Raw genomic sequence first — 115,343 nt, forward strand, 5'->3', positions numbered from 1 at the left:
GCCTTCTTCGTTTTTCTTAAGGACAAGACAGGCATCAAACTTTTTACCTGATTTGCCTTTGAAACCACGAATAGTTTTGGTGTGTCCTTCTGTAAGAAGCTCTTTCACATCACCATCACCAATCTTTTTAGAAGCAATCTCTCCTATAACAAAATTACATTTATTTTCTTTATCAAAGTACTTTTCGCAAGCAAAACCGAAGTTTGTCTTTATGATTTTATTGCCGCAATCAGGACAAACCACATCTGCCAAATAGTTAGGAGCCACATCATCGAAATCAAATACAAGCTCTGTACGACCTGTTTCTTCATTCTTTTTAAGAACAAGCCTTGCATCAAACTTCTTTCCAGTCTTGCCTTTAAAGCCTCTAAGTGTATCTGACTTTCCTTCTTTAAGAATCTCAGTAACAACCTGCGAGCTGATATTCTTTCCTGCAATTGTCTTTCCTATATAGAACTTACATGAGTTTTCATCCTGGGCATTAAAATTAGCACAGCCATATCCGCTAGGACGAACAAGAATATCTCCGCCACAATCAGGACATTTAACATCTGGAAGCTTTTCAGCCTCAATTCCATCAAAGTTGAAGCTAAGTACCTTCTTGCCCTCTTCGTTTTCTTTTAATTGAATCTTGGCGCTGAACTTCTGATTAGTCTTTGATTTGAAGCCAGTAAGCACATCAGTAATTCCATTATTAAGAAGTGCGGTAAGCTCTTCTAATGAGATTTTTCTGCCAGCGATTTCACCAACAGAGAAATAGCACTGATTTTCCTCCTGGAAACGATGCTCACATGCAAATCCATAACCAGTCTTTGCGATTCTTCCACCACAAACAGGACATTTCAAATCCTCAACATACTCAGTAGGTGTTTCAGAGAAATCAAAGCTGACATTGAATTCACCATCTTCGTTTTTGCCTAGCTTAAGCACAGATTTGAAAGGCTTGTTAGATTTACTCTTAAATCCTTCTATTAAATCTGTCTTACCCTCAAGGATGAGCTTTCTAAATTGTTCCTCTGGCAAGTCTACTCCGGCAATCTGACCGATACTAAATCTACATTTAATTTCGTCGTTAGTGTAGTTACTGCATCCATATCCAAAGGATGTAGTGGTAAGCTCGCCACCACATGCTGGACAATTGATTCCAAGAGGCTTTCTTGTAGCAAGTCCCTTAGAATCCTTACCAGTGAACTGATTAATATTAAGAGCAATAGTCTGAGTCAGGTCGGAATCTATCATGCTCTTTGTTTCAGTACGGATATAGTCCTCAAGTTCTTTACGATAATCGTCGAACTCTACAGAACCATTAATAATTCCTTCCAATCCCTTTTCCCAGTTGGCAGTCTGCTCTGGCTTTAAAAGAGATGGTGTAGTCAAAAGAACTACCTCGTAAATCATCTCGCCAAGTCGCTCTGGCGTAATGACCTGAGTCTTGTTATTTTGATTTAGATATCCAATTCGAACCAGCTTTTCAAGTATTTCGCCTCGTGTAGCAGATGTTCCAATACCAGTAGTCTTAATCTGCTCTCGAAGCTCCTCATCCTCAATTAGCTTTCCTGCATTTTCCATTGCAAGAATCAAGGAACCAGATGTATATCTCTTAGGTGGAGAAGTCTTTCCTTCCTTTAACTCGAAGCCATTTACATTGATGGAATCTCCTATATTAACCTGCTCTACAAAGGCTGCAAACTTTTCTTTAGAAAAATCATCCTCAGCCTCTTCGTTTTCATCATCAGATTCCCCTGTATCGTCCTTTTTATTCTTAGGGATGCCGGCAATTTCAAGGTATCCTGGCTTTACTAACAGCTTTGCTCCTGCAAAGAAGCATTCAGAATCTATCTTAACTGTGATTTTTACATTTTTGTACTCTGCAGGTGGATAGAAAATAGAAAGAAAACGACGAACAATAAGCTCGTAAACCTTTTGACTAAGAGGGGAAAGGTTTTCTATTCCATTGCACTGACCGGTAGGAATAATTGCATAGTGATCAGTAACCTTGCTATCGTCTGTATAGCTGGTCTTTTCAATGCCGATGTATTTTCTATCTGCAAGAATCTCATGAACATACTTTGCAGTAGGTCCGTAAGACTGAAGCTTGTTAAGGTTTTTATTGATTTCCTTTGCAACTGCTGTTGTAAGGACTCTGGCGTCTGTACGAGGATATGTGGTGTACTTTTTCTCGTAAAGCTCCTGAATAATATCAAGGGTTTGAGCCGGAGAAATTTTGAAGCGCTTAGAGCACTCTGACTGAAGCTCTGCCAAGTTAAAAAGTAGTGGCGCTTTTTTCTTTGAAATACCTGTTTCCTTATCTGAAACCTGGGCCTCTGCATTTGTTAAATCGTCTATTAACTTCCCGGCGCTATCCTTTGTTTTAAAGCCGTTACCCTTATCGCCATACAACAAAGGGGATTCAAAATACTTGGATCCGTCAACAGCTTTCCACTCAGCAGGGAAATTAACATCTGAGAACTTACCAACCACTTTGAAGAATGGATCCTCGTTAAAATTACGAATCTCTCTTTCTCTCTCAACTACCATACCAAGCACACAAGTCATAACTCGACCAATAGCAATTGCTGCATAGCTTGTAGTAGCTGCCGCATCATTTATCAAACGGCCATATTTAACAGATAAAGCACGAGAAAAATTAATACCAAGACTGTAATCCTCGATGGTACGCATAATACCAGATGCTCCAAGCTTTGCGTAATCGCTCATTGGCTTTGCTTCATTAATACCGCGCAGGATTTCATCATCAGTCTGTGAATCAATCCAAACACGAAGCTCTGTCATGCCATCACGAACTCCACCATAATTACGGATGTTTTCCTCAATTGTCTGTCCTTCTTTTCCCGAGTCACCTGCCCAATATACGGTATCAATATCCTCTCTGTGCAAAAGGCTATTAACTACTTTGTATTGGTCCTTTGCAGATTCAACAACACCGTACTTGTACTCAGTAGGCAAAAATGGCAAATCCTCAAGATTCCAGTTTTTATATTTAATGTCATACTCCTCTGGATAAACCATCTGAACCAAATGTCCATAGCACCAGCTAATGACATATTCATTATTCTCAATAAATCCGTTTTGATTTCCGGAAACCTTCAGCACTCTTGCAAAGTCTCTTGCAACAGATGGTTTCTCAGTGATAATCAATTTTTTGCCCAAACTTATAACTCCCTTGTAAAAAATTAATTTTAGTTTTAATAATATTTAGAGCCCCTAGCTAAAGGCAAGGGGCTCTAAATATTATAACTTTATAGTTCCGTCATGTCCACCAACACAACAGATTTATTTTCTTTTGAAAGCTCAACTAATTTGTTATCAAACTTAGTAGCTGAGAAAAGGAATATGGTGTTTGCAGTGATACGAGCTTGCTTCATAGAATCAAGAAGCTTTTCGTATGTTTCGTATCCCATAGTCTTCTCTGTCCAGTTGCAAATACCAACAACATTTTCTCTGTTAGAGCTTTGACCGATTACATCAATTGTTCCTTCTTTACCAAGCCATGTACCAATTTTTACAAGCTTGATTGGTAGCTGACCTACCATATTTAATAGATGTAAATATTCTCTACATACATCCACGAAATAATTCTCTAAGTATTCATCCAAATATGGAGCAATGAACTTGTCATAGAAAGCTTCTGGTGTGTGTGAAATCAGCTCTGATAAATGAGGATATACAAATGTGAACCAGAAATTTATGTAAGGCTCAACAATTCTGTAGATACCCTTTTTTGTATTGTCCCATCCACCTGTCTCAAAGGAAACAACCTTATCTATAACATCAAATGCTGCCAAGTTTTTCATATATACAGAAATCTTTGCTCTTGAATATCCTGTATCCTCAAACAAATCATTAAGCTTTTCATTGCCTGCCGCAATTGAACCTAAGATTGTGTTGTAGCAAGATAATTCTCTAAGCTCTGAAGAAATATATCCCTCAGCTTCTGAATAAAGAAATCCTGTTGGAGATAATATATTTTCACAGACATTTGCCTTAATGCTCTTTTTACCATTCCATCTGTCCAGATAATCAGAAACACCACCGATGATACCGTATGTGCTAACGCACTGAGCAACAGTGTAATTAGGAAATGCCCTTACAATATCAAGGAATGAATGATTCTCAAGCTTAATAGTCTCATCAATTTCATTAATAGAATTGCCAGCAAATTCTGCAAAGGTATTTTCAGACCATACAATTGAAGAACTAGCGATAATGATCATAACCTTGCCTGGATAAAGCTTTCTATTCTTTAAAGAAACAAGGCTTGCAAATAAGTCATTATTCTTTTTGATAGCAAACTGAGCTTCATCAATAATAAATACAAGCTTTGAGCCATCTTTAGATTTGAAGTTCCTGAAACACTCGTCAAAAGATTCAGATTCCATCTTTTTATCATAAGCAGATGCCATCTGATCATTAAGATACTTTAGCTGCTTGTTGTCTGAGCATTGACGGCTACGATAATAAAGATAATCCTTGCCAGTTGTGAATTCATCTAGAACGGACTCACAGCCGCAGCCACGTCTGCCATATAAAAGCACAAGGTTGCTTTTATTCTCTTGGTAAATAGTTTCTAGCTTCTTAAGTTCGTTGCTTCGTGTCATGTTATTCTCCCAATAAAACGTCAATTCACTAAGTACGAGTACTATAATAACACAATTCACTTTAGCAGACTACACTAAAAAAGTATTTTATTTGAATTTAATTTATAAAATATATTTATATCAATAAAAAAGGTAAGCACAATCTACTGTGCTTACCTTAAAATCGGGATTTTTCTTATTTAGCTGTGATATAACCCTGTGCCTTAAGAAGCTCTGCACAAAGAACTGCACCACCTGCAGCACCACGTACTGTGTTGTGTGACAATCCAACGAACTTCCAATCGTAGATGCTATCCTCACGAAGACGGCCAACAGAAACACCCATGCCGTTCTCATAGTCAACATCAAGTGATACCTGAGGTCTGTTATCCTCTTCCATGTAGCGGATGAACTGCTTTGGTGCTGATGGAAGCTTAAGCTCCTGTGGAACGCCAGAGAAATTGTTAATAGCATCAATAAGCTGCTGCTTTGTAGGCTGCTTTTTGAACTTAACAAATACAGCTGCTGTATGTCCGTTAAGAACTGGAACACGGATACACTGACTAGTAATCTTTACATCATCAGCTGGAACGATAACACCGTCCTTGATTTCGCCCCAAATTCTAAGTGGCTCCTTCTCAGACTTCTCTTCCTCTCCTGAGATAAATGGGATGATGTTGTGCTCCATCTCTGGCCAATCCTTAAATGTCTTTCCTGCACCAGAAATAGCCTGATATGTTGTAACAACAACCTCATATGGCTCAAATTTCTTCCAAGCTGTAAGAACTGGAGCATATGACTGAATTGAGCAGTTAGGCTTAACTGCAACGAATCCTCTAGTTGTACCAAGTCTCTGTCTCTGATACTTGATAACATCCATGTGCTGAGGATTGATTTCTGGGACAACCATAGGTACATCTGGAGTCCATCTATGTGCTGAGTTGTTTGAAACTACTGGAGTCTCAGTTTTAGCGTAAGCTTCTTCGATTGCCTTGATTTCATCCTTAGACATATCAACTGCAGAGAATACGAAGTCTACTTCTTTAGCTACTTCTTCAACCTCATTAACGTTCTTTACAATGATGTCCTTTACAGCTGCAGGCATTGGAGTATCCATCTTCCATCTGCCACCTACTGCATCCGCATAACGCTGTCCCGCAGAACGTGGTGAAGCTGCAATAGTTGTAACCTCGAACCATGGATGATTCTCAAGTAGAGAAATAAATCTCTGACCAACCATACCAGTACCACCAAGAATTCCGACTCTTAATTTCTCGCTCATTTCAAACTTCTCCTTACTTTTTGTATTTGTGTCGCGGACAAATGTCCGTCATTAGACTAGATTATAATCAAACTATATAATAAATGCAAGGAGAAATTAAACAAATTTAACAACTCCTTGCATAATTATTACTCAAAACTAAAATGTTCTGGAATATTCTTCATAAAATCCTTACATAACTGGATTTCATCTAGCATAGCATCATGACCTGGAGCGCCAACTGTAAGGCGCTTGTTTACGCAAGTCTCCATAGAAATCGCATCGAAGATATCTTCATCGAAGGCTTCAGAATAGCTTCTAAGCTCCTCCAAAGACATATCGTCAATGGCAATCCCCTTATCGATGCAAGCCAAAACAATTTGACCAATGATTCCGTGTGCATCTCTGAATGGAACACCCTTATTTACAAGGTAATCTGCCGCATCTGTGGCATTTGTAAAGCCGTTTCTAGCGCTCTTCGCCATCACGTCCTTATTGAACTTGATTGTAGAAAGCATACCGTCGAATAGAATTATGCAATCCTGGACTGTCTTCATAGCATCAAAAGACATTTCCTTGTCCTCCTGCATATCTTTATTGTAAGCAAGAGGTATGCCCTTCATTGTAGTAAGAAGTGACATCAAAGCACCATAAACACGACCAGTCTTTCCACGTACAAGCTCAGCAATATCCGGGTTCTTCTTCTGAGGCATAATAGAGCTTCCTGTAGAGAAGGCATCATCGATCTCGATGAATCGATATTCATTACTATTCCAGATAATGATTTCCTCTGAAAAACGAGAAAGATGCATCTGGATAGTACAAAGTGCTGATAAGAACTCAATAAGATAATCTCTATCGGAAACACCGTCCATTGAATTAAGTGTAGGTATTTCAAATCCAAGGAGCTTTGCTGTCATATCTCTATCCAAAGGATATGTGGTGCCTGCCAAGGCGCCAGAGCCCAATGGACAAGTGTACATTGATGAGTTGATGAAAGCTAAGCGCATAACATCTCTTTTAAACATCTCGAAGTAGGCTCCCATATGATGGGCAACTGTAATAGGTTGAGCCTTTTGAAGATGTGTGAAGCCTGGCATGATGGTGTCGATGTTTTCTTCCATAATGCCAAGAATTGTATTTAACAGGTGTTCCAAAGCTTTTGCTGTAGAGTTGACCTGCTCTCTTGTGTAGAGCTTCATATCGAGAGCAACCTGGTCATTTCTGGAACGTCCAGTATGGAGCTTCTTTCCAGCATCTCCGATTCTATCGATCAGATTTGCTTCAACAAAACTGTGTACGTCCTCATACTCAGATGTTATCTGAAGTGCACCAGACTTAACATCAGCTTCGATTCCATCAAGACCAGCAAGAATCTGATTTTTCTCATCATCTGTGATAACTCCAACAGATGCCAACATAGTAACATGAGCTCTACTGCCTCTTACATCCTGCTCGAAAAGCTTTTTATCAAAATTGATAGAAGCATTGAAATCGTAAACAATTTGATCTGTAGCCTTGGTGAATCTTCCACCCCATAACTGCGCCATAACTAATCCTCCATACTTGCCTGTTGTTTCTGTAACTGTCTGTCTCTATAAGAATAGACACATCCGCAGTAATCCTGCCTATACATGTCGTATTCCTTTGAAAGCTCAGTGCTTCGCTTATACCCTTCCCTCTTTTTAAAATCACTTGGAAGCCAAGGTATCTCAAGCTCTTCGGCGATTTTCATGCCGATTTCATTAAGCACCTGGGAATCTTTCATTGGTGATATTGTAAGCGTTGTTGTGAAAAAGTCAAAGCCTTTTTCTTTTGCAACCATCGCAGTACGTCTCAAACGAAGATCATAACACTTGTGGCATCTAGCACCTTTTTCCGGCTCATTTTCAAGACCCTTTGCTATTTCATAGAAGCTGTCTTTATCGTAATCTCCCTCAATAAAAGCAACCGGATGCTTGGTTGGAAATTCGTTGATAAAGCGTTGCTGTTCCTTTACACGATGATAATACTCATCGTCAGGATAAATATTTGGATTGTAGTAAAATACAGTAACATTGAAATACTGAGACAAGTACTCTATACAGTAACTACTACATGGACCACAACAGCTATGTAACAATAAAGAAGGCACTCGGCCTTCTTTTTCTAAGTTCTCTATTAACTTATCCAGTTTATTTTGATAATTTTGACGAATCATTACTTGACCAAATATATAAAAATACTATTGCAAAAACATAAACACATGCCATAAGGATCATGAAAGGTATCTGAGAAGCCATAATGCCGCAAACAATCTGAGCAATGATGACAAGTCCATGAATCCAAATAGGAATTTTATTAAGGCAAGCAGCAAGTGCAGCCTCTAAAATAACCATTACGCAAGCCACTACCACATTAATCTTAAATGCAACGATTGAAACTACGATAGCAACAATTGCGAAAATTCCAAGGGCTATAAGTGTAATTAAAGGAAGATTTTCTTTTGTGAAGAACTCCTTAATGTTAAATGCAGGTAAATTTTTCTTTTTTGTTTCCATGCTAAATCCCCACTAATAATAAATTTTGGTACAAGTGTCATTATAATAAAACATATTGATTTTCTCAACATTTTAATTGAGTTTTTAATTGATTTTTTCCAATCGATATATTACACTTAATCTCGCATGGATAAAGGCTATATAGGCTTTTTTCATAAGCTCCGATAGCTCAGTTGGTAGAGCACCTCACTCGTAATGAGGGGGTCGTCAGTTCGAGTCTGATTCGGAGCTTTTATTTTACCTACACTACTATGGGTAAAGTAAATGTTATGAATGTATAAGGAGGATGATTAATTGGAATTTATTCAATTCGATCACGTATCAAAAAGCTACGGTAAGCAGCTAGTTCTTGATGAGTTAGACCTTTACGTTAAAGAGAACTCTTTTGTTACTCTTTTAGGTCCATCCGGCTGCGGTAAGACAACCACTCTTCGTCTTTTAGGTGGTTTTGAAAAGCCTGATTCAGGCAAGATTTATTTAAATGGTAATGATATTACTGCACTTCCTGCAAACCTTCGTCCAATCAACACGGTTTTCCAGAAGTACGCACTCTTCCCTCACATGACAATTGAGGAAAACATTGCCTTCGGATTGAAAATCCAAAAGAAATCAAAAGAATATATCGACGACAAAATCAAGTATGCATTAAAGCTTGTTAACCTTGATGGATTTGAAAATCGTTCAATTGATTCTCTTTCTGGTGGTCAGCAGCAGCGAATTGCTATTGCACGAGCTATCGTTAACGAACCAAAGGTTCTTCTATTGGACGAGCCACTTGGCGCTCTCGATTTAAAGCTTCGTCAGAGCATGCAGTACGAGCTTATGAAAATCAAGCAGGAGCTTGGTATCACTTTCATATATGTAACTCATGACCAGGAAGAGGCCCTTACTATGTCAGACACAATCGTTGTTATGAACCAGGGCTACATCCAGCAGATTGGTACTCCAGAGGACATCTACAACGAGCCTGAAAACGCTTTCGTTGCCGATTTCATTGGAGAAAGCAATATTATAGAAGGAATCATGATTAAGGATGAGCTTGTTTCATTCCTTGGAGTTCAGGTTCCATGTGTTGATAAGGGATTCGGTACTATGAAGCCTGTAGACGTTGTTATTCGTCCAGAGGATGTTGAGCTTGGCAAGCCAGGCGAAGGTTTCATGGACGGTGTCATTACCGACTGCTTATTCAAGGGTGTTCACTACGAATTAGATGTTCAGTGTGGCCAGTATGAATGGTTAGTACACACCACAAAGTACTTCGAAATTGGTCAGCACGTTTCACTAAACGTTATTCCATTCAACATTCAGATTATGAACAAACCTGAATCAGAGGACGAGGAGGTACTTAAGGAGGATGATTAATAAGCTACGCACTAGCTTTCTCGCCATGCCTTATGCAATATGGGTGTTGATTTGCACCATCCTGCCTTTGTTTTACATCCTTGGCTATGCCATCACAAATGGCGATGGAGGCTTAACAATTGAAAACCTTACAGCTATAGCAGATCCAGTTCATTTAAAATCACTCGGTCTGTCTATTCAGGTTGCTTTTATCACTACTGTTATCTGCCTTATTATGGCTTACCCAGTAGCTTTGATACTTCACAACCTTAAAATCACAAATAAAGGATTTATTGTATTTTTGTTTATCCTTCCAATGTGGATGAATTTCATGCTTCGTATCCTTGCTTGGCAGAATATTCTTTCCAACAACGGAATTTTAAACAGCATACTTACAGCACTTGGTCTTCCAACAGTGCACATCCTTTATACAAAGGCCGCTGTTATCCTTGGTATGGTTTACGACTTTTTGCCATACATGATACTTCCTATTTACAACTCACTTTCAAAGATTAGTGACGATGTAATTGAAGCAGCTGCGGACCTTGGTTCAAACTGGCTAAACACATTTGTAAAAATTACCGTTCCACTTTCAAGAGATGGAATTATATCTGGAATCATTATGGTATTCGTACCTGCCCTCTCATCTTTCGTTGTTTCCAACTTACTTGGTGGAGGAAAGGTATTATTAATCGGAAATGTTATTGAGCAAGAATTCACTCTAGCTAGAAACTGGAATTTAGGATCTGGATTATCAATCATCCTTATGCTATTCGTTCTTGCTTCAATGAGTATCATGAATAAGGTTGATGATTCCGAGAATGGAGGTATGCTTCTATGAAAAAAATCAAAAAAGGCGCCTCTACTTTATACTTAGCATTAATATTCCTATTTTTATATGCACCAATACTGGTTCTCATAGTTTTATCATTCAATAATTCTATGTCACGAACAGTATGGGGAGGATTTACCATACAATGGTACCTTAATCTTCCTTCCAACGACACTATCATGGATGCTTTGTTCACTACAATTAAGATTACACTTTCTTCCAGCATCCTTGCTACAGTCCTTGGTACATCAGCAGCCATCGGTATCAACCGTATGAAAAAGCGCCATGCCGCTATTATGCTTGGAGCAACAAACATTCCTCTTTTAAATGCAGATATCGTTACAGGTATTTCACTTATGCTTCTGTTTACACGATTCTCATCACTTGGAGAGTTTTCAGTTGTACTTGCTCATATAGCATTTTCAGTGCCATACGTCATTTTCAATGTATTGCCAAAGCTTCAATCTATGTCTGATGCCTGCTACGAGGCAGCTATGGATTTAGGTGCTACACCTTGGTACGCATTTTACAAAGTAATTTGGCCAGAGATTTTCCCTGGCGTGCTTTCAGGATTTTTAATGGCATTTACAATGTCACTTGATGATTTCACAATCACATACTTTACAAAGGGAGCCGGAGTCAACACCCTTTCAACTATGCTTTACACAGAGCTTAGAAAAGGTATTCAGCCAGAGCTTTACGCACTTTCAACTCTCCTCTTCCTTTTAGCATTCATGATGCTTATTGCTACAAACTTTAAAGGTTCTAAAAAGGAGGTATCAGCTAGACGATGAAGAAAAAGCTTATTATTATCTGTAGCCTCCTGTGCCTCACTTTTACTAGTTGCTTTTCATTTACAGCTTGTGGTAATGATGCAGCCAGCGACGACACATTAGTTGTTTTAAATTATGGTAAATATATCGAGGCTGATGTTTTAAAACGTTTCCAGAAGGAAACCGGCATCACTGTAAAATACGAAGAATACGAATCTGTTGAGGATATGTACGCTAAATACAAAGCAGGCTCAATCAATTACGATGTAATCTGTACTTCCGATTACATGATTGAAACACTTCGTAAGGAAGGTGAGCTAATCCCAATCGATTACAACTCACTTCAGTATTACGAAAACATTGACCCAACCATTATCGAAGCATCAGAAGCTTTCGACCCAACTCACAAATACACTGTCCCTTACTTCTACGGTACAGTAGGTATTCTTTACAACACTGAAAAGGTTGATGAAGAAACAGTTAGCAGTTGGAATTGTCTTTGGGACCCTGCTTACAAAAATCAAATCGTTATGATTAACTCACAGCGTGATGCTTTTATGGTTCCACTTAAGCTACTTCAGTACAACATAAACACCACTAGCAAGGCAGAGCTTGATGAAGCATTTGATATGCTTTGTGACGAAAAGCAGTATGTTTACGCTTATCTAATGGATGAAACATACGAATGCATGGTTTCAGAAGATGCTGCCATGGCTGTATGCTACTCCGGTGAAGCTGCTATGGGTATGGAATACAACGACAAGCTTGCCTACACTGTTCCAAAAGAAGGTGGCAACCTTTGGATTGATTCATGGTTTGTTCCTCGTACATGTAAGCACTACGATGCGGCAATGAAATGGATTGATTTTATGTGTGAGGAAGAGGCAGCCACAGAAAACTTTGAATATGTTTGGTATGCTACCCCTAATCTCACTGTAGCCGGCAACGAAGACGCTGAAACACTTGCAGACGAAACAGTATTTCCTACAAAGGAAACACTTGCTCGCTGCGATTTGTACAACGCCTACGATGACGAAACATTGGACTATACCACTACTCTTTGGAAGAAGCTCAAGGCATATTAAATTATGCAAATAGCATTGTTCTCTAAAGAATAATAATACAAACTGTCAGATAGAATATCTTCTTCAGGAACTTCATTTTGATTAACCATCGAAATCATTTCCTTAAGATCATCGATTCCTATCTGGCAGTTTTTCATTTCTCTATAAATCAAAACCTCATGAATAGAACATGGAATTATGAAAAGATTCGATTTCATTCTTTCAGCGATGTCCTTGATTACATCCTTATACAAAATAGCAGATGCCCCGTAGGTACCCAATTGATTTGATAGCACCTGTAGGGGAATAAATCCATCCTCGATAGCCGCAGCGTCATACATATCTTCTGCTCCAGTAATTTCTGCTATTGTAGAAAATATTCCCTGAAACTTCAAACCAAGAATACGCTGAGTATTTACACTTGACGCATTCATCAAATCTGTCACGCTAAGATCAAGCATAAGCATATGCTCATTATTAAGCATGAACCCCTTAAATTCATCCTCATTGTCACTAGGGAATAAATAATAAAACACAATGGCCAAATCTAAATACTCCACGTGTGGTACAGTTTCTAAAAGCTCCCTATTTCTCTCCTTGTTTATAAGCTTGTATATAATACGAGTTTTTGCCACCTCAAGGTCCTTAAACATAAGAGCAAAATCAATTCTATCTATATGTAATTTTTCAGTAATCATAATAATATGATATAAAAAGTATTGGGATTTATATAAAGAAAAAATGATCCGCATGTTACCATGCGGATATTAATATATCAAGATTCAATATTAAAATCAAGCTTTATTTTTGTAGCTGTTGGCTAATTCCTTCATTTCTCGGGCATTTGTAAGAACCGCCTCTGTAATAGCACTGCCACCAAGCATTCTTGCAAGCTCCTCAATAGTGTCATTGTCGTAAAGCTTTTTAATACCTGAAATAGTGTGGCCCTGCTCAACATTCTTTTCAATGAGGAAATGAGTATCTGCCATAGCAGCAATCTGAGGTAGATGTGTGATACAAATAACCTGATGCTTATCTGCTACAGTACAAAGCTTTTCTGATACAGCTTGTGCTGTTCTACCAGAAATACCTGCATCAATCTCATCGAAAATAAGAGTATCGATTCCGCCGCCTGAAGCAAGAACAGTCTTGATTGCAAGCATAATACGGCTCATTTCACCACCTGATGCAATATCCTTAAGTGGACGAAGTGGCTCACCTGGGTTTGTGCAAATCATAAACTCACCACTATCAAAACCATCTGCTGTGTAGTGATCAAGCTTTGTAAGATGCATTTCGAATTCAGAATTAAGGAAGTTCAAATCGCTCATTGCTTCCTGCATCTTTTTAGAAAGTTCTGCTGCGCACTTTCTGCGAATATCAGAAAGCTTCTGGCATAAATCATCAAGCTCTTTTGTAGCAACATCCACCTTGTGCTTTAATTCTGCCAAATACTCATCAAAGGATTCAAACTTTGCCTTCTTTTCCTGACGAGCAGCAAGCTCCTGTAAAACAGCTTCGATTGTGGAACCGTATTTGTCCTTCAGTCTGTTGATTTCATTTAAGCGAAGCTCTACTTCGTTGAATCTGCTAGCATCAAAAGATGCGTCAGACATGTAGCTCGAAAGCTCTCTGTTGAAATCTGAAATAATACTATCAGCATCATTAAGCATAGAAAGAAATTCCGATGCCCTATCATCGATAGATTCTATATATCGTATATCCGATATTGCAGAACTGATGGCATCTGACACACCGCCATCTCCTGCCATAGCTTCATGAGCTCTACCAAAATATTCCATAGTGCGGCTAAAGTTTGAAAGACGTTTGTATTCATCCTCAAGCTCTTCATCCTCACCTATTTTTAAATTAGCAGACTCAATTTCATTTATTTCATGCTCCAAAAGAACAATTTCTCTTTCCTTTGAAACATCACTTTGCTTTGCTTCTTCAAGCTCTGCAGTAAGTGCCTTGTAATTCTTATAAGATTCAGCAATTCTATCCTTCAAATCACCTATCTCATTTTTAGCAAACTCATCTAGAAGCTCCATGTGGCGCTTTGTATTAAGAAGTGACTGATGTTCCTTCTGTCCGTAGATATCAAGTAACAACGCCCCAACTTCTTTCATCTTTGCAGCTGGAACCTGCTCGCCATTAATCTTTCCAACGGCGCGAGATTCAGTGATTCTTCTAGACATAATCACTTCGTCATCGTATGGCTCCACTCCCATTTCTCTCAGAGCTTCCTTTGTACTTTCATCATTGATAAGGTATACAGCTTCCACAAATGCCTCAGAATCAGCATCTCTAAGAAAATCCTTAGATGCCTTGTCTCCAAGACTTAGATGAAGTGCTCCCAAAATGATAGATTTACCTGCTCCGGTTTCTCCCGATAAGATATTAAGCCCCTTAGAAAAAACAATCTCCTCTTCATCAATAAGGGCTAAGTTTTTAACGTGCAAACTAGCTAGCATTTAATTCTCCTTTTCTATGCCCGCGTTTCTGTGTAAAAGGATCCTTGCACCAACCTTTTATTTTTCGATGATTCGTTTTAGTTTCCCCATTAAAACGACAGTATCATCAATGCTTCTGACAGCGCACATAATAGTATCATCGCCAGCAATAGAGCCAACTATTTCTGCAAAATCCATATGGTCCAAAGCTGCCGCAACAGCCATAGCCATACCTGAAACAGTCTTGATAACTAAAATATTCTGGGCGTTGTCCATCGATACAAAACCATCCAAGAAAATACGAATATACTTTTCATTCATATCATCCTCGGTAGTCTTGTATGCAACGTAACGAAGCTTTCCAGCTGCATCGGCAACCTTAGTAAGCTTCATTTCGCGTATATCTCTGGAAACTGTAGCCTGAGTGGCATTAAATCCAGCTTCCTCAAGGCGAGCTGTAAGCTCCTCCTGAGTTCCTATTTCATTTTTTACTATTAACTCTAGTATCTTTGCCTGTCTTTCAATCTTCATTTAAATCTCCTGCATCCTAGCTCGAATACGTTCCAAGAAATTGACGTTTTCTAACATAACCATGTTGGATGTAATCTTTGAACGATGGATTTTTAAAACTTCACCCTTTCTGAGTACCTGCCTAAGAGTTCCATCGTAAATAACATTTGCTTTTGGTTCGTCTTCTTCATGACGAGCCTCTATACTAACTTCAACCTCATCATTTGAGGCCAAAATAATGCTTCGTGAATTAAGTGTATGAGGGTTGATTGGTGTCAAAACAATGCAATCTGCATGAGGGCTCACAATTGGTCCGTTTGCAGAAAGATTATAAGCAGTTGAGCCTGTAGGTGTGGAAACAATAAGTCCATCACAATTATGGGAATACAGCTGAATTCCATTTACCTTTACTGTAAGGTTTAACACATAAAGCCCTGCAGCATCAGAAGCAACCACAATATCATTAAGAGCTCTAAAGCGATTGTCTTCATCGTTAGAACAGTCACCCTCAAGCATCATTCTTTCATCAATCTTATAATTGTCGCTAAGTAATTGATCTAAGCAGTGCTCTACATTATCAACGGTCATATCACAAAGATAGCCCAGGTGACCGCAGTTAAGACCAACGATTGGCACCTTACGATTTGTAACATTCTGGGCTACTCTAACAACAGTTCCATCGCCACCGACAGTAATGATACATTCAATATTATCACCAACAGTTACCTGTGTTTCAGAACTATCTGGACAAGTATCCAAATCGAGAATACACATTCCGCCATGTGCCGAAATATAATCACGAATAATGTTGATGTATTTTTCATGTAAATCACTAAAAGATCTTGCAACAATTAAGAAATTCTTCATTATTTGTCTAAGCTACCATGTGCAGCTGCTACTGTTGCAGCAACATCAATAGCATCCCCCTGTTTTTCCTGTGTTGATATATGAATGAGGTATTCTATGTTTCCTTCTGGTCCCTTGATTGGGGAATATTCCAAATGAAGAACATAAAAACCAATTTCTTTTACAAAATCGATAATTGTATTAATAACTTCTTCGTGAACAGCTGGATCACGGACAACACCCTTCTTTCCAACCTTTTCACGTCCAGCTTCAAACTGTGGCTTGATGAGGCAAACCATTTCTGCATCATCCTTAAGAAGTGCCTTTGCTGGACCAAGCACCTTTGTAAGACTGATAAATGATACATCAACCGAAGCGAAATCAAGCTGCTCTCCGATGTCCTCTACAGTGACATATCTGATGTTTGTCTTTTCCATGCAGACAACTCTAGGATCCTGACGAAGTTTCCAAGCAAACTGTCCATATCCAACATCTACAGAGAATACCTTTGTAGCTCCATTTTGAAGCATGCAATCAGTAAATCCACCAGTGGATGCGCCGATATCCATACATACCTTTCCATCTAAGGAAATATCAAAGTGAGTCATAGCCTTTTCAAGCTTCAGACCACCACGGCTAACGTATTTCAGCTGCTGTCCGTGGATTTCGATATCTGCATCTACGTCTATTTTAGTGCCTGCTTTATCCTCTCTGTTTCCTTTAACGAAAACATTACCTTCCATAATCATGGTTTTGGCTTTTTCACGAGAAGGAGCAAACCCTCTATCTACTAATACTATATCAAGTCTTTCTTTCATATTACTTTCCTAATTTTTCTAAAATACGATTTGTAATGGACTCAGCATCCATGCCAAGCTCCTTAAACAAAAGTGTAACACTGCCATGTCTAACAAACTCATCTGGAACAGCAATCTTAAGAACCTGACCATTATAGCCATTGTCATCAAGATAAGCCTGAACCTGCTGGCCAAAGCCGCCAGTGATAACGTTTTCTTCTAATGTAACAATTAAATCGTATTCGTTTTTGATTTTATCAAGATAAGCCTGGTCAAGTGGCTTTGCAAATCTGGCATTGCAGATACCAGCATCGATTCCCTGGGCCTTAAGAAGCTCTTCCACTTCCTCTGCCTTTTTCACCATAGAACCAAGTGCAAAAAGCATTACCTTTGAACCAGCTTTTATCTCCTCTGATTTACCAAGGACGATTTCAGCTCTGTGCTCCTTTAATCCGCAGTATGCCTCACCTCTAGGATATCTGATGGCGATTGGGCCATCGTAAGCCACTGCAAATTTCATCATATCTGAAAGCTCCCATTTATTCTTTGGAGCCATCACTGTCATGTTTGGCATAGATGTAAGGAAGGAAACATCAAATATACCCTGATGTGTGCTTCCATCGGCACCAACAAGACCTGCTCTATCAATTGCAAAAATCACATGAAGATTTTGCAAGCAAACATCCTCAAGGATTTGGTCGTATGCACGCTGTAAGAAAGATGAATATACAGCAAATACAGGAATGCGACCGCCAAGAGCCAAGCCAGCCGCAAATGTAACCGCATGCTCTTCTGCAATTCCCACATCGAAGAATCGGTCTGGGAACATATTTCTGAAACGCTTTAATCCAGCGCCCTCAGCCATAGCTGCTGTAATAGCTACAACCTCTGGGTTACGATCTCCCATCTTACGCATTACAGTTGAGAAAACATCTGTGTATCCAGGATTTGGATTGCGTTTTGGAAGTCCTGTCTCGATTTCGAAAATATCTGTACCATGGAATCTGGATGGATGACGCTCCGCTGGCTCGTAACCATTACCCTTTTTAGTAATGACGTGAACAAGCACTGGGCCGTTGATACCCATAGCCATTTTGAATGTCTCCATCATCGCCTTGATATCGTGGCCATCAACTGGGCCTAGATACATGATACCTAAATCCTCAAAAACCATGTTAGGAACCATTAAAGACTTGATACCGTTTTTTGTGCTACGAATCTTTCTGATGATACGTTCACCATTTGGCCAACTTTCCAAAGATGAAAGTACGTTATTTTTAAGGCCTACGTATTTTGAGCTAGTACGAAGACGCTCAAGATTTGTAGACATACCACCTACATTTTTAGAGATGGACATTTCATTATCATTAAGAACGATAAGGAAGTTGGACTTCTTTAAACGAGAAGCATTATTCAAAGCCTCGTAAGCCAGTCCACCAGTAAGAGCTCCATCACCAATAACGGCGCAAACTTTATAGTCATCACCTGCCAAATCCCTTGCCATGCAATAACCTAAAGCTGCAGAAAGAGATGTGGAACTGTGACCTGTATCAAAACTGTCGCAAGGACTTTCTACTCTTTTAGGGAATCCACTGATTCCGCCGTACTGACGAAGATGATCAAATTCATTTGCTCTACCAGTAAGAATTTTGTGGGTGTATGCCTGATGACCTACATCCCAAACAAGCTTGTCCTTTGGGAAATCAAGAAGCATATGAAGAGCAATTGTGAGCTCTACAGTTCCAAGATTGGAAGCCAAATGACCACCAGTCTTTGAAAGATGCTCAATAAGAAAGCTTCTGATTTCAGCTGGAAGTGCCTGTATTTCTTCCTCTGTTAAATTCTTTATATCATTAGGTTGCTTTATTTTTTCAAGAACCATAATCTATCTTAATTGTCTCTGTAGACAAGGTATTTAAGTAGCTCATTTAAAAACTCGTTGTGATTGTCTAAGCTATTAAGTTCCTCAACCGCCTCATCTGTAAGACGCTTTACCTCTTCCTTGGATTTTTCTATACCTGCAAATGTAACGTAAGTACATTTTTCATTTTTCTCATCTGAACCGATTGGCTTACCAAGCTTTGCTTCATCTCCTTCGATATCAAGGATATCGTCCTGAATTTGGAAAGCCATGCCGATTTTACCGGCAACTCGTTCAATAAGAGAAACCTGATTCTCGCTGGCACCTGCTAAAACAGCACCTATCATCATAGATGCCTCAATCAAAGCACCAGTCTTAAGCTCGTAGATGAAATGAAGCCTGTCCTCTGTCATTTCCAATTGCTTCTTTTCAGCCTCTACATCTACAACCTGGCCACCTATCATACCAAATACGCCGGCTTTTCTGGCCAGAATACGCATTGCCTCGGTTACTCTAACTACATCTATATCTGCATCATAAGCATTTAATGCAGTCTCGAAAGCATAGTTTAAAAGAGCATCTCCTGCAAGCACGCCCATTGCCTCACCGTATGCTACATGCACAGTAGGCTTTCCACGACGAAGCTCATCATTATCCATAGCTGGTAAGTCATCGTGAATCAACGAATATGTATGAATCATTTCAATGGCAGCCATAAATGGCTCGATAACATCGCCACTACCACCGAAAAGCTGAAATGTCTCATTCATAAGGATTGGACGCAGACGTTTACCACCTGCTGTTACCCCATATTCCATGGCATCGAATATAATGCCCTGTAAACCCTCTACATCTGGCAAAAATCTGCACACAACATCCTGTGCTGATTCTGCCCTAACGCTAAGTTCGTTTTTAATGTCCATACTACTCAACCCCCTCAAACACCTCAAGACCGCCATCTTTGCTGATTGCCATGACAGCTTTCTTTGTCTGTTCTATTTTAGAATTAGCTTTCTGAAGCTCTTCCATTCCACTTTTATACAAAGCAAAGGATTCATCCAAAGTAACATCTGATGATTCCATCTTTGTGATAATCTCATCGAGGGCCTGAAAACTCTCTTCGATTGTTGTCTCTTTTATTTCTTTTTCCGCCATACGTGCTCCTATTTATCCTTAGAAATGCTGGTGATTTGACTCTCCAGCATACCATCCTTTACTCTGATACTAAGACTATCTCCGATGGAAAGATTTGATACGCTATCAACCTTTTTTCCATCTGGGCCTGTCAAATAACCAAAGCCTGAAGCCAATCGTTTGGCTGGAGAAAGACCATCCAAACGACCTGAAGCCGCAATCAGACGGCTTTCGTAACGTTCTATTTTTGCATTCATCAGGCTATTAAGCCTATCGTACAAGTGGTTAAGCTTGTCCTGATTTGCCTTGATTTTATTTTCTGGCCTGAGAGATTGTAATCGCAATTTATAATTCTCAAGCTGAGCTGTGATGGATGAAAGCTTGTAATCCAATGTGCTGTTAAGTCTGTCAGAATACCTTTCGCAAGTCCTTGCAAAATCCTCGTAAACAAAATTTGCAAGCTCTGCAGCCTGAGAAGGCGTTGCTGCTCTTTTATCTGCAACAAAGTCTGCAATAGTAAAATCCGTTTCGTGGCCAACGGCAGATATGATTGGTGTGTTGGCCTTGAAAATAGCTCGTGCTACCGGCTCCTCATTGAAGGCCCAAAGGTCTTCGATGGAACCACCACCACGGCCCAAGATGATAACATCCAGATTCAACTCATCCAAACAATTGATTCCGGAAATGATGGAAGGCACTGCCCCCTCACCCTGAACCTGTGCTGGATAAAGAATCAATTCTACAAAAGGATTTCGTGTCTTAGATACACGAATGATATCGTGAACAGCCGCTCCTGTAGGAGCTGTGATGATACCGATTCTCATAGCATGGGTTGGAATAGGCTTTTTGTACATTGCGTCAAACATTCCGCTTTCCTCAAGCTCCTGCTTTAACGCCTCGAAACGTTGATATAAGTCACCTACTCCCGCCAGCTCTATCTCGTTTGCATACACTTGATATCTACCGGCCGCTGCGTAGATTCCAACATATCCGGTAACCACTATTTGGTCGCCATCCTTCATGTTGAACTTCAGCCCCTTTGCTCGCTTGCCAGCAAACATTACACATGAAATAGATGATTTATCATCCTTCAAAGTAAAATATATGTGCCCTGTATGATTGTATTTGCAATTAGAAACCTCCCCTGATAAGGAAAGGTTTCCAAGCATAAAATCATCAGAAAACATACGCTCAATATATGTATTTATCTGAGATACACTATATACATTTTTATTCATTATACTAATTTAGCAAGTGCTCCATTAACGAATCCTGCAGAAGAATCTGTACCGAATTCGTCAGCAAGTGAAACTGCCTCATTGATAGCAACACCAACAGGAAGATTCTCGAATTTGATTTCATATAAAGCAAGTCTGATGAGTGTTAAATCTACCTTTGCCATACGTGTTGTCTTCCAACCATCAACTGACTTATTAATAAGCTCGTCGATTTCTGGAATCTTAGCAATGATATCCTCAGACTTTGTCTTGATGTATTCCTCATCCTCAGCTGACTTATTGTTTTTAGCGAGGTCCTCTGCCTCCGCATTGTCACGGCCACCAAGGAATGTGCTGATTACACTATCCATTTCCTCTGTATCGTGAAACTCATTCATAAATACAGCCTTAAATACTTCTTTTCTAATTTCATGTCTATTCATAAATAAAAACTCCTGAAATTCTAATAGTTTAGACTAATATAGGGTGCTACTTAAAATAGCACCCCATAATTATACATTAATATGCATAAAAAATAAATAAATCCTAATTAATTGTTTGCTGCAACGCTAACAGTTGCGATACGAATATCAACAGCTGTAACTTCAAGACCTGTCATAGTCTCAACTGCTGACTTAACCTTTTCCTGAACCATGCCTGAAACCTTTGGGATTTCGTAGCCATACTTCATATTGATAGCCATGTGTACTGAGATTTTACCTGGCTCACTATCTACTACTCTGATAGCCTTTGCAAGCTTTCCCTGACCTGCCTTTGAAATAGTTTCAGCTGTAAGGTTGCCTGCAAGTGACTCCACACCATCAACCTCAACTGCACCAAGGCCAGCGATAATTCCAACAACCTCTTCAGAGATGTTTACACCGCCATCGCCATTAATATTTATAACAAAATTCTTGTTCTCTGCCATATCTGCCTCCTAAAAATCATAGAAAAACTATCGTAATTATATCAATAACCTACATTATTTACAACCCCGACAGACACATAGTTATTAAGGATTGCATCAAAGTCTGTGCCCTCTTCTGCAACCGGTGTATAGCAGCCATTTACCATGTATCTGACGCCGCCATCATCAAGGTTTTCCACCACATCGTAGGAGTCTTTATAAAACATTCCTCGGGAAACTTTTCTGTCGTATAAAATGCCTTTGCAATCTGATAATTCGCATCCTGGGAAGTTGACATTATGAATCATTCCAGGTGCAAGTGGTTCCGCTAAAAGCTTCTTTAATACCTGCTTTATATATTTGTCAGTTACCTGATGGCAATCACAAGCCCCTTCCGAAAGGGCTATTGCGTGATACCCCTGGAACGCTCCCTCAAAGGCTGCTCCGCAGGTAGCCGAATACTGAATATCCGAAGCACAATTGTATCCAAAATTAATTCCTGAAAGGATCACATCCGGGCGCTCTGGCATCACGCTTAAGCCGCCAACTCGAACACAATCTCCCGGTGTCCCACTGCAAGAATATGCAAAAACACCCTCTACAGGAAATTCCTCACATGGGTAAACATCAATGGAATTATGAAGGGAAATACTGTGGCTTGCTGCACTTCTTTGGCTTTCAGGTGCAACCACCCAAACCTCACCAAACTCCTTAGCTGCTCTTGCTAAACGAATAATTCCATCTGAATTTATACCGTCATCATTTGTAATTAGTATTCTCATAAAAATCTCCCAGAAATAAAATAAAGACAGACTATCTGTCTGCCTTTAAATTTATCATATTTACTATCTGTTATCTACTTTTTCTGGATACATATCGTGATTGAAAAGTCTGTCCTCTGCAACCTTTTCCCACTTTGTTCCTGGCTTACCATAGTTGCAATATGGGTCGATAGAGATTCCTCCTCTTGGAGTGAACTTGCCCCAAACTTCGATGTACTTAGGATCCATAAGCTTGATCAAATCCTTCATGATGATGTTTACGCAATCCTCATGGAAATCACCGTGATTTCTGAAGCTGAATAAGTAAAGCTTTAATGACTTACTCTCTACCATCTTTTCACCTGGAACATAAGAGATGATAATGTTTGCAAAATCTGGCTGGCCAGTGATTGGACAAAGTGATGTAAACTCTGGGCAGTTGAATTTTACAAAATAGTCATTCTCAGGATGCTTGTTAAGGAATGTCTGAAGCATCTCTGGAGCGTAGTTGTCTGGATATACGTTATTTTTATTTCCTAAAAGTGTAAGTGTTCCTTCTTCTTTTCTGCTATCTGTCATAGTAGACCTCCTAATTAATTCTCATACTCAATCGGATCTTTTATTCCATTTAATTCAAATGCTGCAATTCTGTCGATGCATGTACCGCATTTTCCGCATGCCTTGTCATGGCCTTCGTAGCATGACCATGTGAGCTCATAAGAAACTCCAAGCTCCATGCCAACCTTTACAACACCGGCTTTATTCTTATTGATAAATGGCGCCTCAATTGATAGCTGCTTTCCACTTCCTTCGTAGATGGCTGTGTTCATTGCGTTGTTGAAGTCGCTAGAGCAATCCGGATATGCGTTACCTGCAGCATCATCAGCATGAGCACCATAATAGATTTTTGAGCATCCCTTAGAAAGTGCAATTGCTGCTGCGCTAGAAAGGAACAATCCGTTTCTGAATGGCACATAGGTGCTTACTGGCTTGCCATCTGTCTTTTCAAGCTGTTTGTCATATGACTCCTCAGGAATCTCTCCGTCAGAATGCTGAAGCAATGTGCAATCACTAAACTGGAACATTGTAGAAAGATCAAGTGTGATATGCTCCACTTTGTAGTATTCGCAAACAGCATCTGCTGCTTTAATCTCTTTATCGTGACGCTGACCATAGAAAATAGAAAGTCCCACCACGTTTTCATGTCCATATTCTTTTACTGCCAAGGCAAGACAAGTTGTGCTGTCCAAGCCTCCGCTAACAAGTACTAAAGCTTTCATTTCAATTCTCCTTATAATAATCTCTGAAGTAAATCTTTGTCAGTCTTGAAACGACCTCTTAATGTCTGTGTATGAGTCTTTGCACTGGCATTTTTGATTCCACGTGCTGTCATGCAGCTGTGGCTTGCTTCGATAAATACAGCCACATTCTCAGAACCTGTAACCATCTGGATGATTTCTGCAATATCGTTGCCGATACGTTCCTGAAGCTGAAGACGCTTTGCAGCCATATCAGCGATACGTGCGATTTTTGAAAGGCCGATGACCTTGCCATTTGGAATATAGGCAACGCTTACTTTCATATCGTACATAAGTGCAAGATGGTGCTCGCAATATGAGAAAACTTCGATGTCCTTTACAAAAACAAGATCCTGATTAGTTTCATCATAGTAATCCTCATCAAAGGTCTTGTTGAACATCTCTGCAATCTGTTCATTTGTGTAATTCATGCCCTCAAAAACTTCTTCGTACATGCGAGCAACACGATCCGGAGTCTCCTTAAGACCTGCTCTTTCAGGGTCATCACCAAGGGCAATAATAATATTTCTAATGCTTTCTTTAATAAGCTCTTTATTTATAGCCATGATTTACCTCTCTTAAACGCCTCGTTTATTTGGATCCCAAATAAATTTGTGAAGCTGTAACTGCAATCTTATATCATTTCTTTTGTGGTCAATTAGATAATCAACCATGTCTGCTGGCTCAATTCGTCCAAACACAGGACTTATCAAGCAAGTACATTTATCGGAAATACGATAATCATCAACAATCTTGCAAACCTTATCAAGCTCACTTACATCAGAACAAACAAACTTGACTGTGTCCTTTGCTGTAAGAACATCAAAGTTTGAAAGAAGCATTTTATCTTCCATTCCCGAACCTGCCAACTTGTAATCAAGAGTGAATGCTGGCGGATTATCTATACAAGCAAATGGATGTATATCAACACTTCCATTTGTTTCTATCTCAACAAAAATATTAGGGTTGGCTGCAAAGGCCTTTAACAAGTCAATAACATGTGGCGAAAGAAGTGGCTCACCGCCCGTGAGAGTAACACGCTTCACTCCAGTAGAGATGACGTAGTCCACAATCTGTGTTTCTGTCATTTCCTCTGCAGGAGCATCTGCTGTACAAGCCCATCTGGTGTCACAATAGCTACAACTAAGATTGCAACCACGAAGCCTGATAAATACTGCAAGCTCACCAGCATGCTGACCTTCGCCGTTTATGCTAACGAATTTTTCTACTACATTAAATACCGACATAAATCCTCCTACTTGCTATAGCTTGCGCAGTTGTTTGGAGTTTCATATACAGTCACTTCAGCAACCTCAAAGCCGTATTCCTCAAACTTCTCATAAAAATACTTTGAAAAGTTTTCTGCTGTAGGTCTGAAAGGAACTACTCGCATAAGAAAGTTTTCCTCATTGAGAGCTGCAACAGTTGTCTCCTTTAGTGATCCTTCTTCATATATAAATGTGTGATCAAAGAAATCTGTCTCTTTTTTGAGAGCATTTTTTACATCACCAAAATCTACAACCATGCCACGCTGCTGACCTTCAGCCTGAAGCTCACTGGCCTTTATTTTAAGAATCACTCTCCAGCGATGACCATGAAGATTAGAACACTTACCTTCGTAGCCGCTCAAAAAATGGGCGCCGTCAAATGATGCTTCTGCAGTTAAATAATACATTGATTTCCTCCGGAAACAGGACCTGATTTTCTCAAAAAGAAAAGGCTGTAGATGCGCACCTACAGCCTAATTGATTTCATAAAGAAAAAATTAGTCCTGGTTTTGTTTAGGGACAGGATGGTACAAACGAACTGTCCTATTTAATTTTTAAAGCCTCTGTATGATAAACCCATACTTGAAAAAATGCAACCCTTTAGCCAAGTTTCTTTTTCTGCTGATGGCCTGTAAGCTTAACAAGGATTGGAATTGGGAGCAAATGCTGGAAAGCCATGGCAAGTCTCATCCCAAAGCCTGGCACGATAATTGTTTTGCCTCTATCCATTCCCTTCAGTGCTTCAGCCACACATTTTTCAGGGCTGATTCCCTTCAATGCAAAAACTACATCTGCTCTGTCATTGAACTCTGTATCTACAGGCCCTGGGCAAAGAGCTGAAACCTTTACCTTTGAGCCTTTTTCCTTTAGCTCTACTGCAACAGCGCGAGTAAGGCTTGTGACATATGCCTTGCTTGCATAATAGCCTGCCATATATGGACCACCTGGAAGAAGTCCTGCTGATGAAGCTACATTTAAAATCTGGCCAGCACCATCTGCATCCATCTTTTGAAGAATTCCCTTAAAAAGAATGTGCATTGCAACATCATTGACCTTTATCATAGAAACTTCTCTATCAATATCTGTTTCAAGGAATGAGCCTGCCACACCAAAGCCAGCATTATTGATAAATACATCAATACGCTCCTCCTTAAGCTTATCAAGAAGGGCAAAGCATTCCTTTTTCTTGCTAAGGTCACCTGCGATTATTTCCACAGGAACATTTACCTGCTCTGCAAGTTCATTAAGTCTGTCTACTCTTCGTCCTGTGACAATCAGTCTGTAGCCTCTGTCTGCAAGTCTCTTGGCAAACTCAAGACCGATGCCTGATGTTGCTCCTGTAATAAGTGCTGTTTTCATTGAGCCTCCTATTAAATCATTTTCAAAATATCATCTCTAACGGAAGCCATGTGTTCATCTTCGATACCAAAATCCATCTGTCTGAAGCTCCAAGCAGCACGGCCGATACCATACTCATCGAAGCACTTGCAAATCATTTCGTACCATTTCTTGCTGTCCTCTGGAGATGCAAGATTGATTACACCAAACTCTCCACAATAAAGAGCCACGTTTCTTTCATCTGCCACACGAACGGCTTCCTTCACTAAGTCTCTAAAGAACTCTATTCCAATTTTATCATTCTCGTTGTAAGAATCAAAGTTAATAGTGAAGCCTTCAAGATTGTTTCGAGTATTCTGCTTGTACTCCTTGTATGTAACATCAAATGGCATTCTGAAATCATTGTCCATTGTTGGAATCCAATGTGCTCCCTGATGTGTGAAAATCAGTGGCTCATAGCAATGGAAATTGTATACAATGTTTTCATCATAAGGTGGTGCAATGTCCTTAAGGGATTCGATTGCGTTGTTGTAATATCCTCCAATAAGGATTTTGATGTCTGGAGCATACTTTCTGATACGCTCTACGCATGTACGTGAAATTCTATTCCATGTATCGCAGTATTCTTTATTTGTTACTTCATTTAAAAGCTCAAAGCTGAGACGGTCAGAATACTTTCCAAATCTCTTTGCAAACTCTTCCCAAAGAAGATAGAAACGCTCCTGATAATCCTCGTTTTCAAAGAAGCCAGACTCTGCCTCACCTTCATCAAAACTAAAGCCAGCTGTTTTGTGCAAATCAAGAACCATGTTCAGGCCATTTTTGCCAGCCCAGTCGATTGCGTTTTGAAGATACTGGAAGCCTTCTTCCTTATAGTCTCCTGCGCCGCGTTCTACAAGCTCGTAATCAACAGGAACTCTGAAATGATCCATGCCCCATTTCTTGATTGTTTCGATATCTGATTCGTGAATAAATGAATCATAGTGCTCCTTTGTGTGAACGCACTGAGACAGCCAACCTCCCAGGTTAATTCCATGGATGTAACCATCAAATTTTCTCATAATATCCTTCTCCTTAATATGTTATTAAACTAGTTATATTCTAATAAATGGTGAGATTTTCGTAAACGTTTAAGTAGTTGAAAAAAGGAATATTTTTAGATTGATAAAAATTTTAAATTATTACTGACGCAACATATAAAGAGTGTTACAATAATTGACAGATATTATAAATTAGGGAGGAAAGATATGAGTAATTTTTCAGCAGCAGAAGAAATTCAAAAGTATAAGGATTTGCTTGACCAGGGAGTTATCACAGAGGAAGAATTCCAGCAGAAAAAAGCTGATTTGCTTAATGCAACACCTATCACAACAAGCTCATCAGCTAGCATGAGCGCACACACAACAGGTATTGTTGCATACCTTACATGGATTGGATTCTTAATCGCAGTTCTTGTAGGTGATCGTGAGGGAGCTAAGTTCCACATCAATCAAGCTCTTGTAATCAACCTCTTCTTCTTCGCTTGTGCTATTCCAGTACTTGGATGGGTTTGGTGGATTGTTATGGTTGTTCTTTGGATTATGGCATTAGTTTCAGCTTGCAATGACGAAGAAAAACCAGTTCCTATTCTTGGTGGAATTAAGATTCTTAACTAAACCAAAAAGGGTACGTACCAATAAGTACGTACCCTTAATTTTTATCATTTAGAAATCTGATAAAGCCTTAAACTCAAGGTCTGTGTAATCCTCTGAAGCAGCTTCTCTATCATTGAATTCATCCTCGGTAACATTTTCCCATTCATCTTCTGTATAACTTATAAACCAAGGCTGATCTTCATTTGTATAAGCATCGATTTTGGTTCCCCACTGATAAACCATTTCTGCTGAATTAGGCTCCAGGCAATATACAAGCTTGCCATTTTCAAGTGCGCCACTTGAGTACTCATTTACAATCATACCTTCACTGTAAACATAGAATCGATTGCGAGCTGTTCCAGAAATCACATGAGCAGGTGCTCCATCCACCATTGTGTAGATATCGTAGATTGAACCTCTAAGCTCATCATCAACAAGTGTTCCAACGAACAATTCGTCGACACCATCTTTATCAGTATCATAGTAAGCAATTCCGATACCTGATGCACCATCAGTCTGTGAAATGCTGTAAAATTCTGGGCTCATCTCATTCTCTTCGAACTTCGAAGCATCCCATCCCTCATCAAGAGCTGTCTGGTATTTTGCAACTACATCTCCGTAAAGATCTTCGCCCTTTGTGCCAGCTAAGTATTCAAAAGTTGCACCATTGACACCTGTCATATTAGCAAGAACTTCATCTTGTGAATCATAAAGCTTCTGGAAGTCCTCTGGCATCTCAGTGTACTTTTCAAAGTCCCACTGAACTTCAGTTGCATATCCGATTACAACCTCGTATTGCTTTCCATCTGCGTCAGTAAGCTCACCTTTTTTCATATAAGGGCCGCCGTAGAACTCTGGTGGAATCTCTCTAGCCCATATCGTATATACCATACCGTTGTAACCAGCATCTTTTGATTCTTTATGATAAACAGTAATCTGCTGGTCCTCAACCTCTGCCTCATATGTGCCTTCAAGCTCAGCAGGCATTGTAATTGAAAACAGTGAATTAGAAAGAACCTCTCCTGTCTCAGCTGCTGTGGCTTCATCCTCTGTCGTTTCTGTCTCTGCTGATTCCGCCTCCCCTGCAGTTTCAGTATCAACACTGTTATCAGTATTGTTTGCTCCACAAGCTGAAAGTAACAACATCGAACAAGTTAGTATAGTAAATACCTTATTTTTCATATTGTTTCTCCTCATTTATTTAGCGTTGTGCATCTCTTATAACATAATAGCACAACAAAAATCTCATGCTAGGGGTATAAGTAAAAGTTCACTATTATTTCATACTTTCTAATGTCTTTCGATTATAGTTAACGCATTTACGATATATTAGAAACCTTCGTGAGCATACTTTTCTAACAAGTTTCTAATCTGATTATTTGTGCTTTCAATTTCAGATGTTTCTGTTGGCAACACTCTAATCCAAAGGTCTATATCGGCATACTTATTTCCTCGTCGATTCCTCTGAACACTGTCTGCCACAATCATTTTCACCTGTGCTTTCTTCTGCTCAAACAGCGGAATAACCACATAGTAAAGCCTATCATCTTTGAAGCTAAGATAGCCCACTATCTCTCCTGCTTTATTTCTTAGATACAGCCTGTGGTTTGAAATTCCTGCCGGATAAAGCACGCTGCCTGCCTTTGGCGGGGTGACTCCAGATTCCAGCTCTACCATGGCATTAACTTTATATGAATCTTCATCCACAAGTGCCAGTTCATTCAAAGTCAACGTGCTATCTATAAACTGGCCTGTCAGCAAGTAAGTGATATCCGCCAAATATTTCTGCTTTATTATTTCAGGCAGTTCGAAAAACAGTGAAGGTCTGGCATTATCAAGTAGCTCCTTGCTTGTTTCATAAAGACTTTTCAAAAACATGGAAAACTCTTCATCCTTTGTCCAAATATATTTGCCTCTAGCAATCTCGATAGTGCCTAAGTTATTCCCCTCGAAATCTTCCACCTCATGTAGTATCGGCCTAGCACAAAATGCATTCTTATTCTCCTTCGCCGACCAAGGCTTGTGCTTGGGGCGAGATGTTCTCCTGCTATTGCTACGCTTTGGTGATTGACTGTTGGCACCGCCATTACTCGCATTATCATCATAGTCCTTCATGATTAGCTCATAGGCTGTATTAATCTTCGCCGCCAGCTTACTATCATCAGAATCGCTATTATCCGGATGATGCTCATGCATCAGCTTTCTATATTTCTTTTTTATCTCACGCTTATCCTCGCTGCCATCCAGCCCCAGGATTTTACGCGCTTGGCTTTTGTTCATCTTCATGCTCCTATTGTTCTGTAATATATTGGAACCAATTATAAAAGATATTCTAATTCATTACTTTATAAATGAATATCTTTTGTTTCAACCTGCTTAACTGCTCGAATCAGCTACATTGTGCTATACTAGAAACTCAAAGGGAGGAGGCATCATGGGCAAAATACTTAGACCACACCACGGTATGTGTTTTCAATTCTACGAGGGAAAGGGATATAGCGAGGATTTCACTGATCATATGGGGCGCATCATTTATGAGATGGAACAAGATCCCACTCAGCTGATAACACTCAAAGTTGAAACTGATATAGTTTGCAAGAACTGTCCTAATAACGAATCGGGCATTTGCACTTCGCAGGAAAAAGTTCGTAAATACGATAATGGAGTGTTAAAGGCATGTGGCATCTCAAATGGCGATGAAATGTCATACCAGGATTTCATCTCAGCGGTTAAAACAAAGATAATCGACACAGGACTTAGAACAGAGATATGTGGTGACTGCGAATGGAATTACATCTGTGAGAAATCCAATAAAGCATAATAAAAAGCAGGTTTACTCGAAAGTGAGAAACCTGCTTTTTTAATGCAAATAGGAATTATTTTACATTGAATGCCTTGATTCCTGGATAAACTGCTGCGTCACCAAGCTGCTCTTCAATTCTAAGGAGCTGGTTGTATTTAGCAACACGCTCTGTTCTAGAAGGAGCACCTGTCTTAATCTGACATGTGTTCAAAGCTACAGCTAAGTCAGCAATTGTTGTGTCTTCTGTCTCACCTGAACGATGTGAAGAAATTGCTGTGTAGCCAGCCTTGTGAGCCATCTTGATAGCCTCAAGAGTCTCTGAAACAGAACCAATCTGATTGAGCTTGATGAGGATTGAGTTACCGCATCCGTTCTCGATACCCTTTGAAAGACGCTCTGTGTTTGTTACGAAAAGATCATCGCCAACAAGCTGAACCTTATCACCAATCTTAGCTGTCATCTTCTTCCAGCCTTCCCAATCCTCCTCATCAAGACCATCTTCGATAGAGATAATTGGGTACTTGTCAACAAGTGCTGCCCAGTGATCGATAAGCTCGTCTGTTGTAAAGTCCTTACCTGACTTTGGCTGATGATAGAAGCCCTTGCCTTTTTCTGACTTCCACTCGCTAGATGCAGCATCCATAGCAATCATGAAGTCCTTACCTGGTTCAAAGCCTGCAGCCTTGATAGCTTTCAAGATAACTTCGATAGCTTCATCATCATTCTTAAGTGAATTAGGAGCGAAACCACCCTCATCACCTACAGCTGTAACATCTCCCATCTCCTTAAGTATTGCCTTAAGTGCGTGGAATACCTCAGCACACCAACGTAAGCACTCGCTGAATGAAGGAGCGCCAACAGGCATAATCATGAACTCCTGTGTATCAACAGCGCTATCAGCGTGAGCACCGCCATTCAAAATGTTCATCATTGGAACTGGAAGTCTATTTCCGCTGACACCACCAAGGAATCTGTAAAGAGGAATATCAAGTGATGTAGCTGCAGCTCTACAACAAGCAATTGATGTTGCAAGGATTGCATTTGCACCAAGGTTTGACTTATCCTTTGTGCCATCTGCCTTAATCATAGCTGCGTCGATTGCATAGATATCAGAGGCATCCATACCGCAAATTGCATCTGCAATAGGTCCGTTGATATTTGCAACTGCCTTTGTAACACCTTTTCCTAAGTATCTGCCTTTATCGCCGTCACGAAGCTCAAGTGCCTCGAACTCTCCTGTAGATGCACCAGAAGGAGCCATTCCGCGTCCAACTGTTCCATCAACAAGTGTGACCTCGCATTCAACAGTAGGATTTCCTCTTGAGTCGAGGATTTCTCTACCAATAACCTTTTCAATTTCTAAGTAATCCATACCTATCCATCCTTTCACATGAATTTGTTTTTAGAACTCCATATTGTTAAGGCAGGTAGCAGCTGCGCTTAACAATATAAAAAGGAGTTCCGCAATGATTTACACATAGTTAGCCCTTACTAACTACAAGTAGATTAACAGAACTCCTTATCATATTCAAGGATATTTAGCTCACCTTATTGAGCATTTTTCTCAATAAAAACAACTTCCCCAACATACATGTCATGCTCAGCTTCGTTCTCATAAAACTGCTTTGCAATTTCAGGAATCATGTTTTCTGGCTCAAGTCTCTGGCAAATAAGCTTTCTGCAAACAAGAGTAACTTCTGCTTCTGCAAATGTAATTCCATTTTCTACTTCCTTAGGAGTAAGGCCAGATTCATGAATCTTGTCCATATCTCGACCAGATTTTGATCCAAGAACGCCAAGCACCTTTTTACATTCATCAGGATAAAAGCTTACAGTGAAATAATCGTTGTCTTTCATAAACTCATTTGTGTAGCGTGATGTTCTAACATAAACTGTAGCAACTGGCTTATTCCAAAGAGTTCCCAGACCACCCCAGCTAATTGTCATAGTATTAAACTTGTCCTTATCCCCTGCAGTAAGCAATGCCCACTTCTTGTCGTACTGCTCAAAGATGTTTGTATTAAACTCCATAAGTAATTATCCTCCCTGTATTGTCCGTAATTAATATAAAACAATAGTACTGATTTATTTCTAATAATTCTAGGTGAGAACTATATTTTTTATAAAATCTTTATATTTACATTGAATCAATCATGTTTTTGCATCATCCTAAATATAATGTAGTCTTATGCTCCTATAATTAAAATTCTTTATCTATTTTAAGGCTGAATTTATAGGTATAAATCTATTTTTAAAAATCAAAAGTATTAAAATACAGTATATTTAATTTTTAATACCATGATTGCCCTTTAAAGCACATAAACAAAATGCCCCTAAGTATTAAAATTCAATTATTACTGAATTTAATACCTTAGAGGCATCTTTTCTTCTACATTGTTAAATATTTGTATAATAATAAATTTTCAGCAAGTATTAAAACGAAAAAAATAACAATTTTAATACTTTTGCCCAACAAATCCCAAGAATTCCCAACAACTCCTAAGATTTCCTAATAACTCCCAAGAATTACAATAAATCCCGAGAATCCACGGCACAAAAAATTATTTGCAAAGCTCAGCAACAATCATATTGATGGCTTTTCCGTCAGCCTTGCCCTTAAGTGCTGGCATAACTTCCTTCATGATTGCACCCTTGTTTTTAGAAGCAAGCACCTCAGCAAAATTCTCCTGAAGGAATGCGCGAATCTCATCCTCGCTCATCATCGCTGGAGCGTACTCTTTGATTACGTCATATCTGAACTGGTACTCTTCCTTTAAATCTGTTCTCTCAGCTGGGCATGTGTCGAGCTGCTCCTTTGCTGTCTTTAATGACTTGAGAATAACCTGATCTACCAAATCATCTGCAATGTTATCTCTAGTGCCAGCGTCGATAGCGGCCTTCTTTACATCAGAAACAAGTGAAGAAATAGCATCTTTTCTTGCCTTATCTCTTGCCTTCATAGCTGCAACCATGTCTTTTTGTAATGTTTCAAACTGCATTTTCATTATCCTCCTCTAATCTATTATCTAGATTATAGTCCTTATCAATGCGTAAATCCATGGCGCAATTACAGAAATCTATGCAATCTTCCAGCTTACAGCCTTCTTTCGTCCGCTAACGAAATTCTTGTAAATTCCATCCACAGCCATGAGCTCATCATGCTTGCCTTGCTGGACAATTTTGCCTTTATCAATAACCACAATCTGGTCAGCATGCCTTACAGTCTTTAGCCTGTGGGCAATCATAATAATGGTCTTTTCTCTTGTCAGATTTTCGATTGCCTCTGTCAAATCCTTTTCGTTTTCTGGGTCCACATTGGCTGTTGCCTCATCCAAAATGATGATTGGAGCGTCTTTCATAATAGCTCTAGCGATGGCGATTCTCTGCTTTTCACCGCCTGACAATGTGGCGCCGCCTTCACCAACAACAGTTTCATAGCCATTAGGAAGCGACATGATGAAATCGTGGCAGCAAGCTTTCTTGGCAGCCGCAATAACATCCTCCATAGGAGCCTCAGGACGACCAAACCTGATATTGTTTGCAATGGTATCCTCGAAAAGATAAACGCGCTGGAACACAAAGCTGAAATTCTCCATCAAAGAATCAAAGCTGTAGTCTCTTACATCTCTTCCGCCGAGTGTGACCTTGCCGGATTTCACATCCCAGAATCTTGCGATAAGTGATGTCAGTGTAGTCTTGCCGCCGCCAGATGGACCAACAATTGCTGTGGTAGTTTTTTCTTTGATATCAAGAGTCACATCATCAATAATCGTCTTGTCTTCATAAGCAAAGCTAACGTGATCCAGGTGGATATCGCGGTTTGCAGGATGAATTTCCTCGCCATTAACATCCATCTGCTCAACTTCCATAATTTCATTAACCAAATCCACTCCTCTTCCAATAATTCTTATAAGAGCAGTGTAGGTTCCAGCCAAATCAAGTGACTCAAAAATAATAAACGCGCAAAGCTGCATTGTGATGCAGTATGTAAGCTTCATGGTGCCATTCAGATAAAATGCGATTGATGCACCTGCGATTACCACACCGGCAAGCTTACAAATAAGCATCTGCACTCCTACCAAAGGAATGGCAGCTATCTCGGCTGAAATATCAGCCTTTGTTTTTCTATCGATAGCTTTATTAAGCCTAGCGCTATTTACAGAGATGATGTTGTAGTTTCTGATTTCCGCGATGCCCTGAATAAACTCCAGGATGACACCAACCATATCCTTGTCGGATTCTATTTTTTCAGGAGCTACCTTTTCTACGCTCTTGTTTGTAAACTGATTGAAGATAAAGAAAATCAGGATAACAGCAACACAAATCAATCCGATTCTCACATCAAAAATGAACATACCAAGGCTGACGATAAGGGTTGTAATAGAGCCCTGTAAAACCAGCATGATAGCTCGTGTTGCGATATCGCCTGTCTGTTCCAAAGTGTTTGTTGTAACAGATGTGATGTGACCCAGGCTTGTATCGTTAAAATATCCCATTGGCAAATATCTGAGATGCTCGCCAATTTCGATTCTCTTACCAGCACAAGTGTTGTAGCCGCCTTCTGTTTGAAGCATCTGATAGAACCTGTTAACAACCATTTTGCCAACAGTGCTGAGAAGCATAAATCCCATAACCAGCAAAAACGTATTTGCGTTAATGTTGTTATTTACAATAGCATCAATGGCAAAGTAAGCAGCAGGTATCTTCATGCCAGCACAAATTGCATCAAGAACACCTAATGCCACTGATATATAAAACTTTTTTCTGTTTTCCTCGTTGCAAAAGTCGAAGAACTTTTTAAGTATTTTAAGCATGAGCAGCCTCCCTTCTATCTTCAGCTCTAACAACTGAATCAACTTTGTCATCATCCTTTGACATAGTATGTGCCTCCCACATATTTCTGTAGAGAGGACACTCAGCCAGAAGCTGTGAATGGGTACCTTCTGCCTCGATATTTCCATCATTTATAACGAAAATCTTGTCTGCATCTATGATGGTTGAAAGTCTATGAGCAATAACGATAAGTGTCTTGCCCTGTACCAGTTTTGCCACGCTTTCCTGTACAAGCGCTTCGTTTTCTGGGTCCGTATATGCGGTAGCCTCATCCATAATTACAACCGGTGCATCTTTGAGCATTGCTCTTGCTATGCAGATTCTCTGTCGCTCTCCCCCTGATAAATGTCCGCCTGCTCCGCCAACAATAGTGTCGTAGCCATTTTCAAGACCAAGGATAAATTCATGACATCCAGTTGCTTTCGCTGCAGCAATAACCTGAGCATCTGTGGCGCCTGCTTTACCTAATCTGATATTTTCCATGACAGACATATCAAACAGATAATTGTCCTGAGCAACATAAGCAATATGGCTCATGTAATAATCAAGTGGAAGCTCTTTGATATCTACTCCACCAAATGTAATGGTGCCTGCATCCACATCCCACAGTGAATCGATAAGCCTTGCGATAGTGCTCTTTCCAGAGCCTGATGGGCCAACAAATGCATTTACCTCACCCTGCTTGATATCCATGTTTATTCCATGCAAAATCTCCTTATCCTTGTAAGAAAATCTCACATCTCTAAGAGTGATATCTGAGCCCACTGGCTTCTTTGTAAGAGTCTGAGGTCTCACCATATCCGCTCTTTCAATAATCTCTGTAACTTCGCCAAAAATTGCCTTCATTTTCATAATGTCATCCATGTAAGAAAAAGCAATCATCAGAGGGCCCATAAGACCAGCTGAAAGAATTACAGAAGTGACGAAATCTTCTGGTGACATGCTGTTGTTCTTCACTAAAATGAGGCCAACTGGCAGGATTCCAAGAAAAGTAGCTGGTGTGAATGCGAAGCTTCCTGCCTGGAACCAGATACATTTTCTCATCCAATTAATAAAGCAATCAGCACCTTCTTTTGCAGCAAGCACGAACTTTTCGTAGGAGCTTCCTGTCTTACCAAAGGCTTTGATAACCTCGATACCATTGATATATTCAACAGCGGTATCATTTAAATATTTAGTTTTCTGTATCGTATATTCGAATTCGCCCTGACTTCGGGTCATCATGCCAGCCACAAAACACAAACCAATTGCAACTGAAATGAGATTTGCCAAGCCCATGCGCCAGTCCAAAGCAAGAATGTAAATGAACATGACTATAGGCAACAGGATATTTGCTGTAAACTCAGGCACAATATGAGCCAAAGTTGTTTCCATAGAATCAACACGCTCTACAATAATATTTTTGTAGGCGCCACTGTTGTCATCCAAAACCGAACCAAGTGGAATAGTTGAAAGCTTCTTGCAAAGCTGAGTTCTGATACCACCTAATACATTGAATGTAGCGATGTGGGACAATGTTGTAGAAGTTGAATGAAATGCAACTCGAAAAGTCCAACACAGCGCCATCATCAAAATCAGTGACATATAATGACTGAAATCCATATCCTTTGATAAAAGCATTCCAACAATCCTTGCAATTATCAAATATGGAATAAATGACATGGCAACACCGATAATAGCAAGCAGCACACTGCCGATGTAAAAACTTTTCTTTCTCCCTGCAAAATGAATAACCCAGGAGAACGTACTTTTTTTCTTCATAAATTCCTCCTTTTGGTACACAAGAACAAATTTAAAAGCCCAAGAATTTTCTCCAACCTTCTTTAAAGAATCTAGATATGGTATCGCAATAATGAAGTGCTTGGTCATATGTGAAATCATGATGCACCATCTCTAACATTGCTGTGTATTGAGCACTTAAAAGTAAATGCATCTCATTTTCATCAACCGAATTTACAAGCATACCTCCAGCTTCAAGCTCATCCTTGAAAGCCAGTGTTGCTTCCTGAACCTTTGAGACAATCGTATGAAGATAATTCTCATATTTTGTGCCCTCGCTTTTGCAAAACAAAAGCTTGTGAGCATCAAAATTATCGTAAATAAGCTTAACGATAATCTTTGCCTGATCCTCATCTTCCCACATGGCTTCAACGCCATTTTCTCTAGCAGTGCCCACCTGCCTTGCCTCTTCTGTCTGGCACAGTCCTTCCCACGCACTAACAGCAGGCTCAACAACAGCGTCAAAAATCTCCTCTTTGTTAGCATAGTGCCTGTACAAAGCGGTGGCTGTAATACCTACTTTACTTGCGATTTTTCTCATGGAGGCATCCTTATAGCCCTTCTCCATGAATTCTTCCATTGCGGCTTTTAAAATTTGTTCCTTAGTTTCTTTGGTTTTCACGTGAATTCCTTTCAAAGTTAACACTGTTAACTTGTTAGTTTCGACTAACATTATAGTTAGGTATAGCTAACTTGTCAAATAATATCTTAAAAAATTACATTGCCATCAAAATAGGCGAGGCATTTAGCCTCGCCTGTATAAATATGCTCTACATCGTTTTTAGATATTTATCAAAATTTGTATTGCCATTCTAAAGCTCTACTCTAAATGGCATAACTGGAATTTTACTCATATTATACAAATTCACTTCATAATATGGTGTTTCCGCAAATGACACTGCCTTTACCACTTCATCATTATTTACAGTTATTATCAATGATTCATCTTCGATAGTAGTTGAATAATTTACAGCGTCAATATCTTTATTAGTCTCATCAATCAGACTTATCGCATTTATTGTATCACCTTTTAGAAATAGCCCACCTGAAGCATTTGAAAAATGAATAATTATCTGACCATCTTTAGTTTCTGAAAAATTAGACATTGGAGCATCGCATAGAATCTTTTCATTGTATAAATGCCCCAACGCAAGTAATGCCAAGCGATGTCCGACTGGCTGCTTCTCCTTTGGATGAATATCCATATAATTTCCAACATCACCGATTGATGCTAAAAATACATTATTCACGCGTTTTGTAACTAACTCCTGCTGTTGTCTCAATTCAGGATAATAAAGAGCATCCTGCATTATTTCTGTTCCAAATGGAGCAAGCTGAGTCATAAAAAATGGCAATTCATCATTCCAATCTCTACGCCAACATTTGATTAGTCCTTCCATCATATCCGCATAGATTTCCGGATGAGCAGAATCGCTTTCTCCCTGATACCAAATAACGCCTTTAACTGTATAAGAAGCGATTTGATTAAGCATGTAATGGTAGCAACCACATGGACGCCAAGGATGCCATGGACCTAAAACGCTGATAGAATCTAGTTCAGCAAAAGCATCCATCATACCTTCCAATTCCTCTTTTGAAACATTTCCATACATCATTTTATCATCTATAGGATTATCAAACGGATGTGATTTATCAGAAATCATATTCGTTAAATACTTCTGCTTAGCCTCTTCCATGTCTGTAATTGATGCAACCTGTTCTTCATAATCTCGCATCCAAACTGGTCCATACTTTTCTACAGATTCCTCATCCATCCAACAACAAGATCTTGTTCCACCCCAGTTACAACCAACAATACCAATTGGGACCTGTAAATGTTCCTGCATTGTTCTTGCAAAGTAATATCCTACAGCAGAAAAATATTGTAAATCCTCTGGTGTAGCTTTTCTCCAGAATCCAAATAGAGAATAATCATGCATCTGAGGTTCTTCGGATGTAGATATTTCTGGAATATCGTAAAAACGAATTAATGGATTTTCACATGTCTGGACAACTTTATCAAAGTCTTTATCATATCTCATGAAAAACTCCATATTGGACTGACCACCTGCCACAAAAACATCTCCGATTAGTACATCTTCTATGCATATTTTGTCTACGCCATCCGAAACTATCATCTCAGTTCCAAAAGAGGCAGAAAGCGCTGGTATACACACTTTCCATTCTCCTTTTACATCAGTCTCAACAGAGTAATTCTTTCCCTTCAATGAAACATTGATAGTACTTCCTGATTCTGCCGTTCCCCATACATTGATTTCTTTGTCCCGTTGAAGAACCATACCATCTTTAAATATTTCTCCTAATTTTAATCCCATAATAATCTTCCTTCCTTGCTTAGTTTTAAATAAATATATATAAAAAACACACCAAGCAAAATTACATATTCATCAACATTGATGGACAATACACTTTTTTTTATAAAAAACAAAGTGTATTATACAGTTAAAGTAAAGGGAGGAAAATAAGATATGTACATTGATTATAAAATTATAGAGGCATCCGTTTTTCGCGAATTTAAGCCATCTGAGCACTACTATTATATTTTAATATTACGTGGTAATGGAGTGTGTAAATTACCGCACAATTCACTCACAATTAAGCCTCATGAATTAGTAGCTTTTCCACTAAATACACCTGCAGAATTCACATTCGAAACATCTGCTATGCTTGGCATTATGGAACTCCATGATACTGTAGCAACAAATCCATCAATCATCCATATTTCTCACCACAAAACGCAGCTAATCAGAGACTTATTCTATAAAGCTATTGACTTGTCAGAATGTAATGATGTTTATTATGAACCTGTGCGTCGCGCAATGGATATGCTGATTTTTGAAGCAATTCATGCTGAATTACATACCTCACTAAACACCAACCCTTGCGTACTACAGATGATTTATAACATTAACAAAAACTTTGCAGACATAAATTTTGATTTACACTCCGAAATTGAAAAAACCGGCTATAGTCTAAATCATTTTCGAAAGCTCTTTAAAAATTCAACTGGTATTCCACCAATTGAGTTTCTTAATCATAGGCGAATCGAATACGCCAAAGAACTTATTAAACACACCAAGATACCTCTCACGGTAAAAGAAATATCCATAAATTGTGGGTATAACGATGCCTATTATTTTTCCCGCCTTTTCAAAAAAATGGAAGGAATATCCCCTAAAGAATATATAAACCGTAATCACGATTGTTAAAGTAAAAAAACCAAAAAGGCGAGGCATTTAGCCTCGCCTTAAAAATCTCTAATTATACTTTCTTCAAGTCGGATACTTTTTTAGTCATTGCCTGAAGTCCCTTCAAGCCACTTTTCTTTAATTCAGAAAGTGTGATTGCACCAGAAGCTTCAAAAACTGAGAATAGATCTTCTACAAATGCGCTAAGTTCTTCATCGCTCATTTTTGATATATTCTCTTTCAGTTTTTTATCAATAAATTTAGCAGTCGCAGACACATCTTCCACTGTAATGAGTTTGTTACCTTCAACGCACCACGTTGCAAGATTGTGCTGTCTCACCGATACTGCTGTAGATTTGACAACTATCGGATTAATAACAGGCTCCATTAATAAACCTACAATTGAATCCTCTGGAATGATGCTAATGAGTTTCGGGCAAATATTCTTCATAGCCTTTGATGAAGCAATCTTTTTATTAAATCCTGGTCCATCATTGCTATAAACTTTTATTATCCGTTCTCTGATTTGCTCATCACACATAGCTGCAGCATATATGGCTAGATGGCCACCTTTTGAATGGCCTCCAACTCTTAACAGCCTGTCATTATCAGATGCAATCTGATTGATATAGTCAACCGCTTCTCTCTCAGCTGCGACCTCCTCAAGGGCTAACAAAAAATCTTCTTTCCAGCCAACAAGGTTGTCATCAGTACCACGATACGCTACATAGCTGGTCCCATCAGGGAGCAAAAACTCCATTGCAGCAAATTGCAATGTCCTATTTAAATCCAGCTTACTAACGTAATTACGAATTTTGATATGTTTATATCTATTTGTATTGGCAATTATTCTGAGCACAATAGGAGCGTCCCTAAGAATGGAGCCCTCGCTGTATTTATTTTCATCATAACCATTTTCGGTGTACAGCTTTTCAATTTCTTGAATATCAAATACAGTAGCACCATTTTCCTTGAAAATATCATCCAAGGTCAGATATGACAGACATGACAGCACCATATTATCGATGATATTAAAGCCATCCTGCCAAAACTCCAAATCACTGCGCCACTTAATGTAATCATTTAAAGTCCCCATAGATAACCTCCTCTGAATTTAATGATTAATCCCCAACACTTGCTTGCGCATTATTCATATCCCTTTCGATTCTTAATTAAAAGAAGGCGAGGCCACAGCCTCGCCTGTATAAATATACTCTACATCATTTTTAGATATTTATCAAAATTTGTATTGCCACATTATTGAGCAAAGAGCCATTCCTTTACACCAGGTAAATCATATCCTAGTCTCCATGTCATTCTATGGCTTCCATTTGCTGCCGTTCCATCACCATTAAGTGAACCTTCACCAGATGTAATTCTTAAGAAGTACATATTGGCATCCTGTGAAACTAAATCGTCAACAATCTGAGCGCGTTCCTCTTCTGTGTTCAATACACTGATATTACTATCTGCGGTAACAGCTCCCATTTCTTTCCATTTTTCTTCATCAGCAGAAAGCTTCTGATTTGCTGGGTCATCTTCTGAAACAAGGAATAAAATATTTTCGTTGTAAATATCTTTAATATCCTCTGGGTCCCACTGGCCTGCTAATAAATAGCCTGCATCGATAAGTCCTGGCTCCTCACGCATCATAACCATAGTAGCCATGCATCCCATTGACTGACCAGTAGAATATACTCTGTCAGTATCGATAGGATAAGTATCGATTAAAGTTTCCAAAAGACTAATTGTTCCATATAAGTATCCATCATAGAATTCCCAATAATCATTGATGTATTTGTCCTCATAGATCATTGTAACAACAAAGCAAGGATTACCTGCCTGCCACTCATCGCTTGTCCAAACGGTACCACCATTACCCTGTGTTAAAACTCTTTCCCAGTCTGAGCTAACAGCACCTGCATCAGGAATAAACAATACAAGAGGATATTCTTCACCAGATTCTTCATAGCCTTCTGGCTTATACAGATTATAATGAAGAACTGTTCCTGTCATAGGATCATTATAGAAATGATTATCTTCGAACTTGTCTAAATCTGGAGTTTTAATTGCATTGTTTCCCATGATTCCGCCATCACCAGCGTCAGTCTCATAAACTGTGTCACTGGCTGAAATAACAGTACCATCTGCAAGTGAGAAATCCTGTTTTACAATTACTGATGAAGCCTCAATTGGAACATCATTAACAGGTCTTCCATCTGTAGCATCTTTATCATTTAATATAGCTGGCTGAATTTCCAAATCCAAAACGATAAAGTTACCATCTACATCTGAAGTTGTAACTTCACATTCACTATTTACATGAATGTCAGTTACAGTTCTGTCAACAACCTCAAAAGTATCAGTAGAAATTGATGATGCATCAACTTGACTGGCAAGCTCTAATATTACATTAGAAACCTTTTCACCATCCCCATATGTATGACACACACTGTAAACCTTCATTTCTGCATCCCCTGATTTTTCTGATTGATTTGATACAGCCTCCTCTGTAGTTTCTGACTCTGCAGTTCCATTTTCTGTCTGCCCCGAACAACCTGTCCCCCACAAAATTGTAGACAAACAAACACAACCTACTGCAAAAAACCCCAATACATTTCTTTTCATACCATTCTCCTTTCTATTTTTTAATCCTCATCCATAGGCAGGTCGTGATAAGCCTCATATAAATCAGGTAATACCTGCGCTAAATGAGCTCTCTCTATAGTATTGTGTGTGAGCACATTTTTAAGATATTCCTCATCTACTGGTGTTTCAGCGTCTCTAACAATCTTGCCATCAATTGGATAATACCCCATCCATTCACAATTAATGCTTTCTCTTCCACCAAGTGGACATGGACGACTAAAACGAAGTACCAGATGATGTCCTGGTCCATCAAATTCTTCCCAGCATGCTTCTACACGACAGTCAGCAGCTTCAAGTTCTTCTAGACGTTCTTTTGTCATGCCATACTCTAAAAGATCAATTTTATGAGATACGGCTGCGATTCCTTTGCTTGCATCTCCTGTCTTTCCAAGATCTAGAGTCTCTACAGACCATACTCCGTCTTTATCATTTTCTCCGTTGACGAATTTATGATCCCAGTGATCAATTGGATTCCAGATTTTATATCTAAGATTTCCATGCCCCTTTGGCATGCTCTTCGAATACTGGTTGTACCATTTGCCATACCATCTTCTCCAAGCCCCCTGCCATGTTGGTGCAGTGGTTGAATATTCAATGTAAAATCCACTTCCATCTGGCATCATAGTGTATCCATAAACCACTTCTGGATAACCAGTTGGAGAGATCCAGTCTAACCAATGTTCTACTGGAATTGCATATTTCACATCCATTGGACCAGCATCAAGAATCTGCTGCTGTAATGGATTAGGCTTAAATAGTGGATAATCTGTATAAAACTTTGAAGAAGGAAGATTTTTTTCTTCTGGTGATAATTCTGGAACTTCAAAGGCATATGCCTTTAATGCTTCTTTATTCATAATTAATCTCCTTGTCGATTTCTACGTGCATGTAAAATAGCAACGTTTTCTTCAACTTTCCTTTTATTTAGTGGATAAACCACACCAACAACTAACGCCATAAGAGCGAATCCAACCATAGGAACTATGCATGTGACATTATAAATATTGTTTACAACATCATTATCAAATGCTGTTGCAGCCGTGTAGCCGATAACACTAAGCATGATTCCTCTGATTCCTGATGAAAGAGCCTGACCAAACTTTCTAGCAAAGCTGTAAAAACCATAGATTGCGCCATCGACTCTTTTTCCAGTTCTAACTTCTGTGTCATCAACAATATCAGTTACAAGTGCAAATGCCATTGGATTTATTAATGCAAGTCCTACAGTTACGCATGCATAGAATAATAACCAAATAGTAACGTTACTTGTATGTACAATAAAAGCCAAAAGTAATGATGCCGCTGCTACAACTGCTCCTATAATTGTTACTTCTTTCTTTCCAATTTTTGCTACAAGATGAACTACAAAGCATGCAATAACAAGAGTTATAATTGTTTCCATTACACTACTTACAGACTGTGAAGCAGCACTTCCAAAGTAATTTGGGAAAATGTAAGAACTCATTCCATGGAAACCACTGTTAGCTGCTTCCTGTAAAAGAATCATAAGTATAATTCCAATCATTGCTCTGTTCTTAAGAAGCTCATCAGCAAAATCTTTAAAGCTAAATTTCTTTGTAGTCTGTGGAACCTGAACTCGTTCTGTTGTCATTAAGTAACAGCACATATACAAAACAAATGCCGCAATTGAAAAGCATAAAGCTGCGATTGACATTCTTGTTCCTGAAAATACTTCCTGTCCGTCCTCGTTAGTGTAGTAAACTGCTATTGGCATAATTACATTGATAAAAGTCATTGCAAGTGTTCCACCAATGTGTCTCCAGTTCGAAAGAATTGCTCTATGAACTGGCTCATCAGAAATTGCAGATGCCATAGATCCATATGGAATGATTATCATGGTGTAGAAAATACTGCAGTAAAGCAGATACGTTACAAACATCCACACAATCTTGAATGTCATACTTGCATTTGCAAACCATGAAGCATACATAAGAAAACTTGTTAATGCTACTGGACCTGCAATACGACGAATCCAAGGTCTAAACTTTCCATCTTTTGTGGCTGGTGTTCTATCAACTAATTGTCCCATCCCAATGTCAGTAAAAGCATCAAGCACCTGAGCCACCATCATGAGTATACCTACTACATATGCATCTACTCCCATTACATCTGTGTAAAACTTAAGCATGAAGCCTGAACACAATGTAAATGTAAAATCACCTGCTAAATTTCCAAATAAATATCCTATTTGATCTTTCTTTCCAAACGGTTTATTCCCCATTTCTAAAACCCTCTATCCTATAAAATTCTAGTCTGCATCCATTGGCTGGTCTTTGTACTCAGCATATAATTCTGGTAAGAATGTATATAAATGTTCCCATTCAACTAATGTATGAATAACTACTTTCTTCAAATATTCTTCTGTACAATATGTCTTTTCATCTCTCACTAACTTGCCATTAACTGGCTTCCAGCCAATCCATTCTCTGCTTCTTGTTTCAACACCGCCCAAAGGACATGGTCTTGAGTATGACAAACATAAATGAGTTCCTGGTTCATCAAATGTTTCATATGAGCCCCAGCTATTAACCATGCATCCAGCATCTTTAAGCTCCTGAAGTTTCTCGTCTGTCAAACCAAAATCAGATAATGGAAACTCGTGTCTGATAGTGTCATACATTCTGTCTCCCTGGCCTAAATCGAGACTTTCTGTTGTGTGAATACCTTCTTTACCGTTTTCCCAGTTTACATAATAATGATCAAAATGATCTGCATAGTTCCAAATCTTATATCTCAAATTTCCATGACCTGGTACCATGCTTTTAGATTTCAGATTTCTCCAGTTTCTATACCATCTTTCCATTTCTGCTGTAATATGAGGTGGTCTTACACGGTATGTTGCGACATAACCTGAACCATCAGGAAACATGCAGTAACCCAACTCATATTTATCGTAGCCATAAGGCTTTAACAGATCCATAAAGTTTTCTGGCTGAATAGCATCCTTAGGATCAATTGGATTCATCTGATTGATAATTTGCATTTCCACCGGATTTGGATAATGCAAAGGATATTTGTAAAAGTATTTGGCAAGAGGCATTTTTTCCTCTTCTGGAAATAATTTTTGTCTAGTATTGATAATACTCTTATCATCCGTTTCAAATGTTTCTTTTGGAATTTCTACAAACATTTTATTCTCCTCTCTAGTCGTTTGTTATTTTGTAAGCTAATTATAGGAGCCCAGAGTGTTGACAATCAATTCAGGTTAAAATACAATTTATTCCAAGACGGAATAAATAAGAGGTTTTGTTATGGAAATCGATATACTAAAAGAATTTGTTTCACTATACGAAACATGCAGTTTTCAAGAGACTGCCGAGGATCTTCATATCTCCCAGTCTTCACTAACCAAGCATATTCATAAACTTGAAGAAGAATTAGGTTATCCCCTCTTCAATCGTTCAACACGACTGGTTTCTCTAAATGAATACAGTGAAGCCTACTATGAATATGCAACTCAAATCATTAAGCTGGACGCAGATGGACGAGCTGAACTTGAAAAGATTGGTAAAACTCGTAGCAACACCCTTAAAGTATATTTCACCCCATCTACATCTCATTACGGACTCATTGATGTGCTTTCATACTTTCAAAAAAAGCATCCAGAAATAGAGGTGGAATTATCTGAGCAAAAGCGTGTTACAGATGAACTAAGAAATGGTGAATGCGATTTTGCCTTTGCTACCGACAATGATGCTATTGATCCTAGATTAACAAAATTAATCTATCAAAATGATGAGATTGCTATTGTAGTACCTGAAAAGCATCCGCTTGCTCAAAAAGAAACAGTTTCGTTTGAAGATATAAAAGACGAAAAATTTGTATTACACACTAATTCAAGTGGTGGAATGCAAAATTCAACCAGACAGCTATTAAAATTATTTGAGGAGAACAATGCCGAAATAAAGATTGCTTCGAAGGTGTCTTTTACTTCAAGTGCTGTAAAATTCGTAGAAAATGGCGATTGCATTACTGCCCTGCCATACAACAGAATACCTATGAATAGCTATGGTATTAAGATATTAAAATTTGTTCCAAAAATAGAATCCTTTGTATACATGCTTTATAAAGGTAAATCAAAGCCTACCGGAGCAAAAGCAACATTTATAAACTTTCTTTTAGATAACAATTAAGGTGGTATTTCTACCACCTTTTTTCGTACCTAATCATTTTGTAAACATGGATTATTCCCAGAGAAAAGCCCCCTGATGCGCCATATAAAATGGCCACAAAAGCATCTTTATTAATTCCTAATATCATTGCCGCAATAAGCAAACTAGCATTAATAGCAGGTATTATTTTAAGCAAAAATTCTAGCTGATTATAATCCTGTTTCCTTATCACTTCTTTCTTCAATAAAAAACCGACAACTCCAATTATTTCGAAGAGAAGTGTCGCCATTGATATGGCGGCAAGCGCTGCAGATACACTGTAATAATTGATTTCTCTGTTTTGAAAAGATCCTGCTAGTACTAAGACGCCACTAATTAAAAGACATAACGTCATTTTCATTTTTATTATTTGCACTTCTCTCTTCGTTAAATTAAACGAGTACAATGGCCCAACATACTTATATTTGATTTTGAACCCTCTTTTGTTGTCAGCAGGTTCTTCATAAGCCTCATACTCCTCTTCAAAATAGTCTTTTAGAGTTTTCATTTTAAAGTCCATTAATTTCCTTTACTTTATTACATGCAACGAAATGATTGTCTCCAACCTCTTGTAGTGCGACGCTACATTTGCAGGACTCATCTGCATAAGGACATCTTGATGCAAACCTACAACCTGGGCCTGGATTTATTGGAGATTTGATTTCCCCTTTTAAAATAATTCGCTGCTTTTTATTATGAATATCAGTTGTGGGTATGGCTGATAAAAGCGCCTTTGTATAAGGATGAAATGGATGTGCAAACAACTCATTTCTATCACACTTCTCAACCATTTGGCCTAAATACATTACACATATATCTTTCGAAATATGCTTTACGACAGACATGTCATGGGTAATAAACAAATATGTTAATCCCAAATCTCTTTGCAGATCCATAAGTAGGTTTAGTATCTGAGCTTGAATAGAAACATCCAAAGCAGATACTGGCTCATCACAAACGATAAACTTAGGATTAAGGGCAAGAGCCCTTGCGATTCCAACACGCTGTCTTCTTCCTCCATCAAGCTCATGAGGGTAAGACATACGAAGACGTTTCTCGATTCCAACAATCTCCATTAGTTCTTTTGTACGTTTGATAATTTCTTCTTTTGATAACTCCCCTTCTAGCTTTAAAGGTTCCATAATGGTGTCTTCTATGGTTTGTCTTGGATCAATTGAAGAATAAGGATCCTGGAATATCATTTGTACGTTTTTACGATATTCCTTCATCTCTTTTCTATTCAATTTCGTTACGTCTTTACCGGCAAAAATAATTTGACCATCAGTACTTTCATTCAAATGAATCAAAGTTCTACCAAGGGTAGATTTTCCACAACCGGATTCTCCAACTAATCCAAGGGTAGTTCCTTCTTCAACAGAAAATGAAACATCATCTACAGCATGAACCATTCCTGCATTAGCCTTAAAATATTTCTTTAAATTTTTAGTCTCTAATAGTGTTGCCAAAATCATTCCCCCTTATTGCATCGCCAACATCGAGTAAAATGTCCCGGTGTCACCTCTATCATTTCATTATCGTATCTATCACAGCCGTGACATTTATAAGGACATCGTTCCTTAAAGTCACAACCATCACGAATTTCTGATGGATCAGGAGGTAATCCTTCAATTGGCGATAATCGCTCTACATCATTATCTAAGTCAGGAAGTGCTGCAAATAATCCCCTAGTGTATGGATGTGAAGGATTGTCATAGACATCCGCCAAAGTTCCGCTTTCAACTATTCTACCAGCATAAATTACTGCTACTTTGTCACAGACCTGGGCTACTACACCAAGGTCGTGTGTAATCAAAATCATTGCTGTATTAAACTTGTTCTTTAAATCCTTTATTAAGTCCAGCACCTGTGCCTGAATAGTTACATCCAAGGCAGTTGTAGGTTCATCTGCAAGTAAAAGTTTAGGCGAGCAAGCAAGCGCTAAAGCAATGACAACTCTTTGCTTCATACCTCCAGAAAATTGATGAGGGAATTGCTCCGCACGATCTGCGCTGATACCAACCAACTCCAACATTTCAATAGCCCTTTTATCCGCCTCCGCTCTACTACAATTATGGTGTAATTTATATCCCTCTGATATTTGAGATATAACGGTCTTTACTGGGTTTAAAGCTGTCATCGGATCCTGAAAAATCATAGAAATAGATTTTCCTCGTAATGACTGAAGCTTTTTATCCTCCATTTCTAGAATGTTTTCACCGTTGTAAAGAATACTTCCTTCTAAGCTTTCCACTGAATTCTCTGGCAATATTCTTAATACACTTTTGGCAATTGTAGTTTTACCTGCACCTGTCTCTCCTACCAATCCTAAAGTCTCACCTTCATTAAGCACAATCGACACATCATTGACTGCATGAATGATAGAATTTCCGGAATGATATTTTACTGTTAAATCTTTTATTTCAAAAAAATTCTCTGCCATAACATTATTACTCCTTGAAATTTGGGTCCAATGCATCTCTAAATGCATCTCCTAAGAGGTTAAAACTCAGGACTGTTAGAACAATAAAAATACCTGGGATAATAACCATGTAAGAGTTATCTCTAATATAGTTTCTAGTAGCTGCAAGCATTTGGCCCCACTCAGGTTTTGGTTCTTGCACGCCCAAACCTAAAAAGCTTAACGAAGAAGATGCTAAACCATTTCGGCTTATACTCATTGCTACTTCTACAATGATTGGTGAAATAGCATTTGGAATAATATGATTTGCTATGATTTTCCATGTAGGACAATTGATTGTTGTAGCAGATTCTATGTACTCCATATTTCTGATTCGCAAAATATTGGCTCTCATAAGTCGGGCAAATCCAGGAATACCTGTAATTCCAAGAGCTAAAATACATTTATCCACTCCCGTACCAAACACTGCACAGAATGCCATAGCTAAAACCAAAGAAGGGAATGCTTGGAAAATATCCAAAAATCTCATAAGGGCCGAGTCAACAATACCGCCGAAATATCCAGCCACCGCTCCCATAACGATACCTAAAATAGCTGAAAGCAAAGTAGATAAAATACCAATAACAAGAGTGTATCTTGCTCCATATAAAACTCTCGATAGAATATCTCTACCTAAGTCATCTGTACCAAATAAATGATTCAGGCTAGGCCAAGATTTCATATTTACGAAGTCTGTTGCTGAATAGCTATATCTACAGATATATGGAGAAATTAACGACAGCACAATAATAAATACTAAAAATGCAATGCCAAAAACAGCCCCCTTATTATGTGATACACTGCTCCAAATATATTTCCATGAGCCAGGTTTTATACTTGCATCGATATGATGTCTCTTTTTATTTTTTCCATGGCCATGTATTTTTTTATTATGTCTCTTTAATTCATCAGCCATTTTTCTTCTCCTTATTTCTATTTGCAGATACATACTGTGCCTTTATTCTTGGATCAGCAAATGCGTACATCAAATCTGTAAGTAGCATAATTATCGCAAACGTAAATGCGATAAAAATAATGCCGCCAGTACATGCATTATAGTCTCTGTTATTAATACTATTAACGAGATACTGACCTATTCCAGGAATAGAGAAAACAACTTCGATAATTGTGGCTCCGCCTAACATTGAACCAAATCTCATACCAATAACTGTAAGGATAGGTATCAAAGCATTAGGAAGTGCATGACCATAAATAACATCCTTTTCTGGTAAGCCTTTAGAACGAGCTGTAGTAACATAGTCAGAACGAACAACTTCCAACATACTCGCTCTAACCTGTCGGGTAAATCCAGCAAGACCACCTAGAGAATTTGCAATTGTAGGTAATACAAAATAGATAAGTGACTTACTACCTGATGAAGGAAACCACTTTAGTTTCAAAGAAAATAAAAGAACTAATAAAAGTGCTGTCCAAAAGCTTGGCATACAATCAAATAGCAATGTGATAAACAAAGATAATCTATCACCAATTGAATTTGCATGTACTGCTGTATATATTCCAAGAGGAAGTCCTACTACAACAGTAAGAATGATACTGAAAAATGCAATTTTTGCTGTGTGTGGAAATCTAGTCATCAATTCCCACTTAATATCTGTACCATCAATCAAAGATTTGCCAAAATCAAAATGCATAAAAATATTTGTGATATACTCCCATAACCTAACTAGAAATGGTCTATCAAGTCCTAACGCTATTCTTTTTGCTTCTATTTCTGCTGCTGTATGAACGCCAGAGCCTAAGGCGAGCTGAGCAGGATCACCGGGTACAAAATTCATAAGCGTAAACATAATCACACCTACAGCTATAAGAGTAGGTATCATTATCAACAATCTTTTCAAAACATATTTAGCCATATTCTTTTTCCTTATAATCCTCTTAGGGCTTGCGCCCTAAGAGTTATTTTTTTTACTGTACAGACTGATAATCATCTGCAAATGTCATAGCGTTTATTACTGGATTTAATTTTTCAATAGAAATATTTGTGATGCCAGATGTTGTTACAATTGCTTTTGTTTCTGTGTAAAGACCTACCATATAGCAATTCTCAACAACATAATCATGGAATGCATTCATGTTCTCTTCGCTTCTATCTGCAATAGCAGCCTTGAGTAATTCCTGAAGCTGTTCATCATCTGTGAATCCCTGTGTTAAACCACCATTTGCTTCTGCACCAAATAAGTCATTCCAGAATGTTGTAGTAAAATCAACTACCTGATCTGAATACTCTGAAATATCCCATGCTGTTGGGTCAGACTGAACAGCCTGTCTTGCAGCTCTATCCTGAGCATCAATTTCCAGTGTAATGCCTGCTTCAGCAAGCATTGACTGTAAAGCTACATATGGCTGCTGTGGAGCCTGTGAAGTTACAAGAATGCTAATTGTAAGTGGATTGCTATCGCTGTAACCAGCAGCTTCCAAGTATTCTTTTGCTTTTTCTAAATCACGTGAAAAGTATTCCTGTGAATCCCAAGCCTCTACATAATCTGGAGCAAGGTTTGGAGCAACATCATAACTAACTACACATTCACCAGATGTAAGAGACATTGTGTAAGCATCAAATGCATAAGCAATAGCTTTTCTTACATTTACATCAGCACAAGGATTTCCTTCGCTTGTATTAAAAATCAAATACTGGCTCATTGCATTTAAATATCTAGTAGTGTTATAAGCTGACGCATCTTCAAATCTAGAAATATCATCCTGAGAAATTTCAGCCATATCAATCTCACCATTTTCAAGTGCAATTGCTCTAGCAGATGCTTCTGTAATACAGCGAATTTCAATTTCCTTTACGTTCTGATACTCAACGTCTGCTTTGTTTTCTGACTTCCAATAATCATCCTTAGCTTCAAGAGTTACTGAAGAACCTGTCTCCATGTTTGTAATATAATAAGCTCCTGTTGTTGCAGGATTTGAATTGATCTCATTTTCGCTAGCATTTTCATACCATGCTTGGCTGGCAATTGAGCAGTCACAAAGAACAGCCTCGATTGCACCTTCTGATGAGTCTTTTAACTTAATATCAAGACTATAATCGCCTGTTACTTCAGAGCTATCATAGTAAAGTGAAATCTCTGAAACAAAACCAAGTTCTGCAAGTTTGTCATAACTGAATACAACATCTGCAGCTGTGATTGCATTTCCCTGACTATCTACAATATTGTCGTAAAGCTCAACAGAATATGTGGAGTCATCTACTTTTGTTACCGACTTTGCTGCGTACATTTGAAGTTCATCATTTTCAAGCATGGCACCAATAAATGGTCTGTAGCAAAGATGAGCCCAAATAGTTTGTTCAGTCCAATCTCTAACTGATGAATCATTGCCCCAAGGTCCAATGGTAAAAGAATCATCATCAACTGCAACAACTACCTTCCCCGCCTGAGTTGTTGCTTCAACAGCAGTATCAGAATCTACCTGAACTGAACTAGTTGTAGTTTCGGCTGTGTCTGCAGAATCCCCATTATCTGCATTCCCACATGCAACAAATGATGCCGTAGCAAGAGCTCCAGCAATTAATAACGATACAAATTTTTTTCTTCTCATTATTTAACCCTCCAATAAATTGATAGATTTTTTCGTTAATGTGATTATATTTTCTGAGTACTTTCCCAATCAATTCCATTTAAAACAACATTTTTTCCAATTATGAAATACTAATAATTGCATTAAAAAAGGACCGCTTTAAAAGCGATCCTCACTTAACCATTCATCTACAAAATCATAGAGTATTTTGATGGTATCTCCAAATTCACCGGGATATTTTTCCAGATGCTTTGCAGGTTCAAATTTATGATTTGCTCCATAGATAAATGCTATATTTTTATCCTTACTAGCACATGAATCATATATAGATTCTGACGCAATATACTCCCAACCTGCTGTCATTCCTACCACAAGAGTTGGAACAGAAATATGTTTTACATTACCTATCGGACTTGCATAGGTAGAATCAAAATCTACTCCCCATAAACTGTCCTCATTGTACCCATAGTCAGGCTCAGTTCGAACTGCATAGGAATTCAGATAGGTTTTAACTGATAAAAATCTAGCTCCCTCCCAAAATGAATCTGTGAGAGACTTGAAATTATCAGCTCCTCTTAAAGAATAGATAATCTCTTTTTTTCTCTCTCCATTTGGGTATAGCTGCAAATGTTCCTCCTTTGTGTGTGCAAAGAAGCTATTATCCTGGGCATATAGCTTATTATTGAAAAAGCCCTGAGCTGACGCAGTGATTATAAATGGTTCATCATCACTATAATATCCTAAACCTGCGTCTATGTTAGCGTTTCGATCAAGAGCTTCATCTAAAAGTCTATTATTTCTTTCTCCTTGTGCTTTGAGAAAACGTTGAACAAAATCCTTAGTATATCTGGTATTCTCTCTGTCAAAACCATTTTCTTTAGAAAACAAACTTAGACTTTCATCTACATCTATTCCAATACCCTCTTTCATTACAGCAGGATCCAAACTAAACAATTGCATCAGGGCATTACCCCAGTTTGAATCCAAATACATAATTCCGTCTGCCTTTGGCAAAGTGTCATTATCCGGATATGGATAAATCATGTTGTCTCCCTGAAATATCTGAGGTCCATTTTCGGCAATAGCTTGATAGCAGCTCATAAGTGTTCCGCCACCGCTATGTCCAATTAATATAACCTTTTCTACCTGTGGCAACGACTTTAAATACTCCACTGCAGCCTTAACTGCTTTCATTTTTTCTGGTTGAGAGAAAACAATTCCCTCCTTATTCATGACATTTGCGTTAAGGGCAGTATATCCTCGCTTTGCCAATTCTGGTCCAGTCGAAAAATCAAGGTAATCCTCATCTGAATGCATGGTTAGAATTGCAATCTTTTCCTTACCATTCTTATCCACTGGTTCATATAAAACACCAGGCACACGTCTGGTAACTCTAATAAAAGAACTCTTTATATCTGTCATTATTTCTCCTTAGCCTACAATTAATCCGCCATTAACGTCAATTCTTGCTCCATTAACAAATGACGATTCTTCACTAGCAAGAAAACAAAATGCTCCAACCAAATCCTTAGGTTCCATCATTCTACCTACTGGAATTTGTTTTGTCATTTGTTCTCGCTGCTGATCAGTCAATGTATCCTCGGCAGGGACATCCCCTTCGCAATGACCAATCAATATGCAATTAGTAGTTATTCCTTTAGGACCAAGCTCCTTTGCCAGCTCATAAGTTAATGCCTCTAGGCCACCTCTAGCGGCGGCAAATGAAGGGTCATGGAAATAACCACCATTTCTTGCATCGGCAGTTGTTATATTAATAATTCGTGGTGCATTACTTTCGAGCAAAAACTCGTAAGCATTCTTCGCATTTACGAAGGCTGATTCTACAACCTCCATTGAATGTCTCCAAATCTCTTTATCTGTATGCTCAAAATCATACCTAATATGACCACCCTTTGCATTAACAACTACATCAACACTGCCAAAATAGTCATAAACGTATCGGATAATATCACTCATATGCTCATTCTTAGTATAAATTTCAGGAGCAGCTGCCAAGTTTTCCTCCCACTTAGCTTTAGGATTTTGAGCTAGTCCAATTACTCTATCGTGATATTTCTCCGGAATCTTTTCCGCAATAGCCTTTTGTGCTTTAGTATGTAATCCCGACAAAAGGGCAACATTCATTCCATTTTCCAAGGCGGCATTTACAATGGCCATACCATTGTTTCCAGCTCCACCTGTAATAACCATAGTTCTACCTTTTAAAGTAAACATGTCATCCCACCTCACTTGCTATATCAATCAACTTATGACCATGGAAATATAAAGGAATAATAACAACTGCACTCAACAAATCTGCAATTGCCTGTGTAGAAGCTACACCTTCAACTCCCATTAATAATGGCGCAATTAGCAATACTGGATAGAAGCAATATCCTTGTCTGGCAAAGTTTGTAACAATAGAAAGCTTCGCATTTCCGATACCTGCGTAGAACATATTAACCTGAGAACTTAGTGCATGAATAATCAAACCAAAGCACTGAAGTCTTATGCAAAGCAAGCCAAGTCTTAGTACCTCTGCATCTGCCTCTGTATTAAATATACGAATAATTGGTGACGCAAAAATGAAAATTGCAATACCCATTATAACTGAACCGATAACGGCCATCGCACATCCATATTTATAGCTGTCCTTAACTCTCTTCCATGATTTGGCTCCCCAGTTGAAACCAACAACAGGCTGATATCCCTGTCCAAAGCCAAGAATAAATGCAAATGGAAATTCCATAACTCTGTTTGATACGGACAACGCTGCAAGAGTTGCAGTTGAGTAAGTACCTGCAACTCTATTAATTGCAATAGACGCTGCCACAGTAAGAAGAGATCTGAAGAACGAACTCGAACCAATTGACACAACTTCTTTTATATCTTCAAAAATGTACTTAATCTTTTTAATAGATAATTCAACAATACTGCTCTTTCTGATATATGGAACAAGAAGAATAACGAAACTAATAAACTTAGAAATCGCTGTGGCCATTGAAGCTCCGGCTACCCCCATTCCAAACTTGTAAATAAACAAAGGATCTAAAAAGCAGTTCAATATACCACCAAATGATATTCCAATCATTGAATACGTAGCACTGCCCTCACTTCTCAGACACATGTTTAATATAAAACTACCAATCATGAATGGTGCAGCATATAAAACGTAATTAGCATACTGCATTGAATATGTGGCACACTCATCTGTTGCACCAAGCCAGTAAACCAAATCGCCAATTATTATTTTTCCGATAACTAAAAATACAATTCCTAATCCAAGTCCACTAAAGAAAGATGTAGACAAAACTCTATTTGCTTGTTCATCCTTTTTAGCACCCAACAATCTAGCTATATAGCTACAAGCACCTGCTCCAATCAAAGAACCAACTAAAGTAATCATTCTTTCCAAGGAGCTATTTACACCAACCGCTGCAGTCGCATTTGTGCCTAATGTACTTACAAAAAATGTATCAACTAAATTATAGATTGTAGTTATAAGCTGAGCCATTATTGTCGGCACAGCCATCTTTGGAAGCAGTGTCAAAATATTCTCATTTAACATCATCTGCTTTTTCTCTTCTTTTATGTTTCCTCTCATTCTATTATGCCTCCTGTTTTTCTCACTAGCATAGTAGCATCTGATTCCTTAGCCAATCAATTCTATTACCCATGGCATTATTTCCGAAACGGAAATAATAGAAAATTATCATTGCCATCAAAAATAATATTAAATATACTTTAATGTAGTAAAGTAAACTAACATTAAGAGGGGGAATTTATAATGTTTACAATCAAGAAACGTCTATTTCCATTCCTGGGATGCGTTGTCATGCTGATGATGGGTGCTGCAATGCTCAGCGATTTAGAAACACTCATCAGAAAAAACAACGGAAGTCTTCAGGATTACAACACATCTCTCGTAGAAAATAACTACGAAGATATTGATGATGGTTATTATGAAATCACAATTGATGCTGTTTTTGAATGTTTTGCGACAGAAGGCCCAAGCGGTAATCCTGACAGCTGGTATTACGCAGTATGGCTAGATGATAATTCAATTGCCATCCTTGTTACTGACGAAGAAGAAACTGCTGCTGAGCTTGACAGAATATGTGATGAAACATGGGATTATTTAAACTACGAGACAGATAGTTTTACATCTGATCCACTGACACTTGTAGTAAGCGCAGGATCCATATATGATGACAGCGATTTGGCCATCATGTATAAGCAGGATTTGGAGAATTTAGGCATCACAGATGATAATTTCTATATCAGATATGCTGAAATCAGCACAAGACCTGTAGATGATTTAATGTCATCTGTAATTATCGGCGGAATCTTTTTCCTAGCTGGTATTGTATGTACTATTGTCCTGTTGAAAACAATTGCCAATGATAGAAAGAAAAGACTTTCTGGCTTTGATGAATCAATCATACCAGCCGGATACGATTATCAGCCTTTAACAGAGCAGGTAACAACATCCGAAGCAAAACGTAGAATTACACATCCATTAATCAAGTCAGGCTATCGTTCTTTGATAAAAAAAGCCATATTGTGCTTTGTTGGAATAGTTATCTGCGCGGCAATACCAGGTTCAATGCTTCTTTACAACATGCACTACTCAGCTACTAACGGAGATTCAACCGACCGAATGAACATAACGAATTTGGATAGTATTGCGAATGGTAAGAATAATCAGGCTGCCCAGCTTGAAATAACACAAGCACCATCACTAATTTACTCATATGATGACGTAAATTATTATGTAGTAGAAAACGAATCTAGCTTCATCGCAATTATGGATTCCGCACAGTATTCCGAGGCCAAAAATGCTATTAACAACGATGGCGTCTACACAATGATTGGCTATCTTGAAGAGCCTTCTTCTGAAGTAAAAAATCTTCTGGTAGATTATTTTGAGTCAAAATCTGGAACAGCTTTTGATTATGCACAATATGAATCAACTTACGGCAACTACTTGTTCCATGTACAAAGCAACTATAACGGAAGCGGATTCCCAGCAGAAAGAATTAGAACTAATGCTATAATCTTTGGTATGATTGCCCTATTTCTTCTCTGGTTTGGATTCGATTATTTAGTAAGAGCAAGATTGTATCTAAAGAGATTAAGATATCTATCAGATGCTTCTTATGCACAAATGGAAAAAGAACTTGATGCTCCAACAGTCCGTAGATACCCACAGAACCTGTTCCTTACAGAGAATTACATTGTGATGCTTCATTCGTTCTCGCTATTTAAAAACAATAGCAATCTAAGTAGTGATTCTTTATTTATAAATTATAAAGATGTCACATGGATGTATCCAAGCAATATAAGCCAGTATGGAAGAATAGTAAATTCTGGTGTCACGGTATTTAACAAAACATTTGGTCCTGTATCGATTCTCTCTCTAAATACCAATGATCGAAACAACGCCATCCTTAACGATGTGTTTAGAGTAATACAACAAAAGAATTCAAATGTACTATTCGGATTCACTGAAGAGAATCAAAACAAAATGGGAGCATAAATATAGGCGAGGCTAAATGCCTCGCCTCAGACTGTAATCGAGTAGGAGGGAGTGATTAGCTCCCGTCCTCTCACAGCACCGTACGTACCGTTCGGTATACGGCGCTTTCAATAGTTGACGTGCACAGACTGATAGGCTGTGGCTAAATCATAAAAGCCACTGTTTATCAGTCTTTCTTTTGATAAGGCACGGTTAACCGCACCCATACCAGACACAAACCAGTAGCCTCTGCGGCTGTTGGCTGTGATATGTGCATAGTATTCGGGTATCCCCAGTTTAATAAGATTCCTCTTCTTTGTCTTGGGAAGTTTCCACTGTTTCCATATGCACATGCGTATTCTGTGATAGAGCCACTTATTAATGTCATCTATGTTGTTCTTCATGCTGGCAATTCCATAGTAGTTAAGCCATCCTCTAGCATACACCTTGATTTTCTCTAGGCTTGGCTTGATGGACTGTACAGACTTACGGGAAGATAAATCTTTCAGTTTTGACTTGAACTTCTTCCATGACTTTGGATGAACTCGGACATATATGCCACTTCCGTTCCTTCCCAATGCAAAGCCAAGGAATTTAAAATTTTGGATAGCAAACACACTGACAGTACGACTTTTCTCTCGATTAACCGTTAGCTTCAGTTTCTCTTCGAGATATTTAGTACTGCTTTCCAAGAGTCTCTCTGATGCTCTTTTGCTTTTCGCAAGAAGAACGATGTCATCTGCATATCTTATACAGGGCACACCTCTTTTCAGAAACTCTTGGTCGAACTCATTGAGGTAGATATTCGCAAGAAGCGGAGATAGATTTCCACCTTGCGGTGAACCTTCCTCTGTATCAGTGACCACTCCGTTTTCCATTACCCCACTTTTCAGATAGCGCTTTATTAGTTGGACTACACGTTCATCCTTCACATTCCTTCTGAGGAGATTGATAAGAATTTCATGATTCAAGGTATCGAAATACTTTGATAGGTCCAAGATTACCGCAAAAGTGTAACCTTGTTCTGCGTATTCCTTTACCTTCTGTATAGCATCCTTTGCGCTTCTGTTTGGACGATAGCCGTAGCTTCCGTCCGCAAACAATGGTTCATAGATGGGCACTAACTGTTGAGTTATTGCCTGTTGGAGTGTTCGGTCTATCACGGTGGGTATGCCAAGCTTGCGCACACCACCATCTGGTTTTGGAATCTCAACTCGCCTGACTGGCGATGGGGTATACTTGCCGCGGTATATGCGGTCAGTTAACTCCTGTTGATGTTCCTTAAGGTACGGAAGTGCCTCTTCAATGGTCATACCATCAATACCTGGCGCTCCCTTGTTTGCCTTAACTCTTTTGTACGCTCTGTTAAAGTTATCCTTATACAGTATCGCTTCCAAGAGCTTCGGCTGTGCACTGTCTCTTTCTTTCCATATCCGATTGAATGACCTAAGCGCTTTCGCATACCCTTCGTGTTCCGCACTATCTCTTTGCGAACAGCCATTATTATCTATGTTTTCTGCCATTAGCGGTCATTCCTCCTTTCTCGGTCATACTTAAGACTCCTACTGATTCGGTCCTTCGGTTAGCATGTCCATGTTTCCATGTCCATATCCCTACTATGACCTCTGCTGACTTCTGCATGTTCAGCACCGCCTCGTTTCCTTGTACGGTGGTTACTCCTTTCAGAGCATTTCACACAGACCTCCCTAGGTACCACACGTTTCTTCCTCTCCATCCATCTGCCTCATTTATTACGCATGATTCCGTGTAGTTATCGGGCTTCAACTTGTGTCGCAGTCTTACCCTCATGCGTAACCTCGTATGAGATTTCTGTACGTCAGACCAGAGATTTGCCCGTGGGTTAGTATGTTCCCCACATCCAGCTTCCTTCAGATTCCGCCTCGCGACGAACACCCTTGCTTTCGGCTATATCCTTCCCACTACCGGGCGGATTCGGGACTTTAACCCGTTAGAAACGTGCGCCGCTAGGCGCACGACAAAGAGGATGCTGCAAAACTCGGTTTTGCAGCATCCTTTCCTTTTTCCAAGATTCTTTTTTTGATTTTTGTTAAAAATGGCCTTTCTTTAGGCCATTTTCAATTCCCATTCTTGTTGTATTTTTGCTAGTTTCTTTAAATTCATACACGCAAAGGTAAGCGCGACTTTCATTGTCATGCGCGCCTTACCATACATCTGTGTATACCTAAAACCATGATTCTCTTTAGCTGTTCCAAAGATTCTTTCTATGGTTTCTTTTCTGTGAGAGTATAACTCTTTCATACCTAAGGTCTGTCTTATATCTTCACATGCTTCCATGTATTCTTCCCAGACATGACGGTTTACAACTTTTACGTGATTCTTACTTGCTGTACATTGTCCTAAGAACTCACATTTCTCGCATATGTGACTGCAACTTTTGTATTCCTTGTAACCATCTCTATTTGTAGTACTGTATTTTAATATTTGGTTATTAGGGCAAATATAGCAGTCGTTGTATTCATCATAGACATACTCATATTTCTTGAAGAAACCATCTTTTGTCATTGGTGCTTTGTATGGAAAAACAGGTTTTACACCATCATCGAGTAATAACTTCGCAATGGCTGGAGTTTTATATCCTGCATCAACAACACATTTTTCCATTCCAATATTTTGAAGCTTATCATACAGACCTTTGAAAGTTCTGCTGTCATGCTCATTGCCAGGATTAACATCAAAACCTAAAATCCACCCATTTTTATCACAGGCAGTTTCTATTCCATAAGCAAAGACATGTTTGTGCTCACCCTTTCTAAACCAACCACTTTCAGGATCAGTAGTGCTACATTTGATTGTTTTACCATCCAATGGAACATCATCAGTGTATTCTTCAAACTTATCATTACCTCCTGACGAACCAGATGAGTGGTTATCATCATCTTTATCTTTCAATGGCTTTTTACCATGAGCAGCTCTATCTGATGATATTTCTTTTCTTAGCATCTCTTCATAAAACAATGCTTCCTGCTGAGCGATTCTTCGTTGCATCTTTTTATTATTAGCTCTTGCTTTTACATGAGTTGCATCAACAAAAATTTCTGTTGGGTCAACAAGTTTGAAGCGATAGCATTCTTCCAAGATGTGCTGAAAGATTTGCTCAAATAAATCAGTACCTTCGAATCTTCTTGAATAGTTCTTACCGAAGGTTGAAAAATGAGGAACCTTATCGTAAAGTTCAAGCCCAAGAAACCATTTAAAAGCAACATTCACCTCAATCTCTTTTATAGTCTGGCGCATGCTTTTAATTCCGTATAAATATTGAATCAATGGGATTTTGATTAGAGTGACAGGATCAATACTTGGACGCCCCTGATCAGGAGAATATTTATCTCTGACTAAATCATAAATAAAAGACCAATCAATTGCTTTATCTATGATTCTTAGAAGATGATCTTGAGGAACTAAATCATCAGTACATACAAATTCAATCTGCTTTCTAGCCTTCTCATTTTGTTCTGTAATCATTATTCTAACCCCTTGTTTTGATAGTTTTATTATATCAAAAAAGTGGCTAGAAAGCTTGTAAAATCAAGGCTTTCTAAGGTATAAGTTGGTTTAAAAATGAAAGAACTGGAGTCCTCTGACTCCAGTTCCTCCTTATTAAAAAAGAAAAGGTCGCGGCGGAAGCCGCGACACTTTGTCTACACTCTGAGGCGAGGCTAAATGCCTCGCCTTTTTAATATCTAGCCTATTTTCTTCCCATAAGAATTGTGGAGCCGCTCAGGCCCATCCATACTGACTCCCATTTGCTCATGAACATTCCATTTGTTGTATCTACAAGCTTTACTTCTTCATACCCCATATCCTTCAGTTTTTTAACAAAACTTTCCATATCACCATATTTGCTTTTAGACATGATGTCATGAATAGCGAAAGTACCACCCTTCTTGAGAGTTCTCAGTGTCTCTAAAAGTATTGCCTGCCTATCTTTGCTAGGTATATTGTGATAAACATAGTTGCTTGTAACTGCATCAAATGTTTCATCTGGGAAATCAAGAGAACAAGCATCTCCCTGCTGGAATGTGGTATTATTAACGCCCTCAGCTTTTGCATTGTTCTCGCAGAGCGACTTGCTAAAGGATGCATATTCCTTACCCCATCTATCGATTCCTGTGATCTCAGCCTCAGGATTTTTCATTGCACATGCAATACTCAACGCACCGCTTCCGCAGCCAACATCAAGACATTTTCCGCCTGCTGGAATGCTGACATATGAAGAAACGCCATTAATTATTTGCTTTGACATCTGTCGCTTTCCATCATATGAGAAAGCTCTATACATCAAATACATCCATATGCTACACAATAAAAATATCACTGTTAGTGCCAAAAAAACTTTTCCCAATGGTGTTCTGTAAAAAGTAAAGTACGTCAGCACAAGAAAAAATACTGATACAGTCAACACTCCCAGAATCATTCCCTTAGGCATCCAATTTTTGTAATCTGGTTTCATATTACCCTCCACTCTTAAATAGTATTAGTTTTATCTCATAATACTACTTTTAGTTAGGTATGTCTAACTCAAATTATAAGTTGACATGGTTTAAAGGGTGATATCTCAAATTCTTTATATAATTTAATGCCTATTTAATGGATAATCGACCTCTCTCCCAACTTAAAAGTATTAAAACAGCCTTAATTGAATTTTTAATACCTGATTTGTCCTAGCCCCCTTATATTCACAATGTCCCCAAGTATTAAATATTTAAATAACTTTGTTTTAATACTTTGACGTGATTTATAAATACACATTCTGTAGCATTTATCCATAAATAGCAAATCATCGAGTATTAAAATTGAAAAATACTCCCCTTTAATACTTTTAAATTGAAAAAGGCATATTTTAGAATAAAACGACCACAAAAAAGGCGAGGCCCCAGCCTCGCCATACAATATTCGAATAATAACAAGGCTAAATGTCTCGCCTAATCAAAATCCTGTTCTACATCATCAATAGCGCATTTGCCACAAAGCTGGCCGACGAATTCTTCCATGTAGAAAAACTCGCCATCAAAATAGGAATCAAATTCCTTAATGGCGCCAGCCAAAGTAAAGGCTTTGCCGCAATCCTTGCATTTTCTCATAAGAGACATGGCAACTTCATCATCCTCTACTTCATAGTCGTCATGCTCCATGTCGCCCTCTTCATAGCCCTCCAGCTTATGAGTAGCTATATATTCATCCGATGGCTTAAGCTCTCCATCTATCTCTGAAAAAAATCCCATAAATATTTATATCTCCATTCTTTCTACATCCAATTATAATCGCCACCGGTGACAGCTAATGAAAGAAGTGCATCCATACGCTCAACCTCTTCTTCGCCTCTAACAACCTGCAAAAGCTTTGCTGTTTCCTTAACCACTGGCATTTCTTCATCTGGTCCAATTTCCATATCTGGCTCCTTACCACAGTAAGGACAAACCAAACTAGGACCAACCTGAACTGATAAAAATCTGTTTGCACATTCAGAGCATTCATAAAAGCCTGCTAATTCTGTGCCATCTGGAACATAATACATCTAACTATCCTCTCAATCTATAATCTAATTGTCATTAACAGGTATGACGACCTATTAAAAAATATCCTTCAAAATCCCAAAGGTCTCCCTCACCATATTGTTAGGAAGATACTGGTATTCTGTGAACGCAGCAATGCCTGTCACATCAGCATCAGTGTAGCGCTTTGCAATCATCACTCCTCTGAATACATGGAAATTGTTTGTGACGATGCCGATTTTCATATCATCTGATACCTCCACAAGATTCATTGCATTGCTGATATTTTGCTCTGTATCTCGTGACTCACTTTCAACTATAATTCTATCTTCTGATATGCCTTGTTCAATAAGATAAATCTTCCCGCCTTCACCTTCGGCGATGGATTCGTTGACGCCCTGGCCACCAGTAACAATTACCTTCGTGTCAGGATTACTATTCAAATAATCAACTGCAGAATCAAGCCTTGCCTTATAGACTACACTTGGTCCCCAGTCTTTCATCTGCGCGCCCAGGACAATAATGTAATCTGCTCCGTTCTCTCCTTTTGAAAAGAACTGAGTGAGTATACATCCCTGGCATATGATGAAAATGCCGATGCAAGTGGCTACAATAATTCTGAAAACAAGTCTTATCGCTTTAGGTACTTTGGGCCATAATTTTTTCTTGTCCATCAGATATAAGAAGCCAAAAAATATAGCTGCAAAGACCCATATAATAAATGAAAATGTGCCACTTCCCACCATGTATACAGCAATTGAATACAATGCTGAAAGAATGACTAAAAGTGCATAAACTATTCTTAATTTTCGCATTACTCTTTCCCTTTCAAATTTAAGAAAAAAAGACGTATTCTGTATAAGAAATGTCAATCATTTTTATAAGATTATAATATAAAATTAATGATAATAAAATTGGAGGTAATGGACAATGAGTAAGTATTTTTGCAATCCTATGAATTTGCCATACAAATATAATTATCAAAAGCCTAATATGCCAGGGCTAGGTGATGCAAAGCTAGCCATATACAGAGAGGCTGCAGACCCTATTATGGAATTTTTTAAGGGAAAGTATTACTTATTTCCCTCTATGACAGCAGGATTCTTTGTTAGCGAGAATCTGATAGATTGGGAATATCATAGGCTAGATAAACCTATTCCTATTTTTGACTATGCACCTGATGTTAGAGCGATTGGCGATTATTTATATTTTTGCGCATCAAAGCGTTCTGGCATTTGTAATTTCTATAGATCAAAGGACCCAATTAATGAGCCATTTGAAGAAATAAAAGGTTCATTTGCATTTTGGGATCCTAATCTTTTCTGCGATGATGACGGAAGAATATATTTATATTGGGGTTGCTCTAATATCACTCCGATTTGGGGTGTCGAACTTGATTCAAAGACCATGAAACCTATAGGCGAAAAACAGGTTATGTTTAATATGGATAATAAGAACCGCGGCTATGAGCGAAGTGGAATGGATCACGTCAGTGGTAAAACACCTGAAGGTATAGCTGCAGCTACAGAGGCTATTTTTGCAGATTTAATGAAGATGCCAGAAGAAAATCGTCATAATGAAGGACTAATCACAGAAGATGATGTTAGACGTCTCGCAAGAGGATTTGCCGGTGACGATCCTTACATTGAGGGAGCTTATATGACTAAGCATAATGGAAAATACTATTTGCAATATGCATGCCCTGCTACCCAAGTTAATGTCTACAATGACGGTGTGCTTGTAAGCGATAATCCTTTGGGGCCTTTTAAATATGCAGCTAATAATCCATTCTCATATAAGCCCGGTGGATTTGCTAATGGAGCTGGACATGGATCTACAGTAGCTGGCTCAGATGGGAAATATTGGCACACTGCATCAATATCAATTTCAGTAAATAACGATATGGAAAGACGTTTGGGGCTTTGGAAAGCAGGTTTTGATAAAGACAATGATTTATATTGTGACCAGATGTATGGAGATTGGCCAATAAATGTTGATGCACCTGCTTTTGCTGATCCTGATTTCATGCTTCTTTCCTATAAAAAGAATGTCAAAGTGTCATCTGGTACATGCAAGGAAAATTTAACAAATGAATGTATCAGGGACTGGTGGATTGCTGACACATCAAATAATGAATGGGCACAGGTAGATTTAGGCGAAGTTATGAATGTTCGCATGATTCAACTTAATTTTGCTGATCAGGATATTATTGATGAAATACCGGCAGATGCAGATAGACTAATCGCTCATGAAATCAGATATATTGACGAGAAACCTCGTGCTACAAAATGGATTTTGGAAGGCTCAATTGACGGCATTAACTATGAAATTCTTTGTGATAAATCAAAATCCGATATCGACCTTGCAAACGATTTTATTGATTTAAAAGAATTTAAATCCTTTAGATATATTAAATTGACTGTGTTGGAAGTCCCATTCAATCAGAAAATAAAAGTCTCTGGAATTCGTATATTCGGTAAAGGCAACGGAAATGTACCACAGCCTGCATCCGGAGTAAAATATGATTACAATAATGAAACCGAAATGGATATGATGGTGAGCTGGGATAATGATTCTGCACTAGGACATAATATTTTATGGGGATATGCTGAAGATAAGCTGTATCACAGTTATATGGTATTTGGCAAAAACTGCCAGAATATCGCAGCACTTGTAAAAGGACAATCTGTATACGCTAGGGTTGATTCGTTTAATGAAGTTGGGATTACAAAAGGGCAAGTTGTAAAGGTTAGATAGATTAAAGGAGTTCATTGCACTTTTCCCCCTCCTGTACTAAGCTTTGTATATACAAAACTTCAAAAGGGGAATAATAATGGAAACTAACAACACAGACGAACTTCAACCAACCGGCGATGGCGCCCGCCTTGCCGCCAAAACATTACTGGTGTCCCGTATCATAAAGCTCTACGGTGCAGCAGCATTATTCCTGGTATATTTCCAAATATTTTATAGGCACTGGGATTACCTGCAGCGATGGATATACAACTACGCTTGCATACTGCTTGCCCCGGCCATCATTCTGTTTTTTGCAGGCATCGACATCGCCTATATTTTTCATAGCATCAACAAAGCCTACCGCCTTAGCAGGCCGGACCTAATCGACTTCTACCACGATTTATCGAAGCACCTGCTCATAAACATCATCCGCGGAAAAGAGCAAACCAAAGATGAAATTGCTGCCAAGCTTCCCGACAATGCAAAAAAGAATCATCCATTCAAATTGCTGATAATGTTCTGGATTTTCGCTTTTAGCATCGGCTTTGTAGGCGCACCATACGACAACTATTATTGGTTCGGATTTCCGAAAATCACAGTAGGCATCGCCGCCCTCATATCCACTGTGGGCTTAACTCTGATTATCCCAACAATTGTGGCTATGATTGCATACATCATATCTTTGAAAAAGACTGGCAAAGCCAAGCTCTCAAAGCTGCAAAAAGCCCTGCTTATAGTGATTACAATCCTGTCATTTGTACCAAACTACATTTGGCTTTATGACGCAATAAACTTTGGTTTCGGCTTAGATACAAGCACAGATGAGGTAATTGAAGACACAGAATACATCCCTTCGTACGAATCAGACTATGTTGACGATAGCTCCCAGTATATGATTGACGACTCCGAAGAATATATGGACGACGTCACCATCATGAATCACATGATTATCCTTTGTAACTACCTGGTTCAAGAGGGCGTCATATCCGATTTTTCCGTGGAGCTTGACTTCAACGCCAAAGGCTATGTAAAGGGCACCGTCGCCCGCGACGACGAATATGTTTACGTGCTATATGACAACGGAATAAAACAAGACGACCAAGGAAACGACTGCCTCGAGCTCGTGCTTGAAGCAGAGCCATTGGATGAGGACGGCAATTCCCTTGGCCAAACTGAAGCCTCTCTAAAAGGCTTTTATTTAGTGAACGCAGAAACTAAGACTGTAATCGACGAGCATAAAACCCATTGGTAATTCCAACAAAAAGGCGAGGCCAAGGCCTCGCCTTCTTTATATACTCTACAACCTGTCCACAGCTTCTTTTAAAATAGACTTTTCATCAGCGCCGTAGATATCCAGCCCAGTTGCTTTTATCAATTCTATATCATTGATTCCATAAAAATTTTCTGCTAGGGATTTTATATATCCAAACCCGAATTCTTCCGGAACATAGGTACCACCTGCTGTCATTACGTAATACAGCTTACTTGCTTTGCATAGTCCTTTTGGGATGCCTTCTGGAGTATACTCAAACGTAATACCAAGGACATTGATGTGCTCTATATACTGCTTAAGCACAGCTGGAAATGATAAATCCCAATAAGGTGCTGCGATAACAATTGTCTCTGCCTTTGCAAACTGAAGGGCCAGCGTAAACATTGAATCATCAAACGTACCAGCAGCAATTAGCGAATCTCTTTTCTTTAAGAAAGCCTCATCTGTCTTTGGAAAATCGATATCCTCAAGCTTTACTTCTTCATAATCTCCTAGCTTAGAAAGCAAAGCCTTTGCTAAAACTTCTGTTCGCGATTCTTCTCTTACACATGCGTTAATAAATAAAATCATACTCTTATCAACCCCCGTAAAATCTTTCTAATCTGTTTTTCAGTTGCTATAGGATATACTTCCATAATATGCTCAGCTATAGCTTTTCCAGATTCTGCCGGATTCATACTATATAAAGATGCCACATGGTCACGCCCATAGATATTTTCAGGCTTAGTATATATGGCGATAGGCCAACCATAAGCTTCGCCTATTTTGTTCTTGCGTTGCCTAAAATCACGTACTGTAAGATAGGTCATCATCTGAAGGTCAGTGATTGTACCATCAAAGCCTTTTTCGCCGCCTTTGCCAAAGCCTGCTTTTTGTTTCAATTCATTAGAATATATTTCATCACAGATTTCTAAAACATCCATAACTTTCTTTTGGCGTCTTGAAGCTTTTTCATCATCCCATAGAGCATCAAAATCATAGCCATCACGCCTGTAGTTAGCAAAATATGGAAACCATTCCTTTGAAATAAATCCAGCTTTCTTATTGAAAAATTTACCATAGGCAATGTCACCACGACGTGCTATTATTTCTCTCCATTCCCATGGATCAAGTGTTGGATTGCCACTCCACCAATATTCGGGAACTGTGCGCTCTTCTAGTGAAAATCCGGGAATTTCATTCTTAAATAGAGGCAGAAATCCGATTTCATTTATATATTCAATTGCTTCATCAACTGTATGTAAACATTCTGGATCATCCCATTCCACTCCATACATTACCCATGTACCATTTTCATTAGGCATTAATTTAATATCCCCCATTCTAACCAATCAAAAAAGCCCTAAGGCAGGCCCCCTACATCAAAAACATAGCTACAAACTGATAGATTACAAAGCCTGATGGAATCAGCGCCAGCGCAGCAGCAATAAGAAGTACTATAACTAAGGTTTTCTTTCTCTTAGATTCACTAAGAGGCTTGCCGGTGTTGGCAAGGACAGCACTGCTGATAATAGCTGTGATAGCCAGCCCAATGAGAAACAGTACCACTCCAACAACAGCAAAGAATGCTGCCATCATCAATAATGTTACTAATACAATTCCAATAAATGCCATAATTATCCTCCACTTTAATAAATCATGACTCTATACTATCTCGAGTAAGGAAATAAGTCTTGCTGTTGCCGCTAAACCTAAAATCAGGAAGAAAATTGAAATCCTACGGTTCAAATTTCAAATAGGACATTTCACCCGTAGGAAAAAGAGAAATATTCATATTTAAGCTGTCCAAATTCCATCGTTTCCGACTATATAAGCCTCGGCAGGATTTTCAGGATTATAGCAAATTTCTACTTCATCCATCACCTTTTTTGTTCCTATTACAGGGAAACGTCTTTGTCCAATAGGAATAGGCCCTATTTTTATAGCTTCACCTTTATATTTTAACTTTTCTGTGATTTCGTACTCTACGCCATCAATCAAATATGCAACAGTCATTAAGGTGACATGATTGCTTTTTCCTCGTACCTCTTTTACTATTCCTATTTCTTTTTGCGTACATCTTTTCCTATTTACCATATTCTGCCCTGGCCTTCATACTTGTAAAATATCATTTATGTATATTTCCAAGTATGAGTCGCCACCTTCTATCAACTCGTTTTTATTAAGAAGCTCAACTATTGCTTTTGCTATTTCTTCAGCAGTAGCTATTACCTTATCTTTCATATTGATGCTTCTAGGATTATATGTATTAAATCTCCATGCTGCATCATCGCTTACAGTAGAGGCAAGCTTTTTGACAAGCATTGCATATTCACCGTCATTTTCTAGTTCAGATAAAGCTCTATAAGTCCATTTATAGTATGGCGCAAATTTTCTATTAAGCAAAAAGTAAAGCTCCATAGCTGCCTCCAGACCTTTTGCTCTGCAAAGCTCCGCTGCCACAATATCATTTCTAGTCATGCATCTAGCATAATTTACCTGAAGAGCTGCTGAAAACTGATGAAGCTCATTTACTATTCTTCTTCTCCAAATGCTATCTGGATAATAGCTTAAAAGAAGATTCCTGAATCTTGTAAATTCCCCCAAATCGTCTCTAAAGACTTCTCCATTTGTTGTTGTAGCAAGACAACTGTGTTCTAGATTAAGCCAATCATTTTCCGTAAGAATACAGTCTTTAGTGTTGCAATCAATATAAAGAATGTTTGAGTAAAATGACCTTATAGTCATAACCCCTCTTCGCTCTTGAAGTCGTTCTGTTAGCTTTTCACCGCCATACTGCATAGCAAGCTCATTATATGCTATAGACAAAAGGCATCCTATTTCATCAAAGTCCTCGTCGGTAAGCCATAGGCACACGCCAGTACCAAAATCATGGTCTCTAGACATGTAATCATCATAACCAAAACAATCAGATCCCTCGCCAACTAAGCCTACCGCTATTCTTGATTCATATTTAGGAAACTTTTCATGTATCATAGGAGCCACTTGATTTTCATAAAACCGACGACTCTTTTCAAATTCAGTATTTCGCATTATTCCGCCATTTATCCTCTATATAATGTATCAGCACCTATCTTATCCGCAATTTTTTTAGCAACAAAAACAATTGTACCATTCCTAGCGGGCCCTTCCAGGGCCAGAAAAATGCTGCCTACTCCCGAACCCATCCTTCTTCAACTCTGAATCCAGATAGTCAAATGAAGATGGCTCAACCTTAATCAAGTTCATAGGCTGCGGCAATTTCTTCATAACCTCCACAGGAATCTTCTTGTGCTCCATCAGCTTCAGATACTCATCCGAAAATGGCTCCACCATAGACGCAACTCCCTGCACCTGCAAACTTTTCAGCTGGCCAAAACCACCGTAAGGTTCAAAAATGGCAATGCCCACATTCTTGTTCTCCTTCAGCCCTCTGAACTTCAAGCCACCCTCGGAGAAAAAGTAAAAGTTTCCATCTACATAGTTATATTCAATAGGTGTGTTGCGCACACAATCCCTAGAAGCTGTAGCCAGCGCACATGTATTATGAGCACCGATAAAAGCTTCAATCTTTTCTTTTAATGCTGTTGGCTCCATATGAACTGAGTCCGCGTCCTTCTTTTCCCAATGTGATGCTGCCGCATCGTAATCCATCTCCCACATTATATATTCCCCCTACTATTATATAAAGTCATAGTCTTTCTTTACCTTTTCTACAGGTTCGACTATGCTATTTTAAGATGCTGTGGATTGGTGTATTCCCCCTACCACTAGATGGTTTAAACAAGGCTCCAACCACAGTCTCTTTGTTTATTTGTTAATCAGTTAGTTACCGCATGACGGTTTATCAAGAAGTAGGTTACGATTGCAAAGAGCCCTGTGGATCTTAAAACAGTATCAATACTATCTTAAGGAGGTTCTATATGCTTTTTGTAGGAATTGATGTCGCTAAAGATAAGCATGATTGCTTTATCACAAACACTGATGGAGAAGTTCTTTTTAAGCCCTTCACCATCACCAACAACCTCGATGGGTTCGATGAACTTTATCAGAAAATAGAATCCGTTATGGAAGATGTTTCTAAAGTAAAAGTAGGGCTAGAAGCCACTGGACACTATAGTTACAATCTTCTTGGATATCTTCTTGATAAAGGTTTGCCTACCTACGTTATCAATCCGTTACATACAAATCTGTACAGAAAAAGTCTAAGCCTTAGACAGACCAAAACGGATAAAGTAGATGCCCGAACAATTGCTTCTATGCTAATGTCTGACGTGAACTTAAAGTCCTACTCAGACACATCGTATCATAACGAAGAACTTAAGTCACTAACTCGTTATCGCTTTGACAAAGTCAAAGAACGTGCAAAGCTTAAGGTCTCCATTTCAAGACTTGTCTGCATCCTTTTCCCTGAAATAGAAAAACTTGTTCCAACTCTTCATATGAATTCAGTATATGAGCTTCTATACGAATTCCCTGGTGCGAAGTATGTTGCCAGTGCTCATCTTACAAGGCTGGCTAATCTTGTCGAAACAGCTTCAAAAGGTCATTACACAAAAAATACTGCTATTACATTCAGAGAAGCTGCCAGAACTTCTATCGGTTCAAATATGCCAGCTAAATCGCTAGAACTCAAACACACCATAAAGCTTATTCGCGAACTAGATTCCGAGATTGAAGAAATTGAAAACGAAATCAAAATCATCATGGATAAGATTAATTCACCAATCCTTAGTATCCCAGGAATCAGCTACCGTATGGGCGCAATGATCCTCGCTGAAATAGGTGATTTCAGTCAGTTTGATTCTCCCGATAAGATACTTGCCTATGCCGGTATGTCTCCTTCCACCTATCAATCTGGTCAATTAGATAACTGCCATTCAAGAATGGAAAAACGTGGCTCCCGGTATCTTCGATATGCTTTGTTCAATGCAACAACCTATGTCTGCTTATGGGATCCAACATTCAAAGCTTATTTAGCTAAAAAGCGATCCGAGGGCAAACATTATTATGTTGCATTATCACACGCTACAAAGAAGCTTGTTCGAGTCATTTATAAACTCGAAACCTCAGGGCAACAATACATAGAAGCCGTCTAATCATTCCAATATCATATCTTCTTGTCAGAGCACCATTACTTGATGCTCTATTTGTCATGCAATTTTCAATGTACTGATTGCAATGATATAGTCACCGCCGCTATATTCAAAACATTTCTGTTTTAAAACATTTTTATTGACTTTCTTTAATAGTTAGTCTTATTCTATATCCAATTATCAACAATACGTAATTTAATACTTAATATAAACACCACTCTTACTAATAGCATTATGTGTTTTCTTTTAATAGAAAATATCGTATATGTTTTGATTAACTTTATTTTAGATAATTACTATAAAAACTATTAGTACTGATTCAAATATCTCCCATGGCGGCTTTATAATTTTGGATTCTTTAAATTAATTTTTATCATCACCTTAAAATAAGAAAACTCATCTACAAAAAAGTGCCTGACACCATTTCAATTACTTAAAACTATTTCCAAGAAAATACGTATAATCTCCAATCCATGGGTGTGAGCCACCCTTTTTACACATCCATGCATCGTCATCATAACCAAAATCACTATTAACATAAGGATTATCTACCATGTCTCTGATATCTTTTTCAACATCTTCTTCGTTATATTCAATTTCTTCGTAGTCCAATATTGCATTAGCCCATTCAGAAGCTTCTTCAATAAAGTATTCCTCATCTTCTACTGTAGTAATTATGCAATATGCATTATGATATTCTCCAAATGAAACAATTATCTCAATATCATTCTTATATAAATGAATCTCTGGCCCAGCACCATTTTCTCTTTTTATAACATTATCCCCTGTTACGGGAGAATCAGAATGTTTAGCATTGTATGCTTCAACTAATCCCTTGGCTATTGAAAATTGTTCATTCATTTTCTTTTCTTTTTCATAACGAAGATTATTCGCTTCTTGCTCTGACAAAACTCTAGGAAAAGAAAAACTAGCAATTAATTCTTTACAATCATCGTCAGTCATTGCCTCGATAGAATCAGAAATTTTTACATAATATTCATCAGTCCAATTTAATGAATCAGACTTAAACATGTACATCTTGTATGAAAGAGAATCGCTATTTTCATAATCATATTCAGTATAATCATTTGTTATATTGCAATGCATTTTATATGAATACCACGTTAATATTCCATCCTTAAACATCCATACATCATCTGAGTCTCCAACATTTGAATACCCATCATAATAATAAGCAGCTGTTCCATCTGCATATACCAGTAATACACTTTGATTCTCACCTAAATATGTGCCACAAATCATAGATATTTCATCTGAGGGAATATCGTCCACATTTATAACTACTTCATTCTCCTCATTAGTACACCCACTTACCAAAATACAAATGCATATAATAACAGCATTTAAGCATTTCTTCATTTCTACCTCCAGCATATTATTTTGAAGGATTCGCCATCCTTCGCCTATAGTAATCCATAGTCCTATACTCAATTACATCCTTCATCTGCTCAGACAGTACCCTATTACCTTGCAACATTTTCATTTCATCACACAGTGCAATCGGTGAATCCTCATTACTTACAAAGAATCCTTTACCTGACTTAAGCAGGAAGTTAACTGGCATGTTATGAATCTTCTTTATATGCTCAGCATCAGAAATTGACTTATATTGCTCATAAGTGCTGTCTGAATCTAAATCACGCCAGTTCTTACCTGTGTTAAAGAACTCTTTCCAACTAGCAAGTAGCTGATTATCATTGACTTTCATCAATACATCATCCTTGTTATAAAAGGCCATGAGGACAGGCATCTTGTATACCTTAGTCATGTTTGTTGTTTCGATTAATGAAATAAAGTCTTTACCCAATCCATTACAGAAAGACTTTTCTTCATCATTAAGCTCACCAAGCGCGCTCAGATAATCCAAATATCCTTTAAATACATTTGCCTTCGAATTCTTTAAAGTAAGCTGATATATTTCATCATCCATCTCAGTAAAAAGTTCCAAACGCGATGGCCTATGACCAATAAGGTCTTTTACTCTATAAAACTCATCATTAATCAAATCCTTGAGTTTCTTTTGCTTGCGTTCCATCTCATTAAATAAATCAATGAGACGCATATCAAAATCTATCAAGCAATCATCTGGAATATCATTCTTTGATGGTCGTCCTGAGTTTTTATCATAAGTATGTGAATGCTTGCCGCTTAAGAAAAACCTAACCTTTCCAGCCTTCTCATAATTACCGATAAAATCCAGTACATTCAAATAGTCTTTACCTTTTGATTTTCTTAATCCACGTCCTAATTGCTGCAAGAAAACAATCGGAGATTCTGTTGGGCGCAAAAACATGACCATATCTAGCGAAGTAATATCAACACCTTCATTAAACATATCTACTGCAAATATTACTTTTATCTCCCCGGCCTTAAGCTTTGCTATTGCCACATTTCTTTCCTCAGAATACTCTCCATTTGCATCACTATATACAGCAACTGCTGGTATGCCACGTAAGCAAAACTCTTTGGCCATTTCCTCAGCATGCGCTCGTGAACAGCAGAAGCCTAATGCTCTATCAGATTCGTATTTGCGATAATATTTGTATATCAAATCATGACGATGAACATTTCCGATATAAGTTTCGTTTAATTCTTTCTCGTCATAACGGCCTCTTACAACATGCAGCTTCGAATAGTCGGTATCATCATATATTCCATAATAGTGGAATGGAACCAACATTCCCTTATTAATAGCCTCATACAATGAAATCTCGTAAGGCACATTGTAATCGCAGAGTTCATAAATACTTCTACCATCCATTCGCTCTGGAGTAGCAGTCAGCCCAAGCAAGAATTTGGGCTTAAAGTATTCTACTATCCTCTTGTATTGCTCATTTACCGCATGATGGAATTCATCAACCACAATGTAATCAAAATAATCTGCAGTAAAATACTCCGGACTTAAGTATCTCTCATTTCCAAGAGTCGCTACTGAAGCAAATACAACTGATTTACCAGTGCATTTTTCATCACCATTAAAGAATCCATAATCATCTGAATTTCTAACATTACGAAAAGAAACCGCGGCTTGCTTTAAAATCTCTTCTCTATGTGCAACAAACAAAACTCGCTTATACTCTTTTGAATCAAATGCTGCTAAATAAGTTTTGCCAACTCCTGTTGCAGCCTGGACCAAAGCTTTTGTAGCACCCTCTGCTCTAGTATTTTCCAAAGCACAAAGAGCTTCAATTTGTGCTCCCCTTGGTTCATAGAGCATTTTAACTTTTGTATCTTTATCTAATTCAGCCTCATCGTATCTATCTAAATCTTTTGCCGCTGCAGGTCTATGCCAATTTTTTGAATACTCACGAAGTACATCTCCTGTCACTTCTATTGAATGATTCTCATATAAATCTTCAAAAGTCTCACAAAACTTATTAAAATTTGCCTCGTCTGAAATTGTGCTAAATTTGTAATTCCATTCAATTCCCGATGTCAAAGCACTTCTGGAAATGTTTGAAGAACCTATAAATATTTCACCATGTGTTGCATAGTGAAATATATAAGCCTTAGGATGAAATGATCTGCTTGAGTCATTATAGAATCTTAATTCCACTCTATCGCCTAGCTCACGCTTAATCATATAAAGAGCTGAAGGCTGAGTAATTCCAAGATAATTACCTGTAAGAATTCGTATTTTCGTACCAGCATTAATTGACTTTTCTAACTGCCCTAAAAGCATTTTAACGCCAGATTCCATCAAGAAAGACACAATAATATCAACCTGCTTTGCATTGCCAAAACTTGCTATAAGTTTTGCATATAACTGTGTTCCACTGTTAACGTCACCAGTCATTGCAAATGGTTCAATGTCTATACTCAATGTATTATTTAAATCCCCCTGTATGTTATCACCTATTTTTTCAAAATTAGGTTCAACCATTTTTCTTCTCCTCGTCCAGGTCTTACGTCACCTGTAATCCATATATCTATAATTTGCATCTCTGGACAATCTGAAATATACTCCCTGAAGGATTCTTCAGTAAAGTCAGAGAAATATCTTCCATTTCGCTCACCTTCGAAATCGCCATATTTAAAAGATGTATAAATAACCCCACCGACTTTTAAGGCAATAACCATTTTTTTAAGAACAGTTTTTAATTCTTCTTTCGAAACATGAAGAATTGATGAACATGCCCAAATGCCATCATATCTTTCTACAGCATCTAGTTCATTAAAGAACATATTCTTAACTTCTATTCCTGTATATTCTGAAGCAACTTTACAAAGCTCTTTCGATCCATCTATTGCCTCTACTTCATATCCCAGCTCTAAAAATGCTTTTGTATCTCTACCTGATCCGCAACCAAAGTCAAGAATTCTATTGCCCTTGGTCAAATTAGATAGAAATCTGTCTCGCTGAGGCGATACATCTGCATTTACAGTATTCTCACAAAATTCCTTTGCTTTATCGTCATAATAAGCTAACGTATTTACAATATTCATTAAAACACCTCTATAAATATCTGCGTACGCACTATATTTAGTATATTCTTAAAACTCAACACTTTCAATCGAATATTGTCCATTAAGTTACAAATTCTAACAAACTATGTAATAAAAAAGAGAGCCCGTAGACTCTCTCTGGTTACTAGCTAATATATATTCCCTATTTATGGCACATCTCTAGCCTTTTCTTTAAATATTCTTCCATATTCTTGTCGGTACAATATATATAGCACCCTTTCATTCCTCTAGTGAGCAATGTTCTGTAGGTGTTTTTGATTATTTCATCTGCCTTCTGCTTAGCAAGCTCAGGGTCTTCTTTATAAAGCTTCTTAATACCTTTTAAGGATTGATCAGTCTTAGCTCTACGAGTAAAGTCTGTAACAACTTTTCCATTCTCATATCTCATGTCATCACCAATGATAACACCAACGTAATCAAACTCCAGTCCCTGAGATGTATGAATGCAACCAACCTCATTTACAGATGTGTCACTTACTGCAAATGGTTCGCCTCCACCAAGATTCCAGCTCATTTCAAAATCATCTATCTTGATATCATGATAATTAGTATTGTTTTGCTCGGCCTTTAACCATTCCCAGCAGTAGCCAGCCAATATACGCGCTCGATTAGAAGATTTATTCTTCTGTATAACCAATTCGCGCACTTCCATAGGAGAATCTAGAATTCGAATATCATAATCAATTCCTTCTAGATCATAATTGGCAGTTTCTCTTATATCCAAAACATCATCCAGCCAAGCCAAATATCCATCAGAACCATTACATCTAAACTGTGATTGCAATTCAAGATATGACAATTCTGACTCTTCTTCTCTAGCCCATTTTTCAATTTCTTCAACAGAACCAATGTCATCCATTGTTACTCTTTGACTCTCATCTATAAAGAATACGCTGCAATATGCTGAATGGATTATCTCCTTAATCTGGTTTTCTCCTTTATTATGGAACATACCAGATTTCGCATTCAGTCTATGAGCTTCATCAACTAGCAAAGTGTGTGCGACATTCAATCCTGTTTCCGTATATGTACCTGAGCCCTTGAACATATTATCAACAGAGCTTTTCTTCATCTCTCCCTTAAGCTTCTGCAGATAAACCTGACGTGGTGCACTATTCTTTGAAACATACTGTACCATCTGGTCTCGTAATGTAAGTTCCGCCAAAAGGTTTACAGCTATAACAGATTTACCTGTACCTGGACCACCTTTTACAATAATAGTACGTTTCTTAAAATCCTTCTGGCACATCAATGAAAGTCGCAAGATTTCTTCATATGCAACCTTTTGCTCATCAATCATAATGAACTCTTTATTGCCCTTAAGCATTGATGCAATAGAATTTTGCAAGCTCTTGGATGGACGAATCTTGCCATGATCCACAAGATATAAAATATCTTTCTTATCACCATAAACAATAGATTGCTTTATAAATTTTCGTAAATCAGAAGCATGTCCCTTTGTAAATACAGGGGCATCTTCTAAATAGTCTTTATACTGTGCCGCATCGACAGGATCATCTTTCTGACGAACATAATTATGCATACAAGCACAAGGATGCAATTTCACTCGTCTATCCTGAACTGACGCATTATAATCTTTGATTAACTGCGCATAGCTCCAAGCCTGATACGATGGATGCACCACCTTTCTGACTGCACCACCAGTGTATGTTTCAACAAGCGCATCTACACCCTCTACGGCTTTAAGCTCGTCCCATTGCTTGAGCTCTACGATAATCATATTTGGTTCCCGGGAATCGTTGTAACCAGAAATGATGAAATCAACTCGTTTAGAAGTCTGTGGAATGTTGAACTCGATAGCTATGCCGGAATCATTAGGAATCTCATCATCATTTAAAACCTTGTACATATAGTTAAGTGAGTTTTCCCATGAACGAAATTCTGCTTTAGGAGTATGTCGCCCCATTTTTGAAAGAATATTCTGCTCTATCTCCAGCGCTATAGAATCATTCTCACAGCTCTTTAGAAAATCTGTTTTTACCCCATCGTAAACAATCATTATAAATAGCTCCCTATGTAAATCGTATATGCGATATATTGTTTGTTGAATAACTAGGGATATTATAGCACAAAATTAATTGTTTATTTTCAAAATCATCTCCTGCGCAATTTCCCTAGCTTTCTTTGGAAGCATTCGTTCCTTATATGCCAGATATTCTTCCACATCAGTGGTTTCAATCTTGCCCTCTCTCAGCGCAGCTCGCAGCAACATATATACTTCGAAGTATTCATTTGCAGCTTCTTAATCATCTTTAACTGGTACCATAGCATCCAAAGCTCATCCCTCCATGGATGTATAATAGCACCAGCCTGTGATTAAAACGTTAAATGTTTCATAGCAAGCTATTCTTTACAAAAAATTTATTCATGATATTATTGTAAATACAACTACTAGGTTTTTGGAGGTAGAAGAATTCGTCCACGTCTACACGCCGATGGTTTGACAGGAGGTAACTCCGAGAGATGCGGGAGCTATTGGACGCCCGCCCAAAAACTAACAGATAACGGCAGCTCGTATAGAGCTGCCGTTATCATTTAATCCTTAATCAAATATGTCACCATCTGGGCTCCAAAATTCCACGTCTTCAGACTGGTAACGTATTACCAGCGACATATCCCATTACTCTGGCCATTCATCCCCTATGCATCTAGCAATAAAATCATAGTTCATACTAAAGAAATGGTCATATGGAAAAGCCTCTCCATCTTGTATAAGAGCTAAATCATCACAATCCATCTTTTCATTTAAATAAGCTAACGTATCATGAATTCCGCCAATTCGAGCATCAGAAACCATCTTTGCTATTATACTCTTTTGCTCATCAGATAAGGAGCCTAGCAGCTCATTTATATCCTTATTTTCATCTGTGTTTGGATATCCACTACCCATAATCCACTTTTCTAAAGCGCCATCTTTTCTTTCAACTAATCCATCAATAAATGCTTTATATAAATCTAATCCTTTATTCATATCAATATTTACCAATTCTCTTTTCCATCCTCAAGCTGTGCCATGATAAAAGTCTCTAAATCATCTGCCTCAGGATAAACTTCACAGTTATCAGAACCCCAGTTAACAATCTTGCCTGTTTCATTGTCTATGTAAAAACCTAATTCTCCATCACCATCTAGAAATAGGTACTTATCTTCCAAACCCATCTCCCTAAATCGTAATGTATTCCTGTAAAAAAGATATTTCTATCTCTTCTGGTTACGACTCTGGCTTTTTCCTAAACACCTTAATCAACCATTCTTTATACCTTTTTCATACCTTCATGCAACGTACCTTCTTCCAGAAGTCGTGAGCTCCCGAATTTTCCTTTCCTAAAAATAAGATTAATGGTTCCAGCTCATGCCAGAATCCTGTGCACCTGATTTAGGGCATAACAATAGACCAGAAAATCTGGACGTCCCCAGAGGTACTATTCTATGTAAATCAAGCTTTTATTATATCTAATAATTCTTCCCACATATCTTTTGAAATATGTGTATCAAACAACTCATCACTTTTTCTTTCATAATCTATGTATTCCATATAAGCTTGATTTGACAATTCATCTCCACTAACAACCAATATGGTTAAGCATTTAATAAATTGTCCAAAAGACTCTACCATGTTTAGAATAAGTTCAAATGTAGCGCCTAAATCCAAACAAGTATTAGGTACTATCAGATTCTCGCCTTTATCGCTCTGCCACTGGTTAGGGTCACTATACGGTGCATTATAGAACTGATATTTATCTTTTACGTCAAAAGAATACCTTGCAAAATCAAACTTTGCATTCACGCGTTTAAATTCATTAATCAATATATCTAAATCACAAAGAGCCGTTTCTTTTACTTTCAATAGATTCTTACTGTCTAAATAGCCTTCTAGCAAACTATAATACGAATAAATATCATGATTCTGTTTTTTTATAAAGTCTTCATTATAAATCTGTTCTAAAGCACTACATCCGCTCTTTAACCAGACCTCTGTTCCATGCCATATATCAAACATAATTGGAAACACTAAAACATCTGCAGTACCATAATGATTTTTCGATATTAAAGTATATAGCGATAATAAGGCATTTACTAAATAAGCTCTACCCATATAATAATTGTCAAATACTTTTTGAACTTTAGATGGTCTTTGTTGTGTTCCCATACCATCATCCATCCACCAATTTAAAAATGCGTATTTATCTGGATGACTAAAATCTCGTTCTTCTTCATCACCATAAAATATTTTAGTCATTTACTATTCCTCTCTAATACCTATATTTTATTATCTTGTTCTAGCCTACTTTTTACTTGCTCAATAAACGGTTTCATCCTTCTATATGCTTTTTTACTTAGCTCTAACTCATACGTAATATCTTTTCTTTGCTCCGCAATTAAATGAATACAATTTCTATAGCCATATATTTCAATAATCTCTGTTGGCAAATCCACAATCTTATCATCACTTTTAAATGAATGAATTAAACCTAGTTTGTTTGCAGTTTTACATTTATCATCAAATCTAACCTGTGGTTTTTCCTTCTTTGCACGAGCATAATAGGATGTTATAATTTGCTTTCCATCATGTTCTAATTCATCTTTAAGTTTAGCCAACTTATTCTGTGGAATATAGATTTGTTTAAGTACATAATGATGCATTAACTCATCATATTCAGGCGTACCTGCGTAGAATGTTTCTAAGACGTTTTCTATTACCGCTTCATAAATGGAAGCATACGCAAGTATTTGATTTCTAACCTCAAAAATAAGATTTTCACCTTCTGCTGCAATCCCCTCATATAGTTTATATGCAAAGCGAATTGCTTTGAACTCCTGAATTATTCTATTGCGCAATTCATTATCCTTTATGAAATCAAACTGCTCCTCATACCAATCATCTTCTGGTAAATGATTATTGCAATATTCTAAAATTTCATTTTTTGCAATTATTCCAAATGGCATATTTTCCTCCTTCTAGTCGTTCTATCATTGTAATCCTAAAATAAAATCCTTAAAAATATTGCCTATCTATACACCTCACATCCCTTCTTAGAACTTTTTTAACTTCGAACTATCAATAAGTAACATGGAATTAAGTGTACTTTCCATCTTAAATAAATTACCCTTTATTTCATTAGATAGTTCTTTATAACTTTTTCCATCAAAACAGCTTTCAACCAATCCGTATAAAGGTGTTTCAATATCAAAGTATTTCTCTTCTATAAGTTTCTGCCCGTTTTCTGCAAATGAGTAATGCATCAAGCAATTTCTGAACTTTGAATCAAAAATAGGATAAAGGCTATTTATACCTTCTTCAATTCTTTTTGATATTATTATATCCTCTGTTTTTTCTGCTACTCGTAACATCATTTCTCTTGCGTAATACATAGAAATGTACTGAATTCTTAGTTTCCATGTATTATTTCCAATAATGTCTTCAACCAAATAATTTGTAAAATTTATATTTCCTAGTACGTTAAGTAATAAAACACTTAAAGCTCTACAATCTTTTCCTTCAATAGAAAAAACTTTACATCTATTTATGTTTATATCCTTATATAAAACAGTTATATCTTTCCTTCTAATATCAGGTGCATTTCTCTTCATCTGAATTGATATATTAAATATATTATCAATAGTTTGACCTAATCCTTTTGCAAATTCAAAAACTTCAGGCCCACTTACATCAACATAGTGACCATCCTTTTTATCCATGAGTGAAATAATATAATACGTATTTGCCATAATTTTATTTTTGTAAAAAGTAATTCCCATGTTTGCATAGAGATTAAATTTTTTTCTCAAAATAGATTTATACTTATTTTTATACAACTGATCTTGATCATTATGAATAGTATCAATAAGTTTAATCACTTTTCCTATTCTATCATTAAATAATTTTAATCTGGCTCTTGTCACATTAATATTAAATGGTCCATTATCTATTTGTTCTAGAGGAATTCCAATTTCTTCAAACCTTTTTCCAGCCTCTACACAAAACAAAGCATAATAAGGTAACATTGTTAAAGATATATTAGGGTCTCTATAAAATGTCGCAAAATTTATCAGTAAATCACATTCGTCGTTTATCGTCATTAACGTTAAGGTATCTAATAGTTTTTTATCATGATATATTTCACTATTGACTTGTTTATTTTTCATAAAACACCTCTTCTAACAGCAATAACTATTATATCGCATTTGCGTTATGAAGAGGTGCACTTTCATGTTTTTAAATTTTAATCGCTTCAAACATTTCTCCACTTTTTACCTTAATTCCCTGATGCAGCAAACATTGTATATCCAACTTATTCATCTCATCATACTCACCAGTCTCTTTATAAAATGGATATTGGGTGACATCATATTTATCCGACAAAAATGGTCTTACACCACGAAGCTGCAAGATGCATTTATCACCATCCATAACAGTAAGTTCATCCATAGTCATTAGGTCTTTACCAGCCTTTTGATAGTTTGTAGAAAAAGAAGGATCGTTACCTCTGCTTTCTCCAGTGTTATACATATCAATTGTTTCTTTATCTAATGCCTGGCTTAAGTCTTTTAGTGCAGAAGGCTCTGAACCTCCTAGAAACAGTTGAGAATCCATATTACCAATGATAGTGTCACAGTGGTCTTTATAGATTGCTTTCAATTGCGACTTAGCCTGTAGAAATAAGCAAGCACTTATCTCACGGCTTCGAATTGTAGCCACCAGCTTTTCTAGGTTTAGGATTTAGCCAACATTTGTAATCTTCATCAATTAGACAACTTACATGTACTGGGCGCCAACCACCACACATTAGAGCCTGTGATTAAACCGATAAATGTCTCCTATTAACAGGAAGTAACTCCGAGAGATGAGGGAGTAATTGGACGCCCGCCCAAAAACTAACAAAATAAATGAGTAGCAAAATAGTTGACTTTGCAACTTTTGCTACTCATTTAATCTAAACTATGATAATGCTATTACTTTTATTCCTTACTTGTAAACAGACTAAACAACCAAGTGACAAGAAGAACAACGACGACTCCATATACTGTGGAAATCACTCTAAATATCGCATATACGATACGAGCTTGGCCTGATAACGTTACAGCAATAAGCACATAACTAATTGCTCCAATTCTGCAATTCATATATGGAGCTTTAATCAATTTACATAAAAACAAAGTAAATAGCACACCTACCATTAAAAGCAATACTGAAATCCATTGGTTTCCGATAAAGCTATCCAAAGAAACTACAATCAAACCTGCAATTGCAGCCATAGATGTAACTTTTATTCGCATCCAACCAGCGCCTTTACTAGTTCCTAAATTATCCTGCACACAAAGCAAACAAGAAATTGCTGCAGTTGCCTTTTGAATAATATCTAGCTGCATTTCACCATAGTGAAATTTAATATTTAGTACACTCAAAATGACAGATGTAAATACACAAATTCCAACAGCAATTATAATTTTGATGTCCAAAATATTTACTTCTAGCTTTGCTGGTTCCATAATCGGTTTTGCCATTTTTAACCTCTTTCTCTATTCAACATTTCAAGTGCTACTTCAACAAACCTCTCGGCTGCTCCAGGCATAAGCATAGATGAAAGTGCTTCCCAATGTAGTTCATCATATGATTTTTTATCTGGCATATATTTCATGCCACCGTTAATCATTGATGCATATACTGTATGTTTGTATTCTGATCTATCTGCCAGCTGTTTTCCGGTAACTGCATTGATTTCTGGCTTTCCGGCTACAATTGCGACGTCACCTAATGCTAAAACGCCTACCAAAACTTTCTTTTCACCTTCTGGCTCAAAAGTAAGTTCTTTGTATGGATGCATAGGAGTTCGCCCCTTGGTCTTCCAGGTATAACTTGTTTCAGATATTTTTAACTCATTACATTCCTTTTCTATCCCTATTGAAACAGCTTCATCAGCAGCCTTAACCATCTTATCCGCAATCTCTTTTGCAAATTCAATGCCTGCCTTTACGCCTAAATCTACTGTTTCAATTTCTCCTGCTGCATTTTCTCTATCGAACCATGCAGTTTTTTCAGGAACGATATCTCCAGCAGCCCCTGTAATATAAAGCACTGGACAACCATACTTTTCTTCAAGAATCCTACACATCATCCCAGGAGCATCTGCCGATATTAATCGATTTCCTGTATCCATTTCAGAATTATCGATAACACATGGCTTCATTCCAAAGCAAACCATCTGGCAAAGATTATTTCCTGCTAAATCTTTGAAACCTATTACAGTCATTTCATCATTGACTTCGCCTTCACCATTGGTTCCAATCCACCAGCCATTCTTTGTCTGTATATCTCTGTTTTTAACGACTGCACACTTTGATGTACCTACAAACATCTTGGAATCCTTTAGTTCCCCAATAGATTTAAGAGCATCAATTAAAGCAAAAAAGATAGTATCCTCATATAGTTTTCTTTTACCTAATTCTGTATTTCGCTTTACTTGTTCCTCTTCTGTCAGTTTTAATTCATCTCCACCTAATCCAAGTAAAGGTCCTCCTGGAGCATGAGGTGTTGTTATTGCATGTGTCATATGAATCCACACATTTTCAATTGGGATATCTACTACATTTGCTACGGCATTTCTCATTCGTTCGATAAAACCATCCCAAAGCATTACAATTTCCACTGACACAATAGCAAACTTTGTATCGCCTTGCTCCATTACAAGAACACTTAACTTAGGCAAATCGTGAATACCTTTAAATCCCTCTATGCCAAGTATTTTGCTATCAAAATTAATTGTTGAACTACCTGCTCCTACTTTCATATCTAAATACATGCCCCTTATACACAAACACCTCTTTACCATCATTACCAAAGCCACCCTTTGGAATATCCTCTATGTGAGGCATTTGGCAATCATAAACTCTGTGACCATCATGAAGAGGTTGTTCTCCCGGTGGATGTCCCTCTTCTAAAGTCGTCTCATCTGATGGTTCTCCTGCAATAATCTTTTGGGCAGCCTCATAAAAAATGTCAAATTCCTCTGCTGGTAAAATTGATGGACCGCCGCAAAGTGTATCAAAATCATTTCTATATGGAATAAGCGCATCTAGTTTTTCCTTCCATGCCTTTACACTTCCGTTGAAGTTCTTCATTCCTGGCATAAATTCATCGCCTGAAAATAAAATCCTATGTTTTTTATCTAGAATAGCAATTCCATCTTCGGTATGCTCTCCAATTCTAAATATAGTAAGCTCTCTACCCGGTAAAGGAATAACATCACCTGTCTTTACCACCTGTTTTTCATAGGAATCCTTAAAAAAGTCCATTCCTTGAAAGCTTTCATATGGAACTGAAACTAAATCAACAGCTTCTTCGCCCATAAATGCCTTTTCGAAATAGCAATTATTTGCGCTATGATCAAAATGATGATGAGTATTGATAACCCAAGGTACCGGCTTACCACAAAGTTTTTCTAAATATTCTCTTAGATTACCTGCACCATACCCCGTATCTACGGCTACGCCAAATTCATCACCCACCAACAAGTAATGGTAATCACCTGAGCTCATAATTTGCCAGGTATCTTCATTAAGCTGAGTCACTTCATAATATGGCTCATCCATAGGAGTATAGCTTCCATCCTTGTGATGAATGAGAATGTCATGTTTTGACGAAAAATCTACTAGCATACTTATCCTCCCCTTCTTTGTGCAAACAGCCAGTCACGTATTGCTTCAATGCAATATGCAGTCTGCCATGTGCTCATATGATGTTCTCCACCATTTGAATGCCATCCATTTGCAACAGTTTCCAGTTTGAAAGGTGTAAAAATAATATTTGGTTTTTCGTTGTAAATGTCTTCTGCTATCTTTGCATACTGCTCATTGGAAAGATTATTTTCCATCACATAACGTGAGACCTTAGCCCCAGCTTTTTCCATGACAACACACATTTGATTCATTATAGGAAATGCTTTTGCATCTCCCTGGGAGCAAATCATCCATAAATTTTGCTTCTCTAACCCATGTATGCTGCGCTCATTCCACTGACCTGCTACGAGTAAAGAACCTGCAAAAAAATCTGGGTATCTCACATTCAATACGATTGAAGACATGCAGCCCATCGATTGTCCAGTTGTGTAAATCCTCTCAGTGTCAATACTATAGGTCTCAATCACGTAATCTAATGCTGCCTTTGCATCCTCTAATCTTTTATCCACATTCCAATCGTCATCAACTATGGCAGGCAAATCAAACTGAGGTGCCAATACAAAGCATGGATGCTTCTTTTGTTCTTCTTCACTAGCCCAAATGGTAGCCCCCACTCCTTGAGTAATAGCGAGCCTGGTTTCATTACCACATACAGCTGCATCATGAATAAATTGAACAATTGGGTATTTTTTAGTTGGGTCATAATCCCTTGGAATGAAAAGATTATATTTTTGCTTACCAAAGCTTCCCTGTATAAACTGATCAGCTATTTCATCATATGATTTATTAGAATCCTGATATTCATCAAAAGGTTCTGCAACTGTACCATCCTCATATATGATTGGCTTTTTTTGAATAACTGAAACTATAATCTCATCTAAAGTAGCGGCTTTATTAGCCCATGGATTACCATTATGGAAAACAAGTGCTGCCTCATCCTCAAGACTCAAACTAAGCAATACTTTATTGCCAGTTACCTTTACTTCTTCAATTGTTCTATTTTTAACTTCAAAAGTTCCTTCAGAAACCTCTTTAGCCTTTATAACTTTTTCATACTCTAAAAGTGCCGCTACGCACTTTTGTCCCACAGGCGTAACGCTTGCAATCGCCGTGATGTTTACTATGTTATTTTGCTCTTTTAACATATCTTTTCCTTTTAATCATTTATTTCTTCAACTCTACAGCAAGAAACAAAATGTCCCTTTTCAAACTCAACAAGTTCCTGAGGATTCCTACATTTATCACATGCATAAGGACATCGTGCAGCGAATCTACATCCTGGTGCAGGATTGATAGCCGAAGTTATTTCCCCCTTCAGTTGCACTCTCTGCATTGGGTGATCCAAATCGATAGATGGAATGGCTGATAACAATGCTTTTGTATATGGATGAAGTGGGCGCAAAAATAACTCCCTCGATGGTGCGGTTTCAACTAACTGGCCTAAATACATAACACAAATATCATCCGAAATATGTCTAACAACAGATAAATCATGTGTAACAAACATATAAGTCAACTGCATCTTTTCCTGTAAATCCATAAGAAGATTCAAAACCTGTGCCTGAATAGATACATCAAGTGCTGAAACTGGCTCATCACACATAATAAACTGAGGATTTAAAGCTAACGCTCTTGCTATACCAACTCGTTGTCTTCTACCACCATCCATCTCATGCGGATATGCAAGTCTAAGTCTTTCTTCTATACCAACCAAATCCATTAATTCTTCAGTTCTTTCTGTGATTTCTCTTCGAGAAAACCTACGAGCCTCCTGGAGTGGTTCTTTAATTGTAGATTCCACGGATGAACGAGGATTCAAGCTTGAATATGGATCTTGAAAAACAATGCTAACTTTTTCTCTTAACTTTCTTAAGTCCTTTCCTTTAGCGTATGTTATGTCTTCTCCATCCAGTCTCACTGTACCTTCTGTTGCATCAAGAAGTCTTATTATGGTTCTTCCAAGAGTACTTTTTCCGCAACCAGATTCTCCAACAACCCCCATGGTGTGCCCTTTTTCGATAGAAAGGGTAATATCATCTACCGCATGATTAACACCAGCTCCCACATTAAAATATTTCTTTAAGTGTTCAACCTCTAGTAATGCCATTGCTTACCCCTCCTTCCTTTATTTCATGGCAACGAACAAAATGTCCTGGCTCTACTTCCAGCATCTCAGGAGCTTCATTTGCTCTTGTACAAGTCTCTGCCTTAGGGCATCTTGGACAGAATTTACATCCTTCAGGCAAATTAGTAGGATCAGGTGGAAGCCCTTTTATAGGACTCAATCTTTTAGAATCATCATCTAGCTTTGGTAATGATCCAAAAAGTCCTAATGTGTATGGATGAAGCGGATTTCTAAATATATGCTCTTTAGTTCCACTTTCAACAATCTCTCCAGCATAAATAACAGCAACCTTATCACAAGTTTCAGCCACTACGCCTAAATCATGGGTAATCAAAACCATTGATGTATTAAACTTGTCCTTAAGCTCCTTAATCATCTCAAGAACCTGCGCCTGGATAGTAACATCCAAAGCTGTAGTTGGTTCGTCTGCCAAAAGAAGCTCTGGATTGCAGGCAAGCGCCATTGCAATAACCACACGTTGCTTCATTCCACCGGAAAACTGATGTGGATAGTCATTAAAACGTAAAGACGATATTCCAACCATCTCTAGCATTTCTACTGTTCTTGCTGCTGCCTCATCTCTTGAAATATTATTATGTTGTAATACAACTTCATTTATTTGTTCACCAACCGTCATAGTTGGATTTAAAGCAGTCATAGGATCTTGGAAGATCATAGCGATTTTGTTTCCACGAATTTTCTGCATTTCTTTTTCTGATAGCTTTAATAAATCGTTACCATCTAATTCAATCTCTCCCTGCTTAATAGTTGCTGGTGGAGTTTGTAGAATTCTAAGTATCGCTTTTGCGATAGTTGTTTTACCAGCGCCTGTTTCACCAACTAGACCAATTGTCTCGCCTTTTCTTAAATCTAAATCCACTCCGTTAACTGCCTGAACAATTTCTCCACCAGAGGAGTATTCAACCACCAAATCACGGATGGATAAATAATTTTCACTCATAATTCTCCTCCTAGTCTTTTAGTCTTGGATCCATTGCATCACGGAGTCCATCACCAAGCATATTAATTGCAAGTACCGTAATAAGAATTGCAATACCCGGCCATATCATCATATGAGGATATTTCATAATATAGTCTCTTGCTGCGGAACACATAGCCCCCCACTCTGGTGCAGGTGGCTGAATACCTAATCCTATATATGAAAGACCTGCAGCCGCCATCATAGTTGCACCAATCTGTCCGGTTGTTCCTACAATTGTAGGCGCAATAATGTTTGGCATCATATGTTTAAACATAATTTTCATCTTTGAACAATTCATTGCTTTTGCAGCTTCAAGATATTCCATTTCTCGTTCCTTAAGAGCCATTGCTCGTGTACCTCTGATAGAGCCAGGAATGCCACCAACTGTAAGTGCAAGTACCGTATATCCGAATCCTGAACCAAGAGAAGCAGAAATAATAATCGCAAGAAGTGTTGCTGGAATAGCCATCCATACATCGCATAAACGCATTACTGTGTTGTCTATGTTTCCGCCAAAATATCCAACTATTGTTCCAAAGAATACGCCAAAAAACATACCTATTACTGCGCATATAAGACCAAGAGATAATGAATACCTTCCGCCATAAATTATTCGACTAAAAATATCTCTTCCGAGGTTATCACAGCCCATAATATGTTCAGCACATGGGGTTTGATTTAAAGCTGAATAATCCATATAGTTAGGATCATATGGGGCAACAAATGGAGCAAATATCGCTGCAAGCGAAATGATAATAAGTATAATCAGGCCACCCATTGCCACCTTATTTTTCCTAAGACGTCCCATTATTTGTGAAAACTGAGTTTGTTTTTTCTTTTTCTTGGGAGTTTTTGACATCTTACTTTCCTCCCTTCTTTTTTGAACCATAATTTATGTATTGAGCCTTTATCCTTGGATCAAGATATGCATAAAACAAATCTACCAGCAATGTTATAACCGCCGAGAATAATGCAAGAATTAAAACTGAACCTCTAATAACTGGATAATCTCTACTAATAACACCTGTAAGCAAATACTGACCAATGCCTGGGAATGAAAACACTTGCTCTATAACTACTGTTCCACCAACAACCATTGCTAATTGCATTCCTAATCCGTTTACTACTGGAATCATAGCGTTTGGAAGCATGTGCTTATAAATAACAACTCTTTCTGAAAGTCCTTTTGCTCTTGCTGTAGTTACAAAATCAGACCTAATTGTTTCAAGAACTGCAGAACGAGTCATTCTAGCATTTATTGCAATTCCCGAAAGAGAATTTGCAAGCACCGGCATAACCCAATAGCTAAGACCGCCTACGCCATAAGGTGGAAGCCATCCAAGTTTTACTGAAAAAAGCACCACCATCATAAGAGCCAACCAAAACTGTGGCACAGATATAAATACCATCGCCATAATAAGCAATCCCTGATCTTGGAAACTATTTCTATGAATAGCTGCATTTACCCCCAATGGAATACCAATAACTATATTTAAAACCATTGATATCAAACCTAGCCCCAATGTTCTTGGGAGTCTTGCTGCAAATTCTTTTATTACGGGCGTTCCATAAACATATGATTCGCCAAAATCAAATCTAAGGAATACATCTCTAAGATATGTTCCAAGTTGAACTAAAAACGGTCTATTCAGGCCCATTATTTCTCTTTGTCGCTCTATATCCGCTTGCGTAGCGCCAGAGCCAAGGACAATCTGGGCTGGGTCCCCAGGTACAAACCAGAGGATAACAAAGATTACTACAGCTACACTAAGCATAATCACAATCAGCCATAGAATTCTTTTTAATATGTATTTCCACATTACTAAGTCCTCTCTTTTACATAAAATTAGAGACCTAAGCGGATGCCTAGGTCCCCTTGTAATGCTTTAGTATTAATTTATTGTTCTGAGAAGCAGCATGCACCAGGTAAGAAAGTAAGCTTATCTCCCTGACATACGTACACGCAATCTGCTGGAACTACATTGTAATTATTACCTGCATAAACACCCATTGTGTATCCATGCTCAACTGCCATCTCCCACCAAGCTTGCATATTTTCTGCTGTGTGTCCATCCTCTGTATTGCAGAGATTAAGTAAATCATTCCATTCATCATCTACAATATGAGTTGTTGTCTCTGCTCCGCTAGATGAATTATTGTAAGAAAAATCATGTGCCCAAGCCTGAACATTATAATCTCCAGCCATTAAGCCAAAATACATATCCCATGCTCCTGGATCTGCAAGTGTTGTATTTCCTGTAGCTGCATCAACTTGAAGAAGCTCGGCATTAATTCCAAAAGCTGCAAGTTGAGCTGCAATGATAGTTGCTGTATCTGCGAACTCTGGGTTAACCATAATTGTTAATGTTTCTCCGTTATAGTTCGAAGCATCAAGATATCCCTGTACAACATCTGCATCCACTGATGTCTTTGTGTTGTAATTATCAAGTGAAGCCCAATCTACCATTGTGTAATCACTGTAATAGTCATTAGCATATGCATATAATCTTGAATATGCTCCTCCAAGAGCTGTAATGATTCCATCCTGATCAACTGCGTTGTATACAGCAAGTCTAAGATTTTCGTCTCCCATTGGAGATTCATCACTGCAATTTGCATCAAGATAATAAATAAACTTCTGAGAATAAGCCTGAACCTTTACAAGGTCTGAATATTTTCCGCCATCTACGAATTCTGTAAGAGAATCGTATGCCATATCCTGCACCATATCTACACTACCAGTAGCTACTGCATTTTCTCTCTGAGCATTTTCAGAAATAAACTGATATGTAATAGTTCTTACGTTCGCTTGCTGCTCCTGATGACGAAGACTTTCATCTGTCTGCCAATAATCATCATTTTTTTCAACCACAAGTGATGAGCCCGAGCTATAGCTTACAAACTTGTATGGTCCTGTACCAACCATGTCATTTGCAAGTTTTGAAGACGAAGCATTAAATGAATCTTCATCAACAATAAAACAACGAGCAAAGAAATTATCGAACCATCCTAGATTTGTTTGTTCCTTTGTGAACTCAAACTGAACTGTTGTATCATCTATTGCTGTTGCTTCCACAAAATCATCCCAGCCTGATGTAATCTGATTATTAAACTGATAATTGTAAGAAAATGCTATATCATCAGCTGTAACAGCATTTCCATTGTGATCAGTGATGTAATCATAAATATAAATCGTATAAATACCTGTACCATCTTCATGATCACAACCAGGTGCGAAACTGCCTTTGCTTTCATCTGCGAGAACTCCATATCTCTCGCCATCGGCGGTTACTTCATAAAGCATTTCGTACACTTCATAATTGCCTGGAATATCATTGTTTGTTCCCCATGGTTCCAATGTTGTTCCTGCCTTCCAAGCAATAGTAATGCTTTCCCTTTCAACTGAGTTATCAATGTTTGCTTTGTCTGTTAGATCCGCAGAATTTGAAACATCTGCCACAGACTCCATTGCTTCGCTTTTTTCTGTAGTTGCTGATGAACTACTGCCTGTTGTACCTGAACCGCCGCAGGCTGTCAGACTTGCTGCAAGTGTTGCAGCCATGATTACTGAAACAATTCTCTTTTTCATCCTTTTAATCTCCTTCTCCGGTTTTTTATCTTTAATCCCCCCGGTTCTTGTGTAAATAATATATTTTCTCAAATAGTGCTTCAAACTAAAAAAGTAAGTGCTTTATTCACTTTCCGAATAAAGCACTTGGTCTTTCCTATTCTTTATTCTTGCATTAAAATTATTATTATGGATAATCTATTTATAGAGTTTTATACGCTTTTTGCAATAATCTTATAGGAGTAACTATGCTGGACATGATTTTATACCATAGCGAATTCATTACGCTATGTGAAACAGGAAATCTTTACGATGCGGCAGATAAACTTTTTATCTCTGAATCTAATCTCATGAAACATATGCGAAATCTGGAGGATGCTGTAGAGCATAAAATATTTCAAAAGTGCTCTAACCACGTAGAACTTACAGAATATGGAACTATGTATCTATCATTCGCCTACAGATATAAAATGCTAGACAAGGAACTTATAGAAAAGACAAAAGAACTGGATTCTAGAAATCTTTCTGTTGTTAAAATAGCAGTTTCAAGAAGCATGAACTGCGATCATATAGTAAATATGCTAGCAGATCATTTTGCAGACAGATATCCAGATTATTCAATTTCTCCTGGGGAATTTTCTAGAACTGTAAACTTACACTCAACATTTGAAATGGGATATGAACTATCCTTTGCCATTGGATCATCACCGACAGATATATATTACAATACATATCAATGGTCAAAAGACAGATTGGTTGCCATATTACCAATAGGTCATCCATTAGCGAATGAAAAAAGAATATCCTTATCCCAACTATCATCGGATAAATTTATTCTTTTCCCAGAAGGCTCCTTCTTGAACTACTATTGTACAAGCCTTTGTGAAAAAGCAGGCTTCAAGCCTATGGTAGATTTTACTATTCACGGAACAAGGAATCTTGTCGAACTGGTAGATGCAGGCCTTGGGGTATCACTTACGACAGCAAGTGACATTCTAACCATAAAAAAACATAATGTAAGTATGGTTGAAATCGACCCAACTCCTATAGTCTATCTAAATTTGTACTACAGAAAAGATGTACCTTTATCAAAACCAGCAAAAGCTTTTTTAGACTATGCTATAGATATTCATGAACATCACAACGAAGATATCCCATATCAGGGACCGGAGGGCGAAGTTGGAAACATCTATTTTTAATGAATTCTTAATACTTGAAGAAACTAATAGCTTTTCAAAAGCTGCAGAGCAACTTAGAATTAGTCAAGCTTCTCTGTCACGACACATCAAACAACTTGAAGATGAGTATGGAATGCTTCTATTTGAGCGTACTACACAAAAAATGAAACTAACCCCTTACGGTGAATCATTAGTCCAATACGCAAGAATTATCCTTGAGGCAGAACGTTCTTTTAAACGTGAGGTTGAAAAAATAAATTTTCAAAACTCCAACCATCTTGTTGTAGGTTGTATTGATTATCCGTTTTATTATGGCATCACTAGTCATCTTGCTGACTTTAAAAGAGAAAATCCAAATGCCACACTTGAAGTTATGATTAATTCTACTGATGAACTTGTAAGAAATTTAAATACAGGTGAAGTTGATGTAGCATTTATAAGAAATATAGATAATGTGGCTGATAAATTCGATTCTATCTTCTACAAAGAAGACTACATGCATATTGCTGTTCCAGTAAAACATCCTCTTGCCAATAAAAAAACAGTGTCAATAAAAGAATTTAAGACAGACACCTTTTATAAGCGTTACAAAAAAGGTTCTTACATGGACAGCCTTTTTTCAAAGCTTGCCTCAGATGCTGGCTTCAAACCAATGATTTCAGCAAGCGGCAGCAGTTGGGAAGATTCTGTTATTAACGAGCCAAACACAGTCACCCTTTGCAATGGAGCACTTGCAGAAAACTTTAGAGGAAATGTACATGTAAAAGTATTAGATTTAAAAGAAAAACCTGAGGTCAATATTTATTTAGCTACAGCCAAAAATGCCACACATTCTTTAATTACTGATAGATTTTTTGAATATGTAAAAGCTAGCCTTAATGGCTAGCTTTTTTTGGAAGCATATTTCTTAATTATCTTTCAAATAGCTCTAGCAATCTCATCTTGCCCTCGGCTCCCTTTGAATAAGGATGCTCTCGCAGTGATAAGTTGCCTTTGTTTTTTCCGTATAAAACGGTGGATGAATGAGTAAACTCTCTAAATCCAGCATGGCCGTGGTACGCTCCCATTCCCGAATGGCCCACGCCATTAAATGGTACACCCTTTACCATCAAGTGAACACACACTTCGTTTAGACATCCACCGCCATATTGCATGGTCGCAAACATGCGCTTAGCCCATCTTTTATTTCGTGTGAAAATGTATAGTGAAAGTCCATGCTCTCTTCTTGAGATTTCTTCAATCAACTCATCAATCTTGTCATCCTCGTATGGGACGATTGGAAGCAGTGGATTGAATAATTCGTGATTAACAATCTTTTCGTTGGTGGTCACTGGGTAGATGATGGTTGGCTCAAATTTTTGGGTCTCGCGATTACCCTTTCCACCAAAAAGAATTCTATCTTCATATTCTTTTGCCTCTGCTTCGCATTTATCATAAGCTCCTGCTGTAATCAGCTTTGGATACTCTGGATTTGTTAAAGGGTCATTCCCCAAGCTTTTATTAAAGGCTGCTTTCAGCTCTTTTATAAAATCATCAGCAATTTCTTTTGCAACGGCAACCTGATTGATGTTGATGCAAATTTGGCCGCTGTTAAGAGCTTTGAAGAATGCAATCTTTCTAGCGGCATCTTTTATATCAGCATCTTTTCTAACTATGCACCAATTTCCATTCTCGCCGCCAAGTTCCAGGGCCACTGGTGTGAGATTCTTGGCAGCCATCTCCATTACATGCACCGCTACCTTTGGAGAACCAGTGTAAAAGATTTTATCAAAGCGCTCTTCCAAGCAGAAGTCAGCTACATCATGGCCGCCGTCAATAACTGTAATGTAGTTAGATGGGAAGGTTTCGGCCACCATCTTTTTAAGCAAGGCTGTGCAATGGACACTCTTTGAGCTGGCCTTGATGACAGCAGTATTTCCGCCTGCTATAGCTGGGATTAAAACGCCCAGCGATAGTAAGAATGGGAAATTGAAAGGGCTGATGATTAACGTATTTCCGTAAGGCATTTTATAAACTTTTGTGATAATACTTGGGAAACATGCCAATCCACTAAAATGAGTTTCAGGCCTTGCCCATTTCTTTAAGCCTGCAATAGTTTCATTTATCTCTAAAATGATACTGCCGATATCGCAGAAATAAGCCTCCACATAGTGGCGCCCCAAATCCTTTTCAAGGGCCTCTTCCATTTCCTTTTCATGGGAAATAACCATCGCCTTTAGCTTTTTAAGAGCATCAATGCGATAGCTTAAATCTAAAGTTGTATTGGTTTTAAAGAAAGCACGTTGTGATTCAACAATTGCTTTGATTTCTTCTCTGGAATTCATAGGCCCTCCTCTACATAATTAACTATAAGATGTAAGCTGTCTTGACAACCATTTTGTAACAATTGAACTCTATATTAGTGATTAATCTGAAATAAATAAACCATTATAGGCATGGTAAGAATACATAACAAAGTAGACAAAATATTTATTGCGCTTGCGTATTCGGCATTTTTTGAATACAAAATGGCAAATTGATTTATTGTTGCAGCACATGGAGCACATGCTGCCAAAAAAGAGACAAGCATAACTGTATCTCCTCCTGGAACAAAAGATTCAACTGGTAATAAGCTCATTATTAAAAGAATAACAAGAGGACATATAATCAAACGCATACATATTACGCCCCAGATTCTATTGTTAGAAAAGATGTTTTGTACTTTCATGCCCCCTAAAACCATTCCAACTATAATCATTGATACCGGACCAACCATATCTGCTAGGGAGGCTATCACGGAAGATGCAAGTCCTGTAAATTTATAGTCGAAAACTAACATAAATAATCCTACTCCTATAGAGATAATATTTACATTAAGTAATATTTTCTTCCATGGAATGCCATCTTCTTTTGCAAACATTCCTCTTCCATGGGTCCATACGAATATATTAAAGACTGCAACAAATGCTGCAGAATAAACAACCCATTCATCACCGAGAACTGATCCGACTATAGGTACTATTAGATTTCCACCATTAGAATATATAATAGATGCTCTTTCTACTTCGGTTGCGTTTGTAAGTCTTCCATATAGTTTGGCTATTATAATGCAGACAATATGAATAATGACAGCATTAAATACTGCTAATAATAATCCTTTTATAACATTACCGGTAGCGTCTATTTGAAAGGCATTAATAATTATTGCAGGAGTCATAAGATAGATGCAAAGTTTTGTAACTACCTCTGAGTCTGTCGATTTCAAAATATTGCATCTAACAATTAAAAATCCCAAAATGATAAAAATAAAAAATTCTGCTATTTTCTTCGCAAGTAAGATACTTATCACCTAATAATCCTCCCGTGAGTTCAATATATATTAGTTTATAATATAGTGTTCAAAGAAAAAAGACTCTGATTACTCAGAGTCCTCTGCTCTATCAAGCACTTTTCTTGTTTTTATCTCAACACCATTTTCAACCCTAGTTGTCTCCAAATACCTGATGCCATTAATCACTACAACTTCTACAGTAGTTTCATCCTCCGAACTAGCGGAACCAGATGAGCCAGAAGCTCCGTTTTCTGTAGATGCTCCTTGATTCTCTTCAACTGCCGCTGTTTCAGTAGCAGATATTTCGCTTACCCCTCTAGCTTTCTGAACTAGATTTGCCACAACATCACTCATATTTTCCACAGTAGGGACGCCAAGTGCAACTGCCCCGTCATTCATAGCAGTAGCAAGAGTGCTCATATTTTCTTCATCAGATAAATCTTCCATGGACAAACCTAACCTATCCATGGTCATTTGGATACTATCCGCATTTGCTCTAAAAGCCTGGCTTAGATCTACCATTCTTCCATCTGCCCCATAATTTGAACTAGGAATAGCAGCATCAGCATTATTTACACTAGGGATGTAGGAATCCTTATCAGATACACTTGTGTCCGTATTAAGGTTTTGGGTTACATCTGGTTGCGTTGGAAGTTGAACCATTCCAAGCGATGAAATTCTGTCTAGATAAGTTTGAAGATTAATTGCCATAGTATTGCCTTTCTGGTTATACCGCAAGCCTTCCGTGGCAACTCAACTGTTGAATCCTTCAACAATCACCTTATTAAATTATAAAACCTCAGATTTCAGTTTGCAACGTTACAAAATCACCCCTACAAGTTAACTAGCATCCTTTTTTGCCAGCCTTATGATCCTCGATGGAGCAAGAAGATGTACCATCGTATTCAACAAGTCCGGCATCTGCTGGGTCAAGGCTGATTCTTCCATCCTCAAATACAAAACATGGAATCCCTATATCTCCAATTTCCTTTGAATGGTCAAACTCAGGTCTGTTATCTCTCATGTCCATAAACTCATGCATGTTTTGAACATGCTGGCCTATATCTATATATTGAAACTGATCTTCCTTCCCCTGAATCTGTGGCTGCAGAAAGTCGCAGTAAGGGCATGTATGCATTCCGTATATCTTAATCATAGTATGTCCTCCTAATTAAAAAATTTATAAATGCATTATACACTTAATTGGGCAAAATAAAAAACTTCTGGGCATCCCCAGTGTACTGGCCTAGTAGGCTAGATTAACTATTATATTTTTTGTAATCAAAATTCTCAGCTAAAATAGTTCTCCAATACAGATTCTCTTCCTCGGTTAATTTTGAGAAATCTGTCTTAAATCTTTTTAAACCATATTTCTTTTGTGCTTCATCTGTAAGATATACAGTAAGCCAAGCTTTGAGCCTAACTGCATCGAAGTCCACGAAATCATCTGCAGTAAATACAACTTGCTGTTTTTTCGTTCGGCTCTTCTTTATATAGTGAAGATCACCATCAACAAAACCATAAGTAATTTCTTTTAATGGCTTAAAAAACTTAGTATCAGCTTTAATTAACTCTTTAAGTTTTACGCCAACATCTTTTTCTACATCTTCCCAACTCTTTTCCAAATCGCATATTTTGAAAGGATTATCTCTACCAATAACATATTCGTCATCGTCAAAACTAGCTTCAATTGTATAGCAAGTTTCATCCTCATAAATATTAAATAAGAGCGATTGATAGTCCGTAATATTCAGTTTCTTAATCTCTAGAAATAAATATTCAATCATAATAAATAATAGCCTCATGTTTAAACGTATTTTAGATTCTGAGAATAATTAATATGGATTAATCTTTTCAACCAACCTATGAATTAGAAAATTATCATGAACATAAAAATTATCTAAATCATCAAAATCAGAATTAATATTAAAAATACTTATCCCCGCATCATACATTTGCTTAATAGTTTGACGTTTTAATGGATGTTCTGCTAAAGGATTAAGATAGCAAAACAAACCGTCGGTTAGCTTTTCTCGATAAAATTCATTTTCTTTATCATCACTTATACCATACATTCTTGATGACACTATATGTTTTGGAGTGATACCGTTTTTATCATATCTTAACTGAGAAAATATACAATTGGGATCATTACCAACAGCATCAACTTTTCCAATTGTTGCCAGTTGACTAAACAGCACTGCAGAGACTTCTTTATATTTTGAGTCTCTAAAAAAACCTAATGGAATACTAGAATTATTGGCTTTAATCACCGAGTTAATCGATTGATAATTTTCTGAATGTCTATTGAACAGCTGCCCATATAAAACTGCTAAAATAGCCTCATTTCCAACACAAAAGCCATTAGGTTGTTCAAATGGTTCTATGGCAATTATATATGGTTTATCCTGCACCCATTCTTCTTTTCTATAGCTGTTAAGATACTTTTGATATTTTGAGTTAAATGAATTAGATAAGCGTAATACTTGTTTATATACCATCTCATCAATATCAAATTTCCCATTTAGCTTTGCTTCAACATCATATTCAGGAATATCACCGATTGCATTATTAGCTATTGTGCATTCAATTAAAAAGCTTTGATAAAGATTACTAACAACATAATCCGGATGTTCATAGCTCATATTAAACTTACATCCCATTTTCTTTAGACATTGATAAATATATAATTCCCATAGTACTGGATTAAATTCAGTTTGGAATTCCTTAATAAATTTATCTTTTCCATCCCTATTGAGTATTTGCTCATCAATCCATGAATCAAGAACCTCTTTTATATATTTATCATTTTTTATCAATTTATAATGCTGATGCTGCTTATCTTCAGGCACTAGGTCAACAAATAAGCTAATCAATTTATCCTTGTTATCCATAAATACCTCCACAATTCATTATATTAGTATAACGTATTTACGAATCATTTCGAACGCTATTTAACATTTTTAATACAGTAAAAATTTTCCCTTTTTTAGCATATAAACCATGATTAACAAACTTCTTAATATCAAGTCTGTTTCTATAATCATATTCTCCTGTCTCCTTATAAAATGGATGCTGAGTAGCATCATATTTGTCCAACAAAAATGGTCTTACACCACGAAGCTGAAGGAGATATTTATCACCATCAAGTACTGCCAGCTCATCCATAGTCATTATGTCTTTACCAGCCTTTTGATTGTTTGTAGATAATGATGAATTGTTATCTCTGCTTTCTCCAGTGTTGCCTATGATTGTGTCACATTTTTCTATTCAATATCTTCCTGCATTAGCTTTCACTCCCTTCTAACAAAAAAACAGTTATCCATTACCGAATAACTGTCCTCTGTCTACATGTTTGTTTTTAATGAAATCTCTTCAACTGTAGTAATTGTTGAATCAAAATCAACTGCGCTAGCATACTTGTTAGCTTTTTGATAATTGAACCATAATAATCTTAATGGTTCATCTACTCTCATATCGTCACATATTTCTCTCCAGTCCTTAAGTTCGCTTTCAGAGCCTCGCTTTCGAGCTGTTCTATGAATACCTTCCTCTAAAACTTTAAAATCAATTTTATATGCATACATATGATAAAACATATGCAAATCATAAAAGTCTCTGGCTCTTGTAGTACCAATATTTCTTCGAATAATTGTCTCATATTTTTCTGCTAAAATTGTTTCGCAGTTATAAGCTACAACCTCAATCACATCATCATCCAAAATAGTCTTATATTCATAATTAATGGCTCTTGGTGTAATTTCATCACCTGTGGTGATATCAATTTTCATTTTGTTAGCTATCTTACCATAATAGGCTGTAAAATAAGCTCTGAAGTTATTGTAATCATCGTCTTCGCGAATTGGTTCTAACTTTTCAAACTCAAATTTTATGCCATCTCCAACATCAATTAATAATATTTCCTTAATAATATTACTAATTTCATCTTCATCCATATTAATTCCATTAACAGTGGTATCCATATCCATAGTTGTTCGCTCCATTATTCCCATCATTGATGATATAAGCATTCCACCTTTTAGAATGAAATTTCTTGAATATTTAGAATTAGACATTCTATCTAACACTCTCTCTAAAAGAAACATCTGTAACACTTCTTGTGGTTGTAAACCTCGCTGAGCTGCAAAATGCCTAATTTGACCTTTTAACTGATCAGGTGTACGTTCTTTCATTACAAAACCTCCATGTATGTCCTGACCTTTGATTCAATATTAAATTGTCTAGCATACTTAACTATCTTTCTAGGATTGCACTTGGCTGAAAAATATTCCTTCATTGCCTGTGTATATATCTGAATATCAACAGATTTTTTATCACGAATTAAGTCGCAGATACAACGTTCCAAATCATATATCTTTACTTCGTATCCTTGTGGGGTTACAGCATCAACGATGCCTAAATCCCACAACTCCTTTTTGCAATAATGAAACCTCGTATTTTCATAATCCTTTTTTATACGAGAAACATTATCCCCCTGAGGAACTGTGATATCTAATTCGTGAGGAACTCGATCTGATAGACCATGTAAAAATAAAGCTGTTCCATGTGAATAAATAAGTTTAGGAGAGCGATTCTGTATCGTACGATACTCATCTGGTTGATTGTCAGCTATCACATACTTACCATGAGATTCTTTTACAATCATTCCACTTATCAAACCTTGGTATAAAGCAAGTCTTGAAACTCCCTTATCAGTCAATTGTTTTGCAGAAGCAATACCGTCATTTGACTCTATAATCATTTTTAGCGATTCAATTGAATATTCCATAAACATCACCGCCTTTCATATCGTTCTTTTATTCTAACATATTAAAGAACGATTGTATATACATAACGTTCTTTACTCTTCTAAAATTAAAGAACGTTATATTAATGATATTTTTACTCCAAAAATGGGTTAAAAAAATAAGAGCAATTACTCAATTGAATAACTTATCACACCTCAACGAAAGTTAGCGGGCTGACAGACTTACTGCGATAAAAAAATGAAGGTTTTCACTAGATTTTATCACATGAAGTCTCAGCAGCCCCTTATCTTCGTTCACTTGTGATAAATCCTAAGTCATATCAGCCAAAATTTATCACAGCCCAACGAAAGTTAGCGGGCTGACAGGCTTCTTGTGATAAAACAAAAGTGCCAAGACCAAAAGGCCGCAGCACTTAAATCAACGCCATCTCTATTTCTCACTAATCTTATTCCACTCATATGGTGTGTTCTGGTGCACGTAGTAACAATAGCATACTTTTTTCAAAGCCTCTCCTCCAGCGGGCTAGAAGGGCTTTTTCAAAACCGTGCTCCATTGCGCTCCATTTCTTCATCCTTCTTTTGTAAATAATAGAATTCCTTCTGAGTTTCAATCTCAGCTCGTAATTCTTCTTCTGTTGGTAAATATAATTTATATTTTGATGCAAACAGCTGCTCATTTTCATGAAGCACAGAATACTTTGCAATATCCTCGTCTGTTTCTGAACATAATACAATTCCCAATGTTGGATTATCATCTTGAGATTTCTTTAATTCATCATACATGCGAATATACATATCCATCTGCCCAACATCCTGATGAGTAATCTTTGTTGTTTTTAAATCAATTAACACAAAACACTTTAGAATATAATTATAGAAAACAAGATCTATATAATAATCTTCCTTCTCTGTATGAATATGTTGCTGCCTTGCAACAAAAGCATATCCCCTTCCAAGTTCCATAAGAAATTTCTGTAAGTTATCAATAATACATTGTTCTAAATCAGACTCATAATAAGAGGTGTTTTCTTGCATACCAAGAAACTCTGCGATAACAGGATTCTTTATAAATTCAAGCTTTTTTTGGTATTTAGACGTTAACTCTTTCATCTCGTTTTCTACACCAATTTTATCCTGTGTTTTAAGAATTCTATAATAATACTGTGAATATATATTCCTTTGAAGAGTTTTCACGCTCCAGACTTGGTTATAAGCCTCCTTCTCATACCATAATCGTGCTTCATCATCTTCAACTTGCAATAAAGTTCTGTAATGCGTCCATGAAAGCAATTCAGTTTGTGTACTCAGCAAGTACACATTTTCATCAGCACCAAATTGTGTACCCTGCGAGTACACAATTTGAGGAAACTTGCGATAAAAACTTATATATTGATAGATAGCTCGTCGTGTAAAACCTTTTCCATATTTTTCCGTGAGAATTTTAGCTAAGCTATCAACCAATTCTGTACCATATTCAGCTCTTGAACTCCCCTTTAATTCTTCCTCAGCAATTCTTTTACCAATATACCAATTTCTAATAACAAGAATTGCATTAACTGATTTGTATGCATAACTTTGTGAACTGTCAATTATAGTGCAAACATCTTCCAAATAATCGTCTGTATTAACATATTTGATTATATTATTCATAGCCATCCACCTCTCTTCTACTATCTAAATCTTTCTCACCCAATTTTGCCTGCATCTCTACATAATATGCTAGCAATCGAAGAACATATGGAGGAGCATTTCTGTGGCCCAATTCCCACTCTGTCATCGTTCTGTAAGGAATTTCAAATTTTTCACAAAACTCCTTACGATTTAATCCTGTAGATTCTCTTAATTCTTTTATTTTTTCGCTAAATACATTATCTTCCATGCATTATGTCTTCCTTTTCATTTTACTCACTGAGTAAATAATATCATTATATATGAATATACACAATGAGTAAAAAAAACTTCTATGGTTGACCACAGAAGTTTCCTTTTTATTTCTCACTAATCTTATTCCACTAATAAGCTCAATCCAAATCCCCACAGCAAAGTAATTATCACAACCCAACGAAAGTTAGCGGGCTGACAGACTTGCTGTGATAAAAAAATGAAGATTTTCACTAGATTTTATCACATGAAGTCTCGGAAGCCGCATGCTGTCGTTGGTTTGTGATAAAAATATGAGGATTTCGGCTGATTTTTATCACAAGAAGTCTCAGCAGCCCCTTATCTTCGTTCACTTGTGATAAATCCTAAGTCATATCAGCCAAAATTTATCACAGCCCAACGAAAGTTAGCGAGCTGACAGGCTTCTTGTGATAAAACAAATAATAAATGTTGGAATAGCCATATATGTTGTTTGGAATTTATATTACTGTCGTCTCACCTCGAAATATTACCGATACATGCGTAATTTTGTTGTCAGGATCAGGGTATTCCTTCTCAAAATGCATACCTATCGATTCCGCTGTCTTATAGGAACCGACATTTGTATATTTGCAATATGAATAGAGCGCTGGATAATCTGTGTTAGCAAATGCCCAGTCTCGTACTGCAATAGCCGCTTCCTTAGCATAACCTTTATGCTGATAATCTGCTCGAATGTGATAACCAATCTCAGGGAGAATCTCTCCCTCAATGTTTTGAAGTGTTAGTCCACAGTCACCTATCATCTCTCCTGTATCTTTCAAACATACCGCCCATAGCCCAAAACCATTTTCTTGATATCGGTTCATATTTCTTTCAATCCAGCTTTTTACTCTCTCTTCATCAAAATCATAGGGATAATGCTGCATGATTTCCCTATCAGCAAGAACTTTGTATAATGCATCAAAATCATCCATATTCATTTCACGAAGGAATAATCTATCTGTTTCCAATATAATTTTATGTTCCATTTCTACGCCCCGTAAACAATCTTGATAATATCATCAATTCCCGTTTCCTCAATTGAAACGTCCTTTATCGTTTTTTCCTTTGAAAGATCAGCAATGATTTCCGCTGCGGTAACATCATTTTTCATGAAGCGATATTTAGCAACATTACCATCTTGCGATATCAATTTACAGCGGGTATGCTCCGGCGCAGCCTCATCATAGTACTCCACAACAAGCGTCTTGTAAGGAGCTATTCTATCAACAATTTCCGACAAATTACCATCCTCCATCAGCACTCCGCTATTGATTACTATAAGTCGTTCACATAGTTCCTGAATGTCACCTAGATCATGGGTGGTTAGAATAACTGTTGTGTGTCTCACTTTGTTAATCTCTTTAATGAATTTTCTCAAAGCATATTTTGCCGAAACATCCAATCCAATGGTAGGCTCATCAAGGAATAAAACCTTAGGTGAATGAATCATAGACGCAACTAAATCGCCTTTCACTCTCTGGCCCAAAGACATCTGTCTAACAGGCTTATCTAAAAGCTCCTTTATGCCAAGAATCTGGTCTAGCTCATCAAGAGTTTTATCATATTCCTTCTGGTTAATTTGATAAATATGCTTCAAAAGCTCAAAGCTTTCTCCAAGACGAAGGTCCCAATTCAACTGAGACCTCTGTCCAAAGACAACGCCTATATCCTTTACCACTTCTTTCCTGTGCTTGGAAATATTACGGCCGTCAATCAACACCTGTCCCTGCGTTGGCGTAAGGATTCCGGACATCATCTTTATTGTGGTACTTTTTCCCGCGCCATTAGGACCTATAAATCCTACGATCTCACCTGTATCAATATGAAATGACAAATCCTTTACTGCATGGATTATCTTATGATTAGGCTTAACCAGCCCCTTCATTGCCCCCTTAAGGCCAGGCTCTTTACTTTTTAGCACATAATCTTTACAAAGATTTTCTACATCTATCATTTTAATTACCTGCACTTTCGTATTTACGTAGTCCAAAATTAAAATATGCTCCAGCAATCAGCATCACAATAAAACCAACTGCCAATGTTACAAATGGAATAACTAATCCACTGAATTTTGCCTCCACTCCAAGCAATGATGACACCGGATAAAAACTTACCCAGCCGATTGGAATAAGATACGTCAGGATAAACTGCATGCTCTCTGGGTACATGGAAAGTGGATACATCGTAGTCTTATCCATGATTTCCTGAGTATACTGGCCGAAATCTACGGCACTTCTTGTGTAAAAGCTAGTGCTTCCAAGCAGGATATATATGCCTCCTCTAATAAATGTGGCGCCAACCAGCATGATAATTACTTGAATTACAAACAGTGGACTGACTACTACATGGCACTTCGCGCATCCATATATAAAAACTAAAATTCCAGGAATTAAATCGGTTATACCAAAGATGTTAATGTTGGTAAAAAAGAACTGATACAAAACCCCGAGTGGTCTCGTCAGATATCGATCAAATTCCCCCTCAATAACAAAATACCCCATGAACCATCCCTGCACAAAAAAGATCATTGAAAGTGCATGAGAAATGACTGATAGTCCATATAAAAACGCCAACTGGCCGTATGTCCATCCATTAATTTGTCCAAAGGATTCAACCACAAATTTTATAATGGCAAATCCCATGATAAACTGAAGTGGATTTGAAATCAGCCACCCCGCAATGTTGGATGGATACTCTATGATGGTCATGAATGCCATTTTTATTACATGAACCGTCACATCTAGATAATGCCACAACTCTTTAAAAAATCTCAACACTCTATCCCCCTTGAACCATTACCTTTCTTATCACCTTGTTTTGCACAAGAAAGAAAACGACTGAAAGAACCACGAGCCAGATAAACTGAATTCGCATTTGCGATAAATATTCTACACTGCTGCCTTTGCCAATATAAATGCTAAGTGGCAACTGGTATATATAAATAAATGGAAGTCCTTCTAAAACCCTTTGCACTCCCACCGGGAAAAACCAAATTGGAATAATGCTTCCTGAAAGCAGCCTTAACATATGTTTCTTCACCTGAATAAGCGCATCAATATTTACAGCGATAAAAGCAATCATTCCAAACAACGCTGCCACCAACCAGTTAATCAGAAACGATTCGATAACAGAAATAACAAATAGTGGAATATCCTTTGGATTCGCCATCGCCGGAAGCTTAATCATAAGTGAGCCAATAATAAAAATTGGAAGCATATTTTGAAAAACTAGCGCGATGATATTTCCAATGTCTTCAGCAAAATAAACACCAAAAACATTTATCGGCTTAATCAAGTCCGTAGCAACCGTGCCTTTTTCAACACTATTTTGAATTCTTCTCTCAACATTCGTAATAAAAAGCACCGACAAAATCGAAGACATAATGACATAGGTAAGCATACTATCAACATCCACATCTCCAACCATAGTCTGCCCCTTGTATAGTGCGCGCCAAAAGTAAGCCGAGGTAATCATGATTATGGTCTGCATAATAATATTGCCATAAACATTAAACTCGTATGCCATGCTTCTAATTATTTGAGTTTTGATTACGTATAAATACTTTGTCAGCAAAATAATCCCCCATATATCGGAAAATCAAAGATATTTTATTTCATCTTTTTGTATGCCTTTACCCATTTTGAGATTTCCTTTTTCTTGGCATAATTATTTGTATTCTCCTGTCCAAGACTTTGATAAAGCATAAATCTCTCCATTGATAATTCTCCACTTTCAATGGCAAGTTTTACAGCACAACCCGGCTCTGTATCATGCCTGCAATTGCTATATTTACATCGATTTTCCAATTCCACTATATCTGAGAATGTATTATCAATACCTTCATCAACCATGGCCATTCCAATTTCACGCATTCCTGGTGTATCAATAATAAAACTCCCATTTTGAAGCTCTATGAGTTGACGGTAAGTGGTGGTATGACGACCCGTGTCATCAGACTCACGTATAGCAGACGTCTTCATAATTTCCTCACCGCATATGGCATTTAAAAGCGTTGATTTTCCTGCACCTGAAGACCCCATCAAACATATAGTTTTTCCTGGTTGCAGATATTCTTCCAGCTCATCCATTCCAATTTGATATAACGCTGAGATTGCATGAGCCCTAACTCCTTCAGCAATGTTTTCTACTTCACAAAGGTAACGGCCCACATTAATACATAAATCAGACTTAGTAAGAATAACTACTGGTATCGCCTTGCCCTGCAATACAACGCTCACATATCTGGCAATTCTGTTGTAGCTATAATCTTCATTTAAAGATGTAACAATGAAAACATAGTCAACATTGGCAACCATATACTGCATTACACCTGTCTTTGCCTGGTCTGGTCTTTGCAAAAAACTTTTTCTTTTTTCCACAGACAGAATAAGTGAGTCCCCAGATGTGTTATAGGTAAATCTTACATAATCTCCAACAACTGGCAATTTGTCAGCACTTTCTTCATAAAAATATCCCTTAAGTTTTGCAGGAATATCCTGCCCCTGATACTTTATTTTGAAGCTGTTCTTTTGTACCTCAGAAATTCGTCCTATCTGATTATTATTTAAATTATTCATTTCTTTGTCTCCTACTATTGTTAGTTATTACAATTATGTATGAGACCTGTTATTATTGGAAACGCCTGATAATAGACAAAAGAAAACCGTGACAAAAGCCACGGTTAAAAATCATTTTATTTAATAATTCCAAAAACCGAGGTCTTCATACTATATTCAATTAAATCCATATTCTTTAATACACTCATCAATGAATACCTCGCTTTCTTTTTTATTTTTATAAGTTCTAGGGACATTATTGCACATACAATTTTACTTTGCAATAAAAATTATAGATTGTGTACTCACTGAGTTCACTTTTTGCGGTGGTACGCTAATACAACATTATAGCTTCTTGTTATTTAAATATTTTATTTTCCATTTCTGCATAGTGAGACCATGTAAGAATTTTTCTATTCTTATCTATTGTTGCATATTCACTAGATTGTGGGGTTGCTGTCCCCACAATCTCAGTATTCATGCATTTTCCCATCTCTCGTCCTTTATATAAACAACTCCATATCCACACAATTCCAGATGCCGATTGGCATCTTGAACTCTCTTCTTGCATACGACCTAAACCCTGTCGCTTCATAACAATGCCTTGCGCTCTCATTATTCTCGAATACGCCCAGGTCAATTCTTGTGGCGGTCATATTTTCCTTTACATACTCTATTCCAAGCTTGAGCAGCTCTTTTCCGTATCCCTTTCCCCGAAACTCAGGACTCACAATTACAAAACCAAATCGAACAGAACTGTCATCGTCATCTCTCGGATACCTTATGATGAAATGTCCAATAATATCCTCATTATCATCCACTGCAGTGAGAGGAATGAATCTCCCCGTTTCAAGCTGAGAGGCATAATTATCATTAATATCTTCGCCTGAAAGCAGATACTTATTAAATCTGTCAGCAGACCATTTGTATAATTCCTCCTCCGATCTGAGCCACCCGGCTATTATCTGAGCATCTTCTTTTTTGAAATCTCTCAATATCATCATTATCTACTCTCCATCCTCCTGAATTTATTTTATTAAATATTTGCGAAATAAACAATGCGGGGGCATTTGCAGCCTGCGATGAGACCTTTGCAGCAATATGTAAAGTAACTATAATAATCTACATATATCATAATTTGGTTCTTGATTAAGCATAAATCTTGTTATATATTTTTGTTGTTTTTCAAATGCTCATTCGAGTGATAACTCCCTGATTTTACTATTAATTTAGAAAGGATATTAATGAACAAAACTTCATCACAGGAGCAAAGAATTGACGATTTAAAATCTGAGCTGGCTAAAATTACCAAGGAACTTTCAAAAGCCCCTAATGGGTCACTTAATGCGGTTAAAACTTCAAATGGTTTCAAATATTTTCAAATAGAAAAGAACCATGGAACTGTAAAAAGAACCTACATCAAAAAAGAAAAGATTGCATTAGCAACTGCCCTTGCCAAGAAGCGATATAACAAGGTTCGCAAAAAAGAAATTGAAAATGAGATAGCATCAATTAAACTAAAATTAGATAGAACTCCAAAAATCTCTTCAACAGATTTACTCTATAACATTCCAGGCTATAGTAATCTTCTTCAGGCCTCGCTAAATCCCAATTACATAAAGCAGCAGAAATGGCTATCACAACCTTATATACATAATGACAAACACCAGGAAACACTTCGATTTAAAACATCTGCTGGAATTACCGTAAGATCTAAATCAGAGACGCTTATAGTTCGTGGATTATCAGATTATAATATTCCATTTAAATATGAATGTGGGCTCGAGATTAATGGAACTATATATTTCCCAGATTTTACAATATATAAAGCTTCTGAAGACATTGAATTAATCTGGGAACACTTTGGAATGATGGACAATACTGAATATCGATTCAATGCAATGAACAAACTTAATAGTTATATCAATAAAGGCTATGTTCCAGGCCATAATCTGATATGTACCTTTGAAACTATTAATTCACCACTTACCGAAGATATTATTAAAAGAACCATTGAAGCTTACCTGCTGGACAAAAAGGTATAACCATCTATCATTATTGCTCTTAGTTATACCTCTTTGACTTCAATACAATGTCTCATTGCTCACTATAAGGTATAACCTCACATAAATTCCCACTCTAGTTATACCTTTTTGACTTCAATCCAATGTCTCATTGCCCACTATAAGGTATAACCCTCCATAAATTCCTAAGCCGGTTATACCTTTTTGACGTCATATTAGTTCCTCATAAATAATAAAAGGGTATAACTACCTCCCATATCAGCCCAAGATTATACCTTCAAAGAAAAAAAGTGCCAAGACCAAAAGGCCGCGGCACTTAAATCAACTCAATCTTTATTTCTCACTAATCTTATTCCACTCATAAGGGGTATTCTGATATACGTAATAATTGAGCCAGTTCGAATACAAGATATTACCGTGGCTTCGCCACTGAAGCAGTGGCTTCTGCTCTGGGTCGTCGTCTGGGTAGTAGTTTTCAGGCATTGCGATTTCAAGGCCTTTGCCTAAATCGCGCTTGTATTCGCTGTCCAGTGTGTAGCGGTCGTACTCTGGGTGGCCCATCACAAAAATGTTGCTTCCATCCTTGGACATGCACAGGAATACTCCGGCTTCCTCGCCCTTTGCACACACTACCAAATCCTCGCATGCTTCAATATCCTCTGTGCGCACGCCTGTGTGGCGGCTGTGTGGTGCATAGAAAACATCGTCAAATCCACGTACAAGTGGAATCTTACGATTCAAAACTCGGTGTGGGAACACGCCAAATTTCTTTTCGTCCAAATCGTATTTATCGATACCGTATCTGTAGTAAAGCCCAGCCTGGCATCCCCAGCACAAATGCAGAGTGGATGTCACATGAGTCTTTGTCCACTCAAAGATTTTGCACATCTCATCCCAGTATTCCACCTCTTCAAAAGGCATCTGCTCCAGTGGCGCCCCTGTGATGATAAGTCCATCGAAATATCTGTCGTACACATCTTCTATCTTTTCATAGAAGTTGTTTAAATGAGTCTTGCTTGTGTTCTTGCTTTCATGGCTTCCCACAGTCAGGAAAGTCACATCCACCTGCAAAGGTGTGTTTGAAAGAGAACGTAACAACTGAAGCTCTGTGGCTTCTTTTAATGGCATCAGATTAAGAATCCCAATACTGATAGGTCTGATGTCCTGGTGGGTAGATCGATTTTCGTCCATGACGAAAATATTCTCATGCTCAAGTATTGCCTTTGCAGGTAAATCGTTTTGTGTTCTGATTGGCATACCTATTATTCTCCTCTGTTATTATTAAAAAATCCTTCTCAATTTATAATTTCTAATAATAACACAACCTACCTTCTTGTGCCATGCATCAATTGTTTATTCTTGTACATTCTTTCATCTGCAAGCAGATATACCGCATTGGCATCCTTGCCCTCGCATTCGTGGCGATACGCATATCCGATAGCAGCACTTCGATTGATGATTGGGTCCTTTTCGTTGAGAGTCGCAAGTTCATGCTTCATTCTATCTATCAAATAATCCACCTGTAACATGCTTTCTCCGGTAAGAATGACTACGAACTCATCTCCACCAATTCTGGCAATGAAGCCTTCGTTTCCAAAGCAATTCCCCAGCGCACCACCAAATTCAAAGAGATACTTATCTCCCATTAAATGTCCCTGATTGTCGTTTATTTCCTTCAAGCCATTTAAATCAATGCTGACGATACAATAGTCATCCTCTTTCTCTGATAATGACTTAATGTATTTCTCATACTTTGATCTATTAGCTATACCTGTAAGCTCGTCGGCATATGCCAAATGCGCCAAAGATTCGTATTCTTTCTTTCTGGCAATTGACTCTGAAATGAAAATATTGTAATTCACCAAAGTAGCAAATACCATGCTAATGGCCCCAAGAGGCACAGCTTTCTTCGACAGCATTATCTGCTTTGAATATCCCAGCACTTCCATGTAATAGAAGAAAATATTAAAGATAAAGGATATGGCCAGCATAGCCTGTCCCATAATCTGTATGTACTGTGTCTGTGTTATCAGATTTGAGCCTGCATCCTTGACTAGAATCATTACAAACATGAATACAATCAGAACCATGGCGTCTATCTGATAAATAAACAGATATTGATTAATATGAGCAATACCTGCAAAATGCAATCCTATCAAAACCAAAGGAATGATTGCTCCGATTGTTAAGAAGAACTGGAACAAAGTCTTATGAAGGTAATTTCTCATAGACCCCATTACCAAATACATCAGTGGTACAACCATGTACAAAGAAATGTATTCTATCTCTGTCTGATGACCATTTGTCTCCACAAACAAATCCAAAAGTCTGAACTGGCTCAAAAGCCATATTCCCAGGGCAATAAACACAAGTGACGAATACATCTGCATGTTTATCTCAGGCATATCACTTCTGAATCCCAAACCTATAGCAAAAAACATAAGTCCAAATATGACAAGAAAGGCCGCCGACATAAAAATAAATATATTTTTATAAATGCTATATAAAAGCAATGTATAATAGCCTGCCAATGCCGGAGCTTCAAAATAGTTGTAGGCTCCATCCTCAGTAACCAGCAGTGAAATGGAAATATCCACTGGCCTATCTGTGTTTGGAAGATTTACGAAATTATTCTCACATCCTATAAATTTTCCAGCCTTATAGGAATCCATAAATCCACGATCAATTTCAATGGTGCTGGTGTATAGAATCCACGCGCTAA

At 37.7% G+C, this 115,343-nt stretch carries 113 protein-coding genes, 1 tRNA gene and 1 pseudogene (2 of these 115 only partly in view); 16 read left to right on the forward strand and 99 right to left on the reverse strand.

All coding sequences use genetic code 11. The features are described from left to right. The 6 genes from E7274_RS00870 to E7274_RS00895 all read right to left on the reverse strand — a co-directional run. Positions 1-3,171 carry the 5' portion of a DNA topoisomerase III gene (locus E7274_RS00870; RefSeq protein WP_304172913.1) on the reverse strand. It extends 639 nt beyond the left edge of the window, so 3,171 of the gene's 3,810 nt are visible here — the first part of the coding sequence; its start codon is at positions 3,169-3,171; its stop codon lies off the left edge, out of view. Between the two features lie 89 nt (positions 3,172-3,260). Then, entirely contained in the window at positions 3,261-4,619 is a 1,359-nt protein-coding gene (locus E7274_RS00875) for an ATP-binding protein (protein WP_304172915.1), read from the reverse strand. Between the two features lie 175 nt (positions 4,620-4,794). Beyond that, positions 4,795-5,880, reverse strand: a complete 1,086-nt coding sequence (gene asd, locus E7274_RS00880; protein WP_304172917.1) for an aspartate-semialdehyde dehydrogenase — start codon at positions 5,878-5,880, stop codon at positions 4,795-4,797. A gap of 128 nt (positions 5,881-6,008) precedes the next feature. Continuing rightward, entirely contained in the window at positions 6,009-7,409 is a 1,401-nt protein-coding gene (gene argH, locus E7274_RS00885; protein ID WP_304172919.1) for an argininosuccinate lyase, read from the reverse strand. 2 nt (positions 7,410-7,411) lie between these two features. Continuing rightward, positions 7,412-8,059, reverse strand: a complete 648-nt coding sequence (locus tag E7274_RS00890; RefSeq protein ID WP_033154257.1) for an epoxyqueuosine reductase QueH — start codon at positions 8,057-8,059, stop codon at positions 7,412-7,414. Beyond that, positions 8,034-8,399, reverse strand: coding sequence for a hypothetical protein (locus E7274_RS00895; protein ID WP_304172921.1), 366 nt, complete (start codon positions 8,397-8,399; stop codon positions 8,034-8,036). The genes E7274_RS00890 and E7274_RS00895 overlap by 26 nt, the downstream gene beginning before the upstream one ends. A gap of 158 nt (positions 8,400-8,557) precedes the next feature. Here E7274_RS00895 and E7274_RS00900 point away from each other — a divergent pair. The 5 genes from E7274_RS00900 to E7274_RS00920 all read left to right on the forward strand — a co-directional run bounded on the left by E7274_RS00900 (position 8,558) and on the right by E7274_RS00920 (position 12,430). Further along, positions 8,558-8,630 (forward strand) — tRNA-Thr (locus E7274_RS00900). A 63-nt stretch (positions 8,631-8,693) separates the two neighbouring features. Next, positions 8,694-9,761, forward strand: a complete 1,068-nt coding sequence (locus E7274_RS00905; RefSeq protein WP_304172922.1) for an ABC transporter ATP-binding protein — start codon at positions 8,694-8,696, stop codon at positions 9,759-9,761. Next, entirely contained in the window at positions 9,754-10,581 is an 828-nt protein-coding gene (locus E7274_RS00910) for an ABC transporter permease (protein WP_304172924.1), read from the forward strand. The genes E7274_RS00905 and E7274_RS00910 overlap by 8 nt, the downstream gene beginning before the upstream one ends. Continuing rightward, positions 10,578-11,366 (forward strand): ABC transporter permease, encoded by a 789-nt coding sequence (locus E7274_RS00915; protein ID WP_304172925.1) that lies wholly within the window; start codon positions 10,578-10,580, stop codon positions 11,364-11,366. The genes E7274_RS00910 and E7274_RS00915 overlap by 4 nt, the downstream gene beginning before the upstream one ends. Then, complete coding sequence (locus tag E7274_RS00920; protein WP_304172927.1) at positions 11,363-12,430, forward strand: ABC transporter substrate-binding protein; 1,068 nt, start codon at positions 11,363-11,365, stop codon at positions 12,428-12,430. Before E7274_RS00915 ends, E7274_RS00920 begins: the two co-directional genes overlap by 4 nt. On the opposite strand, the gene E7274_RS00925 is transcribed toward E7274_RS00920, so the two are convergent. From E7274_RS00925 to E7274_RS01015, 19 genes are all read right to left on the reverse strand, one after another. Next, entirely contained in the window at positions 12,427-13,107 is a 681-nt protein-coding gene (locus E7274_RS00925; RefSeq protein WP_304172929.1) for a DUF5688 family protein, read from the reverse strand. The two genes, E7274_RS00920 and E7274_RS00925, sit on opposite strands and share 4 nt — an antisense overlap. Positions 13,108-13,203: 96 nt before the next feature. Next, positions 13,204-14,883, reverse strand: coding sequence for a DNA repair protein RecN (recN, locus tag E7274_RS00930; RefSeq protein WP_304172931.1), 1,680 nt, complete (start codon positions 14,881-14,883; stop codon positions 13,204-13,206). Positions 14,884-14,940: 57 nt separating this feature from the next. Further along, positions 14,941-15,393 carry an arginine repressor gene (gene argR, locus E7274_RS00935; protein ID WP_033154264.1) on the reverse strand — a complete coding sequence of 151 codons (453 nt, stop codon included), beginning with the start codon at positions 15,391-15,393 and terminating at the stop codon, positions 14,941-14,943. Then, complete coding sequence (locus E7274_RS00940; RefSeq protein WP_304172933.1) at positions 15,394-16,239, reverse strand: NAD(+)/NADH kinase; 846 nt, start codon at positions 16,237-16,239, stop codon at positions 15,394-15,396. Next, positions 16,239-17,036 carry a TlyA family RNA methyltransferase gene (locus E7274_RS00945; protein ID WP_033154266.1) on the reverse strand — a complete coding sequence of 266 codons (798 nt, stop codon included), beginning with the start codon at positions 17,034-17,036 and terminating at the stop codon, positions 16,239-16,241. Before E7274_RS00945 ends, E7274_RS00940 begins: the two co-directional genes overlap by 1 nt. Position 17,037: 1 nt before the next feature. After that, on the reverse strand, positions 17,038-18,897 hold the full coding sequence (gene dxs / locus E7274_RS00950; protein ID WP_304172934.1) for a 1-deoxy-D-xylulose-5-phosphate synthase: 1,860 nt from the start codon (positions 18,895-18,897) through the stop codon (positions 17,038-17,040). A gap of 8 nt (positions 18,898-18,905) precedes the next feature. After that, entirely contained in the window at positions 18,906-19,799 is an 894-nt protein-coding gene (locus E7274_RS00955) for a polyprenyl synthetase family protein (protein ID WP_304172936.1), read from the reverse strand. Position 19,800: 1 nt separating this feature from the next. Further along, a complete protein-coding gene (gene xseB / locus E7274_RS00960) occupies positions 19,801-20,031 on the reverse strand; it encodes an exodeoxyribonuclease VII small subunit (RefSeq protein ID WP_304172938.1) in 231 nt (76 codons plus the stop codon). 8 nt (positions 20,032-20,039) lie between these two features. Further along, on the reverse strand, positions 20,040-21,248 hold the full coding sequence (gene xseA, locus E7274_RS00965) for an exodeoxyribonuclease VII large subunit (protein ID WP_304172940.1): 1,209 nt from the start codon (positions 21,246-21,248) through the stop codon (positions 20,040-20,042). Then, positions 21,248-21,670, reverse strand: coding sequence for a transcription antitermination factor NusB (nusB, locus tag E7274_RS00970; RefSeq protein WP_304172942.1), 423 nt, complete (start codon positions 21,668-21,670; stop codon positions 21,248-21,250). The genes xseA and nusB overlap by 1 nt, the downstream gene beginning before the upstream one ends. Before the next feature lie 107 nt (positions 21,671-21,777). After that, positions 21,778-22,155 carry an Asp23/Gls24 family envelope stress response protein gene (locus E7274_RS00975; protein ID WP_033154272.1) on the reverse strand — a complete coding sequence of 126 codons (378 nt, stop codon included), beginning with the start codon at positions 22,153-22,155 and terminating at the stop codon, positions 21,778-21,780. 41 nt (positions 22,156-22,196) lie between these two features. Continuing rightward, the gene (surE, locus tag E7274_RS00980; RefSeq protein ID WP_304172944.1) at positions 22,197-22,916 is read right to left on the reverse strand and encodes a 5'/3'-nucleotidase SurE; all 720 of its coding nucleotides are present in this window, start codon (positions 22,914-22,916) and stop codon (positions 22,197-22,199) included. Between the two features lie 63 nt (positions 22,917-22,979). Further along, positions 22,980-23,474, reverse strand: coding sequence for a preQ(1) synthase (gene queF / locus E7274_RS00985; RefSeq protein WP_044934834.1), 495 nt, complete (start codon positions 23,472-23,474; stop codon positions 22,980-22,982). 14 nt (positions 23,475-23,488) lie between these two features. Further along, positions 23,489-24,175: a 7-cyano-7-deazaguanine synthase QueC gene (gene queC, locus E7274_RS00990; RefSeq protein ID WP_304172947.1), complete on the reverse strand. Its 687-nt coding sequence runs from the start codon at positions 24,173-24,175 to the stop codon at positions 23,489-23,491. Positions 24,176-24,186: 11 nt separating this feature from the next. Further along, positions 24,187-24,759 carry a GTP cyclohydrolase I FolE gene (folE, locus tag E7274_RS00995; RefSeq protein WP_304172948.1) on the reverse strand — a complete coding sequence of 191 codons (573 nt, stop codon included), beginning with the start codon at positions 24,757-24,759 and terminating at the stop codon, positions 24,187-24,189. Positions 24,760-24,771: 12 nt separating this feature from the next. After that, positions 24,772-25,440: a putative 7-carboxy-7-deazaguanine synthase QueE gene (gene queE, locus E7274_RS01000; RefSeq protein WP_304172950.1), complete on the reverse strand. Its 669-nt coding sequence runs from the start codon at positions 25,438-25,440 to the stop codon at positions 24,772-24,774. Between the two features lie 8 nt (positions 25,441-25,448). Further along, positions 25,449-25,868 (reverse strand): 6-pyruvoyl trahydropterin synthase family protein, encoded by a 420-nt coding sequence (locus E7274_RS01005; RefSeq protein WP_304172952.1) that lies wholly within the window; start codon positions 25,866-25,868, stop codon positions 25,449-25,451. A 193-nt stretch (positions 25,869-26,061) separates the two neighbouring features. After that, positions 26,062-26,820 (reverse strand): SDR family NAD(P)-dependent oxidoreductase, encoded by a 759-nt coding sequence (locus E7274_RS01010; protein ID WP_090478610.1) that lies wholly within the window; start codon positions 26,818-26,820, stop codon positions 26,062-26,064. Positions 26,821-26,831: 11 nt separating this feature from the next. After that, the gene (locus E7274_RS01015; RefSeq protein WP_304172954.1) at positions 26,832-27,860 is read right to left on the reverse strand and encodes a glycoside hydrolase family 5 protein; all 1,029 of its coding nucleotides are present in this window, start codon (positions 27,858-27,860) and stop codon (positions 26,832-26,834) included. Positions 27,861-28,046: 186 nt separating this feature from the next. On the opposite strand from E7274_RS01015, the gene E7274_RS01020 reads away from it, so the two are divergent. After that, positions 28,047-28,454 (forward strand): SHOCT domain-containing protein, encoded by a 408-nt coding sequence (locus E7274_RS01020; RefSeq protein WP_304172956.1) that lies wholly within the window; start codon positions 28,047-28,049, stop codon positions 28,452-28,454. A 48-nt stretch (positions 28,455-28,502) separates the two neighbouring features. On the opposite strand, the gene E7274_RS01025 is transcribed toward E7274_RS01020, so the two are convergent. Both E7274_RS01025 and E7274_RS01030 read right to left on the reverse strand, forming a co-directional pair. Then, entirely contained in the window at positions 28,503-29,615 is a 1,113-nt protein-coding gene (locus E7274_RS01025; RefSeq protein ID WP_304172958.1) for a hypothetical protein, read from the reverse strand. Positions 29,616-29,762: 147 nt separating this feature from the next. Further along, positions 29,763-30,713 (reverse strand): DnaJ domain-containing protein, encoded by a 951-nt coding sequence (locus E7274_RS01030; RefSeq protein WP_304172960.1) that lies wholly within the window; start codon positions 30,711-30,713, stop codon positions 29,763-29,765. A gap of 154 nt (positions 30,714-30,867) precedes the next feature. On the opposite strand from E7274_RS01030, the gene E7274_RS01035 reads away from it, so the two are divergent. Further along, positions 30,868-31,254, forward strand: coding sequence for a DUF1284 domain-containing protein (locus E7274_RS01035; protein WP_304172962.1), 387 nt, complete (start codon positions 30,868-30,870; stop codon positions 31,252-31,254). A 55-nt stretch (positions 31,255-31,309) separates the two neighbouring features. Here E7274_RS01035 and eno read toward each other — a convergent pair whose 3' ends face one another. The 7 genes from eno to E7274_RS01070 form a co-directional block, all read right to left on the reverse strand. Further along, entirely contained in the window at positions 31,310-32,608 is a 1,299-nt protein-coding gene (eno, locus tag E7274_RS01040; RefSeq protein ID WP_304172964.1) for a phosphopyruvate hydratase, read from the reverse strand. A gap of 176 nt (positions 32,609-32,784) precedes the next feature. Beyond that, positions 32,785-33,267: a flavin reductase gene (locus E7274_RS01045; protein ID WP_304172965.1), complete on the reverse strand. Its 483-nt coding sequence runs from the start codon at positions 33,265-33,267 to the stop codon at positions 32,785-32,787. Between the two features lie 530 nt (positions 33,268-33,797). Continuing rightward, entirely contained in the window at positions 33,798-34,235 is a 438-nt protein-coding gene (locus E7274_RS01050; protein ID WP_044937913.1) for a GatB/YqeY domain-containing protein, read from the reverse strand. A gap of 78 nt (positions 34,236-34,313) precedes the next feature. Further along, positions 34,314-36,050, reverse strand: a complete 1,737-nt coding sequence (locus E7274_RS01055; RefSeq protein WP_304172967.1) for an ABC transporter ATP-binding protein — start codon at positions 36,048-36,050, stop codon at positions 34,314-34,316. Continuing rightward, positions 36,043-37,830 carry an ABC transporter ATP-binding protein gene (locus tag E7274_RS01060; protein WP_304172970.1) on the reverse strand — a complete coding sequence of 596 codons (1,788 nt, stop codon included), beginning with the start codon at positions 37,828-37,830 and terminating at the stop codon, positions 36,043-36,045. Before E7274_RS01060 ends, E7274_RS01055 begins: the two co-directional genes overlap by 8 nt. 31 nt (positions 37,831-37,861) lie before the next feature. After that, on the reverse strand, positions 37,862-38,470 hold the full coding sequence (locus E7274_RS01065; protein WP_304172972.1) for a TetR/AcrR family transcriptional regulator: 609 nt from the start codon (positions 38,468-38,470) through the stop codon (positions 37,862-37,864). 190 nt (positions 38,471-38,660) lie between these two features. Next, on the reverse strand, positions 38,661-40,184 hold the full coding sequence (locus E7274_RS01070; RefSeq protein WP_304172973.1) for a sialate O-acetylesterase: 1,524 nt from the start codon (positions 40,182-40,184) through the stop codon (positions 38,661-38,663). Between the two features lie 153 nt (positions 40,185-40,337). Here E7274_RS01070 and E7274_RS01075 point away from each other — a divergent pair, with 153 nt between their 5' ends. Continuing rightward, a complete protein-coding gene (locus tag E7274_RS01075) occupies positions 40,338-41,078 on the forward strand; it encodes a helix-turn-helix transcriptional regulator (RefSeq protein ID WP_304172975.1) in 741 nt (246 codons plus the stop codon). Positions 41,079-41,130: 52 nt separating this feature from the next. On the opposite strand, the gene E7274_RS01080 is transcribed toward E7274_RS01075, so the two are convergent. The 5 genes from E7274_RS01080 to E7274_RS01100 all read right to left on the reverse strand — a co-directional run bounded on the left by E7274_RS01080 (position 41,131) and on the right by E7274_RS01100 (position 46,857). Further along, complete coding sequence (locus E7274_RS01080; protein ID WP_304172977.1) at positions 41,131-42,153, reverse strand: Mbeg1-like protein; 1,023 nt, start codon at positions 42,151-42,153, stop codon at positions 41,131-41,133. 161 nt (positions 42,154-42,314) lie between these two features. After that, positions 42,315-43,685 (reverse strand): hypothetical protein, encoded by a 1,371-nt coding sequence (locus E7274_RS01085; RefSeq protein ID WP_304172978.1) that lies wholly within the window; start codon positions 43,683-43,685, stop codon positions 42,315-42,317. Positions 43,686-43,705: 20 nt separating this feature from the next. Then, the gene (locus tag E7274_RS01090) at positions 43,706-44,563 is read right to left on the reverse strand and encodes a DAPG hydrolase family protein (protein WP_304172980.1); all 858 of its coding nucleotides are present in this window, start codon (positions 44,561-44,563) and stop codon (positions 43,706-43,708) included. A 2-nt stretch (positions 44,564-44,565) separates the two neighbouring features. Further along, positions 44,566-45,948: an MFS transporter gene (locus E7274_RS01095; protein WP_304172982.1), complete on the reverse strand. Its 1,383-nt coding sequence runs from the start codon at positions 45,946-45,948 to the stop codon at positions 44,566-44,568. Positions 45,949-45,975: 27 nt separating this feature from the next. Continuing rightward, the gene (locus E7274_RS01100; protein WP_304172984.1) at positions 45,976-46,857 is read right to left on the reverse strand and encodes a DAPG hydrolase family protein; all 882 of its coding nucleotides are present in this window, start codon (positions 46,855-46,857) and stop codon (positions 45,976-45,978) included. Positions 46,858-46,978: 121 nt separating this feature from the next. On the opposite strand from E7274_RS01100, the gene E7274_RS01105 reads away from it, so the two are divergent. Beyond that, entirely contained in the window at positions 46,979-47,860 is an 882-nt protein-coding gene (locus E7274_RS01105; RefSeq protein ID WP_304172986.1) for a LysR family transcriptional regulator, read from the forward strand. 10 nt (positions 47,861-47,870) lie between these two features. Here E7274_RS01105 and E7274_RS01110 read toward each other — a convergent pair whose 3' ends face one another. The 9 genes from E7274_RS01110 to E7274_RS01150 form a co-directional block, all read right to left on the reverse strand. Continuing rightward, complete coding sequence (locus E7274_RS01110) at positions 47,871-48,398, reverse strand: hypothetical protein (protein ID WP_304172988.1); 528 nt, start codon at positions 48,396-48,398, stop codon at positions 47,871-47,873. Then, the gene (locus E7274_RS01115) at positions 48,388-49,344 is read right to left on the reverse strand and encodes an ABC transporter ATP-binding protein (protein ID WP_304172990.1); all 957 of its coding nucleotides are present in this window, start codon (positions 49,342-49,344) and stop codon (positions 48,388-48,390) included. The genes E7274_RS01110 and E7274_RS01115 overlap by 11 nt, the downstream gene beginning before the upstream one ends. Before the next feature lie 2 nt (positions 49,345-49,346). Then, complete coding sequence (locus tag E7274_RS01120; protein ID WP_304172993.1) at positions 49,347-50,318, reverse strand: ABC transporter ATP-binding protein; 972 nt, start codon at positions 50,316-50,318, stop codon at positions 49,347-49,349. Positions 50,319-50,325: 7 nt separating this feature from the next. Next, positions 50,326-51,252 (reverse strand): ABC transporter permease, encoded by a 927-nt coding sequence (locus E7274_RS01125; protein WP_304172995.1) that lies wholly within the window; start codon positions 51,250-51,252, stop codon positions 50,326-50,328. After that, the gene (locus tag E7274_RS01130) at positions 51,245-52,210 is read right to left on the reverse strand and encodes an ABC transporter permease (protein WP_304172997.1); all 966 of its coding nucleotides are present in this window, start codon (positions 52,208-52,210) and stop codon (positions 51,245-51,247) included. Before E7274_RS01130 ends, E7274_RS01125 begins: the two co-directional genes overlap by 8 nt. Positions 52,211-52,262: 52 nt before the next feature. Continuing rightward, a complete protein-coding gene (locus E7274_RS01135; RefSeq protein WP_304172999.1) occupies positions 52,263-53,903 on the reverse strand; it encodes an ABC transporter substrate-binding protein in 1,641 nt (546 codons plus the stop codon). A gap of 138 nt (positions 53,904-54,041) precedes the next feature. Next, entirely contained in the window at positions 54,042-55,304 is a 1,263-nt protein-coding gene (locus E7274_RS01140) for an alpha/beta hydrolase family protein (RefSeq protein ID WP_304173001.1), read from the reverse strand. A gap of 9 nt (positions 55,305-55,313) precedes the next feature. Further along, positions 55,314-56,117: an SDR family NAD(P)-dependent oxidoreductase gene (locus tag E7274_RS01145; protein WP_304173003.1), complete on the reverse strand. Its 804-nt coding sequence runs from the start codon at positions 56,115-56,117 to the stop codon at positions 55,314-55,316. A 1-nt stretch (position 56,118) separates the two neighbouring features. Further along, complete coding sequence (locus E7274_RS01150; protein WP_304173005.1) at positions 56,119-57,486, reverse strand: MATE family efflux transporter; 1,368 nt, start codon at positions 57,484-57,486, stop codon at positions 56,119-56,121. A gap of 183 nt (positions 57,487-57,669) precedes the next feature. Between E7274_RS01150 and E7274_RS01155 the strand changes: the two genes are divergently transcribed. Beyond that, entirely contained in the window at positions 57,670-59,421 is a 1,752-nt protein-coding gene (locus E7274_RS01155; RefSeq protein ID WP_304173007.1) for a DUF6709 family protein, read from the forward strand. 107 nt (positions 59,422-59,528) lie between these two features. Here the strand turns inward: E7274_RS01155 and ltrA are convergent, their stop codons facing one another. The 6 genes from ltrA to E7274_RS01185 all read right to left on the reverse strand — a co-directional run bounded on the left by ltrA (position 59,529) and on the right by E7274_RS01185 (position 65,749). Further along, a complete protein-coding gene (gene ltrA, locus E7274_RS01160) occupies positions 59,529-60,923 on the reverse strand; it encodes a group II intron reverse transcriptase/maturase (protein ID WP_304173008.1) in 1,395 nt (464 codons plus the stop codon). A 562-nt stretch (positions 60,924-61,485) separates the two neighbouring features. Beyond that, on the reverse strand, positions 61,486-62,904 hold the full coding sequence (locus tag E7274_RS01165; protein WP_304173010.1) for an IS1182 family transposase: 1,419 nt from the start codon (positions 62,902-62,904) through the stop codon (positions 61,486-61,488). Positions 62,905-63,127: 223 nt separating this feature from the next. Beyond that, positions 63,128-63,892, reverse strand: coding sequence for a class I SAM-dependent methyltransferase (locus tag E7274_RS01170; protein WP_304173012.1), 765 nt, complete (start codon positions 63,890-63,892; stop codon positions 63,128-63,130). A 472-nt stretch (positions 63,893-64,364) separates the two neighbouring features. Continuing rightward, complete coding sequence (locus tag E7274_RS01175) at positions 64,365-64,664, reverse strand: hypothetical protein (RefSeq protein WP_304173014.1); 300 nt, start codon at positions 64,662-64,664, stop codon at positions 64,365-64,367. Between the two features lie 23 nt (positions 64,665-64,687). Further along, positions 64,688-64,957, reverse strand: a complete 270-nt coding sequence (locus E7274_RS01180; RefSeq protein ID WP_044937899.1) for a hypothetical protein — start codon at positions 64,955-64,957, stop codon at positions 64,688-64,690. A gap of 54 nt (positions 64,958-65,011) precedes the next feature. After that, positions 65,012-65,749, reverse strand: coding sequence for a YdcF family protein (locus E7274_RS01185; RefSeq protein ID WP_304173016.1), 738 nt, complete (start codon positions 65,747-65,749; stop codon positions 65,012-65,014). A gap of 115 nt (positions 65,750-65,864) precedes the next feature. Between E7274_RS01185 and E7274_RS01190 the strand changes: the two genes are divergently transcribed. Beyond that, the gene (locus E7274_RS01190; RefSeq protein ID WP_304173018.1) at positions 65,865-67,691 is read left to right on the forward strand and encodes a family 43 glycosylhydrolase; all 1,827 of its coding nucleotides are present in this window, start codon (positions 65,865-65,867) and stop codon (positions 67,689-67,691) included. Positions 67,692-67,767: 76 nt separating this feature from the next. Further along, positions 67,768-68,922: a hypothetical protein gene (locus tag E7274_RS01195; protein WP_304173020.1), complete on the forward strand. Its 1,155-nt coding sequence runs from the start codon at positions 67,768-67,770 to the stop codon at positions 68,920-68,922. A gap of 45 nt (positions 68,923-68,967) precedes the next feature. On the opposite strand, the gene E7274_RS01200 is transcribed toward E7274_RS01195, so the two are convergent. The 6 genes from E7274_RS01200 to E7274_RS01225 form a co-directional block, all read right to left on the reverse strand. Continuing rightward, a complete protein-coding gene (locus E7274_RS01200; RefSeq protein WP_304173022.1) occupies positions 68,968-69,513 on the reverse strand; it encodes an NAD(P)H-dependent oxidoreductase in 546 nt (181 codons plus the stop codon). Beyond that, positions 69,510-70,247: an AlkZ-related protein gene (locus tag E7274_RS01205; RefSeq protein ID WP_304173024.1), complete on the reverse strand. Its 738-nt coding sequence runs from the start codon at positions 70,245-70,247 to the stop codon at positions 69,510-69,512. The genes E7274_RS01200 and E7274_RS01205 overlap by 4 nt, the downstream gene beginning before the upstream one ends. Before the next feature lie 52 nt (positions 70,248-70,299). After that, entirely contained in the window at positions 70,300-70,557 is a 258-nt protein-coding gene (locus E7274_RS01210; RefSeq protein WP_033154292.1) for a hypothetical protein, read from the reverse strand. Between the two features lie 162 nt (positions 70,558-70,719). Further along, on the reverse strand, positions 70,720-71,019 hold the full coding sequence (locus E7274_RS01215) for a hypothetical protein (RefSeq protein WP_304173026.1): 300 nt from the start codon (positions 71,017-71,019) through the stop codon (positions 70,720-70,722). Positions 71,020-71,034: 15 nt separating this feature from the next. Further along, positions 71,035-71,976: a DUF4037 domain-containing protein gene (locus E7274_RS01220; protein WP_304173028.1), complete on the reverse strand. Its 942-nt coding sequence runs from the start codon at positions 71,974-71,976 to the stop codon at positions 71,035-71,037. Between the two features lie 84 nt (positions 71,977-72,060). Beyond that, the gene (locus tag E7274_RS01225) at positions 72,061-72,585 is read right to left on the reverse strand and encodes a pyridoxamine 5'-phosphate oxidase family protein (RefSeq protein ID WP_304173030.1); all 525 of its coding nucleotides are present in this window, start codon (positions 72,583-72,585) and stop codon (positions 72,061-72,063) included. Positions 72,586-72,845: 260 nt separating this feature from the next. Here E7274_RS01225 and E7274_RS01230 point away from each other — a divergent pair, with 260 nt between their 5' ends. Next, positions 72,846-74,021, forward strand: a complete 1,176-nt coding sequence (locus E7274_RS01230) for an IS110 family transposase (RefSeq protein WP_304173032.1) — start codon at positions 72,846-72,848, stop codon at positions 74,019-74,021. A 426-nt stretch (positions 74,022-74,447) separates the two neighbouring features. Here E7274_RS01230 and E7274_RS01235 read toward each other — a convergent pair whose 3' ends face one another. From E7274_RS01235 to E7274_RS01330, 20 genes and pseudogenes are all read right to left on the reverse strand, one after another. After that, positions 74,448-75,398, reverse strand: coding sequence for a hypothetical protein (locus E7274_RS01235; RefSeq protein WP_304173034.1), 951 nt, complete (start codon positions 75,396-75,398; stop codon positions 74,448-74,450). Positions 75,399-75,414: 16 nt separating this feature from the next. After that, positions 75,415-77,835 carry a DEAD/DEAH box helicase family protein gene (locus tag E7274_RS01240; protein WP_442960408.1) on the reverse strand — a complete coding sequence of 807 codons (2,421 nt, stop codon included), beginning with the start codon at positions 77,833-77,835 and terminating at the stop codon, positions 75,415-75,417. Positions 77,836-77,894: 59 nt separating this feature from the next. After that, a complete protein-coding gene (locus E7274_RS01245; RefSeq protein WP_304173038.1) occupies positions 77,895-78,485 on the reverse strand; it encodes a class I SAM-dependent methyltransferase in 591 nt (196 codons plus the stop codon). A gap of 163 nt (positions 78,486-78,648) precedes the next feature. Beyond that, on the reverse strand, positions 78,649-80,526 hold the full coding sequence (locus E7274_RS01250; RefSeq protein WP_304173040.1) for a DUF2075 domain-containing protein: 1,878 nt from the start codon (positions 80,524-80,526) through the stop codon (positions 78,649-78,651). A gap of 75 nt (positions 80,527-80,601) precedes the next feature. Further along, positions 80,602-80,739, reverse strand: coding sequence for a hypothetical protein (locus E7274_RS01255; RefSeq protein ID WP_304173042.1), 138 nt, complete (start codon positions 80,737-80,739; stop codon positions 80,602-80,604). Between the two features lie 408 nt (positions 80,740-81,147). Then, complete coding sequence (locus E7274_RS01260; RefSeq protein WP_304173043.1) at positions 81,148-81,513, reverse strand: DUF6547 family protein; 366 nt, start codon at positions 81,511-81,513, stop codon at positions 81,148-81,150. Further along, complete coding sequence (locus E7274_RS01265; protein ID WP_304173045.1) at positions 81,507-81,680, reverse strand: hypothetical protein; 174 nt, start codon at positions 81,678-81,680, stop codon at positions 81,507-81,509. Before E7274_RS01265 ends, E7274_RS01260 begins: the two co-directional genes overlap by 7 nt. A gap of 283 nt (positions 81,681-81,963) precedes the next feature. After that, positions 81,964-82,767, reverse strand: a complete 804-nt coding sequence (locus tag E7274_RS01270; RefSeq protein WP_304173047.1) for a hypothetical protein — start codon at positions 82,765-82,767, stop codon at positions 81,964-81,966. A gap of 20 nt (positions 82,768-82,787) precedes the next feature. Beyond that, on the reverse strand, positions 82,788-83,474 hold the full coding sequence (locus tag E7274_RS01275; protein WP_304173049.1) for a hypothetical protein: 687 nt from the start codon (positions 83,472-83,474) through the stop codon (positions 82,788-82,790). 87 nt (positions 83,475-83,561) lie between these two features. Then, entirely contained in the window at positions 83,562-84,674 is a 1,113-nt protein-coding gene (locus tag E7274_RS01280) for a hypothetical protein (protein ID WP_304173051.1), read from the reverse strand. A 70-nt stretch (positions 84,675-84,744) separates the two neighbouring features. Beyond that, a pseudogene (locus E7274_RS01285) lies at positions 84,745-85,309 on the reverse strand (type IV secretory system conjugative DNA transfer family protein); the annotation flags it as partial. A 178-nt stretch (positions 85,310-85,487) separates the two neighbouring features. After that, entirely contained in the window at positions 85,488-86,033 is a 546-nt protein-coding gene (locus E7274_RS01290) for an FUSC family protein (RefSeq protein ID WP_304173053.1), read from the reverse strand. A 2-nt stretch (positions 86,034-86,035) separates the two neighbouring features. Further along, positions 86,036-87,316 (reverse strand): hypothetical protein, encoded by a 1,281-nt coding sequence (locus tag E7274_RS01295; RefSeq protein WP_304173055.1) that lies wholly within the window; start codon positions 87,314-87,316, stop codon positions 86,036-86,038. After that, positions 87,297-88,184: an MBL fold metallo-hydrolase gene (locus E7274_RS01300; RefSeq protein ID WP_304173057.1), complete on the reverse strand. Its 888-nt coding sequence runs from the start codon at positions 88,182-88,184 to the stop codon at positions 87,297-87,299. The genes E7274_RS01295 and E7274_RS01300 overlap by 20 nt, the downstream gene beginning before the upstream one ends. 2 nt (positions 88,185-88,186) lie before the next feature. Next, positions 88,187-89,350 carry a prolyl oligopeptidase family serine peptidase gene (locus E7274_RS01305; protein WP_304173059.1) on the reverse strand — a complete coding sequence of 388 codons (1,164 nt, stop codon included), beginning with the start codon at positions 89,348-89,350 and terminating at the stop codon, positions 88,187-88,189. Positions 89,351-89,361: 11 nt separating this feature from the next. Further along, entirely contained in the window at positions 89,362-90,312 is a 951-nt protein-coding gene (locus E7274_RS01310) for an ABC transporter ATP-binding protein (protein WP_304173061.1), read from the reverse strand. Continuing rightward, positions 90,293-91,291, reverse strand: coding sequence for an ABC transporter ATP-binding protein (locus tag E7274_RS01315; protein ID WP_304173063.1), 999 nt, complete (start codon positions 91,289-91,291; stop codon positions 90,293-90,295). The genes E7274_RS01310 and E7274_RS01315 overlap by 20 nt, the downstream gene beginning before the upstream one ends. A 10-nt stretch (positions 91,292-91,301) precedes the next feature. After that, entirely contained in the window at positions 91,302-92,171 is an 870-nt protein-coding gene (locus tag E7274_RS01320; RefSeq protein WP_304173065.1) for an ABC transporter permease, read from the reverse strand. 1 nt (position 92,172) lies between these two features. Continuing rightward, the gene (locus E7274_RS01325) at positions 92,173-93,132 is read right to left on the reverse strand and encodes an ABC transporter permease (RefSeq protein ID WP_304173066.1); all 960 of its coding nucleotides are present in this window, start codon (positions 93,130-93,132) and stop codon (positions 92,173-92,175) included. A gap of 77 nt (positions 93,133-93,209) precedes the next feature. Further along, positions 93,210-94,901, reverse strand: a complete 1,692-nt coding sequence (locus E7274_RS01330; RefSeq protein ID WP_304173068.1) for an ABC transporter substrate-binding protein — start codon at positions 94,899-94,901, stop codon at positions 93,210-93,212. A 236-nt stretch (positions 94,902-95,137) separates the two neighbouring features. Between E7274_RS01330 and E7274_RS01335 the strand changes: the two genes are divergently transcribed. Both E7274_RS01335 and E7274_RS01340 read left to right on the forward strand, forming a co-directional pair. Beyond that, positions 95,138-96,079 carry a LysR family transcriptional regulator gene (locus tag E7274_RS01335; RefSeq protein WP_304173070.1) on the forward strand — a complete coding sequence of 314 codons (942 nt, stop codon included), beginning with the start codon at positions 95,138-95,140 and terminating at the stop codon, positions 96,077-96,079. Beyond that, positions 96,060-96,944 carry a LysR family transcriptional regulator gene (locus tag E7274_RS01340; RefSeq protein WP_304173072.1) on the forward strand — a complete coding sequence of 295 codons (885 nt, stop codon included), beginning with the start codon at positions 96,060-96,062 and terminating at the stop codon, positions 96,942-96,944. The genes E7274_RS01335 and E7274_RS01340 overlap by 20 nt, the downstream gene beginning before the upstream one ends. 25 nt (positions 96,945-96,969) lie before the next feature. Here E7274_RS01340 and E7274_RS01345 read toward each other — a convergent pair whose 3' ends face one another. The 17 genes from E7274_RS01345 to E7274_RS01425 all read right to left on the reverse strand — a co-directional run bounded on the left by E7274_RS01345 (position 96,970) and on the right by E7274_RS01425 (position 111,601). After that, positions 96,970-98,382 (reverse strand): aldehyde dehydrogenase family protein, encoded by a 1,413-nt coding sequence (locus E7274_RS01345; protein ID WP_304173074.1) that lies wholly within the window; start codon positions 98,380-98,382, stop codon positions 96,970-96,972. Between the two features lie 74 nt (positions 98,383-98,456). After that, positions 98,457-99,386, reverse strand: a complete 930-nt coding sequence (locus E7274_RS01350; RefSeq protein WP_304173076.1) for an AEC family transporter — start codon at positions 99,384-99,386, stop codon at positions 98,457-98,459. Positions 99,387-99,455: 69 nt separating this feature from the next. Beyond that, a complete protein-coding gene (locus E7274_RS01355; protein WP_304173078.1) occupies positions 99,456-100,079 on the reverse strand; it encodes a hypothetical protein in 624 nt (207 codons plus the stop codon). A gap of 133 nt (positions 100,080-100,212) precedes the next feature. Further along, positions 100,213-100,524 carry a glutaredoxin gene (locus tag E7274_RS01360; RefSeq protein WP_033154320.1) on the reverse strand — a complete coding sequence of 104 codons (312 nt, stop codon included), beginning with the start codon at positions 100,522-100,524 and terminating at the stop codon, positions 100,213-100,215. Positions 100,525-100,627: 103 nt separating this feature from the next. Continuing rightward, the gene (locus tag E7274_RS01365; RefSeq protein ID WP_304173080.1) at positions 100,628-101,155 is read right to left on the reverse strand and encodes a hypothetical protein; all 528 of its coding nucleotides are present in this window, start codon (positions 101,153-101,155) and stop codon (positions 100,628-100,630) included. Between the two features lie 48 nt (positions 101,156-101,203). Next, entirely contained in the window at positions 101,204-102,262 is a 1,059-nt protein-coding gene (locus tag E7274_RS01370; protein ID WP_304173082.1) for a hypothetical protein, read from the reverse strand. A 37-nt stretch (positions 102,263-102,299) separates the two neighbouring features. After that, positions 102,300-102,542 (reverse strand): type IV secretion system protein VirD4, encoded by a 243-nt coding sequence (locus tag E7274_RS01375; protein WP_304173084.1) that lies wholly within the window; start codon positions 102,540-102,542, stop codon positions 102,300-102,302. Positions 102,543-102,715: 173 nt separating this feature from the next. Continuing rightward, on the reverse strand, positions 102,716-103,561 hold the full coding sequence (locus E7274_RS01380; RefSeq protein ID WP_304173086.1) for a nucleotidyl transferase AbiEii/AbiGii toxin family protein: 846 nt from the start codon (positions 103,559-103,561) through the stop codon (positions 102,716-102,718). Continuing rightward, on the reverse strand, positions 103,561-104,157 hold the full coding sequence (locus E7274_RS01385; RefSeq protein WP_304173088.1) for a type IV toxin-antitoxin system AbiEi family antitoxin domain-containing protein: 597 nt from the start codon (positions 104,155-104,157) through the stop codon (positions 103,561-103,563). Before E7274_RS01385 ends, E7274_RS01380 begins: the two co-directional genes overlap by 1 nt. Before the next feature lie 516 nt (positions 104,158-104,673). After that, positions 104,674-105,786 carry a PDDEXK nuclease domain-containing protein gene (locus E7274_RS01390; RefSeq protein WP_330388612.1) on the reverse strand — a complete coding sequence of 371 codons (1,113 nt, stop codon included), beginning with the start codon at positions 105,784-105,786 and terminating at the stop codon, positions 104,674-104,676. Continuing rightward, positions 105,779-106,015 carry a helix-turn-helix domain-containing protein gene (locus tag E7274_RS01395; RefSeq protein ID WP_304173093.1) on the reverse strand — a complete coding sequence of 79 codons (237 nt, stop codon included), beginning with the start codon at positions 106,013-106,015 and terminating at the stop codon, positions 105,779-105,781. Before E7274_RS01395 ends, E7274_RS01390 begins: the two co-directional genes overlap by 8 nt. A gap of 481 nt (positions 106,016-106,496) precedes the next feature. Beyond that, complete coding sequence (locus E7274_RS01400) at positions 106,497-107,027, reverse strand: GNAT family N-acetyltransferase (RefSeq protein ID WP_304173095.1); 531 nt, start codon at positions 107,025-107,027, stop codon at positions 106,497-106,499. Between the two features lie 2 nt (positions 107,028-107,029). After that, positions 107,030-107,995, reverse strand: coding sequence for an ABC transporter ATP-binding protein (locus E7274_RS01405; RefSeq protein WP_304173097.1), 966 nt, complete (start codon positions 107,993-107,995; stop codon positions 107,030-107,032). Between the two features lies 1 nt (position 107,996). Continuing rightward, positions 107,997-108,815, reverse strand: coding sequence for an ABC transporter permease (locus E7274_RS01410; protein ID WP_304173099.1), 819 nt, complete (start codon positions 108,813-108,815; stop codon positions 107,997-107,999). Positions 108,816-108,819: 4 nt separating this feature from the next. Then, positions 108,820-109,566 carry an ABC transporter permease gene (locus E7274_RS01415; protein WP_330598796.1) on the reverse strand — a complete coding sequence of 249 codons (747 nt, stop codon included), beginning with the start codon at positions 109,564-109,566 and terminating at the stop codon, positions 108,820-108,822. 83 nt (positions 109,567-109,649) lie between these two features. Continuing rightward, positions 109,650-110,618 (reverse strand): ribosome small subunit-dependent GTPase A, encoded by a 969-nt coding sequence (gene rsgA, locus E7274_RS01420; protein ID WP_304173101.1) that lies wholly within the window; start codon positions 110,616-110,618, stop codon positions 109,650-109,652. A gap of 482 nt (positions 110,619-111,100) precedes the next feature. Continuing rightward, on the reverse strand, positions 111,101-111,601 hold the full coding sequence (locus E7274_RS01425; protein ID WP_304173103.1) for a GNAT family N-acetyltransferase: 501 nt from the start codon (positions 111,599-111,601) through the stop codon (positions 111,101-111,103). 240 nt (positions 111,602-111,841) lie between these two features. On the opposite strand from E7274_RS01425, the gene E7274_RS01430 reads away from it, so the two are divergent. Then, positions 111,842-112,642, forward strand: a complete 801-nt coding sequence (locus tag E7274_RS01430; RefSeq protein ID WP_304173105.1) for a hypothetical protein — start codon at positions 111,842-111,844, stop codon at positions 112,640-112,642. Between the two features lie 312 nt (positions 112,643-112,954). On the opposite strand, the gene metA is transcribed toward E7274_RS01430, so the two are convergent. Then, complete coding sequence (gene metA / locus E7274_RS01435) at positions 112,955-113,878, reverse strand: homoserine O-acetyltransferase MetA (protein WP_044937751.1); 924 nt, start codon at positions 113,876-113,878, stop codon at positions 112,955-112,957. 68 nt (positions 113,879-113,946) lie between these two features. Then, a protein-coding gene (locus tag E7274_RS01440) for a GGDEF domain-containing protein (protein WP_304173108.1) crosses the window boundary here: on the reverse strand, positions 113,947-115,343 show its 3' portion. 283 nt of this gene lie beyond the right edge of the window; only the last 1,397 of its 1,680 coding nucleotides appear in the window; its start codon lies beyond the right edge, outside the window — the gene reads right to left on this strand; it ends in the stop codon at positions 113,947-113,949.

The sequence above is a fragment of the Pseudobutyrivibrio ruminis genome (assembly GCF_015057245.1).
GTDB lineage: Bacteria > Bacillota > Clostridia > Lachnospirales > Lachnospiraceae > Pseudobutyrivibrio > Pseudobutyrivibrio ruminis_E.

Excerpts from the sequence above, each read along its gene's own strand:
- E7274_RS01225 (WP_304173030.1), bottom strand. The coding sequence starts at position 72,585 with ATGTGGGAGATGGATTACGATGCGGCAGCATCACATTGGGAAAAGAAG.
- E7274_RS01105 (WP_304172986.1), top strand. The coding sequence starts at position 46,979 with ATGGAAATCGATATACTAAAAGAATTTGTTTCACTATACGAAACATGC.
- E7274_RS01275 (WP_304173049.1), bottom strand. The coding sequence starts at position 83,474 with ATGCCATTTGGAATAATTGCAAAAAATGAAATTTTAGAATATTGCAAT.
- E7274_RS01170 (WP_304173012.1), bottom strand. The coding sequence starts at position 63,892 with ATGAAACCAGATTACAAAAATTGGATGCCTAAGGGAATGATTCTGGGA.
- E7274_RS01215 (WP_304173026.1), bottom strand. The coding sequence starts at position 71,019 with ATGGTAAATAGGAAAAGATGTACGCAAAAAGAAATAGGAATAGTAAAA.
- E7274_RS01165 (WP_304173010.1), bottom strand. The coding sequence starts at position 62,904 with ATGATTACAGAACAAAATGAGAAGGCTAGAAAGCAGATTGAATTTGTA.
- E7274_RS01090 (WP_304172980.1), bottom strand. The coding sequence starts at position 44,563 with ATGAATAAAGAAGCATTAAAGGCATATGCCTTTGAAGTTCCAGAATTA.
- E7274_RS01395 (WP_304173093.1), bottom strand. The coding sequence starts at position 106,015 with ATGGAAGATAATGTATTTAGCGAAAAAATAAAAGAATTAAGAGAATCT.
- E7274_RS01155 (WP_304173007.1), top strand. The coding sequence starts at position 57,670 with ATGTTTACAATCAAGAAACGTCTATTTCCATTCCTGGGATGCGTTGTC.
- folE (WP_304172948.1), bottom strand. The coding sequence starts at position 24,759 with ATGGCTATAAATAAAGAGCTTATTAAAGAAAGCATTAGAAATATTATT.
- E7274_RS01060 (WP_304172970.1), bottom strand. The coding sequence starts at position 37,830 with ATGAAGAAAAAAAGTACGTTCTCCTGGGTTATTCATTTTGCAGGGAGA.
- recN (WP_304172931.1), bottom strand. The coding sequence starts at position 14,883 with ATGCTAGCTAGTTTGCACGTTAAAAACTTAGCCCTTATTGATGAAGAG.
- E7274_RS01425 (WP_304173103.1), bottom strand. The coding sequence starts at position 111,601 with ATGATGATATTGAGAGATTTCAAAAAAGAAGATGCTCAGATAATAGCC.
- E7274_RS00920 (WP_304172927.1), top strand. The coding sequence starts at position 11,363 with ATGAAGAAAAAGCTTATTATTATCTGTAGCCTCCTGTGCCTCACTTTT.
- E7274_RS01315 (WP_304173063.1), bottom strand. The coding sequence starts at position 91,291 with ATGAGTGAAAATTATTTATCCATCCGTGATTTGGTGGTTGAATACTCC.
- E7274_RS00890 (WP_033154257.1), bottom strand. The coding sequence starts at position 8,059 with ATGATTCGTCAAAATTATCAAAATAAACTGGATAAGTTAATAGAGAAC.
- E7274_RS01200 (WP_304173022.1), bottom strand. The coding sequence starts at position 69,513 with ATGATTTTATTTATTAACGCATGTGTAAGAGAAGAATCGCGAACAGAA.
- E7274_RS01335 (WP_304173070.1), top strand. The coding sequence starts at position 95,138 with ATGATTTTATACCATAGCGAATTCATTACGCTATGTGAAACAGGAAAT.
- E7274_RS01120 (WP_304172993.1), bottom strand. The coding sequence starts at position 50,318 with ATGGCAGAGAATTTTTTTGAAATAAAAGATTTAACAGTAAAATATCAT.
- E7274_RS01405 (WP_304173097.1), bottom strand. The coding sequence starts at position 107,995 with ATGATAGATGTAGAAAATCTTTGTAAAGATTATGTGCTAAAAAGTAAA.
- E7274_RS01250 (WP_304173040.1), bottom strand. The coding sequence starts at position 80,526 with ATGATTGTTTACGATGGGGTAAAAACAGATTTTCTAAAGAGCTGTGAG.
- E7274_RS01295 (WP_304173055.1), bottom strand. The coding sequence starts at position 87,316 with ATGAAAGTAGGAGCAGGTAGTTCAACAATTAATTTTGATAGCAAAATA.
- E7274_RS00915 (WP_304172925.1), top strand. The coding sequence starts at position 10,578 with ATGAAAAAAATCAAAAAAGGCGCCTCTACTTTATACTTAGCATTAATA.
- E7274_RS01015 (WP_304172954.1), bottom strand. The coding sequence starts at position 27,860 with ATGAGAAAATTTGATGGTTACATCCATGGAATTAACCTGGGAGGTTGG.
- E7274_RS01245 (WP_304173038.1), bottom strand. The coding sequence starts at position 78,485 with ATGAATATTGTAAATACGTTAGCTTATTATGACGATAAAGCAAAGGAA.
- E7274_RS00910 (WP_304172924.1), top strand. The coding sequence starts at position 9,754 with ATGATTAATAAGCTACGCACTAGCTTTCTCGCCATGCCTTATGCAATA.
- E7274_RS01020 (WP_304172956.1), top strand. The coding sequence starts at position 28,047 with ATGAGTAATTTTTCAGCAGCAGAAGAAATTCAAAAGTATAAGGATTTG.
- E7274_RS01050 (WP_044937913.1), bottom strand. The coding sequence starts at position 34,235 with ATGCAGTTTGAAACATTACAAAAAGACATGGTTGCAGCTATGAAGGCA.
- E7274_RS01390 (WP_330388612.1), bottom strand. The coding sequence starts at position 105,786 with ATGAATAATATAATCAAATATGTTAATACAGACGATTATTTGGAAGAT.
- E7274_RS01380 (WP_304173086.1), bottom strand. The coding sequence starts at position 103,561 with ATGAAAGAACGTACACCTGATCAGTTAAAAGGTCAAATTAGGCATTTT.
- E7274_RS01025 (WP_304172958.1), bottom strand. The coding sequence starts at position 29,615 with ATGAAAAATAAGGTATTTACTATACTAACTTGTTCGATGTTGTTACTT.
- rsgA (WP_304173101.1), bottom strand. The coding sequence starts at position 110,618 with ATGAATAATTTAAATAATAATCAGATAGGACGAATTTCTGAGGTACAA.
- argR (WP_033154264.1), bottom strand. The coding sequence starts at position 15,393 with ATGAAGATTGAAAGACAGGCAAAGATACTAGAGTTAATAGTAAAAAAT.
- E7274_RS01125 (WP_304172995.1), bottom strand. The coding sequence starts at position 51,252 with ATGGCTGATGAATTAAAGAGACATAATAAAAAAATACATGGCCATGGA.
- E7274_RS01075 (WP_304172975.1), top strand. The coding sequence starts at position 40,338 with ATGTACATTGATTATAAAATTATAGAGGCATCCGTTTTTCGCGAATTT.
- E7274_RS00955 (WP_304172936.1), bottom strand. The coding sequence starts at position 19,799 with ATGGACATTAAAAACGAACTTAGCGTTAGGGCAGAATCAGCACAGGAT.
- nusB (WP_304172942.1), bottom strand. The coding sequence starts at position 21,670 with ATGAATAGACATGAAATTAGAAAAGAAGTATTTAAGGCTGTATTTATG.
- E7274_RS01145 (WP_304173003.1), bottom strand. The coding sequence starts at position 56,117 with ATGTTTACTTTAAAAGGTAGAACTATGGTTATTACAGGTGGAGCTGGA.
- E7274_RS01110 (WP_304172988.1), bottom strand. The coding sequence starts at position 48,398 with ATGGACTTTAAAATGAAAACTCTAAAAGACTATTTTGAAGAGGAGTAT.
- E7274_RS01080 (WP_304172977.1), bottom strand. The coding sequence starts at position 42,153 with ATGGGGACTTTAAATGATTACATTAAGTGGCGCAGTGATTTGGAGTTT.
- asd (WP_304172917.1), bottom strand. The coding sequence starts at position 5,880 with ATGAGCGAGAAATTAAGAGTCGGAATTCTTGGTGGTACTGGTATGGTT.
- E7274_RS01135 (WP_304172999.1), bottom strand. The coding sequence starts at position 53,903 with ATGAGAAGAAAAAAATTTGTATCGTTATTAATTGCTGGAGCTCTTGCT.
- xseA (WP_304172940.1), bottom strand. The coding sequence starts at position 21,248 with ATGAATAAAAATGTATATAGTGTATCTCAGATAAATACATATATTGAG.
- surE (WP_304172944.1), bottom strand. The coding sequence starts at position 22,916 with ATGAGAATACTAATTACAAATGATGACGGTATAAATTCAGATGGAATT.
- xseB (WP_304172938.1), bottom strand. The coding sequence starts at position 20,031 with ATGGCGGAAAAAGAAATAAAAGAGACAACAATCGAAGAGAGTTTTCAG.
- E7274_RS01055 (WP_304172967.1), bottom strand. The coding sequence starts at position 36,050 with ATGCTTAAAATACTTAAAAAGTTCTTCGACTTTTGCAACGAGGAAAAC.
- E7274_RS00925 (WP_304172929.1), bottom strand. The coding sequence starts at position 13,107 with ATGATTACTGAAAAATTACATATAGATAGAATTGATTTTGCTCTTATG.
- E7274_RS01100 (WP_304172984.1), bottom strand. The coding sequence starts at position 46,857 with ATGTTTGTAGAAATTCCAAAAGAAACATTTGAAACGGATGATAAGAGT.
- E7274_RS01005 (WP_304172952.1), bottom strand. The coding sequence starts at position 25,868 with ATGTATTATTTAACTGCAGAAGCATCATTTGACGGCGCCCATTTTTTG.
- E7274_RS01320 (WP_304173065.1), bottom strand. The coding sequence starts at position 92,171 with ATGTCAAAAACTCCCAAGAAAAAGAAAAAACAAACTCAGTTTTCACAA.
- metA (WP_044937751.1), bottom strand. The coding sequence starts at position 113,878 with ATGCCAATCAGAACACAAAACGATTTACCTGCAAAGGCAATACTTGAG.
- E7274_RS01070 (WP_304172973.1), bottom strand. The coding sequence starts at position 40,184 with ATGGGATTAAAATTAGGAGAAATATTTAAAGATGGTATGGTTCTTCAA.
- queF (WP_044934834.1), bottom strand. The coding sequence starts at position 23,474 with ATGACAGATAGCAGAAAAGAAGAAGGAACACTTACACTTTTAGGAAAT.
- eno (WP_304172964.1), bottom strand. The coding sequence starts at position 32,608 with ATGGATTACTTAGAAATTGAAAAGGTTATTGGTAGAGAAATCCTCGAC.
- E7274_RS01400 (WP_304173095.1), bottom strand. The coding sequence starts at position 107,027 with ATGGAACATAAAATTATATTGGAAACAGATAGATTATTCCTTCGTGAA.
- E7274_RS01370 (WP_304173082.1), bottom strand. The coding sequence starts at position 102,262 with ATGGATAACAAGGATAAATTGATTAGCTTATTTGTTGACCTAGTGCCT.
- E7274_RS01045 (WP_304172965.1), bottom strand. The coding sequence starts at position 33,267 with ATGGAGTTTAATACAAACATCTTTGAGCAGTACGACAAGAAGTGGGCA.
- E7274_RS01030 (WP_304172960.1), bottom strand. The coding sequence starts at position 30,713 with ATGAACAAAAGCCAAGCGCGTAAAATCCTGGGGCTGGATGGCAGCGAG.
- E7274_RS01010 (WP_090478610.1), bottom strand. The coding sequence starts at position 26,820 with ATGAAAACAGCACTTATTACAGGAGCAACATCAGGCATCGGTCTTGAG.
- E7274_RS01415 (WP_330598796.1), bottom strand. The coding sequence starts at position 109,566 with ATGGCATACGAGTTTAATGTTTATGGCAATATTATTATGCAGACCATA.
- E7274_RS01220 (WP_304173028.1), bottom strand. The coding sequence starts at position 71,976 with ATGCGAAATACTGAATTTGAAAAGAGTCGTCGGTTTTATGAAAATCAA.
- E7274_RS01290 (WP_304173053.1), bottom strand. The coding sequence starts at position 86,033 with ATGGCAAAACCGATTATGGAACCAGCAAAGCTAGAAGTAAATATTTTG.
- E7274_RS01355 (WP_304173078.1), bottom strand. The coding sequence starts at position 100,079 with ATGGCAATTAATCTTCAAACTTATCTAGACAGAATTTCATCGCTTGGA.
- E7274_RS01185 (WP_304173016.1), bottom strand. The coding sequence starts at position 65,749 with ATGCGAAAATTAAGAATAGTTTATGCACTTTTAGTCATTCTTTCAGCA.
- E7274_RS01300 (WP_304173057.1), bottom strand. The coding sequence starts at position 88,184 with ATGCTAGTAGATTTTTCGTCAAAACATGACATTCTCATTCATCACAAG.
- queE (WP_304172950.1), bottom strand. The coding sequence starts at position 25,440 with ATGTCGGTATTTAATGTAGTAGAAAAATTCGTTAGCATAAACGGCGAA.
- E7274_RS01175 (WP_304173014.1), bottom strand. The coding sequence starts at position 64,664 with ATGGGATTTTTTTCAGAGATAGATGGAGAGCTTAAGCCATCGGATGAA.
- E7274_RS01095 (WP_304172982.1), bottom strand. The coding sequence starts at position 45,948 with ATGGGGAATAAACCGTTTGGAAAGAAAGATCAAATAGGATATTTATTT.
- queC (WP_304172947.1), bottom strand. The coding sequence starts at position 24,175 with ATGAAAGCTTTAGTACTTGTTAGCGGAGGCTTGGACAGCACAACTTGT.
- E7274_RS01375 (WP_304173084.1), bottom strand. The coding sequence starts at position 102,542 with ATGACTATGGATGAGCTGGCAGTACTTGATGGTGATAAATATCTCCTT.
- E7274_RS01365 (WP_304173080.1), bottom strand. The coding sequence starts at position 101,155 with ATGATTGAATATTTATTTCTAGAGATTAAGAAACTGAATATTACGGAC.
- dxs (WP_304172934.1), bottom strand. The coding sequence starts at position 18,897 with ATGGTTCTTGAAAAAATAAAGCAACCTAATGATATAAAGAATTTAACA.
- E7274_RS01235 (WP_304173034.1), bottom strand. The coding sequence starts at position 75,398 with ATGAAGAAATGCTTAAATGCTGTTATTATATGCATTTGTATTTTGGTA.
- E7274_RS01385 (WP_304173088.1), bottom strand. The coding sequence starts at position 104,157 with ATGGAATATTCAATTGAATCGCTAAAAATGATTATAGAGTCAAATGAC.
- argH (WP_304172919.1), bottom strand. The coding sequence starts at position 7,409 with ATGGCGCAGTTATGGGGTGGAAGATTCACCAAGGCTACAGATCAAATT.
- E7274_RS01130 (WP_304172997.1), bottom strand. The coding sequence starts at position 52,210 with ATGGCTAAATATGTTTTGAAAAGATTGTTGATAATGATACCTACTCTT.
- E7274_RS01310 (WP_304173061.1), bottom strand. The coding sequence starts at position 90,312 with ATGGCATTACTAGAGGTTGAACACTTAAAGAAATATTTTAATGTGGGA.
- E7274_RS00940 (WP_304172933.1), bottom strand. The coding sequence starts at position 16,239 with ATGAAGAATTTCTTAATTGTTGCAAGATCTTTTAGTGATTTACATGAA.
- E7274_RS01180 (WP_044937899.1), bottom strand. The coding sequence starts at position 64,957 with ATGTATTATGTTCCAGATGGCACAGAATTAGCAGGCTTTTATGAATGC.
- E7274_RS01140 (WP_304173001.1), bottom strand. The coding sequence starts at position 55,304 with ATGACAGATATAAAGAGTTCTTTTATTAGAGTTACCAGACGTGTGCCT.
- E7274_RS01190 (WP_304173018.1), top strand. The coding sequence starts at position 65,865 with ATGAGTAAGTATTTTTGCAATCCTATGAATTTGCCATACAAATATAAT.
- E7274_RS01085 (WP_304172978.1), bottom strand. The coding sequence starts at position 43,685 with ATGAAAAGAAATGTATTGGGGTTTTTTGCAGTAGGTTGTGTTTGTTTG.
- E7274_RS00975 (WP_033154272.1), bottom strand. The coding sequence starts at position 22,155 with ATGGCAGAGAACAAGAATTTTGTTATAAATATTAATGGCGATGGCGGT.
- E7274_RS01195 (WP_304173020.1), top strand. The coding sequence starts at position 67,768 with ATGGAAACTAACAACACAGACGAACTTCAACCAACCGGCGATGGCGCC.
- ltrA (WP_304173008.1), bottom strand. The coding sequence starts at position 60,923 with ATGGCAGAAAACATAGATAATAATGGCTGTTCGCAAAGAGATAGTGCG.
- E7274_RS01230 (WP_304173032.1), top strand. The coding sequence starts at position 72,846 with ATGCTTTTTGTAGGAATTGATGTCGCTAAAGATAAGCATGATTGCTTT.
- E7274_RS01430 (WP_304173105.1), top strand. The coding sequence starts at position 111,842 with ATGAACAAAACTTCATCACAGGAGCAAAGAATTGACGATTTAAAATCT.
- E7274_RS01150 (WP_304173005.1), bottom strand. The coding sequence starts at position 57,486 with ATGAGAGGAAACATAAAAGAAGAGAAAAAGCAGATGATGTTAAATGAG.
- E7274_RS01325 (WP_304173066.1), bottom strand. The coding sequence starts at position 93,132 with ATGTGGAAATACATATTAAAAAGAATTCTATGGCTGATTGTGATTATG.
- E7274_RS01280 (WP_304173051.1), bottom strand. The coding sequence starts at position 84,674 with ATGAAAAATAAACAAGTCAATAGTGAAATATATCATGATAAAAAACTA.
- E7274_RS01210 (WP_033154292.1), bottom strand. The coding sequence starts at position 70,557 with ATGGCATTTATTGGAATTGTATTAGTAACATTATTGATGATGGCAGCA.
- E7274_RS01330 (WP_304173068.1), bottom strand. The coding sequence starts at position 94,901 with ATGAAAAAGAGAATTGTTTCAGTAATCATGGCTGCAACACTTGCAGCA.
- E7274_RS01270 (WP_304173047.1), bottom strand. The coding sequence starts at position 82,767 with ATGACTAAAATATTTTATGGTGATGAAGAAGAACGAGATTTTAGTCAT.
- E7274_RS01345 (WP_304173074.1), bottom strand. The coding sequence starts at position 98,382 with ATGAATTCCAGAGAAGAAATCAAAGCAATTGTTGAATCACAACGTGCT.
- E7274_RS01035 (WP_304172962.1), top strand. The coding sequence starts at position 30,868 with ATGGGCAAAATACTTAGACCACACCACGGTATGTGTTTTCAATTCTAC.
- E7274_RS01255 (WP_304173042.1), bottom strand. The coding sequence starts at position 80,739 with ATGTTGCTGCGAGCTGCGCTGAGAGAGGGCAAGATTGAAACCACTGAT.
- E7274_RS01360 (WP_033154320.1), bottom strand. The coding sequence starts at position 100,524 with ATGATTAAGATATACGGAATGCATACATGCCCTTACTGCGACTTTCTG.
- E7274_RS00895 (WP_304172921.1), bottom strand. The coding sequence starts at position 8,399 with ATGGAAACAAAAAAGAAAAATTTACCTGCATTTAACATTAAGGAGTTC.
- E7274_RS01240 (WP_442960408.1), bottom strand. The coding sequence starts at position 77,835 with ATGACTGGTGACGTTAACAGTGGAACACAGTTATATGCAAAACTTATA.
- E7274_RS00945 (WP_033154266.1), bottom strand. The coding sequence starts at position 17,036 with ATGAAAGAAAGACTTGATATAGTATTAGTAGATAGAGGGTTTGCTCCT.
- E7274_RS00875 (WP_304172915.1), bottom strand. The coding sequence starts at position 4,619 with ATGACACGAAGCAACGAACTTAAGAAGCTAGAAACTATTTACCAAGAG.
- E7274_RS01305 (WP_304173059.1), bottom strand. The coding sequence starts at position 89,350 with ATGTTAAAAGAGCAAAATAACATAGTAAACATCACGGCGATTGCAAGC.
- E7274_RS01205 (WP_304173024.1), bottom strand. The coding sequence starts at position 70,247 with ATGCCTAATGAAAATGGTACATGGGTAATGTATGGAGTGGAATGGGAT.